91 protein-coding genes and 2 tRNA genes are annotated in these 102,008 nt (G+C 34.6%); 31 read left to right on the top strand and 62 right to left on the bottom strand.

The genetic code is table 11. The features are described from left to right. Positions 1-249 precede the first annotated feature (249 nt). Positions 250-1,014, top strand: a complete 765-nt coding sequence (locus AC000W_RS05360; RefSeq protein ID WP_474746658.1) for an alpha/beta fold hydrolase — start codon at positions 250-252, stop codon at positions 1,012-1,014. A gap of 15 nt (positions 1,015-1,029) precedes the next feature. Beyond that, positions 1,030-1,647 carry a ribosome biogenesis GTP-binding protein YihA/YsxC gene (gene yihA / locus AC000W_RS05365; protein ID WP_474746659.1) on the top strand — a complete coding sequence of 206 codons (618 nt, stop codon included), beginning with the start codon at positions 1,030-1,032 and terminating at the stop codon, positions 1,645-1,647. 1 nt (position 1,648) lies between these two features. Here the strand turns inward: yihA and AC000W_RS05370 are convergent, their stop codons facing one another. From AC000W_RS05370 to gldB, 3 genes are read right to left on the bottom strand one after another with little or no spacing between them, the layout of a single operon-like run. After that, positions 1,649-2,062: a GTPase gene (locus tag AC000W_RS05370; RefSeq protein ID WP_474746661.1), complete on the bottom strand. Its 414-nt coding sequence runs from the start codon at positions 2,060-2,062 to the stop codon at positions 1,649-1,651. 3 nt (positions 2,063-2,065) lie between these two features. Then, positions 2,066-2,401 carry a gliding motility protein GldC gene (gene gldC, locus AC000W_RS05375; protein ID WP_474746662.1) on the bottom strand — a complete coding sequence of 112 codons (336 nt, stop codon included), beginning with the start codon at positions 2,399-2,401 and terminating at the stop codon, positions 2,066-2,068. Beyond that, positions 2,402-3,367, bottom strand: coding sequence for a gliding motility lipoprotein GldB (gene gldB / locus AC000W_RS05380; RefSeq protein WP_474746663.1), 966 nt, complete (start codon positions 3,365-3,367; stop codon positions 2,402-2,404). 92 nt (positions 3,368-3,459) lie between these two features. Between gldB and nadE the strand changes: the two genes are divergently transcribed. Continuing rightward, the gene (gene nadE / locus AC000W_RS05385) at positions 3,460-4,248 is read left to right on the top strand and encodes an NAD(+) synthase (RefSeq protein WP_474746665.1); all 789 of its coding nucleotides are present in this window, start codon (positions 3,460-3,462) and stop codon (positions 4,246-4,248) included. A gap of 168 nt (positions 4,249-4,416) precedes the next feature. Beyond that, positions 4,417-5,046, top strand: a complete 630-nt coding sequence (locus tag AC000W_RS05390; RefSeq protein WP_474746666.1) for a response regulator — start codon at positions 4,417-4,419, stop codon at positions 5,044-5,046. Positions 5,047-5,113: 67 nt separating this feature from the next. Here the strand turns inward: AC000W_RS05390 and dnaG are convergent, their stop codons facing one another. From dnaG to rsgA, 12 genes are all read right to left on the bottom strand, one after another. Continuing rightward, positions 5,114-7,084 (bottom strand): DNA primase, encoded by a 1,971-nt coding sequence (gene dnaG, locus AC000W_RS05395; protein WP_474746667.1) that lies wholly within the window; start codon positions 7,082-7,084, stop codon positions 5,114-5,116. Positions 7,085-7,441: 357 nt separating this feature from the next. After that, positions 7,442-8,530, bottom strand: a complete 1,089-nt coding sequence (locus AC000W_RS05400; RefSeq protein WP_474746669.1) for a hypothetical protein — start codon at positions 8,528-8,530, stop codon at positions 7,442-7,444. Positions 8,531-8,637: 107 nt separating this feature from the next. Further along, on the bottom strand, positions 8,638-9,369 hold the full coding sequence (locus AC000W_RS05405) for a hypothetical protein (RefSeq protein ID WP_474746670.1): 732 nt from the start codon (positions 9,367-9,369) through the stop codon (positions 8,638-8,640). After that, positions 9,356-9,919 (bottom strand): RNA polymerase sigma factor, encoded by a 564-nt coding sequence (locus tag AC000W_RS05410; protein WP_474746672.1) that lies wholly within the window; start codon positions 9,917-9,919, stop codon positions 9,356-9,358. Before AC000W_RS05410 ends, AC000W_RS05405 begins: the two co-directional genes overlap by 14 nt. Before the next feature lie 118 nt (positions 9,920-10,037). Further along, entirely contained in the window at positions 10,038-11,015 is a 978-nt protein-coding gene (locus tag AC000W_RS05415; RefSeq protein ID WP_474746674.1) for a polyprenyl synthetase family protein, read from the bottom strand. 129 nt (positions 11,016-11,144) lie between these two features. After that, positions 11,145-12,188: a dual-specificity RNA methyltransferase RlmN gene (rlmN, locus tag AC000W_RS05420; RefSeq protein WP_474746675.1), complete on the bottom strand. Its 1,044-nt coding sequence runs from the start codon at positions 12,186-12,188 to the stop codon at positions 11,145-11,147. 99 nt (positions 12,189-12,287) lie between these two features. Continuing rightward, a complete protein-coding gene (queA, locus tag AC000W_RS05425; protein WP_474746676.1) occupies positions 12,288-13,337 on the bottom strand; it encodes a tRNA preQ1(34) S-adenosylmethionine ribosyltransferase-isomerase QueA in 1,050 nt (349 codons plus the stop codon). A 172-nt stretch (positions 13,338-13,509) separates the two neighbouring features. Next, complete coding sequence (locus tag AC000W_RS05430) at positions 13,510-14,736, bottom strand: 3-phosphoshikimate 1-carboxyvinyltransferase (protein WP_474746678.1); 1,227 nt, start codon at positions 14,734-14,736, stop codon at positions 13,510-13,512. Between the two features lie 46 nt (positions 14,737-14,782). Next, positions 14,783-15,109: a nucleotide pyrophosphohydrolase gene (locus tag AC000W_RS05435; RefSeq protein WP_474746679.1), complete on the bottom strand. Its 327-nt coding sequence runs from the start codon at positions 15,107-15,109 to the stop codon at positions 14,783-14,785. Positions 15,110-15,145: 36 nt separating this feature from the next. Further along, the gene (locus AC000W_RS05440) at positions 15,146-17,050 is read right to left on the bottom strand and encodes a DUF3857 domain-containing protein (protein ID WP_474746681.1); all 1,905 of its coding nucleotides are present in this window, start codon (positions 17,048-17,050) and stop codon (positions 15,146-15,148) included. A gap of 65 nt (positions 17,051-17,115) precedes the next feature. After that, positions 17,116-17,568: a D-aminoacyl-tRNA deacylase gene (gene dtd / locus AC000W_RS05445; RefSeq protein ID WP_474746682.1), complete on the bottom strand. Its 453-nt coding sequence runs from the start codon at positions 17,566-17,568 to the stop codon at positions 17,116-17,118. Further along, entirely contained in the window at positions 17,569-18,519 is a 951-nt protein-coding gene (rsgA, locus tag AC000W_RS05450; protein ID WP_474746684.1) for a ribosome small subunit-dependent GTPase A, read from the bottom strand. Positions 18,520-18,616: 97 nt separating this feature from the next. Between rsgA and AC000W_RS05455 the strand changes: the two genes are divergently transcribed. Next, a complete protein-coding gene (locus AC000W_RS05455; RefSeq protein WP_474746685.1) occupies positions 18,617-19,057 on the top strand; it encodes a hypothetical protein in 441 nt (146 codons plus the stop codon). A gap of 50 nt (positions 19,058-19,107) precedes the next feature. Here AC000W_RS05455 and AC000W_RS05460 read toward each other — a convergent pair whose 3' ends face one another. The 5 genes from AC000W_RS05460 to AC000W_RS05480 form a co-directional block, all read right to left on the bottom strand. After that, positions 19,108-19,782, bottom strand: coding sequence for a head GIN domain-containing protein (locus tag AC000W_RS05460; protein ID WP_474746686.1), 675 nt, complete (start codon positions 19,780-19,782; stop codon positions 19,108-19,110). A 106-nt stretch (positions 19,783-19,888) separates the two neighbouring features. Then, positions 19,889-20,971: a chorismate mutase gene (locus tag AC000W_RS05465; protein ID WP_474746688.1), complete on the bottom strand. Its 1,083-nt coding sequence runs from the start codon at positions 20,969-20,971 to the stop codon at positions 19,889-19,891. 9 nt (positions 20,972-20,980) lie between these two features. Continuing rightward, entirely contained in the window at positions 20,981-21,841 is an 861-nt protein-coding gene (locus tag AC000W_RS05470) for a prephenate dehydrogenase (RefSeq protein ID WP_474746689.1), read from the bottom strand. A gap of 4 nt (positions 21,842-21,845) precedes the next feature. Beyond that, positions 21,846-22,991 carry a pyridoxal phosphate-dependent aminotransferase gene (locus AC000W_RS05475; protein ID WP_474746690.1) on the bottom strand — a complete coding sequence of 382 codons (1,146 nt, stop codon included), beginning with the start codon at positions 22,989-22,991 and terminating at the stop codon, positions 21,846-21,848. Then, complete coding sequence (locus AC000W_RS05480) at positions 22,988-23,818, bottom strand: prephenate dehydratase (protein WP_474746692.1); 831 nt, start codon at positions 23,816-23,818, stop codon at positions 22,988-22,990. The genes AC000W_RS05475 and AC000W_RS05480 overlap by 4 nt, the downstream gene beginning before the upstream one ends. 295 nt (positions 23,819-24,113) lie before the next feature. Between AC000W_RS05480 and gldA the strand changes: the two genes are divergently transcribed. Beyond that, on the top strand, positions 24,114-25,007 hold the full coding sequence (gene gldA, locus AC000W_RS05485) for a gliding motility-associated ABC transporter ATP-binding subunit GldA (RefSeq protein ID WP_474746693.1): 894 nt from the start codon (positions 24,114-24,116) through the stop codon (positions 25,005-25,007). Positions 25,008-25,011: 4 nt separating this feature from the next. On the opposite strand, the gene AC000W_RS05490 is transcribed toward gldA, so the two are convergent. From AC000W_RS05490 to metK, 18 genes are all read right to left on the bottom strand, one after another. After that, on the bottom strand, positions 25,012-25,671 hold the full coding sequence (locus tag AC000W_RS05490) for a hypothetical protein (protein WP_474746695.1): 660 nt from the start codon (positions 25,669-25,671) through the stop codon (positions 25,012-25,014). A gap of 44 nt (positions 25,672-25,715) precedes the next feature. Next, the gene (locus AC000W_RS05495; RefSeq protein ID WP_474746696.1) at positions 25,716-26,795 is read right to left on the bottom strand and encodes a serine hydrolase domain-containing protein; all 1,080 of its coding nucleotides are present in this window, start codon (positions 26,793-26,795) and stop codon (positions 25,716-25,718) included. Then, positions 26,795-27,685, bottom strand: a complete 891-nt coding sequence (locus AC000W_RS05500; RefSeq protein ID WP_474746698.1) for a head GIN domain-containing protein — start codon at positions 27,683-27,685, stop codon at positions 26,795-26,797. The genes AC000W_RS05495 and AC000W_RS05500 overlap by 1 nt, the downstream gene beginning before the upstream one ends. Then, positions 27,636-28,736, bottom strand: coding sequence for an acyloxyacyl hydrolase (locus tag AC000W_RS05505; protein WP_474746699.1), 1,101 nt, complete (start codon positions 28,734-28,736; stop codon positions 27,636-27,638). The genes AC000W_RS05500 and AC000W_RS05505 overlap by 50 nt, the downstream gene beginning before the upstream one ends. A gap of 66 nt (positions 28,737-28,802) precedes the next feature. Then, positions 28,803-29,756 carry a methylenetetrahydrofolate reductase [NAD(P)H] gene (metF, locus tag AC000W_RS05510; protein WP_474746701.1) on the bottom strand — a complete coding sequence of 318 codons (954 nt, stop codon included), beginning with the start codon at positions 29,754-29,756 and terminating at the stop codon, positions 28,803-28,805. 89 nt (positions 29,757-29,845) lie between these two features. Further along, positions 29,846-32,545, bottom strand: coding sequence for a methionine synthase (gene metH / locus AC000W_RS05515; RefSeq protein ID WP_474746703.1), 2,700 nt, complete (start codon positions 32,543-32,545; stop codon positions 29,846-29,848). A gap of 14 nt (positions 32,546-32,559) precedes the next feature. Then, positions 32,560-33,561 (bottom strand): homocysteine S-methyltransferase family protein, encoded by a 1,002-nt coding sequence (locus AC000W_RS05520; protein WP_474746704.1) that lies wholly within the window; start codon positions 33,559-33,561, stop codon positions 32,560-32,562. A gap of 164 nt (positions 33,562-33,725) precedes the next feature. Continuing rightward, entirely contained in the window at positions 33,726-34,787 is a 1,062-nt protein-coding gene (locus AC000W_RS05525; RefSeq protein ID WP_474746706.1) for an NAD(P)/FAD-dependent oxidoreductase, read from the bottom strand. Positions 34,788-34,825: 38 nt separating this feature from the next. Continuing rightward, on the bottom strand, positions 34,826-35,608 hold the full coding sequence (cobA, locus tag AC000W_RS05530) for a uroporphyrinogen-III C-methyltransferase (protein ID WP_474746707.1): 783 nt from the start codon (positions 35,606-35,608) through the stop codon (positions 34,826-34,828). 1 nt (position 35,609) lies between these two features. Further along, the gene (locus AC000W_RS05535; RefSeq protein WP_474746709.1) at positions 35,610-37,703 is read right to left on the bottom strand and encodes a nitrite reductase; all 2,094 of its coding nucleotides are present in this window, start codon (positions 37,701-37,703) and stop codon (positions 35,610-35,612) included. A 2-nt stretch (positions 37,704-37,705) separates the two neighbouring features. Next, positions 37,706-38,413, bottom strand: coding sequence for a phosphoadenosine phosphosulfate reductase domain-containing protein (locus AC000W_RS05540; protein ID WP_474746710.1), 708 nt, complete (start codon positions 38,411-38,413; stop codon positions 37,706-37,708). Positions 38,414-38,574: 161 nt separating this feature from the next. Next, positions 38,575-38,985 carry an RrF2 family transcriptional regulator gene (locus AC000W_RS05545; protein WP_474746711.1) on the bottom strand — a complete coding sequence of 137 codons (411 nt, stop codon included), beginning with the start codon at positions 38,983-38,985 and terminating at the stop codon, positions 38,575-38,577. A 57-nt stretch (positions 38,986-39,042) separates the two neighbouring features. Then, positions 39,043-39,513, bottom strand: coding sequence for a GNAT family N-acetyltransferase (locus AC000W_RS05550; RefSeq protein ID WP_474746713.1), 471 nt, complete (start codon positions 39,511-39,513; stop codon positions 39,043-39,045). A gap of 2 nt (positions 39,514-39,515) precedes the next feature. Then, positions 39,516-40,001, bottom strand: coding sequence for a MarR family winged helix-turn-helix transcriptional regulator (locus AC000W_RS05555; protein ID WP_474746715.1), 486 nt, complete (start codon positions 39,999-40,001; stop codon positions 39,516-39,518). 68 nt (positions 40,002-40,069) lie between these two features. Beyond that, the gene (locus AC000W_RS05560; RefSeq protein WP_474746716.1) at positions 40,070-41,239 is read right to left on the bottom strand and encodes a trans-sulfuration enzyme family protein; all 1,170 of its coding nucleotides are present in this window, start codon (positions 41,237-41,239) and stop codon (positions 40,070-40,072) included. 1 nt (position 41,240) lies between these two features. Beyond that, complete coding sequence (gene thrA / locus AC000W_RS05565) at positions 41,241-44,627, bottom strand: bifunctional aspartate kinase/homoserine dehydrogenase I (protein ID WP_474746717.1); 3,387 nt, start codon at positions 44,625-44,627, stop codon at positions 41,241-41,243. 52 nt (positions 44,628-44,679) lie between these two features. After that, positions 44,680-45,954: an O-acetylhomoserine aminocarboxypropyltransferase/cysteine synthase family protein gene (locus AC000W_RS05570; protein WP_474746719.1), complete on the bottom strand. Its 1,275-nt coding sequence runs from the start codon at positions 45,952-45,954 to the stop codon at positions 44,680-44,682. A 272-nt stretch (positions 45,955-46,226) separates the two neighbouring features. After that, positions 46,227-47,483 (bottom strand): methionine adenosyltransferase, encoded by a 1,257-nt coding sequence (gene metK, locus AC000W_RS05575; RefSeq protein WP_474746720.1) that lies wholly within the window; start codon positions 47,481-47,483, stop codon positions 46,227-46,229. 288 nt (positions 47,484-47,771) lie between these two features. On the opposite strand from metK, the gene AC000W_RS05580 reads away from it, so the two are divergent. The 3 genes from AC000W_RS05580 to AC000W_RS05590 all read left to right on the top strand — a co-directional run bounded on the left by AC000W_RS05580 (position 47,772) and on the right by AC000W_RS05590 (position 50,046). After that, complete coding sequence (locus tag AC000W_RS05580) at positions 47,772-48,386, top strand: deoxynucleoside kinase (RefSeq protein ID WP_474746721.1); 615 nt, start codon at positions 47,772-47,774, stop codon at positions 48,384-48,386. 112 nt (positions 48,387-48,498) lie between these two features. After that, the gene (locus AC000W_RS05585; RefSeq protein ID WP_474746723.1) at positions 48,499-49,188 is read left to right on the top strand and encodes a carboxypeptidase-like regulatory domain-containing protein; all 690 of its coding nucleotides are present in this window, start codon (positions 48,499-48,501) and stop codon (positions 49,186-49,188) included. Between the two features lie 153 nt (positions 49,189-49,341). Next, positions 49,342-50,046 carry an energy transducer TonB gene (locus tag AC000W_RS05590; protein WP_474746724.1) on the top strand — a complete coding sequence of 235 codons (705 nt, stop codon included), beginning with the start codon at positions 49,342-49,344 and terminating at the stop codon, positions 50,044-50,046. Between the two features lie 74 nt (positions 50,047-50,120). Here AC000W_RS05590 and AC000W_RS05595 read toward each other — a convergent pair whose 3' ends face one another. The 4 genes from AC000W_RS05595 to AC000W_RS05610 form a co-directional block, all read right to left on the bottom strand. Then, positions 50,121-52,541 (bottom strand): sodium-translocating pyrophosphatase, encoded by a 2,421-nt coding sequence (locus AC000W_RS05595; RefSeq protein WP_474746725.1) that lies wholly within the window; start codon positions 52,539-52,541, stop codon positions 50,121-50,123. Between the two features lie 121 nt (positions 52,542-52,662). Beyond that, on the bottom strand, positions 52,663-53,190 hold the full coding sequence (locus AC000W_RS05600; RefSeq protein WP_474746726.1) for an inorganic diphosphatase: 528 nt from the start codon (positions 53,188-53,190) through the stop codon (positions 52,663-52,665). Between the two features lie 53 nt (positions 53,191-53,243). Next, positions 53,244-55,739: a DUF5686 family protein gene (locus AC000W_RS05605; protein WP_474746728.1), complete on the bottom strand. Its 2,496-nt coding sequence runs from the start codon at positions 55,737-55,739 to the stop codon at positions 53,244-53,246. Between the two features lie 161 nt (positions 55,740-55,900). Beyond that, complete coding sequence (locus tag AC000W_RS05610; RefSeq protein WP_474746730.1) at positions 55,901-56,878, bottom strand: pyruvate dehydrogenase complex E1 component subunit beta; 978 nt, start codon at positions 56,876-56,878, stop codon at positions 55,901-55,903. 173 nt (positions 56,879-57,051) lie between these two features. Here AC000W_RS05610 and AC000W_RS05615 point away from each other — a divergent pair, with 173 nt between their 5' ends. From AC000W_RS05615 to AC000W_RS05635, 5 genes are all read left to right on the top strand, one after another. Next, positions 57,052-57,798, top strand: a complete 747-nt coding sequence (locus AC000W_RS05615) for an electron transfer flavoprotein subunit beta/FixA family protein (RefSeq protein WP_474746731.1) — start codon at positions 57,052-57,054, stop codon at positions 57,796-57,798. Between the two features lie 9 nt (positions 57,799-57,807). Continuing rightward, on the top strand, positions 57,808-58,776 hold the full coding sequence (locus AC000W_RS05620; RefSeq protein ID WP_474746733.1) for an electron transfer flavoprotein subunit alpha/FixB family protein: 969 nt from the start codon (positions 57,808-57,810) through the stop codon (positions 58,774-58,776). A gap of 86 nt (positions 58,777-58,862) precedes the next feature. Beyond that, entirely contained in the window at positions 58,863-59,498 is a 636-nt protein-coding gene (locus AC000W_RS05625; RefSeq protein WP_474746734.1) for a bifunctional nuclease family protein, read from the top strand. Between the two features lie 11 nt (positions 59,499-59,509). Next, on the top strand, positions 59,510-61,009 hold the full coding sequence (locus tag AC000W_RS05630; RefSeq protein ID WP_474746736.1) for a NupC/NupG family nucleoside CNT transporter: 1,500 nt from the start codon (positions 59,510-59,512) through the stop codon (positions 61,007-61,009). Between the two features lie 94 nt (positions 61,010-61,103). Then, positions 61,104-61,928, top strand: coding sequence for a thymidylate synthase (locus AC000W_RS05635; protein ID WP_474746737.1), 825 nt, complete (start codon positions 61,104-61,106; stop codon positions 61,926-61,928). Between the two features lie 53 nt (positions 61,929-61,981). On the opposite strand, the gene AC000W_RS05640 is transcribed toward AC000W_RS05635, so the two are convergent. After that, positions 61,982-62,278, bottom strand: coding sequence for an isoamylase early set domain-containing protein (locus tag AC000W_RS05640; protein WP_474746739.1), 297 nt, complete (start codon positions 62,276-62,278; stop codon positions 61,982-61,984). Positions 62,279-62,517: 239 nt separating this feature from the next. On the opposite strand from AC000W_RS05640, the gene AC000W_RS05645 reads away from it, so the two are divergent. Both AC000W_RS05645 and AC000W_RS05650 read left to right on the top strand, forming a co-directional pair. After that, positions 62,518-62,907, top strand: coding sequence for a 2TM domain-containing protein (locus AC000W_RS05645; protein WP_474746741.1), 390 nt, complete (start codon positions 62,518-62,520; stop codon positions 62,905-62,907). After that, entirely contained in the window at positions 62,904-63,398 is a 495-nt protein-coding gene (locus AC000W_RS05650) for a dihydrofolate reductase (protein WP_474746742.1), read from the top strand. The genes AC000W_RS05645 and AC000W_RS05650 overlap by 4 nt, the downstream gene beginning before the upstream one ends. Before the next feature lie 3 nt (positions 63,399-63,401). Here AC000W_RS05650 and murI read toward each other — a convergent pair whose 3' ends face one another. The 8 genes from murI to AC000W_RS05690 all read right to left on the bottom strand — a co-directional run bounded on the left by murI (position 63,402) and on the right by AC000W_RS05690 (position 71,462). Beyond that, positions 63,402-64,190: a glutamate racemase gene (gene murI, locus AC000W_RS05655; RefSeq protein ID WP_474746743.1), complete on the bottom strand. Its 789-nt coding sequence runs from the start codon at positions 64,188-64,190 to the stop codon at positions 63,402-63,404. A gap of 90 nt (positions 64,191-64,280) precedes the next feature. Next, positions 64,281-64,790 (bottom strand): OmpH/Skp family outer membrane protein, encoded by a 510-nt coding sequence (locus AC000W_RS05660; RefSeq protein WP_474746745.1) that lies wholly within the window; start codon positions 64,788-64,790, stop codon positions 64,281-64,283. 60 nt (positions 64,791-64,850) lie between these two features. Further along, positions 64,851-65,672, bottom strand: a complete 822-nt coding sequence (locus AC000W_RS05665) for an OmpH/Skp family outer membrane protein (protein WP_474746746.1) — start codon at positions 65,670-65,672, stop codon at positions 64,851-64,853. A 91-nt stretch (positions 65,673-65,763) separates the two neighbouring features. Continuing rightward, on the bottom strand, positions 65,764-68,364 hold the full coding sequence (locus AC000W_RS05670; protein WP_474746748.1) for a BamA/OMP85 family outer membrane protein: 2,601 nt from the start codon (positions 68,362-68,364) through the stop codon (positions 65,764-65,766). Between the two features lie 4 nt (positions 68,365-68,368). Continuing rightward, positions 68,369-69,109, bottom strand: coding sequence for an isoprenyl transferase (locus AC000W_RS05675; protein ID WP_474746750.1), 741 nt, complete (start codon positions 69,107-69,109; stop codon positions 68,369-68,371). A gap of 8 nt (positions 69,110-69,117) precedes the next feature. After that, the gene (gene porG, locus AC000W_RS05680) at positions 69,118-69,804 is read right to left on the bottom strand and encodes a type IX secretion system protein PorG (protein ID WP_474746751.1); all 687 of its coding nucleotides are present in this window, start codon (positions 69,802-69,804) and stop codon (positions 69,118-69,120) included. A gap of 114 nt (positions 69,805-69,918) precedes the next feature. Further along, on the bottom strand, positions 69,919-70,800 hold the full coding sequence (locus AC000W_RS05685; RefSeq protein WP_474746753.1) for an NAD kinase: 882 nt from the start codon (positions 70,798-70,800) through the stop codon (positions 69,919-69,921). A gap of 5 nt (positions 70,801-70,805) precedes the next feature. Beyond that, positions 70,806-71,462: a CBS domain-containing protein gene (locus AC000W_RS05690; protein WP_474746754.1), complete on the bottom strand. Its 657-nt coding sequence runs from the start codon at positions 71,460-71,462 to the stop codon at positions 70,806-70,808. A gap of 90 nt (positions 71,463-71,552) precedes the next feature. On the opposite strand from AC000W_RS05690, the gene AC000W_RS05695 reads away from it, so the two are divergent. From AC000W_RS05695 to clpX, 7 genes are all read left to right on the top strand, one after another. Next, a complete protein-coding gene (locus AC000W_RS05695) occupies positions 71,553-72,266 on the top strand; it encodes a pyridoxine 5'-phosphate synthase (protein WP_474746755.1) in 714 nt (237 codons plus the stop codon). Next, positions 72,266-73,036: an alpha/beta fold hydrolase gene (locus tag AC000W_RS05700; RefSeq protein ID WP_474746757.1), complete on the top strand. Its 771-nt coding sequence runs from the start codon at positions 72,266-72,268 to the stop codon at positions 73,034-73,036. Before AC000W_RS05695 ends, AC000W_RS05700 begins: the two co-directional genes overlap by 1 nt. A gap of 130 nt (positions 73,037-73,166) precedes the next feature. Then, positions 73,167-74,669 (top strand): SGNH/GDSL hydrolase family protein, encoded by a 1,503-nt coding sequence (locus AC000W_RS05705; RefSeq protein ID WP_474746758.1) that lies wholly within the window; start codon positions 73,167-73,169, stop codon positions 74,667-74,669. Between the two features lie 76 nt (positions 74,670-74,745). Further along, the gene (locus AC000W_RS05710) at positions 74,746-75,096 is read left to right on the top strand and encodes a phage holin family protein (RefSeq protein ID WP_474746759.1); all 351 of its coding nucleotides are present in this window, start codon (positions 74,746-74,748) and stop codon (positions 75,094-75,096) included. 96 nt (positions 75,097-75,192) lie between these two features. After that, the gene (tig, locus tag AC000W_RS05715) at positions 75,193-76,515 is read left to right on the top strand and encodes a trigger factor (RefSeq protein WP_474746761.1); all 1,323 of its coding nucleotides are present in this window, start codon (positions 75,193-75,195) and stop codon (positions 76,513-76,515) included. A gap of 86 nt (positions 76,516-76,601) precedes the next feature. Further along, positions 76,602-77,282 carry an ATP-dependent Clp endopeptidase proteolytic subunit ClpP gene (gene clpP / locus AC000W_RS05720; RefSeq protein WP_474746762.1) on the top strand — a complete coding sequence of 227 codons (681 nt, stop codon included), beginning with the start codon at positions 76,602-76,604 and terminating at the stop codon, positions 77,280-77,282. 76 nt (positions 77,283-77,358) lie between these two features. After that, positions 77,359-78,594, top strand: coding sequence for an ATP-dependent Clp protease ATP-binding subunit ClpX (gene clpX / locus AC000W_RS05725; protein WP_474746764.1), 1,236 nt, complete (start codon positions 77,359-77,361; stop codon positions 78,592-78,594). Positions 78,595-78,632: 38 nt separating this feature from the next. On the opposite strand, the gene AC000W_RS05730 is transcribed toward clpX, so the two are convergent. The 4 genes from AC000W_RS05730 to AC000W_RS05745 all read right to left on the bottom strand — a co-directional run bounded on the left by AC000W_RS05730 (position 78,633) and on the right by AC000W_RS05745 (position 82,585). Beyond that, entirely contained in the window at positions 78,633-79,178 is a 546-nt protein-coding gene (locus AC000W_RS05730) for a hypothetical protein (RefSeq protein ID WP_474746765.1), read from the bottom strand. Between the two features lie 293 nt (positions 79,179-79,471). Continuing rightward, positions 79,472-79,813, bottom strand: a complete 342-nt coding sequence (locus AC000W_RS05735; protein WP_474746766.1) for a hypothetical protein — start codon at positions 79,811-79,813, stop codon at positions 79,472-79,474. Positions 79,814-79,918: 105 nt separating this feature from the next. Continuing rightward, positions 79,919-81,037: a helix-turn-helix domain-containing protein gene (locus AC000W_RS05740; RefSeq protein ID WP_474746768.1), complete on the bottom strand. Its 1,119-nt coding sequence runs from the start codon at positions 81,035-81,037 to the stop codon at positions 79,919-79,921. A gap of 27 nt (positions 81,038-81,064) precedes the next feature. Continuing rightward, positions 81,065-82,585 (bottom strand): GH3 auxin-responsive promoter family protein, encoded by a 1,521-nt coding sequence (locus AC000W_RS05745; protein ID WP_474746769.1) that lies wholly within the window; start codon positions 82,583-82,585, stop codon positions 81,065-81,067. Between the two features lie 109 nt (positions 82,586-82,694). Here AC000W_RS05745 and AC000W_RS05750 point away from each other — a divergent pair, with 109 nt between their 5' ends. Both AC000W_RS05750 and AC000W_RS05755 read left to right on the top strand, forming a co-directional pair. After that, entirely contained in the window at positions 82,695-83,489 is a 795-nt protein-coding gene (locus tag AC000W_RS05750; RefSeq protein WP_474746771.1) for a DUF2797 domain-containing protein, read from the top strand. A gap of 72 nt (positions 83,490-83,561) precedes the next feature. Next, on the top strand, positions 83,562-84,257 hold the full coding sequence (locus AC000W_RS05755; RefSeq protein ID WP_474746772.1) for a hypothetical protein: 696 nt from the start codon (positions 83,562-83,564) through the stop codon (positions 84,255-84,257). Positions 84,258-84,423: 166 nt separating this feature from the next. On the opposite strand, the gene AC000W_RS05760 is transcribed toward AC000W_RS05755, so the two are convergent. Genes AC000W_RS05760 through sppA form a run of 3 tightly spaced genes read right to left on the bottom strand, consistent with a single transcriptional unit; the run spans position 84,424 to position 89,625 of the window. Continuing rightward, positions 84,424-87,117 carry an AsmA family protein gene (locus AC000W_RS05760; RefSeq protein WP_474746773.1) on the bottom strand — a complete coding sequence of 898 codons (2,694 nt, stop codon included), beginning with the start codon at positions 87,115-87,117 and terminating at the stop codon, positions 84,424-84,426. 32 nt (positions 87,118-87,149) lie between these two features. Continuing rightward, positions 87,150-87,860 carry a queuosine precursor transporter gene (locus AC000W_RS05765; protein WP_474746775.1) on the bottom strand — a complete coding sequence of 237 codons (711 nt, stop codon included), beginning with the start codon at positions 87,858-87,860 and terminating at the stop codon, positions 87,150-87,152. Positions 87,861-87,864: 4 nt separating this feature from the next. Next, positions 87,865-89,625 carry a signal peptide peptidase SppA gene (gene sppA, locus AC000W_RS05770; protein WP_474746776.1) on the bottom strand — a complete coding sequence of 587 codons (1,761 nt, stop codon included), beginning with the start codon at positions 89,623-89,625 and terminating at the stop codon, positions 87,865-87,867. Between the two features lie 102 nt (positions 89,626-89,727). Here sppA and folK point away from each other — a divergent pair, with 102 nt between their 5' ends. Beyond that, the gene (gene folK, locus AC000W_RS05775; protein WP_474746778.1) at positions 89,728-90,867 is read left to right on the top strand and encodes a 2-amino-4-hydroxy-6-hydroxymethyldihydropteridine diphosphokinase; all 1,140 of its coding nucleotides are present in this window, start codon (positions 89,728-89,730) and stop codon (positions 90,865-90,867) included. 140 nt (positions 90,868-91,007) lie between these two features. Here folK and AC000W_RS05780 read toward each other — a convergent pair whose 3' ends face one another. Further along, positions 91,008-91,538, bottom strand: coding sequence for an RNA methyltransferase (locus AC000W_RS05780; RefSeq protein ID WP_474746780.1), 531 nt, complete (start codon positions 91,536-91,538; stop codon positions 91,008-91,010). Between the two features lie 179 nt (positions 91,539-91,717). Here AC000W_RS05780 and mutS point away from each other — a divergent pair, with 179 nt between their 5' ends. The 5 genes from mutS (at position 91,718) to AC000W_RS05805 (ending at position 96,623) form a co-directional block, all read left to right on the top strand. After that, on the top strand, positions 91,718-94,300 hold the full coding sequence (mutS, locus tag AC000W_RS05785) for a DNA mismatch repair protein MutS (protein WP_474746843.1): 2,583 nt from the start codon (positions 91,718-91,720) through the stop codon (positions 94,298-94,300). A 99-nt stretch (positions 94,301-94,399) separates the two neighbouring features. Next, positions 94,400-94,472, top strand: a tRNA-Gly gene (locus AC000W_RS05790). 36 nt (positions 94,473-94,508) lie between these two features. Then, a tRNA-Leu gene (locus tag AC000W_RS05795) sits at positions 94,509-94,592 on the top strand. A gap of 84 nt (positions 94,593-94,676) precedes the next feature. Beyond that, a complete protein-coding gene (locus AC000W_RS05800) occupies positions 94,677-95,312 on the top strand; it encodes a SanA/YdcF family protein (RefSeq protein ID WP_474746781.1) in 636 nt (211 codons plus the stop codon). 57 nt (positions 95,313-95,369) lie between these two features. Next, complete coding sequence (locus AC000W_RS05805) at positions 95,370-96,623, top strand: NRAMP family divalent metal transporter (protein WP_474746783.1); 1,254 nt, start codon at positions 95,370-95,372, stop codon at positions 96,621-96,623. Here the strand turns inward: AC000W_RS05805 and AC000W_RS05810 are convergent. The 3 genes from AC000W_RS05810 to AC000W_RS05820 form a co-directional block, all read right to left on the bottom strand. Beyond that, positions 96,616-98,544, bottom strand: coding sequence for an OmpA family protein (locus tag AC000W_RS05810; RefSeq protein WP_474746784.1), 1,929 nt, complete (start codon positions 98,542-98,544; stop codon positions 96,616-96,618). The two genes, AC000W_RS05805 and AC000W_RS05810, sit on opposite strands and share 8 nt — an antisense overlap. Before the next feature lie 11 nt (positions 98,545-98,555). Beyond that, complete coding sequence (locus tag AC000W_RS05815; protein ID WP_474746786.1) at positions 98,556-99,545, bottom strand: PorP/SprF family type IX secretion system membrane protein; 990 nt, start codon at positions 99,543-99,545, stop codon at positions 98,556-98,558. Between the two features lie 7 nt (positions 99,546-99,552). Continuing rightward, positions 99,553-102,008 (bottom strand): T9SS type B sorting domain-containing protein (locus tag AC000W_RS05820; protein ID WP_474746787.1); only part of this gene is annotated, 2,456 nt, incomplete at its 5' end.

Below are 102,008 nucleotides of genomic sequence, written 5' to 3' on the forward strand. Positions count from 1 at the left end.
AACTCAAATATATAGAAATTATTACCACATTTTTCCACTTTTTTCCAGAATTTACCACTTTGTTGATAAATTTTTCCACTTTTAAGTACTTAAAATCCACTTAGCATGGTAAAAGCACCGTGAAATTTCGACCGACTTTAGTAAAAAGGAACAGGTTTATAGTGTTATAAATAATTTGAAAAGGCAGTAGTTGTATGGTATTATATGGAAATGTATATATTTGTCAGAACTGACCAGAACTAGTCCTTAATGGAAGAAAAAATTATTACTGATGGAAAATACCGATATATAGAAATAGGAGAAGGAACACCTATTATTATATTACACGGTTTGATGGGAGGATTGAGTAATTTTCAAGGAGTCACTGAGTATTTTCCAGAAAAAGGATATAAAATCTTAATTCCAGAACTACCCATTTATGATATGCCTTTATTAAAAACCAATGTGAAGTTCTTCGCAAAGTTTTTAGAAAAATTTATTGAGCACAAGGACTTAAAAGATGTTGTTTTACTAGGAAATTCTTTGGGAGGACATATAGGGTTGTTACACACCAAATTATATCCAGAAATGGTTAAGGCTTTGGTAATTACTGGAAGCTCTGGTCTTTATGAAAGTGCCATGGGAGATGGTTACCCTAAGCGAGGAGATTATGAGTTTATCAAAAAGAAAGCCCAAGATGTTTTTTATAATCCCGAAGTAGCAACAAAAGAAATAGTAGATGAGGTTTTTGCAACTGTCAATGATAGAATGAAGCTTGTAAAAACACTATCCATTGCCAAAAGTGCCATACGCCATAATATGTCCAAAGATTTACCAGATATGCATACCCCTACGTGCATTATATGGGGCGAAAATGATTCTGTTACCCCACCAAATGTGGCAAAAGAATTTCATGAACTATTACCAGATTCTGACTTATTTTGGATAAAAAAATGTGGGCATGCACCTATGATGGAGCATCCAAAAGAGTTTAACCAATTGTTAGATGCTTGGCTTACAGAACGTAATTTCTAAAAAATACCTTCTCAGATGAAAATAAAGTCTTCTGACTTTGTAATGAGTAACTCCAGTGTAGAAAGGTGTCCCAATGAACCTATTCCAGAATATGCTTTTATTGGAAGGTCCAATGTGGGAAAGTCTTCTTTGATAAATATGTTAACTCAAAGAAAAAGCCTAGCAAAAACATCTGGAAGACCAGGAAAAACACAGCTTATCAATCATTTTAAAATAAATGGCAATTGGTTTTTGGTAGATTTACCAGGTTATGGGTATGCCAAAGTTTCTAAAAAAGACAAGAAAACGTTCCAAAAATATATTACGGACTATTTTCTTAAAAGAGAACAATTGGTTTGTGCCTTTATTTTAGTTGATATTAGACATGAGCCTCAGAAAATAGACATGGAGTTTATGGAATGGATGGGTGAAAACCAAATTCCCTTCTCCATTATATTTACAAAAGCTGATAAACTTAGGCCAAAGGCTATAGAAAAACATGTAACAGATTACATTACAATCTTGCTTAACGGTGTATGGGAAGAAGCACCAAACCATTTTATTACCTCATCATCCAATAGTATGGGGAGAGAAGACGTTTTAGACTATATAGATAATATTAATACCGATTTCTTTAAACTGGTTGAAGGCTGATTTAAGTCTTAAAAAACTTCTTCTTTTTCACCTCGATAAGTTCAATTAGTTCCTCTGGAGATTCTATAACATCCAATATTTCTGTATGTATAAAAACCTCCATAAAACCATTGATTACTGCAAATACTATTGGATACGTGTATGGGTCTTTATCTTGTAAATCAAACTTCTTTATGAACTCATTTTTATGTAAAAACTCCATCCCAATAGCTTTTGGGTGGTTATTCTTTAAAAGTTTCTTATTCTGTTTTCTATATTTTCTCCAAACTTTATCTTCTGTTAGGGTACCATAGGTTATATCGCATAGATTACAGGTATATGTATCTGGGCTCAACATTTTGTGGGCACTATCCAAAATGGCATTGTGAATACCAGAATTGGCATTATAAACAAAAATCAAATTGTTATTTGCCATAAATTATTTCTTCAACTCTAATTTCTCAGCAAAATAATCACAGAAATCTTTCATGGTCGCAGTCATTTTTTCATCTTGGGTGGCTTTCATAAAGGTATCTGATAAAGAAACTAAAGTTTGATGAAAGAAAATTTTCATTTCATCCACGGGCATATCTTTGGTCCATAAATCAATTTTTAAAGACTCTTGATTCTTACTGTCCCAAACGGAAAGCAACATGGCTTTAGCATCTTCATTATCAATTCCTCCATCTTGTGCAGACCAAGTTAATTCTTCGGGAACTCTATTTTCGTCTAATCCTACTCGTAATGTAATTTCTGATGTATGCAATTCTGCCATTTATTTTGCTGGTTTATAATTTGCCTTTTTAAATATTTCTTCTGCTGGCAAGTTCAATAATTGTTGAAGTGTTACCTCATTATTCTTCATAAAAGATTTAACTATTTGCCAACCTGTATATCGTCCAATTCTCCCTGGAGATTCATTATCCACCTGTTCCAATTGAAATTTGGAAAACGGGGCTGGGTCCAAAAATCGAGGTCCCAATTTACTATCTGTATTGTAAAGCAATTCCCTTTCTATAAAATACCTCCATACTTGTTCTTCATTAGCTATGGCCCAGTCCAACTGTTCTTGGGAGTATCCTATTTTTTGAGCATCGGTTTTAAAAGGAATTAATTTATCCTTTATATATAATTCCTTTCCATAATAAACCATTTGTGCTAAAAAAGAACGGTCTCTAGGCGGCATAACAACTTTGTTCGCAAAGGCATTGGCAACATCACTGGTTAGATACTCCTTATCCAATCCATGGGCAATATACCGTTGAATACCTGCATAGAATTTGTGCGTACTACCTAGATAATTGGCTAACCCTATGAACAAAATAGAATCTGCCAATATTATCCTACTTTGATATTCTACATCAGTAGTGACAGTAATCACTTTTGGAGTTTTATATTTAGGAAAGTAATGTTTTATATGTTTAAACAAAAGTTCTAAATCTGCCTTTTCTTCTTCAAAATCACCAAACGTAGTATTTACTTCACTTTGCAATTCCAATTGCAGGGTGTCTTTCATTTTCGTCTCCCAAACACTGTCCGGATATTGCTCTGGGAATAAATATGGGTATTTGTTCTTTAAATCTTGCAACTGGGTAGGTAATGTATTGGCAAACTCCCTGTCAAAACGATTTATTTGTAAATCCAAAGGAATGTTTCCTATTTCCTTGGCCACCTTGTCATTGCCACCACAGCTTATTAATATTAAAAAAAATGAGAAAACTATAAAAAAGGGCTTCTGCATAGGAAGTAATTAGCAATCAATTTTATTTTTAAACGTGTACGCTTTATTTTTACGAGCAAAGTTAATTGTTTTCAATCTAATAAAATACTACCATGCTAACAGAAAAAGTTACAACCTATATAGTAAACTGGTTAAAGGATTATGCTACCAATGCCAATATAAAAGGATTTGTAATTGGTGTTTCTGGTGGAATAGATTCCGCTGTGACCTCCACTTTATGTGCCAAAACAGGTTTAGACCTTTTGGTTTTGGAAATGCCCATTCACCAAGCAGAAAGTCAGGTAACAAGAGCCTCAAGACATATTGATTGGCTTATGGATAATTTTAAGAATGTAAACAGGCAAATGGTAAACCTAACACCAGTTTTTGATAGCTTGGTCGCATCACTCCCAAAAGTAGATAACGAGGAGGAACGATTTATGTCCCTTGCAAACACCAGAGCAAGATTAAGAATGACCAGCCTTTATTATTTTGCAGCCCTTAAAGGATATCTAGTAGCTGGGACCGGAAATAAGGTTGAGGATTTTGGCGTAGGGTTTTACACAAAATACGGAGATGGTGGTGTGGATTTAAGCCCAATTGCAGATTTAATGAAGTCTGAAGTATATGAAATAGCGAAATTTGTTGGAGTAAATTACGAAATTATAAAAGCCGCTCCCACAGATGGCCTTTGGGGTGATGATAGAACCGATGAAGATCAAATAGGTGCATCATATCCAGAACTGGAATGGGCCATGTTAATGAATGATGAAGGGAAAACAGCCGACGATTTTACGGGAAGAAAAAGGGAGGTTTTTCTTATATATAAAAAGTTTAATTCTGCAAACAAGCATAAAATGATTCCCATCCCTGTTTGTGAGATTCCAAAATCCTTAAAATAACGTTTTAGCTGATAATCATGCAATTAAATCGAAAAAAAAAATGAAAAACGTCAATTTTCGTAAAAAAAAGCAACATTTGTACAATGAAATTAGATTTTTACCCTTACATTGTGCGTCAGTATTTTTCGACGTATAATTAGGTTAAAAAGTCTTTAAAATAACCAAACCATGATAAAAGTATTGATTGCGGATAACCATCCTGTTGTTCGCATAGGTATAAAAGAAGTATTGAAATCAGCAAAAGATTTTGACGTAATAAACGATGTTTCTACTACTACTGAATTATTTGAAACATTAAAAAGTGTTGTCCCTGATGTTATTATCCTAGAAATGGATATCCCAGAAATTAATGGAATCGCAACCTTAAGAAAAATAAAGCAAGACTATCCTAATGTAAAGGTTTTAATCTACAGTGGACAATCTGAAGATGTGTATGCTTTAAGTACAATTAGAGCTGGTGCTTTTGGTTATCTTTCTAAAACTGCCGATTTAGATTATATTATAAGTGCTGTAAGAAAGGTTAGTAATGGCGATATGTTTATTACCAATGAATTGGCTCAGCGTTTGGCCTTTGATGAGGGTACACAAAAACCAAGAAGATTCTTTAGAAAACTTTCTACAAGAGAAGTAGAGGTTTTAAAAATGTTGGCAAGTGGCAAACGCAATAAAGAAGTTGCAGAAGGATTAAACCTTAATGAAAAAACGGTAAGTACATATAAAGCTCGTTTAATGCGTAAGCTTAACGTTGATAATCTTGTAGATTTACTACAACAAGCAAAAGCTTTAGAATTATATTAAAAAGAATAAATTTTTAACAATTAAAACCCTTTGATTAATTTCTAAGGGTTTTTTATTATCCTAAAGCTTAGGAAAGAACCCTATTAAGTTTTCGGTTAAGTAATTTATTTAATTCCAGATAGTTTCTAACTTCTTCTAAAACTTCAGAATTATCTTCCATTTTTCCTTCAACTTCAAGGCTAAGCTTTTCTACTCTTCTCTTTATTAAAAAGCACCTTAAGGTTAATATAGTTTCACTTACCAATTGAGAGATATTAGTATTCTTATCCTTTGGGTAAATATTCTTGCTTTCCCAATTGTCCAAAGAATATTTTTCGTCTTCCATTAAAATCGACGAAACTTCCGAACCTAATTCTTGATCCAAATTAGAAACAAAAGTGTTGATAGAAAAATCCTCTTTCACATTTAGTTCTTCTATCAATTTATAATACGTATTCTTAAACTGGGAATGTGTAAGTTCAATTTCATCTTCCTGCAAATCCAGATAGATTTTTTCATACACTTTTGACACAATGCTTTCTGGTTCCAAGACCAAAACACCTTCATCGGTTTCTTTTAAAATTAAATCTTCAAATTCCTGTTCTTGGTTACCATAAAGCAATAGCATTTCTATTATTTTTCGCTCCAGCTCAAATTGCACATCAACCTTTTCAATAGTTTGCTGGTTTTTAACTACCTCAAAAGCTTTTTGTTCTTGCCTTACTTTTTTTGAAGCATCAGAAACTTCTTTTTTGCCAATTTGAGCCAAGGTATTAAAGAGAACTTCCTCTGAAACATTCATTAACCTGGCACATTCCTGAATATAGATTTCCCTTTTTATCTGGTCAGGAATCTTGGAAATACTATTTACAATATCTCTTACTGTATCGGCCTTTTTTATTGGGTCATTATTGGATTCTTCAACCAATAATGAAGTTTTAAACTGAATAAAGTCCTTGGAATTTTCTTGTAAGTAGAGCACAACTTCTTCATACTCATTATTTTTAGAAAAACTATCTGGGTCTTCGCCTTCAGGAAAAGTACAGACTTTCACATTCATCCCCTGTTCCAAAATTAAGTCTATCCCTCTGAGTGAAGCTCTTAAACCTGCCGCATCACCATCAAAAAGTACTGTAATGTTTTTGGTTAATCTATTGACCAATCGTATTTGATCGGGTGTAAGTGCCGTACCACTTGATGCAACCACATTCTGGATACCTCTTTGATGAAATTGAATTACATCTGTATAACCTTCAACCAAATAGCAATTGTCTTCTTTTGCAATAGCTTGCTTGGCAAAATTAATTCCATATAAGACTTTACTCTTATGGTAAATATCACTTTCTGGGGAGTTTAAATATTTAGCGGCTTTCTTGTCATTTGTTAAGATTCTTCCGCCAAACCCCAGTACTCTTCCACTCATGGAATGTATTGGAAACATGACACGCCCCTTAAAACGGTCGAACTTTTTAGTAGAATTCTCTCCTTCTTTAACAATGGTAAGCCCCGTTTTTTCCAAGAAATCCAATTGATACCCTTGTTCTAGGGCAGTAGTTGTGAAAGCTTCCCATTGGTCCAAGCTATAGCCTAGTCCAAACTTTTTAATAGTTTCATCTGTAAAACCACGTTCTTTAAAATAACTTAGTCCAATTGCTTTTCCAAGTTCGGATTCCCACAATACTTCGGCAAAATATTTCTGAGCATATTCAGATACCAAATACATACTTTCACGTTCATTGGCCTGCTCTTTTTGCTCATTGCTTTGCTCGGTTTCTTCGACTTCTATATTATACTTTTTAGCCAAGTACTTTATAGCTTCTGGATATGTAAAATGCTCATGCTCCATTAGAAAAGCTACAACATTTCCACCTTTACCACTACTAAAGTCTTTCCAAATCTGCTTTACTGGGGATACCATAAAACTGGGAGTGCGCTCATCCGAAAACGGACTTAGTCCCTTAAAACTGGATCCTGACTTTTTTAACTGCACAAAATCACCGATTACCTCCTCTAATCGAGCGGTTTCATAAACTTGGTCTATAGTAGATTTTGAAATCAAGATTCACAATTTTGTAGTTGCTAAATGTAGCAAAAATTGATTAAATTGACGTCTAATACATACCTCATGTTTTTATTTTTTGGTACTCGTTCTGGCAAAACAGATACTATTTCTTTACAAAATATTCAATGTCCCCATTGTGAACAAAAGAACACTGTATACATAAGCACAACACCTTCTTATTTTTATTTATTTTGGATTAAACTTTTTAAAGTGTGCACAAACTCTTTTGCAAAATGCTCACATTGTAAAAGAGGTTTTTACAGAAATGAATATACACAGGAAATGGAAAGGGCATTAACAAACTAAAAAGGATGCATATAGCATCCTTTTTAACATTTAGCAAACTTCAAATAATCATAGATCGAACCTTAGGCCCAAGGAGATATTGTGTTGTTCTATATCAGCATCCTTAAATATTGGGTTTAAATCATACTTTGCATAAAGTAATACTCCTTCAAAACCAATATAACCACTTAATCCATATACAAAATTAGTAGTGTTATATCCTCTTTTTAATTTGTCCTTTACATTTTCTCCTGCTCTGTCGTACTTTAATTTTTGACGAGTTCCTAAATTGAATCCTCCATAACCTCCAATGCCCAATCTAAATTGATTATGCAAAGAATAACGAAAATTGTTATCGTTCACCCTTTTTTTAGAAGGGCCAAACTCCAAGTGCATAGGAAAAACTAAATTATCCATGCGTAGTTTAGACTTTCTTAAATCATACTCAAAATCTTCTAAAACTGTCTGCCCATCATTTATTGTAAAATACTGGTTGCCTTTAGGTTTTAACCCATTATATTGAAAAGAAAAACCATAGTTAAATCTCATAAAGTTAGTATTTTCAAATACCCTAGTTCTCCATTGCCATCCAATTTCAAAAAAACGACTTCCTCCCACTTTATAGGGTGAATCCTCCAAAGATTGCCCATCTATTATGGCATTATTTAATCCAACTGCCAGTACCAAGTCGGAATAAGTCCTACGGTCATATTTAATTTTTCTTCTCTTCCAATTATTGGAATTTTTTGAACTAAAAGAAAAAGCTGGTTTTCCATTAAAACTTACACCAAACCTAATATTGTCCCCATTAATAGTATCCGCTTCTATAAGAATTAAAGTCTTACCATTGTTTCTTTCTAAAAGAGCAATTTCGTTTTCTATAATTGCAATTCTATCTTCAATATTTAACGCTCGCTTTTGGGCGGCAGCTTCTTTTAGAGTTTTTGCCTCTTCTTGGGTAATATCGTTATTATTCAATCTTCTATTTATATCTTCAACCTCAATTTTTAAGGCCTCTTTTTCCTGAAATGTAATTTTATTCTTCCTCTCTTCCAGTATTTCCACTTTCTCCTTATACGGAAAATCTTGAGCACTTAATTTTTGAGCGAATAATGAAAATAACAATACAACTAAAACGAAAATATTTAACGTTCTCATACTAATTTTGATTTAGAGCTCCCTCCCATCCTCTCTTTTACTTAGGCTACGCTCAGCATAAAGAGAGGAAAGTTTGGAAACTATTTGGTTAATGATTGATGAATAAACTAATTGTTGCGGTCTGCAACGGCTGTTCTAACTTTTAGAAATCCACTTTTTAAAGAATCAAAAATCTGATCTCTAAAAGAATTATCTAGCTCATCCTCTACTTCATTAAGTAAAGCCATGGCATCAACTTTTTGGTTTTCCATAAATATTTTATTGGTAAGTATTTCTGTTTGCGCTTTTCTCAGCAAAGAATCTACTTCCATATCAGTTAACAAATTATTGTCTTTCTCCATTAAATTTACTTGAGCTACAACTTCAGCGATTTTAGAATCTATTATTTTCTCCGTATTAGATAATGGATTTTCCTTAATGTTTTGGGCTTGACTTTTATTATTAGTCGCAACCATTTCTTTCTTAATATTTATCTCTTTACGCTTTCCCGTTGTTTCTTTCTCTAACAGCTTGTTCTCCTCTACTGCTACATATACTTCTTCATTTAGAATCGGGACTACTATTTCAGATTTTTTTTCTTCTACTTTGTTTTCTATTGGTTCATCAACAATTTCTACACCATTACCAGATATTGCATCTCCTGAATTGAAAAACACTGTTGAAATTATAAGTATACCTATAAAACTGGCAGCCACCGCATACCAAGCAAAACTGTTCTTCTTTTTAGAGTTAGGAGTTTCTAGCCTATTGGAAATCTGCTCCCAAGCTTTTTCTGATGGGGAAATTTTTCGTTCCCCAAGCTTTTTCTTTATTTCGTCTTCAAATTTAATGGGTGCCATAACCTAAAAATTTTTGTTCTTTTAATTTTTCTTGCAACATTTTTCTTGCTTTATATAATTGGGATTTGGATGTGCCCTCAGATATTTTCAACATCTCTGCAATCTCAACATGCTTATACCCTTCCACTGCATACATAACAAAAACCATTTTATATCCTTCGGGTAGGTCATCTATCAATTTTTGAATATGCTCCACATCCATCCCAGAAGAAATGGACACATTTTCATGCGCTTCATTTTCATACAGTTCATTGTCAAAAACCACAAACTGTTTTTTTCGTAAAAAAGAAATAGATTCTCTAATCATGATGCGTCTAATCCATCCTTCAAAACTACCCTCGTATTTAAAATTTTCTAAGTACTTAAAGACCTTAACAAAGCCATTGACCATAACATCTTCTGCAAACTGAGCATCCTTTATATATTGCCTACATACACTCAGCATTTTAGGTGCAAATCTTTCATAAATCAACTGCTGTGCTTCTCTATTATTTGAGATTGCCCTGCTAATTAATTTTCTCTCGTTATTATAAAATGAAATTATTTTCAAAACCTTACATATTGTCTTCTATAAAGATAGACGTATTGAGTTTGAAAAGCGTTGCTTGAAGTATAGAATATATTTTTATATTGTTTTTAATGACTTAATTATCAATATGTTAATTAAATTATTTTTTTCTATCAACCACATAGTTCACCATGAGTTTTAGTGAACTTTTGTAGTCAGATTCTGGGTAAGTATCCAAAAGTGAAAGTGCTTCTTCTTTAAAATTGAGCATTTTTTCAACGGCATACTCCAAACCACCATGCTCTTTCACAAAATTTATAACTTCTTTGACTCTTTTTTTATCTTTATTATGATTTTTTACCGAATTAATAAGCCACTTTTTCTTTTCTTTGGAACAATGATTCAGCACATAAATAAGGGGTAAAGTCATTTTTTGCTCTTTAATATCAATCCCTGTAGGCTTGCCTATTCTATCCTCTCCATAATCAAACAAATCATCCTTTATTTGAAATGCCATTCCTATAAGTTCTCCAAATTTTCTAAAAGCCTCAACATCCTTAGACCCTGGTTTTACAGAACAAGCACCAATACTACAACATGCTGCAATGAGTGTAGCTGTTTTTTGCCTAATGATTTCATAATATACATCCTCAGTTATATCTAGCCTCCGAGCTTTTTCAATCTGTAAGAGCTCTCCCTCGCTAATCTCTCGCATAGCAACGGATATTATTTTTAGCAAATCAAAATCATCATTGTCTACAGACAATAACATTCCTCTTGCCAATAAAAAATCACCCACTAAAACAGCTATTTTATTTTTCCAAAGTGCATTTACCGAAAAGAACCCGCGGCGTTTATTACTTTCATCTACCACATCATCATGTACTAGAGAAGCTGTATGAATTAGTTCTATGACCGAAGCACCACGATAAGTACGTTCATTTACTTCGCCATTATTTAATAACTTGGCGGTTAGAAACACAAACATAGGTCGCATTTGCTTCCCTTTTCTATTTACGATGTAGTAGGTGATTCTGTTCAATAAAGCTACCTGAGAAGACATTGATTTATGGAACTTTTTTTCAAAAAGTTCCATTTCACTCCTAATTGGTTCCTTTATTTGCGATACTATTTTCACTGGCTATTTCTTTCCAAAAAGAAAAGTAAAGGTTTGGTTGAATAAAAGTAGTTAAATTAACAAGTTTTGAGACAACTTTTAGTTAAGGTTGCTATAAAATCCTACAAAAACAAAGTTTACAATTAATTACTATGATTTATTGGCCAATTGCCCACAGGCAGCATCTATATCTTTGCCTCTAGAACGGCGCACCGTAACGGTAATACCATTATCTTCCAAGGTATTTACATACATCTCTATAGCTTTGTTGGAGGCTTGTTGAAATGCCCCATCATCAATGGGGTTGTATTCAATTAAATTTACTTTGGAAGGTGCAAATCGGCAAAAATCCACTAACGCATCCACATCTTTCTTAGTATCGTTGATACCCTCCCAAACCACATATTCATAAGTAATCCTATTTTTGGTTGCCTGATACCAATATTGAAGGGATTCTCTTAATTCCTTTAAAGTGAAATTGGCATTAAAAGGCATTATAGAAGTTCTAATTTCATCAATAGCCGAATGAAGTGATACCGCCAATTTAAACTTCACCTTTTCATCTGCCATTTTCCTGATCATTTTGGGCACACCAGATGTTGAAACAGTAATCCTTTTGGAAGACATACCCAAACCTTCTGGTGAGGTAATCTTATCTATAGCTTTAAGGACGTTGTTATAATTCATTAAAGGTTCTCCCATACCCATAAAAACAATATTGCTCAGGGGTATGTTATGGTATAGTTTACTCTGGTTATCAATGGCAACTACTTGATCATAAATTTCATCTGGATTAAGGTTGCGCATTCGTTTTAAACGTGCTGTTGCACAAAATTTACAATCCAAACTACACCCAACCTGGCTAGAAACACAAGCTGTAGTTCTTTTACTTGTTGGTATTAAAACGGATTCTACAATTAAACCATCATGTAGACGTACTGCATTTTTTATAGTACCATCTTTGCTACGCTGCATTTGGTCCACCTTAATGTGGTTAATTACAAAATTAGTGTCGAGAAGTTCCCTAGTTTCTTTGGATATATTGGTCATACCATCAAACGAATGAACAGATTTTTGCCACAACCATTCATATACTTGGTTCCCCCTAAAAGCTTTGTCACCTTGTTCTAAAAAAAAAGCTCGCAATTGCTCTTTGGTCAATGACCTTATATCTTTTTTATTATTCGTCTTCACTTGGTTAAAGATAGGAAATCAAAAAAATCCCGCTTTAAAAACGGGATTTTAATATTTAATTTGAGATTCCCACTGCGGTAGGAACAACATCTAATAATATTATAATATCAACATGGCATCCCCGTAGGAATAAAACTTATATTGTTCCAAAATGGCTTCTTTATATGCTTTTTTCATTAAATCATGACCCATAAAAGCTGAGACCATCATCATTAGTGTTGATTTTGGCAAATGAAAATTTGTCACCATACAATTGGCAATACTAAAATCATGTGGAGGGAAAATAAATTTATTGGTCCATCCATCAAAAGTATTTAAAGTATGTTGTGAAGAAACAGCACTTTCCAAACCTCTCATAGCTGTTGTTCCTACTGCACAAACCCTTCTTTTATTTGTTTTGGCAGCATTCACAATTTCCGTGGCTTTTTCATCAATAATTAATTCTTCACTATCCATTTTATGCTTGGACAAATCCTCTACCTCAACAGGGTTAAAAGTACCTAAACCAACATGTAATGTAAGTTCTGCAAAATCCACACCCTTAATTTCCAAACGTTTTAATAAATGCTTGGAGAAATGTAAGCCAGCAGTTGGGGCAGCAACAGCACCTTCATGCTTAGCATAAATGGTTTGGTATCTTTTCTCATCTTCTGCCTCGACATCTCTTTTAATATACTTAGGAAGAGGTGTTTCTCCCAACTCCCTTAATTTTCTTCTAAAATCTGTATAGGAACCATCATATAAGAAGCGAAGTGTTCGCCCTCTAGATGTTGTATTGTCAATTACTTCAGCCACTAGAGTCTCATCATCTCCAAAATATAGTTTATTGCCAATACGAATTTTACGAGCTGGATCTACCAAAACATCCCAAAGACGTTGTTCTTCATTTAATTCTCTTAACAAAAAAACCTCTATTCTAGCTCCAGTTTTTTCCTTGTTACCATACAATCTTGCAGGAAATACCTTAGTATTATTGAGCACCATCACATCTCCTTCATCAAAATAATTAATCAAATCCTTGAACATTTTATGCTCAATTTTACCAGTCTCCCTATGAACAACCATTAACTTGGATTCATCTCTATGCTCAGCAGGATATTCGGCTAGTAAGTTGTCTGGAAGTTCAAAACTAAAATGTGATAATTTCATTTGTTTAAGTTTATATTTTTCAAAGTCAATTATAATTTGTCCTTAAATACATTGATATACACTCAAGAATTTACGCAGTACATTACAATTAAACTTTGTGTTATAAGTTTAGCGGTGGCAAATATACAATCCTGACATAGGGGATGTCAAGTAAAACCGTATTTAAATAAAATTAAAGTTCTTTTACACCAATTTGAAGTTGCTCCATATCGTTCCAAAAATCTGGATATGACTTGGAAACCACTTCAGCATCATTGATTATTATTGCCGTTTTCAATGCCAATGGAGCAAAAGCCATAGCCATTCTGTGGTCATTATATGTGTCAATTGCAACTTTGCTTTTTATTTCATTGGATGGTTCCAATAACAAAGTTTTATCTGTTACAGAAATAGTAGCTCCCAATTTGGAAAGTTCAGCATTTAAAGCTTCCAACCTGTCCGTTTCTTTTATTTTTAGGGTATGCAAGCCAGATAAGTGACACCCTAAACCTAATCCAAAACAAGTAACAGCAATGGTCTGAGCAATGTCTGGAGCATTAGATAAGTCATAATCTATGGTTGGTTCTGCATTTAATGTCTTGCTTAAAACTAGTTGATTTTCCAAAAAAGTAGTCTCCACACCAAAATCCCTGTATAATTCTGTTAAAACACTATCTCCTTGCAGCGAATCACTTTTATAGGATTTAAGAGATATCTTTGTTCCAACTTCACTAAGAGCTACAATACTATAAAAATAGCTAGCAGAACTCCAATCAGATTCCACCACCATTGTTTTGTCTAATACACTTATTTCTGGAGACACTTTAATTGTATTGCCTTCGAAAAAAGTTGTTACCCCAACTTGATTGAGTAAGCCCAAAGTCATTTTAATATAAGGTACAGATGTAATCTTACCAACCAAGTCCAACTCTAGCCCATTTTCCAAGCTCGGCGCTATCAATAACAAGGCAGATATATATTGACTACTGATGTTTGCTGGAAGACTTACTTTGCTTTTTGTTAGTTTCTTACCCTTTATTTTTAATGGAGGATACCCATCATTAATTTCATAAGCAATATTCGCACCCAATTCTTTAAGTGCATCTACCAAAACCTTGATAGGTCTTTCTTTCATTCTTTTTGATCCGGTAAGTACTACTTCTTTTCCTTCTTGTGATGCAAAAAAAGCTGTAAGAAAACGCATGGCTGTACCAGCATGGTGAATATCTACTTCACCCAATGATATTCCCAATCCATTTTTCATTACTCTGCCGTCATCAGAATTTGAAAGGTTTTCTATCTTGATATTAGGAAACAATGCCTGTAAAAGAAGTAATCTGTTAGATTCGCTCTTTGAACCTGTTACTTTAATATTCGCTTGTATTAGGTTGTTCGGTGGAGTAGAAAGAAGTAACTTCAATAGTACGTGTTTATTGCATTAAAATTGGAGCACAAATATACTATTGTTATTTGAGTTTTTTATTGTTTTGGTGTCTATCGTGGTCCCGCTTGGTCTTTACATCCAATTTTTTATCGAAAGCTTCTTGCAAATCTACTCCCGTTTGGTTTGCCAAACACAATACCACAAAAAGAACATCAGCTAGTTCTTCACCCAAATCTTTATTTTTATCTGACTCTTTTTCACTTTGTTCCCCATATCGGCGTGCAATAATACGCGCTACTTCTCCAACCTCTTCGGTTAGCTGTGCCATATTTGTCAACTCATTAAAATAGCGAACCCCGTGCTTCTTAATCCATTCATCAACTACTTTCTGTGCGTTTTGTATGTTCATCTATAATTTATATTTAAAAAAATGTTGACAATAAGCTTATATTTTATTTAATATTATTTTAGAATTATCATACTTTGACACTTCCCTCCAAAAATTTCGGTAGTCATTATATTCTGTATTAATATAATCTCCTTTTTTGATTAATAACTTTCTTTTAAAAATTATTTCATTCTCATTAGAAATATAAGATACTTCATATTCTCCAAATTTGTTCTTTATTGAAATATTTTGAGGCAAGGCAACAATTTTATATTCATCTGGTTTTTGAATAACATATTCGTCTTCATCTAAATATCCACGCTGTACTTCAAAAGGCAGTTTTCGATTTCTATATCTATTGGGAACATATTGATTGTTGTTAAACATATTTGCAGATAGTAATAGTTTTCCATCCATTTCCATAGCATATTCAGCCGCGCTTATTTCCACATATTCCTTAAATCTAACATTATTCTTATCATTTTCAAATTGATAATTTTCAATCGCCAGATTGTTTATGTTCTTCCAGTAATTTTTATAATATTTTTCCAATACAAGTTCTGCTTCGTCCTTTAAATAAAAATGATTGTCATATTGTGTGCCCTTTGTTAGAACTTCCACATCTCCTACAATACTTCCATTTTTATTTAATAATACTTTGGCCGAGGTTTTTTGATAATTATCCTCATTTAGATAAGTTTCGGTAGTGACAATTTCACCACCATCTGGCTTAATTACCAATACTTTTCTACCATCTGTAAAATCTCCCACAAACCCAAAAGGGTGTATTTGTGATGTACAGTCTATCCAGTAATATTTTTCATTGTATGGTATCGCCAGTATTACATGATTGCCTTGACCAATAGATGCAAAATCGCTTTCGAAATCAATTTTATCCCTACCAGCTTCAACATGTGTATAGTAGGAAGCAACCCCTACTGCATTTAATAAAGCTTTTGTGTAATTGGACAATCCTTTACAATCTCCATATTTTAGTCTATCAACTTCTATAGCGCTTATTGGTTGTAGCCCTCCAATACCAATTTGAACACTAATATATCTAGTATTTTGTTGCACATATTCATATATAATTTTTGCTTTTTCCAAATCGTCCGTAACATTACTCACCAATGATTTTGCTTTAGCTATTGTAGCTGGCATTAGTTCTCCTCTATCTTTTAAAAGATTAGTATACATCCACGTTCCTACATCGTCCCACTCTTTTATTGTGCCCATGTAACCACCGTAGTAAAAATTTTTAGCACCTACCATTAATCTAGGGGAAATCTTGCCAAAGGAAGGGCTTAGACTTTCTTCTTTAAGCCCAGATAAATCACTCGCCTTATATGTAATACTTTGCTTGTCCTCTAACTTTACTATATTATATCCTTTAAGATTCTTTTCTTTGATATTTGGTTTTAATTCTGGGGATGAAAAGCTTAATTTATAACTACTATTTTCAGTACTTACCATAAACCCGTCCAAAAAATTCCATGATGGAATATTGCCCGTATTGTCAGTGACTACCTCATATGAAAATGAAATAGTATAGGGGTATTGAATTGGTATATATCCCAAGTACAATACTCTAGAATCCGAATACAAAGTCCCTCCATCAACGGCACTTACATCAATAAAATCTTTTTGCTTTTTCTTATTGATTACACTTCCAAAAGAGTCATATATAATGGCTTGAGCATTCTTTACCTTAAGGCTTTTACTATATCCTATATATGCTTGCACATGCTCATTCCCAGATTCATTCAAAACGGTTATTATCCTTCTGTGCTTAACTTTCATTTGCCTAACAGAAAGCAATTCTACGTGCATCTCATTATACCTAACAACTGCATTAGCATTTTCCGTTAACTCTTTAGAAATTGACCCAAAAGAATAGTCTATGTTTTGTGAAACTGAAAAGTTAAAAAATAGAGTGAGGATAAAAAAGAAAAGTAATCGCATTTAGTCTGCTTTATTTAGGTTTTTAAAACGTAAAAAATATACACTTCTTATTAAAATGCTATAATTTACTCCTTATTTTTTGTGTCAATTACAATAGTGACTGGGCCATCATTCAACAATTCCACTTTCATATCAGCGCCAAAAATACCAGTTCCCACTCTCTTGCCTAAATCAATTTCAATTTGAGTGATAAATTTTTCATATAATGGAATAGCAATTTCTGGTTTTGATGCCCTAATATATGATGGCCTGTTTCCCTTTTTGGTCATAGCATGCAAAGTGAATTGACTTACCACTATGGCGTCACCATCTACATCTTTTAATGAATTGTTCATCACTTCTTTTTCATCATTGAAAATTCTTAGATTACAAATTTTATTGGAAAGCCAAACAATATCTTCATTAGCATCGGCATCCTCAATTCCCAATAATACCAATAATCCTTTCCCAATTTTTGAAACAACATTGCCATCCACAGTAACACTGGCTTTTGATACTCTTTGTATAACAGCTTTCATTTATTTTTCTGCGTAAATATCCACTCTATAATTATCATCTTCGTCTGTCACCATTGTCACATAGCTTTTGTATCTGCTCCAAGCTACCTCATCTATTTCCAATGCTTCCTTTACAGCACACTTGGGTTCATCTAAATGCATGCAATTATTAAACTTGCAATTTTTCTTAAGCTCAAAAAACTCTGGAAAATAGTCACCAATTTCACTTTTCTCCATATCCACAATTCCAAACCCTTTAATTCCAGGGGTATCTATAATTTGCGCACCCATATCTAAATCATACATTTCGGCAAATGTTGTAGTATGCTGCCCTTGTAAATGTTGCGAAGAAATTTCAGTTGTTTTTATATTCAAACCTTTTTCAATAGCATTCACTAAGGTAGATTTACCAGCTCCAGAATGACCAGAAAACATACTGGTTTTACCAAGCATCAATTCCTTCACCTTATCAACATTTTTTCCTGTTTTTGCAGAAATTCCAATACAAGTATATCCTATTTTCCTATATAGAGCTGCCAAGTATTTTATTTCTGTTAGTTCCTCTTCATTATAGGTGTCTACTTTATTAAAGAGCAAAATGGCTGGAATTTGGTAAGCCTCTGCCGTTACCAAAAAACGATCTATAAAACTGGTAAACGTAGTTGGGTTGTTAAGGGTGATTAATAAAAAGACCTGGTCTAGGTTCGTTGCAATGATATGGGTCTGTTTAGAAAGATTAACAGATTTCCTAATAATATAATTTTTTCTGTCTTCAATTTCGGTAATTACACCTACTGTATCGTCTCCAATTTTTTCCACATCAAAAAAAACTCGGTCTCCGACAGCAATGGGATTTGTACTCTTTATTCCCTTAATTCTAAACTTTCCCTTTATTCGACATTCATAAAAAATACCTTCGACCGTTTTAACGGTATACCAGCTTCCAGTAGATTTATAAACTATGCCTTTCATTAAATTTTAACATTTATACAAAGAAACAACAATCATTTTATTCTATCCTATATCTTTGTTAACTGTATAATTTAATAATATTAAAAATAACTTAATTATGAAAAAAATCATATTAGTTGCTTGCTTTGCTTTAGCCTCTACAATTGATGTTAGTGCCCAACAATTTAAAGTAGTCACCAGTGTGGAGTCTATTGTTCCAAATGGATTGGGTAGATCAAGAATTGTAAATGCATTAGAAGAAAAAGATTATAAAGAGTTTACCTCTGTACAGACAGAAGATGACAATACCAGAAACAAATCTGATAGAGGTGAAATTCGAGTAAAAAACTTTGAGGAAACCAAATTGTTAAATTTTTATAACATTGGTGGAATTCGTTTTCAAAACATTGCGGCTAACGATGCTCTAATAACTTCTATGATTAATACTATGGTAGCAGATGGTTGGGAATTAGCCTTTGTAAATAGTGCTGTTGAGAGCGAAGGTGGCAAAGGTGATGGAAAGGGTATATTTATTACAAGATATATTTTTAAGAAATAAACTTAACATTGAAGAACAAAAAACCCGACTTAAAGCCGGGTTTTTTGTTTCTAGTCTTTTATATAAATCCTGCCGCCGGCCAATGTGCTTTTATTTACAATTTTAGGATCGCCATATACATATACATCTCCACCTGCTCTTACATTGATATCTATTTGGTCCTCTGCATAAACTTCTGCTTCTCCTGCCGCTGTAATTTTTACATTAGAAAGTTCAGTAATGAGTTCACGGCCCTCATAAACACCACCTGTGTTTAATACCACTTGCTGTTCTGATGCTATACCTGATGCCTGAACAATGCCTCCAGTTACAGCTCTAATTTCGGCATAGTCCACATCCAAACCAGCAACAATTTTAGCGCCTTCTTGAGTGCGTAATTCTATTACATCTTGTTTTACGGTTTCGTTGAAAACAATTTTAGCTCCCTCATTGCCATCAATTACATTCAATTTTTTATAATAAACCTCAACAAAAGTATGTTCCCCTTGGAATTTTTTATTCAACTGCATTCTTACTTTAAGCACCCCATTTTTATTGACCACAACAATATCATCCACATTCCAACCTTTAATAAGGACTTTGTTTTCATCAGATTTGATAAGGTTGACCTCTATAAGATCAAATACCTTTATTTCGTTAAAATTCCCAACATCTTTATCCATTGTTCTTTGAGAAAAAGCAGTTAGAGAAAAAAGACATAAACAAGCGGTAATTAATTTTTTCATGATTTGTTCTTTTGATTTCTTTAAAAGACTATTTAAAACAACAACTGTTACAGTATACAGAAAATTATGCAAAAAAATCCCGGTGCTAGCACCGGGATTTAAATAACTATGAGTTAATTACTTTTTCTTGATGGTTTATGGACTCTTGGTGAATAGCCTTAAACATTTTAAGAACAAACTCTTCACTTAATCCTTCTTTTTCACCTTCCAAAATCATTTTGCCAAGAATTTCATTCCAACGATTGCTTTGTAAAACAGCTACGTTACGCTCTCTTTTTATGGTGCCGATTCCATCAGAGATTTTCATACGCTTTCCAAGGGTATTGATCAATTGGTTATCAATTACATCAATCTGTGCACGAAGGTTATTTAATTTATTGCTATATTCTGTTTCCTCACTTGTTTCCTTTCTTATTTTTAAATCCCTCATAATCTGCTTTAAAGAATCTGGGGTTACTTGCTGCGCAGCATCACTCCATGCATTGTCTGGATCATGATGTGTTTCAATCATCAAACCATCAAAATTAAGATCCAATGCTGTTTGTGATACATCAAAAATCATATCTCTTTTTCCTGTAATGTGTGAAGGATCACATATCAAAGGTAAATCTGGAAATTTGTTTTGGAACTCAATTGCCATTTGCCACTCTGGAATGTTTCTGTATTTAGTTTTTTCATAGGTAGAAAATCCTCTATGGATTGCTCCAAGGTTTTTAATTCCAGCCGTATACAATCTTTCTATACCTCCCAACCACAATGATAAGTCTGGATTTACAGGGTTTTTTACTAGTACCGTTTTATCTGTTCCTGCCAAAGCATCGGCAATTTCTTGCATAATAAACGGACTTACAGTAGAACGTGCTCCAATCCATAGCATATCCACATCATACTCCAATGCCAATTTTACATGTGCTGCATTTGCTACCTCGGTAGTAGTTTTTAAACCTGTTTCCTCTTTTACTTTTTGGAGCCATTTTAAACCCAAAGCCCCAACGCCTTCAAAATTTCCTGGACGAGTTCGTGGTTTCCATATTCCCGCACGGTAGTAATTTACATCTGAATCTTTGAGTTCATGGGCAATTCTTAAAACTTGCTCCTCAGTTTCCGCACTGCAAGGCCCAGCAATTACCAATGGATGATCTAATTTCATATCATCCAGCCAAGTCCTCATTTCCTTTTTATTTTCCATCTCTATATTCTATTTTTTGTTCTGTGGTATTCCGTTTAATATTTCTTTTATTCTATTGGTGTTGTTCATTTCATTATATATGCTGTCATAATCATCGTTCTTCAGCATTTCTTTAAAAGCCTCCAAGTTGTGTATATACTCCTCCAGTGTATCCACTACATTTTCTTTGTTTTGCTCAAAAATAGGTGTCCACATTGCAGGAGAACTTTTTGCCAAACGAACCGTACTTTCAAACCCACTCCCAGCCATGTCAAAAATATCTCGCTCATTTTTTTCTTTCTCAATCACCGTCTTTCCCAACATAAAAGAACTTATATGAGATAAGTGTGATACATAGGCAATATGCTTATCATGTGCCTTAGGATTCATATATCTAATTCGCATGCCCAACTGCTTAAAAAGAATCAATGCTCTTGCATGAATATCTTCTCTAGTTCTATCTACCTCACAAATTATATTGGCTTTGCCATCAAATAAATTATTAATAGCAGCCGAAGGACCCGAAAACTCAGTACCAGAAATAGGGTGGCACGCTAAAAAATTACTTCTTTTAGAGTGATTTTCAACCGCTTTGCAAATATTACCTTTTGTTGACCCAGCATCAAAAACAAGAGCATCGGAATTTACGATGTCCAAAATCTTTGGCAACTCTAAAACCATTGCATTTACCGGAATAGTCACAATGACCACGTCGGCCAATTTTAAGTCTTTGTAGGACGATTTTTTATCTATAATATTTAAGGTCAAAGCCTCACTTAAATGTATTTCATTAACATCTATACCATGGATAATTGTGTTAGGATTAACATCTTTTATATCCTTGGCCATAGAACCACCTATCAACCCAATACCGATTACAAATACATTCATTTTACTAACTAAACCTAGTTATAGCTTCTTTTATTTTTTCTTCTTTAACACACAATGAAAACCTAATATACCCTTCACCATTACTACCAAATATGGTGCCGGGAGCAATGAAAATATTCTTCTCATATAGTAAATCATCCACATATTTTTCTGCTGATTTTATTCCATCGGGCAATTTTGCCCATACAAACATTCCCACCGCATTTTTATCATAAGTGCAATTCAATTTATCTACTAATTGAAACATTAAATTCCTTCTAGTTGTATACAATTCATCCAATGCTTCAAACCAACTTTTTTCACTTTTAAGAGCAACAATAGCTCCTTTTTGAACTCCGTAGAACATTCCAGAATCCATATTGCTTTTCACTTTTAGAATTGCATTTATGTGTTGTGAACTTCCCAAAACCATGCCTACACGCCAGCCAGCCATATTAAAGGTCTTACTCAAAGAATTGAGTTCCAAAACCACTTCTTTGGCTCCTTCTATAGACATAATGCTAATCGGAGTTTTATTAAGCACAAAACTGTATGGATTATCATTTACCAATAAAATTTTGTGGTCTTTTGCAAAATCCACTAATTCTTTTAGTTGTTGTCTTGTAACAGTTGTCCCAGTTGGCATATGTGGGTAGCTTGTCCACATTAATTTTACTTTAGATAAATCTTTCTTTTGCAATTCTTCTAAATCTGGAAACCAACCATTTTTTGCTGCCAAATCATAATATTTTGGTCTAGCCTCTACCAATTTTGTTACAGATGTATATGTGGGATACCCAGGATTAGGAATCAATACTTCATCACCAGCATTTAAAAAAGCCATGCTAATGTGCATAATGCCTTCTTTAGAGCCCATTAATGGCAATACTTCATTTACAGGGTTAGCAACTACATTAAATTTTTCTTTATAAAAATCGGCAATTGCTTCTCTTAATTCTGGTAATCCTTGATAGCTTTGGTATTGATGTGCTTTTTCATCATTCATAGATTCTGTCAAAGCATTGAGCACTTCTTTTGATGGTGCCAAATCTGGACTACCAATTCCCATATTTATAATAGGTTTACCTTCCGCTATAAGTCCACGAACTTCTCGCAACTTTTTGGAAAAGTAATATTCCTGTACTGTATTTAATCTATTGGCAGTAATCATACTATTCGTGCATTTTTATATTCGCCCAATACCCTAAAATCTTCTGCCATAATTTCTAACAAGGCTTTTGCCTTTGAAAAAGCAGCATACTCATCAAAGGTAACATCAACGAAAAAGGCATACTTCCATGGTGTTTCAATTACAGGTAAGGATTGTATTTTAGTTAAATTCAGCTTACAATCACTCATTACATTTAAGACAGCAGCTAAACTTCCTCGTTTATGGTCTGTGATAAATCTAAGTGATGCTTTGTTTATTTCATTTTCAGGCAAGGCTTTATTTTGGGTCTTAATAATAATGAACCTGGTCACATTATTATTTATGGTCTGTACTTCATCTGCAATAATTTCCAAATTATATAATTCTGCTGCCACTTTTGGGGCAATGGCAGCAATACCTTTTAATTGTCCGTCTTGGATTCGCTTAGCTGTTTCTGCAGTATCCACATCTTCCATTAATTTTATATGTGGATATTTCTTTAGAAATTCTTTACACTGTAGCAATGCCATTGGATGAGATGATACTTCATTAATATCTTCTATTGTTTGACCTTTCAACCCCATCAAATTGTGGTGAATATTTAAATAATGTTCTCCAATGATGTGCAAGCTATTATTGGCCACAAGTGCATAATTAGGGATTATGGATCCTGCAATAGAATTTTCAATAGCCATTACACCTTTATCCGCAGTTTTGTTAATTAAATGGTTCACCATAGTATCAAAAGACATGCACTCCACCAACTCAACTTCATCACCAAAATATTCTCTAGCTACTTGATGATGGTTAGATCCTTTTATTCCTTGTATGGCTATTCTTAAACTCAAAGCAAACGTTAAATTTTATTCAATAAAAAAGTCCCAGTTTTCACGGGACTTTAATAATCTACTATATTTTTAAAATATGCTAGAACAGTCCCGTACCTCTTTTAAAAAAGAAGTAAAAGTAAAAACCGCTCCAGAAATATTGTTTTGTCATTTTCTTATAAAACTTTGGCTAAGATAACAATTAAATTTAAAAATCAAGTTTTAGCTTCTTTTTTTTGAGTGATGCAATTTTCACTAGCTTCTTTTATGATAATTTTGATATGTTATTCCCTATTTTTGAAACAAATTTGTATTAATGTCCATTACAGTAAAGAATATTTCTAAAAATTTCGGTAATCAAAAAGCATTGGACAATGTTTCTTTTTCGATTAAAAAAGGTGAAATAGTGGGATTTTTAGGCCCAAATGGGGCAGGGAAATCTACCTTAATGAAGATATTAACCACCTATAGTTTGGCTGATGAAGGAGAGGCAGAGGTCAATACTTACGACGTTACAAAAGACCAAAAAAATGTTCAGAAAAGCGTAGGGTATTTACCAGAACACAATCCCTTATATCTGGATATGTACATTAAAGAATATCTTGGTTTTAATGCCGATGTATATAAAACAGATAAAAACAGAATAGCCGAAGTTATAGAACAAACGGGGTTAGCCCCAGAAGCACATAAAAAAATAGGGCAGCTTTCCAAAGGGTATCGCCAACGCGTTGGGTTGGCAGCTGCCTTATTACACAATCCTGAAGTTTTAATCTTAGATGAACCTACAACAGGATTGGATCCTAACCAATTATTAGAAATAAGAAAGCTAATAAAAGACATAGGAAAAGAAAAAACAATTCTTCTTTCTACCCATATCATGAAAGAAGTAGAAGCAGTTTGCGACCGGGTTATAGTTATAAATAAAGGTGTTTTGGTGGCTGATAAAAAACTTGATGATTTTAGAACAGAAGATGAACAGATTATTGAGGTAGAGTTTGATTACCGTGTGGAAGAACAATTGTTACAGCAATTGCCCAATATAACCACCGTAAAAAATTCGGGAGGTTTAACTTATGAACTTACATTTAGTACTAGTAAAGATATGCGCCCTACTGTGTTTGACTTTGCCCATGACAATCAATTAAAAACGCTACAGTTAAGTAGAAAAAATAAAAATTTGGAGAGTTTGTTTACGGAGTTGACCTCATAAAACATCAACTCCTTTTCTTATCTACAAAAAAGGCAATTCCTGCAAGTATAAAATAACTTGCCAAAGCAGAAATAGTCAAAGAATTTATATCATGATTTGCTGGTAGAACAAAAAAGTTCAAATAATTGACCAACAATAAGAAAGTTACAAACACTATAGCAATGTACTTACCTATGTTAGATTCGGGCCTGGTTTTCTTTAGATAGTACCACAAACCAGCAATCAAAACAATGGCCTCCACAAAAAAGGTCAACAGCTTATTGTTCCAAAGACCCAGACCAACTTTTGGCTCTCCAGAAACTAAGGGCAAATCTGGTGTATGTACCAATAAATCTGCAAACCAATGGGAAAGTACTGCCAAGGCCATAACCAAGGCCACACTTTTTTTGTTCGTATTTTCTTTTGCAAAAACAAAATAATACAGCACATAAACAAGTATTCCCCATAATATGCTGGCCAACAATCCATGGGTATAGGGAAATTCCATTTTAAAATCGTTCACCGCAGTAAAGCCATCTACAAATGTCATTTTTTCTATCCCCAAAACAGCAAAAGGAAAAAACAAAATATCTACAAATTGGGTCGCTAAAAAGAGCATGCCCAATGAGGCATTTCTTTCCTTTCCTTTAAGTGCAAAAGCAGCGGCGTAATGACCTACAAACATATTTAAGAGAATTGGTTTCTCTTATAAAAATACGTTTTATTGTTTTAAACCAGTTCTTTATGGTTTGAAATTAAGATATCAATAGCTTCATCAATTTCAGGTTGTGCTTTTGGATCTGTACAATTAATCAATATAGAAAATACCATTTGTTCTTCAGGATACACAAAAAAATTGGAATACCCTCCCACTCCATTACCAACATGTCCATAAAAAGGTCTTCCTTTTTCATCAAAACTAACTTGCCACCCTAAACCATAATAGGTAGGTTCTTCTTTTATTTTTACAGAAGTTAAAAATTGGGAAAGAATAGCTTCGTCTACAACGGTTTTATCTAAATAAGCTTGTCCAAGTTTGGCAATATCTTCTGTAGTAGATAAAAACCCTCCTCCTGCCAATTTATAAAAATTATTCACCTGTATAGACTCTCTAAAACACAATGTACCTTTAGTATAGAAAGTAGTTAAATCAGCATATTCTTCTTTAATTTTTGCAAAAGTATTATCCATTCTCAAAGGTTTTAAAACTTTCTCCTTAACATATTCTTCAAATGGAATCCCACTAACTTCCTGCATGGCCAAGGAAACTAAAATCCAATCAAAACTATTGTACAAATAGTTAGTTCCTGGTTTAAAAATTAAATCATCGTCTTCAAAAATAGTAATGCTTTCTTTTATGGAATAAGGTTCGTTCAATGCATATTCCTTACCTCTATATCCCCTAATGCCTGCGGTATGACTTGCCAATTGCCGTATAGAAAAATCATATTTCTTTTTAGGAAAATATGGAACGTAATCATACAATGATGCATCTAAATCTATTAACCCTTCTTCTACCATTTTGGCTAAAGCAGTTGCAGCAATAGGCTTAGAAACACTCGCAATCCTAAAAAGACTATTTTGTGGATTAATTAGTTTTTTAGTCTCAATATTTTCATAGCCATATCCTTTTTGAAAAATGGTATTACCTTCTTTTTTTACAGTAATTGCTAACCCTGGGATTTTTGACTTGACAATAAGCTCTTTCAGAAGCATATCTGCCCTTACCAAACTACTTAACTGGTTATCTTCTTTTAAAACCTGTTTGGATGCAAAAAGACCTTTTAGGTATGTAAGTATGGGGTTCACTAATCTTTGAATATTAATTTTCCTCTATAGAGCTCCTCAATATCAACCTCAATTGGGCGGTTATAGCTTATAACATCCCCAGTGCCCCTAATAACTCCTACTAATGATTGTTGAGGGTTTATTAATATATCATTAGAAGCCCTGTGGTTTATGTTAATATTTTGAGTAATCAATTCTTTTGCATCTACTCTAGAATCCCCTGCCGCAAGATTAATTACAACGTTACTAGTCTGTCCTTTTAAATGAAAATAAGCTAATCCGTTTGATACAATCGTAATACTATTATTATTCACTTCCAGATTAAAATGACCATCAGTGGTATCTGTCTCAGGATTTGAAAAGCTCTCAGATAGCAATCTTATATTAGGGTATGTTAAAACCCCATCACTTTCAATTATGAGTCCCGTGCTACTTCTTATTTCAGAAATATTCGCTGAGGTAACATATACTTTAGTTAACCCATAGTCCCGAACATAATTACAATTATTTTCATTTCTTAGTACTAATCTATCCCCTTCAACTATTGCTGCAATATCATTTCTTAAAAACTCCCCAGTCTCAATTTCTACCTTTTGAGCAGTTCCCTGTTTTATAACTAAACTAACATTTTCAAATACAGTGATTGTGGAAAAATCTGCGACACTAACTTCTTCTCTTATTATTTCTCCAGAACTTTGAAAACAATCTGATGCATTTTCACTGCTGCATGAAAATAAGAATAGAAAAAATAGAAATAATACAGACCTTTCAACTCCGTCTATTTGCCAAACAGGCAGGCTCGAAGTAAAATTTTGAAATTTTATGTTTCTATTTTCTAACATCAATTCTTTTTTCCTAAAACTATAATCTAATTCCGATTCCAAATTCAACAGCTTCTGCCTTTGCTCCATGAGATTTTAAAGTGATGGCTCCAAAAACCTTGTCTCCAAAATAACGCTTAAGCCCAATCCTATTGTACATTTGACCTTCAAAATCAAACGGATAATACACGTAATATCCCAACTGGGCTATCATACTCATTTTATTGATAAAAAGTTCGTGTCCAACAAAAATTCCAACTCTTCTAAAATCATCATTTTCAGAAACATTCAGTTCAGGGAAAGCTATGGATTGGTATTTTATCAATTCCTTTAAAAACTTAGAAAAGAAAACATCAGTCCCTAGCTGAATAGCACTTTTTCTTCCTAAACGCTTATCTACATATCCTGAAGCAATGAAAAAACCATATTGACCAGAGTTGATTACGTCACTTTCATTAAGACCTGTTCTAAAAACAAGGTTAAACTTAATCGGCTGAGTTACTTTCTCTTTTTCTGGATTAACCTCATATGCTAAATCCTTTCCCCCATCCAAATCATACACTAATCCAACATTCAGTGCTAAAGTATTTGTTGACGTATTAGGTGCTCTAAAATTGGCATTGGAATAATGGATTACTGAAAAACCAGCCTTAAATCCAAGGCCATTAAAAACATTTTCTTTATGATAATTAAGTATTAGATAGGTTGAACTCAAAAAATCAGACCCATACGCATTATTTCTAAAGTTGGCTTCTTTATCATACGGATTGGTATTATACGAAATACCTTGACCCAGCCTAAACTGCACATTTCTTTTGAAGAAATAGAAATTATAATGGGCATACAAGCCTATATTATTCCCTAAAGTAGAATTATTCATATTCTGATAGATAAATGAATATCCTAAATCTGGGTAATTATATTCTTGCTCCCATTCCTGGGAACCAAATGTTTTTCTATTATAACTAACAATAACTCCACTAGGATGGTTAGTAATAAGGTGAGAAATATCTGGGTTATGTAATAAAATTGACCCATAAAATTGATTCACATCAATAGTGGCCTTGTTATTTTTTTCATTGTTTTGGGAAAAACAATGAGCACCCATAAAAAAAACACACAGAAAAACTTTTAAGTTCATGGAATGTAAAATTAGGGAAATTTAACAGCGGTTGGCAGAATTAATTAAAAAGCAGCAACCCGTAATTTAGAATAGCTCTCTTGCTATGGCTTGTACATTATCAGATTTCCCCATAGAATAGTAGTGCAACACGGGCACACCAGCTTCTTTTAATTCTTTGGATTGTTGAATTGCCCATTCAACCCCTACTTTGCGAACTTCTTTATTGTCTTTGCAAGCTTCAACAGCATCTACCAAGTCTTCTGGCAAATCTATCCAAAAAACCTGTGGTAAAATACTTAAATGCCTTTGTACAGCTAAAGGTTTAATTCCAGGAACAATAGGAATTGTAATTCCTATTGCACGAGCTTCTTCAACGAACTTAAAATACTTTTGATTGTCAAAAAACATTTGAGTAACTACATAATCTGCGCCAGCATCTACTTTCTCCTTTAACCTTTTTAAATCAGTTTTTAAGGATGGGGCTTCCATATGTTTTTCAGGGTATCCCGCAACACCAATACAGAAATCAGGCAAATGGTCCATTTTAATATTGTCATGCAAATAATTGCCTTCATTCAATTGCCTTATTTGGGTCACTAATTGTGAAGCATAGGAATGACCGCCTTCACATGGGTTGAAATACTTTTCGCCCTTCATAGCATCTCCACGAAGCGCCATAATATTTTCAATCCCCAGATATTGACAATCGACAAGCATGTATTCCGTTTCCTCCCTAGTAAACCCCCCACAAAGCACATGAGGTACGGTATCTACTCCATATTTATGTTGAAGTGAAGCGCAAATACCCACCGTTCCTGGACGAAGGCGCGTTACTTTTTTATCGTAAAGCCCATCTTTTTCAATGTATATGTATTCCTCTCTAGAAGTTGTAACATCAATAAAAGGAGGTTTAAACTCCATTAATGGGTCTATGTTATCATATAAACTTTGGATATTTTTCCCTTTTACTGGTGGTACAATTTCAAAGGAAAACAAGGTTTCCCCTTTTGCTTTTTTAATATGTTCTGTAACCTTCATATAAAATCTATTATCATTTCCCATAAAGACCGGGAATCTCATCAATTTAAACCTTTTGGGTTCCTATTTTCACAGGAATCACAAAATTTTTAGTTATCAGCTATGTTCGGATTTAACCACTTTGTTGCTTCCTCCAAAGATATTTCTTTTCGTTCTGAAAAATCAATTACTTGATCTTGCGTTATTTTTCCCAATCCAAAATATTTAGCATCTGGATTGGCAAAATAATAACCACTAACACTTGCCGCAGGCCACATGGCCAAACTATCGGTTAGTTGCACTCCAATATTTTCTTTAACCTTCAAGAGATTCCAAATAGTGATTTTTTCCAAATGATCTGGACAAGCAGGGTACCCCGGTGCTGGTCTAATTCCCTTATAAGTTTCTCTAATTAACTCTTCATTGGAAAGGTCTTCATTTGCAGCATAACCCCAATATTTGGTTCTCACTTCTTTATGTAAATATTCAGCAAAGGCTTCGGCCAACCTATCTGCCAATGCTTTTATCATAATTGAATTATAATCATCTAAATTCTTTTCGTACTCTGCGGCTAACTCAGCTGTTCCAAATCCTGCAGATACGCAAAACGCTCCCACATAATCTTGTATTCCCGATTCTACTGGAGCTACAAAATCTGAAATTGCAAAGTTGGGTACACCAGCTCGTTTTTTAAGTTGCTGTCTTAAAGTTCTAAAAATGGTTTTAGAATTTTCATCACTATCCATAACAACCTCAATATCATCATCATTGATCGAGTTTGCAAGGAATAGCCCAAAAACTGCTTTTGCCTTCAGTTGTTTTTTATCTAGTATCTGCCTCAACATTGCTTGGGCATCTGCAAACAATTCGGTTGCCTGTTCGCCAACTACTTCATCAGTAAGAATTGCAGGATATTTTCCATGTAATTCCCATGTTCTAAAAAAGGGCATCCAATCAATAAAATCGACTAGCTTATTTAAATCGAAATCTTCAATAACCTGAATACCAAGTTCATTTGGTTTTATAACTCCCGATGTACTCCAATCTATTTGAAACTTGTTCTTACGCGCTTCTTCAAGCGTTAAATATTCCTTTTGCTTACCTCTATTTAAGAATTTTTGTCTAAAATCTTCGTAATCTTCTTTAATAGATATCTTATATATTGTTGATGTTTCTTCTTGAAGCAAATCTCCTACAACTGTCACAGCTCTTGAGGCATCGTTTACATGCACCACAGTATTATGATACTGAGGGTCTATTTTTACTGCAGTGTGCGCCTTACTAGTTGTTGCTCCACCAATTAATAATGGAACCGAAAAATTCTGTCTTTCCATTTCCTTGGCCAGAAAAACCATTTCATCCAGTGAAGGTGTTATTAACCCGCTTAAACCAATGGCATCCACTTTTTCATCAATAGCTGTTTGTATGATTTTCTCTGGCGGCACCATTACACCCAAATCCACAATTTCATAGTTGTTGCAGGCCAAGACCACACCCACAATATTTTTACCTATATCATGTACATCGCCCTTAACTGTTGCCATTAATATTTTACCTGCATTTCCACCAGCAACAGCATCTGGGTTTTTTAATTTTTCCTCTTCAATATAAGGAAGTAAATATGCTACTGCTTTTTTCATTACTCGTGCTGATTTCACTACCTGAGGTAAAAACATCTTTCCACTTCCGAATAAATCCCCTACCACGTTCATTCCGGTCATTAAATGACCTTCTATAACTTTAATAGGCTTATCCACACTTTGCCTAGCTTCCTCAACATCTTCTACAACATATTGATCAATTCCCTTTACCAAAGCACGTGTAATTCTATCTTGCAAAGGTTCTTCTCTCCATGACAAATCAATCTTACTTTCTTTAGTAGTTCCCACTACAGTTTCAGCAAAATCTAGTAAACGTTCTGTTGCATCATCTCTGCGGTTCAGAATTACATCTTCAACACGCTCCAATAAATCTTTTGGAATATCATCATAAATTTCTAGCATACTTGGGTTTACAATACCCATATTCATACCTGCTTTTATTGCATGGTATAAAAACACGGAGTGCATGGCTTCTCTTACAGGGTTGTTACCTCTAAAGGAAAAAGAAACATTACTAACTCCGCCACTAACACTGCAGTGAGAAAGATTTTCTTTTACCCATTTTGTAGCTTCAATAAAATCAATCGCATTTAATTTATGCTCATCCATTCCTGTTGCAACAGGAAAAATATTTAAATCGAAAATGATATCCTCTGGAGGAAAGTCGACAGTATCGACCAGTATTTTGTATGAACGTTCTGCAATTTCGATACGGCGTTCATAATTATCTGCTTGACCAACCTCATCAAAAGCCATTACAATGACAGCGGCACCGTATCTTTTTATCAATTTAGCATGATGAATGAATTCTTCTTCCCCCTCTTTCAGACTAATAGAATTTACGACACATTTACCTTGAACAACTTGCAATCCAGCTTCAATAATATCCCACTTAGAGCTATCTATCATGATAGGAACTCTAGAGATATCTGGTTCCGAAACAATAAGATTTAGGAACTTAACCATGGCTTCTTTACCATCTATAAGTCCGTCATCCATATTAATGTCTATAATCTGAGCCCCATTATCAACTTGATCTCTTGCGACACCTAAGGCCTCATCAAACTTTTCTTCTTTTATAAGACGAAGAAACTTTTTAGACCCTGCCACATTTGTGCGTTCTCCAACATTTATGAAATTGCTTTCAGGAGTAATGATTAGAGGTTCAAGGCCACTCAATTTTAAGTATTTTACTTCTTTGTTACCCATAAATGGATTCCTGCCTATGCAAGAACAGCATGTTTTCTAGGTTTGTAATTTTTTACTAAATCTGCTATAGCTTTAATATGTTCAGGTGTTGTTCCACAGCAACCGCCAACTATATTTACTAAGCCTTTATCTACAAATTCTTTAATCTGCTCAGCCATTTGTTCCGGAGTTTCATCATATTCTCCGAAAGCGTTGGGTAATCCTGCATTTGGGTGCGCCGATACAGAAAAATCAGTTTTAGCAGAAACTACCTCTAAATGCGGTAATAATTGTTTTGCACCCAAGGCACAATTGAACCCCACCGATAAAATTGGAATATGAGAAATTGATATTAAAAAAGCTTCCGCTGTCTGCCCTGACAAGGTTCTCCCCGATGCATCAGTAATGGTACCACTTACCATGATTGGAATATCAATATTTCTTTCCTCCCTAACCTCATCAATAGCAAACAATGCTGCTTTAGCATTTAGGGTATCAAAAATAGTTTCTACCAATAAAATGTCAGAACCACCATCCAAAAGCGCTTCAACTTGCTGCTTGTATGAAACTCGTAATTCTTCAAACGAAACTGCTCTATATCCTGGGTCATTTACATCTGGAGACATGCTAGCTGTTTTATTTGTTGGACCAATACTACCAGCTACAAAACGAGGTTTCTCTGGGTTCTTCAGAGTATATTCATTAGCAACCATTTTGGCAATTCTAGCAGATTCAAAATTTAAGTCATAGACCAAGTCCTCCATATGGTAATCAGCCATGGCGATTGTTGTTCCCGAAAATGTATTGGTTTCAACAATATCTGCACCTGCATCAAAATAGGCTCTATGTACATCAGCAATAGCTTCTGGCTGGGTTAATGATAATAAATCATTATTCCCTTGAAGAGGGTGTTCCCAATCTTTAAATCGGTTACCACGAAAATCTTCTTCAGTAAATTTGTAACGCTGTAGCATAGTGCCCATTGCACCATCCAACACCAAAATTCGTTTTTTTAATTCTTCTTTTATATCTGCCATTGTTGTTTTTTCAAAACAAACCCATGTTTATATATTTGTAATACAATTTGCAAAGTAACAGCACTCCCTAACCATTTGCAAGAAATGTGTGTTCCGTAACTTATTTACACTAAAAAAGCCTTTCAACCAATGGTGAAAGGCTTTTAACTTTTTGAACATTTTATTTAAGCTATACTTTGCACCACTTCTTTTTTCGCTTCTTTTTTAGAACCATCAAATCCTTCCACGCCCCCTACAGTTGTATATTTCATAACGAACTTCTTATTAGGGTTGATGATTTGATACGCAAACTGGCACATGACAGCCGCCTCATGGAAACCTGAAAGAATCAGCTTTAACTTTCCTGGGTATGTGTTTACATCACCAATTGCAAACACTCCTGGAATATTTGTTTGATAATCTTTGGCATTGTTTACTTTAATAGCATTTTTTTCTATCTCTAATCCCCAATCACCAATTGGTCCTAATTTTGGAGAAAGACCAAATAAAGGGATAAAATTATCAACTTCTAAAAGCACATCATCAATTTCTGTTTCTGTACTTTTAATTAAAACAGAATTTAACTTATCTGTTCCGTGAAGTTCTTTTACTTCTGCTTTAGTATATAACTTAATTTTACCAATCTTGGCAAGTTCAGCAGCTTTCTCAACAGAATCTAAAGCACCTCTAAATTCGTTTCTACGATGAACCAAAGAAACTTCGGAAGCAACATCTGCTAAAAATATAGCCCAATCCAAAGCAGAATCTCCGCCACCAGCAATCACTACTTTTTTATCACGGTACACTTCTGGGTCCTTAATAATATAGGCAACTCCTTTATCCTCAAAATCAACAATATTTGAAATTTGCGGCTTCCTAGGCTCAAAAGAACCCAATCCACCTGCAATAACAACCACTGGAGCATGATGCTTTGTTCCTTTATTTGTAGTCACAATAAACGATCCATCTTCTTGCTTATCTAATGTTTCAGCTCGTTCACCTAATGTATAACCTGCTTCAAAAGGTTTAATTTGCTCCATTAATTTATCTACCAAACCACCTGCTAATATCTCTGGATATGCTGGAATATCATAAATTGGTTTCTTAGGATATATTTCTGAACATTGTCCACCTGTTTGGGGCAACGCATCAATTAAATGACACTTTAATTTTAACAAACCTGCTTCAAACACAGTAAACAACCCTGTTGGACCCGCACCTATAATAAGTATATCTGTTTTAATCATTTCTTCTTCTATTTGAATCTAAATTAGATTCTCACTTTCTATTTATTTTCTTTTACTAAAAACTCTTCTTGTATTTTTACTATTTGCTCCCTATGCTTTACAACTTCTCCAATTACAATAATTGCCGGATTAGACAAATTTCGGGATTCTACTACATTTAATATGGAACTAATGTTACCAATACCTATTTTTTCTTCATTGGTTGTACCGCTTTGAATAATTGCTATCGGAGTTTCTGCTTTTCCTTCTGCTACAAACAATTCAACAATTTGAGGCAACTTGGACATTCCCATTAAAATAATAACCGTGGCACTTGATTTTGCAGCCAATGCTACATCTTTTGATAATTTATGTTCTTTAGTCGTACCAGTAATTACCCAAAAACTTTCTGAAGCTCCTCTTTTTGTGACAGGAATATTTTGAGAAGCGGGCACTGCAACCGATGATGAAACTCCTGGCACCATTGCAACCTCAAGGCCATTATCAGCAGCATAAGCCATTTCTTCTGCGCCACGACCAAAAACAAAAGGGTCGCCTCCTTTTAATCTAACCACATTACCATGAGTTTTAGCCCTAGCAACAATCAATTCATTGATTTGTTCTTGTTGGTACGTATAACACCCTTTTCGCTTGCCCACAAATATCTTTTCAGCTTTTGAGGCAAAATCCAATAGCTCTGGATTTACCAAAGCATCATACAAAACCACATCGGCATCTTGCAATGCTTTGACACCTTTTAAAGTAATCAATTCCACATCACCAGGGCCAGCCCCAACAACTGTCAGTTTTCCTTTATTATATATCTCTTTACTATTTTCCAAATTATTTGTCGGCTACTAACTCCAATTGTCTATATGACTCCAATTTTGCGAGCACTTGTTTTGCATCTTCCAAGTAGGATTTTGCAAAAGCTTCGGTAGGCTCATTTTTATTTAATTGAAGCACTAATGATGTAAAAGTAGTACTAAAATCAATCTTTTCCGAAGCAACAAAGGTAGAATCAAAGTCTTTAATGATTCCTGCATGCGTGTTGGTTTTTATATTTTCAGCAGTTAATAAGGCTTTCGCAGAATTTACCATGGAAGTATACGAATAATATATACTGGCTGCCCATTTTTGTTCCTTTATTGCTTGTTCTGCATTTTCAATTTTTTCCTGACTTTCAAAAAATAATGTAGCAATTAAATCGATAACAACACCTGCACACTCTCCAATACCTATTTCCTTCTTGTATTTTTCACTTGTACCCCAATCAATAAAATCTTCGGAAGTCAAGTTATCCACATCTGTCAAGGTTTTGAGAAAATTATAAAAATAATGTTCTCCCTTTTCTGCATAATAGTCTACAAAAGATGCTCCGTTACCATTAGCTTCAAAATCATCCAATATTAATCGTAACGCCTGTGGTCCTCTTTTACTTGGAATTTTAACCACTTTATCTGCAAAGCGTCCATGTCCATTTCCTAGATTTCCTCCGCCCAACAATACTTGTAGTGCGGGCGCAACCAATTTATCCTTGGTACGAACAGACATTCCTTGAAAACCAATGTTGGCCATATTATGCTGTCCGCAGGCATTCATACACCCACTTATTTTTATAACCACATCTGGATTGTTAATGTACTGTGGATATTCTGCTTTTATCACTTTTTCCAATTCATCCGCTATACCTGTACTACTAGAAATCCCCAAATTACAAGTGTCTGTTCCAGGGCAGGCTGTAATATCCAATGCTTTGTTATATCCAGCTTCTACAAAACCTAATTTCTCCAATTCGGTATAGAAAAAAGGAACAAGCTCTTCTTTCACATATGGAATCAATATATTCTGCCTTAAAGAAAGACGAATTTCCCCTGCAGCATATTTCTGTACCAAGTCTGCTAATTCTCTAGCTTGAGGTGTATAGAAATCACCCAATAACACTTTAATACCTATAGCAACATATCCTTCTTGTTTTTGAGAAACAAGATTGGTAGTTTTCCATTGTTCAAAAGTTTCCTTGTTTTTTATTTCTACTGAAGGCACATCTACGTTAGCCACCTCAACTTGTGGGTAACTTTCTGCATCAATAGTGTATGTTTTTATTGGAACCGCTTTTTGTTCAGCCTCCAATAATTCTTTAAATCCATCTAAACCAACATCTTTCAACAAGAATTTCATTCTTGCTTTTGCTCTACTCTTGCGCTCCCCATATCTATCAAAAACACGAACAACACCATCCATTAATGGGATGATTTTATCAGTTGGTAAAAAGCTAAACAATTCATCGGCATGACGAGGTTGTGAGCCCAAGCCACCAGCCAACATCACTTTAAAGCCTCTTACACCATCTTGGATTTTAGCAATAAAACCTAAATCGTGCATGTAAGAAAGCCCAGTATCTGCATCACTAGAAGAGAAAGAAACCTTAAATTTCCTTCCCATTTCCTGGCTGATAGGATTTCGTAAAAAATACTCGAACAAAGCTTGAGCATAAGGAGAAACGTCAAAAGGTTCATCAACATCAATACCAGCAGTTTCACTTGCCGTTACATTACGTACTGTATTTCCACAAGCTTCGCGCAATGTAACATCATCTTTTTCCAATTCCGCCCAAAGCTCTGGAGTTCTATTTAAATCCACATAATGAATTTGAATATCCTGACGTGTTGTTATGTGCAACCTTCCTCTAGAATACTCATCAGAAACATCACAAATACGGTGCAGTTGATTTGATTTTACTTTCCCGTATGGCAGTTTAATACGTATCATCTGCACACCTTCCTGACGCTGACCGTACACTCCTCTTGCCAAACGCAAGCTTCTAAATTTTTCTTCATCCAATTTTCCATCATGAAACTGGCGGATTTTAGCCTCCAGGTCTATAATGTCCTTTTGGACAATAGGATTTTCTATTTCTGTTCTAAAACTTTGCATGATTATTGTAAATGGATTCCACATTCCCTATTCTCTAAAGCTTTTATAGGGTCAAAATAAGTACTGTTTTTAGGCAGATTGTTCTCTATCAACAGGTCGTCCAATTCTGTATCAGTCCAGTAATAAAAAGGGCTAACCTTTAAAATACCATCTTTACTATAACTCAAAATATCAAGTGAATTTCGGTATTCTGTTTTTCTAACTCTGATATTGGTGAACCAAATATCTGGGTTTTGTTCATTTAGCGCTCTTCTAAAAGGCTCAAGCTTTACAACTTCTGAAAACTCAGCATGATTCGGGTCACTTACGCTAGGCATACCTAATCTAAACTCCGTAAAAGCCCTTGACTCTTTTGGTACGTATATGTTCAGGTTTAAATCAAAACGATCAATAAGTACTTTGGCATGCGCATAGGTTTCTATCAAATTAAATCCTGAATCAGCCCAGACTACATTAATATCTTTATCTTTTTTATAAAAAGTACTTAGTAATACCGCAGAATATTTCCCAAAACTAGTGGTTACAATTCTACTTTCAGATAATTGAAGTGCCCAATCTATAATTTCATCTGGTGTTTTATTGCGTAATTGTTCGTTCCAGTATTTCAAATCAATATTTTTGACATTGCTTATTTCGTCATTTAGAATAAAATCATCTTGAATTTGATAGTTATAACCTTCTTTATTTTTGTTTGTATGTTTGTTCTGCATTAGAAAAAATATTATTTAACCTATGGATTTTATAGAGTAAACAAAAATACATTTTATATTTACATATAGACGTTAAAACTATCAGAATATTACCTTAATCCCATAGTTTTAGTAGATTAATTGTAAAACAAGCTGTTTTTTGAGAATATGGAAACGAAAAATTAAGAAATTAAATCTTCTAATGTGGTATTACGGTAGACTGTTAATGCGCTGTCTCTAACTGCTATCATAAGTTTATGCACCGAGCATTTATTTTCATCAGGGCAATCATCGCATTTCTCATAGAAATTTAAACTTACACATGGCACCATGGCAATTGGCCCTTCCAATACCCTTATAACTTCGGTCATTTGAATTTCAGAAGGCTTTTTAATAAGATAATAACCTCCACCCTTTCCTTTTTTAGAGCTTAAAAATCCTGTACGTCGCATGGAAAGCAAGATGCTTTCTAAGAATTTTTGGGAAATATTCTCATGCTTTGCAATTTCAGCAATTTGGATAGGTTGATTTTCTTCTTGGCTTGCTAAGAAAGTCAATGCCTTAATTCCATATTTAGTCTTTTTGGAGAGCATAGGGCTAATATAGGTATTTCTCTTAAATCCCAATATAGTGGATAAGGCATACTTTTCTTAGAAACGCAAAGCCAGTTCCATCTTAACATTGCTTCTCTTATATTCAGTATGCTCGTCCAAGGGTACTTGGACAAATCCATGTTTTGTATAAATATGTAGGGCATTTTCCAAAATTACATTGGAATATAATACTAATTTATCCCAAGGCTGCTGTTTAGAAAATTGAATACAGAATTTAAGCAATTCCTGCCCTATTTTACGTCCTCTATATTTTGGTGAAACACCCATTTTTCCCATTTCATAAACACCTTCTTTCACTTTTATCAAAGCAAAAGTACCCACAATTTCCTCTTTAATCTTCGCAAAAAAGATATACCCACCTTGGTTAATAATAGACTCTTTACAGTTTAATAAAAGTATTCTATCCTGAGGCTCTACTTCAAAATATTTTTCTATCCACTCCAAATTTAATTCCGCAAAATTAACGGCATATCTATCCTCAAAAGGCACAATCTGAACTTTCAGCATTTTTAATGGTTTTTTAAATTTGAAAGTATTCTTTTACTTAATGATTTTTCTTCCAGTTTTAATTCGATTATATAAAGCATATCAACCAGACTATTGGCACTTATCTGGGTAAGTGCTTTTGCCTCTTTATTTACAACTTTCCAAATAGGAATTAATTTCTGATGAACTTCTTCTCCTTTGTCAGTAATATATAATAGTTTTTTTCTGCCATCATTCTTATCAATCTTAGATGAAACATAGCCCAATTTTGATAGTTTCCCTATCGATTGAGTTATAGCTGGCTGAGTATATCTTAATGCCTCTTGAATGTCTGTTATTGTCGTTTCCTTATTATCAATTACAGCTTTAAAAATTGGAAAAAGATAGGGGTCAAAATCAACTTTCATTTCATCATATACTATTTGTGTTTCCCTTGCTATATAACCACTTAGTCTTTTTAATCTTGATCCTATTCCTAATTCTAATAAGCTTAAAAATTTATCTTCCATAAGTATTTATATAATTACTTATGTAAATATACATTATTATCTATATAATACAAAATACCATCCATTGCCTATTCCAGTGCTTGTTCTATATCAGCAATAATGTCATCTATGTGCTCTAACCCCACGGATACCCTAACCGAGCCATCGGTGATACCAACTTCTTTTCTTTCCTCTTTGGTCAATTTACTATGCGTAGTAGATGCAGGATGGGTAACTATACTTCTGGAATCACCCAAATTAGCAGAAAGTGATAAAAGCTTAATGGAATCAAAGAACTTTTTACCCCCTTCAATTCCTCCTTTAACTTCAAAAGCAATAACACTACCACCTGCTTTCATTTGTTTTTTAGCGACAGCATACATAGGATGAGATTTTAAGAAAGGGTACTTCACCCAATTAATCTTAGGGTGAGTTTCTAAATATTCGGCTAGCTTCAATGCATTTTCACAATGTCTATCCACTCTTAAACCTAACGTTTCCAAACTTTTAGATAAAACCCATGCACTAAAGGGGGAAAGTGCTGGTCCTGTAATCCTAGAAAATCGATAAACTTTATCCATTAATTCCTTGCTGCCAACTGTAATACCGGCCAATACCCTTCCCTGGCCATCCATTAACTTGGTGCCAGAATGTATCACCAAGTCAGCTCCAAACTTAATGGGCTGTTGTAAATAAGGAGTGGCAAAACAGTTATCAATAATAAAAATGAGATTGTATTTTTTTGCAATCTTTCCCAACTCCTTCAAATCCAATACATCTACTCCAGGGTTGGTAGGGGATTCTGCATATATGATTTTGGTTTTGGGAGTGATTAAGTTTTCAATTTTGTCCAGCTCATCAATCTTAAAATAAGTTGTTGATATATTCCATTTGGGAAAAAACTGGGTAAACAACGAATGGGTAGAGCCAAAAATGCTACGTGATGAAACTATATGATCGCCACTCTCCAACAGAGCAGCCAATGTAGAATAAACAGCTGCCATACCAGATGCAAAGGCAAAACCATCTTCTGCACCTTCCATTTTGCAAACCTTCTCTATAAATTCTGATGAATTTGGATTGGAATATCTAGAGTATATATTCCGTTCTTTCTCCTCTGCAAAAGAAGCTCGCATATCTTCGGCATCTTCAAATACAAAACTTGATGTTAAATATAATGGACTTGAGTGCTCCAAAAATTGGGTGCGCTCTATTTGCGTTTTCACCGCCTCCGTTTCAAATTGATACTTCTTTTTCATTTTAATTTTTTTCTGCAATTCTTAATATATCTCCAAAAACTCCTCTTGCTGTTACCGCTGAACCGGCTCCAGCACCTTGAATAACCAATGGATGGTCCCCATACGATTCGGTATAAATTTCAATAATGGAATCTGACCCTTTTACTTGTCCCAACGTACTAGATTTTGGAACCGAAATAAGTTTTACATCTAAATTCCCTTTTTCTTTTTGCAAATTTCCAGACAAATCTCCAACATATCGTAGTACATGATTTGGTTTTTGAGTCTTCTTTATTTTATCAAAAATACCATCCAAAGCACCACAATTCTTTAAAAAATCAGTCACAGAACCACCTGTAAGTTCATCTGGAATAAGGTTTTGAATATTGATGTCCGAAAACTCATTGTGCAAATCCAACTCTCTTGCCAATATCAATAATTTTCTCCCAACATCATTTCCAGATAAATCTTCTCTTGGGTCTGGCTCTGTATATCCTTGATCCATTGCTTCTTTTAAAATGGTTGAAAAAGAAGCTTCAGATTCAGAAAACGTATTAAAAATATAACTTAATGAGCCAGAAAAAATTCCTTTAATACGAGTAATATTCTCTCCTGATAAATGCAATAATTTAATAGTATCTATCAATGGTAATCCTGCACCCACATTGGTTTCATACAAATATTGCTTCTGACTTTTAAGTAAATCTTCACGTAATAATTTGTAATAATCGAAACCTAAAGTATTTGCAATTTTGTTTGAAGAAACCAAATCAAAACCATTATCAACAAAATCAAAATAATTGGATACAAACTCCTCGCTAGCAGTATTGTCAACCGCAATAAGATTTTCTAAATGATGCTCTTTTGCATAGACAAAAACATCAGTCAATGAATATGGAATTCCTTTTTCCCTGAGATTATTTTTCCAATTCTTGGTGATTCCTTTTTTGTTTAAAAAAATTTTTCTTGAGTTGGCCACTGCAAAAACATTCAATTGAATTCCTTTACGTTCTTCAATGGTTTTAGTCGACTTTAATATCTGATCTATTAAAGTTCCTCCCACATTTCCATGACCAAAAACCGCAATATTCACTTTTTTGGAAATTCCAAAAATCTGACCGTGCATTACATTCAGTGCTTTTTTTAAATCCGTCTTCTTCAAAACCAAACTCACGTTTTTCCCAGAAACTGTATTATTAAAAAGTAATGGAACTATTTGGTTCTGAATCAATGCATTATAAGGTTTATGGAATGTGCTTAAGTCCTGACCAACAATGGAAACCACAGAAACATCATCCATCACTGTAATCATATTTACATCTTTGGAATGAAAATCATTTTCAAATTCTTGTTCTAATGCTACTTTCGCTTCTTTTGCCTTATCCGCGGCGACCACAAGACCAATTCCCCTCTCAGATGATCCTTGGGATATAATACTTACATTAATTCCCTTATTGCCAAGTGCTCTAAAAATACGGGCATCCACACCTACTTTTCCAAGTAAACCTCTACCCTCTAAATTGATAAGTGCCGTATTTTCTATTACCGACAAGGATTTTATTTTCTCTTCTCCACTCTTTGCACTAATCAAAGTACCTTTCCCATCATTGTTAAAAGTATTTAGGATTCTAAGTGGAATGTTCTTTTCTATTAATGGAATAATTGTTTTGGCATGTAAAATTGTGGTTCCAAAATTGGCCAATTCGTTGGCTTCACTATAAGATAGCTCTTCCAATTTTTTGGCATCGGAAACAAAATCTGGGTTTGCCGTATAAATACCATCTACATGGGTATAGTTTTGCAACTCCTCTGCATCCAAGAAATTAGCAATTAAGGCAGCAGTATAATTACTGCCATTTCTACCTAAAGTAGTAGTTTCATTATTCATATTGGAAGCAATGAAACCAGTAATAATGGGCACTTCATTAGCTTTTAATTTAGAAAATTCCTCCACCACATTTTCTTTGGATAAAGCTTCTAAAACAGCTGCATCGCCAAAAGTGGTATCCGTTTTAATTAGCTCACGGGCATCAATCATTTTAGAAGATATTCCTTTGTCATTCAACAATTGCGTCACCACTTTTGCTGAAATAAGCTCTCCATAGGCCAATACCTCATCTTTAATTTTAGAGCTATAATCCCCCAGAAGTGCCACTCCTTCAAACAATCTTATAAGTTCCTTAAACTCTTGGTTAAGGTTTGTATTTTTAAAAGTGTACTTCTGATAGGCTTCAAACTTTTCAAAATCCTTGGAATAATCTTTTCCATCAGCTGCATTTTGCAACATTCCCTCTAACTGATTAGTTGCCTTTTCTCTAGCCGATAAAACAACTGCTATTTTTTCACCATCACTTATTTTATCACTGATAATGTTTAGCACTTGCTCTATACCATCTCCGTTTGCCAAAGACTTTCCACCAAACTTTAAAACCTTGGTTTTCTTGGTCTTTCCATTTTTATTGAAGACCCCTTTGAGCAATTGCTCCATTTGTTCAAACTCAATTAAAAAAGCGTCGTGTCCGTGGAGTGAATGTATCTCACCATACGTAACATTGCTATTGGCTTGAGCCAAGCGCTTAAAAGTTTCTTTGTTTTCCTTAGCAGTGAAAAACAAATCAGAATCCACTCCAATAATATGAATGTTGGTGCCACTATTTTGTAATTTTATGAAGTTTGCTTCACCTTCTCGAGTAATGTCAATGGTCTTCAGCAATTGATTCATCAATTTATAAGCTGATAACTGAAATCGCTCTTGCAATTTTTTACCATGGTGTGTTAACCAACTTTCCACATTAAAAACCTGAAGTTCGTCATTTGTTGTTCTCTTAAAACGCTCTTTAAAAGATTCTGGCGTACGATAACAGAGCATTGCATGCATACGAGCATCGTGAACAGGTTGCTTGGAATTTACCAAAAACTGTTCCTGAATTTGACAATTTGCAATGAGCCAATCGGTAGATTTCCAATCAGACGCTACAGGAATTAAATGCTCCGTTAAGTTTGGATTCAATGCAGCCATTTCCCAAGCAATTCCACCTCCCATAGAGCCACCAATAATTGCGTATAGTTTATTTATTTTTAAACCATCTAACCCTTGTATAAAAATCTTTGCTATATCCTGAGCTACAAAATCCTTATAATTTTCAATTACAAAACCATCATGTCCATTTCCTGGAACATTAAAACATAGTACCGTATACTTCTTAGTGTCAATACATTTATTATCGCCTACAAGAGCAGACCACCAACCTTCATCACCAGCTACATCAGAATTACCAGTTAGTGCATGGTTCACCAAAACAATAGGTGCTGTATGCAATGGCTTTCCAAAAAGTTGATAAGACAAAGAAATATCTATTTGCTTTCCACTATTAGTGCTATAATTCCCTATTTTAAAACGATGTAGCATTTTACTTTATATATAATTATGGGCATATTTAGTAAACCCAAGTACTTCTTCTTTATAACTGAATAAAAACTTGTTCCAAATCTGCCTTTAAATCTTCTATATTCTCTAATCCAACAGACAAACGAATTAAATCCATGGTAACTCCAGTTGCCTCTTGCGAAGCTTCATCTAATTGTTGATGTGTTGTACTTGCAGGATGAATAATCAATGATTTTGTATCACCTATATTGGCCAATAAAGAAAATAATTTGGTTTCATCAGCTATTTTCTTTGCAGCATCATAACCGCCTTTAACTCCAAAAGTTACCAATCCACTTTGTCCTTTTGGAAGGTATTCTTTAGCCAATTCTTTATACTTGCTAGATTTTAAACCTGGGTAATTTACCCAAGTTACCTCATCTCTATTTTCTAACCATTCTGCCAATGCCAGGGCATTTTCACAATGTTGTTTTATTCGAATTTCCAAAGTTTCCAACCCTTGAATAATTTGAAAAGCGTTGAATGGACTAAGACATGCCCCAAAATCTCTCAACCCTTCAATACGTGCTTTGGCAATAAAAGCAGCTGCCCCCAATGCATCATGATAAACCAATCCATGGTATCCTGCAGAGGGCTCTGTAAATTCTGGAAAATTACCATTGGCCCAATCAAAAGTGCCAGCATCTATAATAGCTCCACCTAATGCGGTTCCATTCCCATTAATATACTTTGTAAGTGAGTGAATTACAATATTTGCTCCATGCTCAATGGGATTCAACAATGCTGGGGTAGCTACTGTATTATCAACAATAAAAGGAACCTTGGCTGTTTTAGCTTCTTTAGAAATTGCTTTTAAAGCCAACACATCTAATTTTGGATTTCCTAATGATTCTACAAAAAAAGCGCGGGTATTATCCTGTACTGCCTTTCCAAAATTTGATGGGTCTTCTGGATCAACAAAAGTGGTGGTAATTCCCAATCTTGGTAATGTAACACTCAATAAATTATACGTGCCACCATACAAACTATTAGATGCTACAATATGATCTCCCGCTTTTAATAAAACCAATAAAGCTGTATTTATAGCACCAGTTCCAGATGAAGTCACTACAGAAGCTATTCCTCCTTCTAAAGCCGCAAGGCGTTGCTCCAAAATATCATTGGTAGGATTGTTTATTCTAGTATAAATATTCCCAAATTCTGCCAAAGAAAAAAGGTTGGCCGCATGGTCAGAATCATTGAACACATACGCTGTACTTTGATAAATTGGTACCGCTCTAGTTCCTCCATTTGCGGCAACATCGTGCCCTGCATGCAATGCGTTTGTTGAAAATTTTTGATCACTCATGATATTTTGGTTTACTTGTTAATTACTTTATTTCTTATTTTTCTAAAAAAATGGCATAAAAAAACCCCTGCTTTTGCAGAGGTTTTGTAAATTCTTTATATGGTAAAGTTTATACAATACTGTCCTCTGCGGATATCTTCCACATCATCATAGACATATTGTACATTACTTTTTTCATTTCTTTATTGTTGTACAAATTATTCGAAACATTTTTTTAAAATCCAAATTTATTTAAAAAAATATTACTTTGTCTATAACGGTGAAAGAGGTATTTATATTTTAAAAGCTTCTTTTACAGCATCAATCATATCTAATTTTTCCCAGGTAAATAATTCTACTTCCACTTCAATTCTACCGTTATATGGGGACTCAAAAACCTTGGTAATAGTTCTAGGTTCCTTACCCATATGGCCATATGCTGCAGATTCTAAATAGATAGGATTTCTCAATTTTAATCGCTCTTCCAAAGCAAAGGGACGCATATCAAAAAGAGCTGCTACTTTATCAGCAATCTCTCCATCCGTCAAATTTACCTTTGATGTGCCATATGTATCAACATAAATGGAAGTGGGTTCTACCACGCCAATGGCATAGCTCACTTGTACTAATATTTCATCAGCAATACCAGCGGCAACCAAATTTTTAGCTGCATGCCTAGCTGCATACGCTGCACTTCTGTCCACTTTACTAGGGTCTTTTCCACTAAAAGCGCCTCCACCATGAGCACCTTTACCACCATAGGTGTCCACAATAATTTTTCTTCCTGTAAGTCCAGTATCACCGTGAGGTCCTCCAATCACAAATTTTCCAGTAGGGTTGATATGATATTTTATCTGTCCATCAAATAATTTTTGAACTTTAGCAGGAAATTGCGATACCACTCTCGGAATAAGAATATTAATAATATCCTCCTTTATTTTTGCCAACATTTTATTGTCATTGGCATCAAATTCATCATGTTGGGTAGAAACCACAATGGTATCTATTCTTTCCGGAACATTTTCATCAGAATATTCAATAGTCACCTGTGCTTTGGCATCGGGTCTTAAATAAGGAATTTCACTACCTTCTCTTCTTAAATCAGCTAAAACCTGAAGAATTTTGTGTGAAATATCTAATGCCAGAGGCATGTAATTCTCAGTTTCTTTAGTAGCATATCCAAACATCATTCCTTGATCACCAGCTCCTTGTTCCTCTTTAGAACCTCTATCTACTCCTTGGTTGATTTCCTTAGATTGTTCATGTATTAAAGAAATTACACCACAGGCATCACCACTAAATTGATAATCACCATTGGTATACCCAATTTTATTGATAACATCCCTAGCAATTTGTTGTACATCTAAATAGGTGTGGCTTTTAACTTCTCCAGCCAAAACAACTTGCCCAGTTGTTACCAATGTTTCACAAGCAACTTTACTTTCTGGGTCAAAGGCCAAAAAATTATCTAACAAAGCATCACTAATCTGGTCTGCAATCTTATCTGGATGTCCTTCGCTAACAGACTCAGACGTAAATAAATACGACATTTATAAAAAAATTTATTTGAAAAAGGATTTGACGGATGGTGTACTCTCAAGAGGATGCCAAAATAAAAATTTAGCAATCTGTTTTAGCAATTTTTTACCGAGGTTGCAATCAGTCAAATCCTTCCTCGTTCGTTTATAGTTGCAAAAGTACGTATTTGTTGGAAATTGAAAAACATTTAGTGTTTCAATTTTAAATCTTTTGTATTTCAACCTTTATTTTTTCTCTAACCCAAGATACTTTGTATATTGTGAGGCACATTAAAAATCAACCATTAATTACCAAACCATATGCATATTGCGGTTGCCGGAAATATAGGAGCAGGAAAAACTACTTTGACTAGACTCCTTTCCAAACATTATAAATGGGAAGCTCATTTTGAAGATGTAGTGGACAATCCCTATCTAGACGATTTCTATACACAAATGGAGCGTTGGAGTTTTAACCTTCAAATTTACTTTTTGAACAGTAGGTATAGACAAATTCTGCAAATTAGAGAAAGTGGTAAGAACATTATCCAAGATCGTACCATTTATGAGGATGCTCATATTTTTGCACCCAACCTACATGCCATGGGTCTTATGACCAATAGGGATTTTAATAATTATTCTTCTCTTTTTGAGCTGATGGAAAGTTTGGTGCAACCACCAGATTTATTAATCTATTTGCGGAGTTCCATTCCCAATTTGGTGAATCAAATTCATAAGCGTGGTAGAGAATATGAAAATTCTATTTCCATTGACTACCTAAGCCGATTGAATGAGCGCTACGAAGCTTGGGCTCATAGTTATGAAAAAGGGAATCTTTTGGTAATAGATGTGGACAATCTTGATTTTGTTGACAATCCAGAGCATTTAGGGGAAGTTATCAATAAAATTGATGCCCAAATAAATGGGTTGTTTTAAGGATTAAACCATTATATTCTGTTCCCTAATTGAAATAACCCATTCACTCAATTGCCCTTTTATACTTTATAGGTAGTACATAGTTTTAAGGTAAATAAAAATTTATCTCATTATGAAATATACCATAACCATACCCAAACCATGTAGCGAAAAATGGAACGAAATGACCCCAACCGAAAAAGGAATGTTTTGTGACCAATGTAAAAAAGAGGTAATAGATTTTACCAACCATTCCAATTATGGGCTACGTAAACTTTTAGATTCCAATAAAAAATTGTGTGGTAGATTTAGACCCAATCAATTAAATACTGAATTTTCATCAACAAATAACAAGAATTTTATAACTGGTGGGCTTGCCGTTGGAATGGTTTCCTTGCTTTCTTTATGCGCTCCAGTACAGGCGCAAAGTTCAAAACCTTCCATTGAAATTTCAGAACAACTTATTGGTGTAACAGGCATGGTCGCAACAGAAAAAATTTCCGACTCTCTTACTGTTACTGGAAATATAAAAGATAGTAGCGGTCCTTTACCCGGCGCAAATGTCACCATAAAAGGTACTAATATTAATACCCAAGCAGATTTTGACGGGAACTTTAGTATAACAATACCTACTGATGAATTTAATTCAAAAATTACTCTAATTACATCCTATATTGGCTATATAACCAATGAAACTGCTGTTTCGGAAAAATACCAAAATATTACACTTACCATGTCTGAAGATGTAATGGGTGAACTTGTTATCACTCGCAAATGGAATATTTTTAGAAGAATTGGTAATATTTTCAGAAAAAAGCATTAGTTAAAACCCTTTTCCCTCACCCAAAAGGGGCGTTCCCTCATTCTTCATTTTTTTAAGCAAGTAAAACAGGTAGATTTAATCAGGTTTAACCCTCCTAAAACTAAATCATCTTTTGTTTAACCAACCTGCCAAGGCAGGTCTAAATTTTAAAAAATGAAACCAAAAAAAAATCCCAAAAAAGATTTGAACAAAAACAGAGGTCTTTATTTTATTGCAGGGCTTGCACTTGTAATGCTTATGGCATATGTAGCACTGGAATGGAGAACGTACGACAAAAATCCTGAATATGCCAATAGAATGGATGTCCCAGATGATAACATTATAGAGGAGCCTCCTATTTTTCAACTTAAAACACTACCACCTCCACCGCCTGCTGTTGCTCCACCAGTAATTGAAATTGTTGATGGCGAAGAAGATGTAATTGAAGATGAAATAGTATCTACAGAAACCAATCAAGAAGAAGAGGTAGTAAAAGTAGAAGATATAGTTGTTGAGGAAATTGAAGAAGACATACCTGTTCCAATTTCTGTAGTTGAAGAGGTTCCTATTTTTCCCGGATGTGAAAATAAAAAGGATAAACGGGCATGCTTTCAAGAAATGATGACCAAGCATGTAAATAAGAATATACGCTATCCTGAATTTGCCAAAGAAATGGGAATACAAGGAAGAGTAAGTGTTATGTTTGTAATACAAAAAGATGGTACTATTGGCCAATTGCAATTAAGAGGGCCTGACAAAAATTTAGAAGCAGAAGCTGCTCGTATTATTGGAAAATTACCAAAAATGACTCCAGGAAAACAACGAGGGACTGCCGTTAAAGTACCTTTTAGTATTCCTATTAATTTTAAACTTCAGTAGTACAACTATTATACCAATAAAAAACCCAAAACAATGTTTCGGGTTTTAATTTTATAGTAAAATATTCAGAGAATTTAATGTGATTCTTCCTCTATAACTTCCATGATTACTTTTTTACCTTCTACCTTTAGGTCAACATCCTTTAAGGATTCTACTTGTGCTTTTACTTCTTCTTCTGTTCCTGTAAAATCTTTAACTTCTTTCTTTTCAACTCCGTTTTCAACATAGGTAGTTGTCACTGTAGCTGTAGTAATGCCATTATCATTCTTCGCCATCTCCACACGAACTTCTTTTTTAGCATCATGGTTTGCCATTCCACTTTCTACATGTCCGCCCAAAATTGGCGCAATTACCAATCCAATTAAACAAGTAAGTTTAATTAAAATGTTCATAGAAGGTCCAGAAGTGTCTTTAAATGGGTCACCAACAGTATCTCCGGTTACAGCTGCTTTATGCGCTTCGGAACCTTTGTATGTCATTTCACCATTGATTTCTACCCCAGCTTCAAAAGATTTTTTAGCATTGTCCCATGCTCCACCAGCATTATTTTGGAAAATTGCCCAAAGTACACCACTTACCGTAACACCTGCCATATAACCTCCAAGCATTTCGGCAATTGTCAAATGACTCATTCCAAACATCATTGGAACAAATGCAATTACTAATGGAAATCCGATAGTTAACAAACCAGGAAGCATCATTTCCTTTAAAGAAGCCTTTGTGGAAATAGCAACACACTTATCATATTCTGGTTTCCCAGTACCTTCCATTATTCCTGGAATTTCTCTAAATTGACGTCTTACTTCTTCTACCATTTCCATAGCAGCTTTACCAACGGCATTCATTGCCAAAGCAGAGAATACTACAGGCACCATACCACCAACAAACAACATTGCTAGTACTGGGGCTTTAAAAATGTTAATCCCATCAATACCTGTAAAAGTTACATATGCAGCAAATAATGCCAACGATGTTAACGCAGCGGAGGCAATTGCGAATCCTTTTCCTGTTGCTGCAGTTGTATTACCAACTGAATCTAATATATCTGTACGCTCTCTTACAATAGGTTCTTGTTCACTCATTTCTGCAATACCACCTGCGTTATCAGATATTGGTCCAAAAGCATCAATTGCCAATTGCATTGCTGTTGTAGCCATCATTGCAGATGCTGCAAGTGCTACACCGTAAAATCCTGCAAGTGCATATGAAGTCCATATTGCGCCCGCAAATAATAATACTGAAGGAAATGTAGAAATCATTCCTGTTGCCAAACCTGCTATAATATTTGTTCCTGCTCCTGTACTAGATTGTTGCACAATTTTTAAAATTGGACTCTTCCCTAATCCTGTATAGTATTCCGTTACTGCAGAAATAGCACCACCAACAACTAAACCAACAAGCGTTGCATAAAAAACTCTTAATGAAGAAATTTCTAATGTACCTTCTCCAAAGAAATGCATTTGCATAGTTTCTGGAAGCATATAGGATACCAAAAAGTAACAAGAAACTGCGACTAAACCAATAGAAACCCAATTCCCAAGGTTTAAAGCACCCATTACTTTAGATTCTTTTGCATCATTATTCTTTATTTTAACAAGCATAGTTCCAATAATGGAAATTATAATCCCTACACCTGCGATTGCCATGGGCAATAAGATTGGTCCAATACCTCCAAAACCATCAGAAATTGCACCACCCATATCTTTAATAACATAGTTCCCTAGAACCATTGCCGCCAATACTGTTGCTACATACGAACCAAACAAATCGGCTCCCATACCTGCTACATCACCAACATTATCTCCCACATTATCAGCAATTGTAGCTGGGTTACGAGGGTCATCTTCTGGAATACCCGCTTCTACCTTACCTACTAAATCGGCGCCAACATCTGCAGCTTTGGTATAGATACCCCCACCAACTCTAGCAAACAATGCAATAGACTCCGCTCCAAGAGAGAATCCCGCAAGCGTTTCTAAAACTACAGTCATATCAGCTGTTGAAGTCCAAACGCCACCCATGAAATACTGAAAGAAAACTATAAAAAATGCTGTTAAACCCAATACTGCTAAACCAGCTACTCCAAGTCCCATTACAGTACCTCCACCAAAAGATATTTTTAATGCTTTTGGCAAACTCGTACGAGCAGCCTGTGTTGTTCTTACATTCGTTTTTGTGGCTATTTTCATTCCTATATTTCCTGCAAAGGCAGAAAAAACAGCGCCAAAAACAAAAGCGATTACAATAAGCCAATGAGTTGTTGGCACAACAAAAGAAACTATAGCAAGTAAAACACTTACTATTACCACAAATATGGCTAAAAGCCTGTACTCGGCATTTAAAAACGCTAATGCTCCTTCATAAATGTGATCCGAAATTTCTTTCATTTTCCCATCTCCGGCATCTTGTTTCAATACCCAAGATTTCTTAATTGCCATGTAGATTAGGCCTATTACTGCCATTATTATTGGCATATAAATCATTATTGATTCCATAAAGTAATTAGTTAATTATTTAAGCTGCGCAAAAGTAGTAAAATCAATGAGAATAAAAAAAGCAATATCTGATGTTGATATTGCTTCATAAATTGTTTAACTACTTAAAGCTAAGTCTCATTTATATTGTAAAAGTTCGCTTCTTTTTGTGTTCACTGTTTTCATATCGAGCCACACATTCATGATAAATTTTTACTGCTTCTTCTGCATTACCCCATCCACCAACATCAACTTTTTTCTTCTCTAAGTCTTTATACACTTGGAAAAAGTGTTCAATCTCTTTAAGTCTATGTGGGTTAATATCCTTCAAGTCGTTTTTTTCGCTCCATATTGGATCAGATAGTGGCACACATATAATTTTTTCGTCAGGCCCTTTTTCATCAGTCATATGAAAAACCCCAATTGGTTTTACCTCCATGACCACCATAGGATATGTTGGTTCTGCCCCCAAAACCAAAACATCCAAAGGATCTTTATCCAAAGCCAGGGTTTCTGGAATAAAACCGTAATCACCTGGGTACATCATAGATGAAAACAACATACGATCAAATCTAATTTTATGTAGTGTAAAATCGTATTCATATTTGTTTCTACTTCCTTTTGGGATTTCTATTAGAACATCAAAAGTCAATATTTTATTTTTACTCATTTTTATTTTTTTATAAGGCACTGTTTTAGAATAAGTATTTTATCTATTTGCTATTAAAAGCTAAAACCAAAGGAACCAGTTACACTAAAAGGTCTTGCGTTGGGGTTTTCTAAGTAATTGCCCCTAAAGTTTAAATCTAACCTAAATATCTTGAAAATATTGCCAACCCCAAAAGAGTATTCCCAATAAATTTTATCGGTAGGTGCCAATAATGGTATATTGGTGGGGCTGCTCAATAATTTATTCTCTTCTGACAAGTCTCCCCAAACCCCACGCAAACCAACAATCTCTCTTAAATTTAATTTACGGAGTACAGGTATTCTTGAAAAAAGACGTCCATTAAAATTATGTTCCAAATGCACCGAGGCATAGGTATCTGTCACAAACTCATAAAAATCTAAGTTGGGAAATGTGTTGTACAGGGTAAATAAAGTTTGATTTCCTGGAACAACATTCAATAACCCCAAGGGCACAGCGCCAAAAGTTTTGCCTACTTCAATTGTACTGTATAGTCTTCCCATTCCACCTATTTGCCAAGGTTGACTATATGAAAATTGAAGCTTTTCATATTCAAAATCGCTTTCCAAAAATCCTTCCAAGCCTTTGGTATAACTCAATAACAATGTACTATAATCATCATTGATATTATATCTTTCCACCCCATAACCAATGGTTTTTTTACCTGGAGTATATACCAGAGTAGTATTAATATCAAACTGTTTTATTTCTGATGATGTTCCAGTAGACGATGTCTCATCCAAATAATCCAGACTAAAAGCATCTGGCAAGGCAGAACTTAAAGTTCTATATGTGGAACCAACCCTAATTCTAAAATTGTTCACAGGTTCCATCTCCACATTAAAAGTGCTTAAATTTATATTGGTCAACCTATCATTATTACCAACCGTCACCACCGATGAAGAGGCTATACTCCGGCCTAAAACATCATTGGTGGATGTTAAACTAAGTCCAAGCTGTTCAATATCCCGCCGGTTTCCCCCAGTAATCATCAATCTGCTCTTCTTATCTAACAACCATTTTGCAGAAAAGCCATGTTTTACTTTGTTATCCCCAAAGCCGTAGGCCATGTACCCTTCCAAACGCCATGGGTCATTTTGTCCAAAATAGGTTCTGGCCCCACCTCTTATTCGCACTCCTTCAGCATCATTATACCCAAACACACTATATACATCGCCTATATCCAAATTCCATTTATCAATTTCTATATAGCCAGATGCCATTACGCTTACTATATTGTAATAGGTCTTAAACTTGGGTACAGTCTTTAATGTGTCTAACAATTTATATATACCAGACTCGTCCTTATTCAATTTTTCCAACCGATTGGTTTCCCAAAAAGTACTGTCCCTACTAAAAACTATGGGGTCAAAAGGGTCAGATTCATTCTTATAAAACGATTTTGGTTTTGGAATATCAAATTTATAATTATCATAAACTGTTGTCCTCTTACCATAAAGCCCTTTGGATTTTTCTTTTTTGCTAAAACTAAAATCGCTGAGCATATAATCTCGTTTTAAAAGAAAAACAGAATCACTAACCACTTCAAAATCTTGTTCAATATAAACCTCTTTTACCCAGTTGATATTGGCACTTTTGGTTACCTCCAGATTAATTTTTTTTATGGCATAAGTAGAATCGTTCACCCAAAAATCACCTTTAAACGTAAGCTCATTTTTTCGTCTGGGATAATATATGATGTTATAGCACCATTTATTATCTATAAATGTACTATCTGAAAGCACGTAATTATAGGTATCTACTCCAGTTTTTGAAAGTGGACTTGTAAAGCTTTTGTCAAAAAATTTGAGGTAATTATCATATATATTATAGTCCGAATACAAATCCTCGACAAAAGCGGTAATGGCTTGGTTGTTACTAAAACCAGAGTTTATGCTTCCTAGAATATCCTCTTTACTCTCTCCAATGATATTATCTCCATATGCCTTGGAAAAAACTTCATTAATAAAAATAGGTAAATACGTTTTCCCAGTAATTCGCGATGTGTCCAAATCTTGAAAAACGAATTCCATTCCCTTAAAAATTTTGCTTTTCATTAGGGCGCTATCAATCGTATTTAAGTCAAACTCTATTTTTTCGTATTTATCGTATTGATATTGTTTAAACTTATTAACACCATTCACACGTTTCTTGGCCCATATTTTCTTTAAAATATCAATCGCTGGATTGTTCTTTTTGGATTGTTTGCCAACATATATTACCACTTCGTCTAATTGCTCATTAGACTCTTGTAGAACAATATTCATATTATAATTTACCTTCTCTGACAAGGAAATTTCTTGTGAAGCGTACCCAATAAAAGAAACTAGTAAAGTATCATGGGTAGTCTCAGATTCCATATAAAACCTACCATTATCATTTGTTATGGTGCCTTCAGAAGAATCTTTAAAAAGTACATTGGCAAAAGCAACAGGGTCACCTAATTCATCCACAACTATCCCTCCCACTTTTGATTGTGAAATAACAAAACAGGTGAAAAATAAAAATAAAGGGAAAACTATTTTCTTCATCAACATATACTATTTACACACTAATCCCTAAAACAGTGATTATGTAATAACGCTATAAAAAAATTTGGTGTAGTTATGCCATCAATAATATGCTTTTAAAAAATGAAGCTTCATCAACTCTTGGTCGATGAAGCTAAGATAGTTTTACAAAATGACACTCTTTATTTATATAACACTTTCTTAACAGACTTAATTACATCCTTATAGTTTGGCAACCATTCTGCCAATAAAACTGGAGAATATGGAGCTGGTGTATCCGCAGTGTTAATTTTCTCAACTGGTGCATCCAAATAATCAAAAGCCTGAGATTGTACTTGATAGGTGATTTCTGTAGCAACGTTACCAAAGGGCCAAGCTTCTTCTACAACAACCAATCTATTTGTTTTCTTTACAGAGTTTAGAATAGCATTTATATCCATTGGTCTTACGGTCCGCAAATCAATAATCTCACAACTAATTCCTTCTTTTGCCAACTCATCAGCAGCTGTATAAACCTCCTTAATAATTTTTCCAAAGGAAACAATGGTTACATCACTACCTTCTCTAACAACATCGGCCACACCCAATGGAATGGTATATTCACCTTCTGGCACTTCACCCTTGTCTCCATACATTTGTTCGGACTCCATAAAAATAACAGGGTCATCATCTTTAATAGCCGCTTTTAAAAGTCCTTTGGCATCTCTTGGATTAGATGGCACAACTACCTTAAGTCCCGGACAATTTGCATACCAACTTTCAAAAGCTTGTGAGTGCGTAGCGGCCAATTGACCAGCAGAACCAGTTGGTCCTCTAAAAACAATAGGGCAATTAAACTGTCCGCCAGACATTTGTCTAATTTTTGCGGCATTATTAATAATTTGATCTATCCCTACCAAGGCAAAATTAAAAGTCATAAACTCAACAATAGGTCTATTCCCATTCATAGCGGATCCTACAGCAATTCCTGCAAATCCAAGTTCAGAAATAGGAGTATCTATAACGCGGTCTGCACCAAACTCATCTAACATTCCTTTTGAAGCCTTATATGCACCATTATACTCTGCAACTTCCTCTCCCATTAAGAAAATAGAATCGTCATTCCTCATTTCTTCTGACATTGCCTCTGCTATAGCTTGCCTAAACTGTATCGTTTTCATTTAATATGAAATATCTAGTTATTATTTTATCTGAAAATGCAAGCAAAAATAGGAAATAATCTACCAATTAAGAGATCTGTAAGAGTAAAAAAATAACAAAATTTACTATGCGTGCATAGTAAATTTGAAAATTAATACCTATCTTAGCCCTTGTCAAAATAAAAGGCAAAAAAATGAAAATATTAGTTTGTATTAGTAATGTCCCAGACACTACTTCTAAAATAAATTTTACCGATGGCGACACAAAATTTGATGCCAATGGTGTTCAATTTGTAATTAACCCAAATGACGAATTTGGCCTTACCAGAGCCATGTGGTTCAAAGAAAAGCAAGGGGCTATAGTACATGTAGCTACTGTAGGAAGTGCCTCCACAGAACCAACAATAAGAAAAGCTCTCGCTATTGGTGCCGATGAAGCAATAAGAGTAAATGCCGAACCTTTAGACGGTTTTTTTGTGGCACAACAATTAGCAGAAGTAGTAAAAAATGGAGCATACGACCTTGTTATTGCTGGCAGAGAATCCATTGATTATAATGGAGGAATGGTTCCTGGTATCATGGCAGCTTTATTGGATATGAACTTTGTAAATACATGTATAAGCTTAGAGGTTGATGGAACTAATGCAACAGCCATTAGAGAAATTGACGGTGGAAAAGAAACGCTAAACCTTTCCTTACCACTTATAATTGGTGGACAAAAAGGATTAGTACAGGAGAGTGACCTTAAAATTCCAAACATGAGAGGAATTATGATGGCTCGCCAGAAGAAATTAAATGTTGTTGAACCAACAGGTGCTACACAGGCAACATCTGATACAAAGTTTGAAAAACCAGCACCTAAAGGAGCTGTTAAATTAGTGGATGCAGAAAATATAGATGAATTAATAAGTCTTTTGCACAACGAAGCAAAAGTAATTTAAATAAGAAATATGTCAGTTTTAGTATATACAGAATCCGAAAACGGAAAGTTCAAAAAAAATGCTTTTGAAGCCTCATCATATGCCTATGAAGTTGCCAAACAAATGGGCGCAACGGTTACTGCAGTATCTTTTAATGCAGATAATAATGATGAATTAGGTGCTTACGGTGTTTCCAAAGTATTAAATGTATCTGATTCCGCCTTTAAAATATTCAATGCCAAAGCATTTGCAAAAACAATTGCCCAAGCTGCTGAAAAGGAAAGCGCTACAGTAATTATATTAAGTTCAAGTACCAGCTCAAAATATGTAGCTCCTCTTTTAAGTGGATTGCTCAAAGCAGGTTACGTACCCAACGTAGTTGCCGCACCAGAAAATAACAATCCATTTACTGTAAAAAGAACAGCTTTCAGTAATAAAGGATTCGCCTTCACTCAAATAACAACAGACATCAAAATTATAGGTGTATCCAACAACGCATTCGGGATTATTGATAATAAAGTTGATACAGCTATTGAAGACTTTAATCCTGCTATCGGTGATGCGGATTTTTCAGCCAAATCTACCAACATAGATAAGGTTTCAGGCAAAGTGACTATAGCAGATGCGGATATAGTTGTTTCTGGGGGAAGAGGATTAAAAGGTCCAGAAAACTGGGGAATGGTTGAAGAATTAGCAGATGTGCTAGGGGCAGCAACAGCATGTTCCAAGCCAGTTTCAGATTTAGGTTGGAGACCACATAGTGAACATGTAGGGCAAACTGGAAAGCCAGTAGCAAGCAACTTATATATTGCTATAGGTATTTCGGGAGCAATTCAACATTTAGCGGGAATTAGCGCTTCTAAAGTAAAAGTGGTTATAAACACTGATCCAGAAGCGCCGTTTTTTAAAGCAGCCGATTACGGAATTGTTGGGGATGCGTTTGAAGTTGTCCCCAAACTCACTGAAAAATTAAAGGAATTTAAAGCCCAAAACGCTTAATTTTTGTTAATTTGTGCCCTTAAAGGGCTGTTTAAATATTAGGACAACCTTTTATTTAAACAGCCTTTCTTGGTTTATAAAAATTTATGAGTTTAGTAAGATTAAAAATAAAGGGAATATCCTATAGCCAAACACAAAATGGTGCGTACGCTCTTATATTAAATGAGGTTGATGGTGACCGAAAGCTTCCCATTGTTATTGGAGCTTTTGAAGCCCAATCCATTGCAATAGCTTTAGAAAAAGAAATTAAACCTCCGAGACCACTAACTCATGACCTTTTTAAAAATTTTGCTGACAGATTTGACATCGTAGTAAAGCAAGTAATTATTCATAAATTGGTGGATGGCGTGTTCTACTCCAGTATAATATGTGAAAGAGATAAAATTGAAGAAATTATTGATGCCAGAACAAGTGACGCCATAGCTTTGGCGCTTCGTTTTAACGCTCCAATTTTCACCTACAAAACCATCTTGGACAAGGCAGGTATCTTCTTAAAATTTTCATCAAAAGAAAAAGAAAAAGATGATGAAGATAGTGATGACAGCATTATTGTAGATGAAATTTTGCAAGAAGGTGAAACCGTTGAAATAGATACCGGCGCAACAGATGCATATAAAGAACTTACTATAGAAGAGTTACACCAAGAATTAAACAAAGCGGTTGCTAATGAAGATTATGAAAAGGCTGCCCAATTAAGAGACGAAATATCCAAACGCAATTAATCTAGTTTTTTATGAAAATAGTCCTTTGGATTTCTTTTCTTTTTTTATCGTCATTGCCTTTAATTGCCCAAGAAACAGTACTTGTAGATTCTATTCAAAATACATTAGACACAACCACAATTAATGATATTGCTACAACAAATGTCCCAACAATAATTCCTAACGAGGGATTTTCCATTTCTAGCTTATTACGCGGTATATTAGGTATGGGTATTCTTATTCTAATCGCCTTTTTATTTAGTGCAAATCGCAAAGCTATCAATTGGAAAACAGCAGGAATTGGTTTGGGAATTCAACTTATACTTGCCATATGTATTTTAATTGGAGAAAAAATTGGATTTAATGCCTTTGGAAGAAGGTTTGATTTAAGTTTTGTCTCGGATGTTTTTGAATTCGGTGGTAAGATTTTTGTCAGTATTTTAGATTTCACTCGAGCAGGAAGTAAATTTTTATTTGAAGGATTAGTGGTCGACATGGACACTTTTGGATACATTTTTGCCTTCCAAGTACTCCCAACAATCATTTTCTTTTCCGCATTGACTTCTGTATTATATTATTTAGGAGTCATTCAAAAAGTAGTAAAAGGATTAGCTTGGCTACTTACCAAATCTTTGGGCATATCTGGAGCAGAAAGTTTAAGTATCGCTGGCAATATATTTTTGGGACAAACCGAAGCGCCGTTACTTATAAAAGCCTATTTGGAAAAAATGAACAAATCTGAAATGCTTTTGGTCATGATTGGAGGTATGGCTACTGTAGCAGGAGCTGTATTGGCAGCTTATATTGGGTTTTTAGGAGGTGATGACCCAGTTCTAAGATTATACTTTGCAAAACATCTATTAGCAGCATCTGTAATGGCTGCACCAGGTGCCATTGTCGTTTCTAAGATATTATACCCTCAAACTGAACCGATTAATACAGAAGTAAAAGTATCCACGGACAAAATTGGCGCCAATATTTTGGATGCCATAGCCAACGGAACTACAGAAGGTTTAAAACTGGCAGTAAACGTTGGGGCTATGCTTTTGGTCTTTGTAGCGTTTATTGCTATGCTCAATGGCATATTGGGGTGGGTTGGCGACACTACTTCTTTTAATTCTTGGATAGCTTCCAATTCTGGTTTTGAAAAATTTAGTTTAGAAGCCATTTTAGGCACTATTTTCGCTCCATTAATGTGGTTGATTGGTGTAGCAAAAGAGGATATGATGCTTATGGGGCAATTACTTGGGATAAAATTGGCAGCCAGCGAATTTATTGGATATATTCAATTGGCAGATTTAAAAAATATGGCCAGTGCTTCACATCTTACCTACAATAAATCTATCATAATGGCAACCTACATGCTTTGTGGTTTTGCAAACTTTGCATCTATCGGAATACAAATTGGGGGTATAGGCTCTTTAGCTCCAGGGCAAAGAAAAACACTTTCTCAATTTGGTATGAAAGCCGTTTTAGGAGGTTCCTTAGCTTCACTAATTTCAGCTACCATTGCTGGGATGATTTTAGGCTAGTCTCGTTAATAACGTTTTGATAAATACCTGAAAAAAGACAATTCTTATACTGTCGTTTTTCATATTTTAGTTTTCTAGAAATCCACAAAGGAAAATGAAGCAATATCACGATTTATTAAAGCATGTCCTAGCTAATGGCAATCAAAAAGGAGATCGTACGGGAACGGGAACCATTAGTGTCTTTGGACATCAAATGCGATTTGACCTGAGTGAAGGTTTCCCCATGGTTACAACAAAAAAACTTCATTTAAAATCTATTGTCTATGAACTTTTGTGGTTTTTAAAAGGCGATACCAACATTGAATACCTAAAGGAAAACGGAGTGAGAATCTGGAATGAATGGGCTGATGAAAATGGTAATTTAGGTCCTGTTTATGGGTATCAATGGCGAAATTGGAATGGTGATGAGATTGACCAAATAAAAGAGGTTATCCACAGTTTAAAAAACAACCCCAATAGCAGAAGAATGTTGGTTTCTGCCTGGAATCCATCTGTATTACCAGACACTTCTGTTTCATTTTCTGAAAATGTAGCCAATGGAAAAGCGGCATTACCACCATGTCATGCCTTTTTTCAATTTTATGTGGCAGATGGAAAACTTTCTTGTCAACTTTATCAGCGGAGCGCAGACATTTTTTTAGGAGTACCCTTTAATATTGCTTCTTATGCATTGTTTACCTTGATGATGGCACAAGTTTGTGGTTATGAAGCTGGGGAATTTATCCACACTTTTGGAGATGCCCACATTTACAACAACCATTTGGAGCAAGTGGAACTTCAATTAAGCCGAGAACCGCGACCACTCCCTAAAATGACTCTAAACCCAGAAGTAAAGAACATTTTTGATTTTAAATTTGAAGATTTTACTTTGGTAGATTATAATCCACATCCACATATAAAAGGAATGGTTGCTGTATAACAAAAAAGCCCAACCGTTAGGTTGAGCTTCAAATTTTCTTTTTTATAGATCTCTTAAATCTCTAAAACAGCATTCTCTCCACCAGCATAATCATTCCATTGGTAACGATCAGCTTCTGCCTCATTAACATAACTCCCATCTACCAAATACTTAAATTCATAAACATTTTCTTTTGGCAAGTCAAACGTCCCTTTAAACGTTCCATTTTTCAATTTTTTCAAAAGGCTTCCTTTTGGGCTCCAATTGTTAAAATCTCCCACTACTGCTACTTTTTTTGCATCTTCCGCTGGCACGGTAAAAGTAACTTTACAAACTGGTTTGGTTTTAAGGTACTGCTTTGCAATGGACATGATATTTATATTTTAAATTATAATGCAAATCAAACCATAAAACCTCTTATACACAATAAGTTAACCAAGATTTATGATTTTAATAAAATACCATTTACATTAAATTGATTTTCACAAAAAAAGGAATTCAATTTTCAGAAGTAGGAAAAGAGAGACTTCAATTGTTGAGATTTAAGCATAACACATAAGTCAATTCAGAATCTTAAATTCCGTTATATTTGCCCATAAACTAATTGACCATGTTCTCTAAAGAGAAAAACGATTCTAATATAGATTTGGAACAGCACAATATGCTGGAACATGCCCAATCCAGAATCAAACAAAAAAAGAGGCTCTATGTACATTTTGTAGTTTTCTTAATTGGCAGTATTTTTTTGATTCTAATCAATAAAGTTTTAAAATACGGAGAAGAATATAATTGGTTTATTTGGGTCATCACTTTTTGGGGGTTTCTATTTGCCATTCACATCTTTAATATATTTGTTTCCCAAAAATTTATGGGAAAAGAATGGGAACGGGAACAACGTGAAAAATTGGTGGTATTGCAGAAAAAAAGAATAACAGAACTTCAAAAAGAAATAGAAACCAATTTCCCCTTATCCAACATCAATAAAAAAAAAAGCCCATGAACGTGGTAACCATGATAGCCGCAGCTGGGGAAAACAATGCGTTGGGAAAAGACAACGATTTGTTATGGCACCTTCCAGATGATTTTAAACGTTTTAAAAAAATTACCACTGGACATTATATCATTATGGGGCGTAAAACATTTGAGAGTTTTCCCAAGCCACTACCCAATAGAACCCATATAATCATTACCAGGGACAAAAACTATGTTACACAGTATAAAGAATGTGTCGTTGTCCATTCTCTTAAAGACGCATTAAAATTAGCTGAAAGTGATAATACACCCTTTATAATTGGTGGAGGTGAAATATATAAATTAGGAATGGAAGTTTCTAATAAAATAGAACTTACAAGAGTACACCATACTTTTGAAGCGGATACATTTTTTCCGGAAATTGATAGCCAAATATGGAAGCTAATTTCTGAAGAGTATCATCCAAAAGATGAAAAGCACAAATATGATTTTACATATCAGACTTTTGAAAAACACTAAGCCTTAAAAGTCCAAATAGTCAATTTTTTTTGTCTTAACAATATTGCCAATTAATGATTCCAATACATTGGTACTCGTATTGCTATAAAATTGATGTTCTACATTTTCATTAGAGGTATTCAGTAAATGCATTTTTTTTAAAACAGTTTTGGTTTGTCTAGCCACAGCTTGTCCAGAATCTATAATTTGCACATGCTTAGGTAGTGTTTTTTTTAGAATAGGTATTAAATAAGGATAGTGCGTACAGCCCAAAACTAAGTAGTCTATACCTTCTTCTAGCATAGGCTGTAAAAACTGTTCCAATAATTTTTTAGTTTCTTCTGAGTTTAATTTTCCAGCCTCAATCAAAGATACCAACCCAGCACCTTCTCTTTCAATAATAGTAATTCCAGAAGCATGGTCTTTTGCAGTTTTATGAAATAACTCACTAGAAAGTGTTCCTTTAGTTGCCAAAATTCCAACTTTTTTGGAATTGGATTTTAAGGCAGCAGGTTTAATTGCTGGTTCAATACCAATAAATGGTACAGGATAGGTTTCCCTTAAATAATCAATGGCATTTGTTGTTGCTGTATTACAGGCAACAATAATTAGTTTACTGCCCATTCTTAATAAGAGCTCGGTATTTTTTATACTCAGCTTCATGATTTCCCCAACAGGCTTTGCTCCATATGGTGCATTTTTACTATCAGCCAAATAGATTGTACTCTCGTTTGGAAGCATTGTCTTGACTTCCTTCCAAATAGATGTACCACCTACTCCTGAATCAAAAATACCAATGGGACTGTTTTTCATTCTAACTTTTAGCAAACATTATAAAAGTAAAAAACCGTCCTGAGAGAGACGGTTTTTTATCAATATATTTTAAAAACTGTATTCTATTTCTTAGAATCCTAATTCTTTCTTTACTTCTGGCAACAGGTCTTTTCCTTTAAAAACGATTAGTCCAGTACCTTGAGTTGCATCCATAACATAATCAAAACCTTGTGCTGCTGCAACTTTCTCAATAGCTTCTTGTGCTTTCTTGGAAATTGGAGCAAAAAGCTCAGCTTGCTTCTTTTGCAATTCTTGTTGTGCAGCTTGTTGTGCTTCAGCTATGCTTTTGTCATACCCTTGAAGCTCAGTAGCTCTTTTTTGATTTTCTTCTTCTGACATGGTAGCCGCTTCATTAGAGTATTGTGTATACTTGTTTTTAAGCTCTGTCATTGAACCCTCTATATCTGCTCTATATGTCTCTCCTAGTTTTTTTATTTCTGCTTGGGCGGCAATCATTTCTGGCATTTCAGATAATAACTGAGATACATCTATATGCGCCACTTTACTCTGTGCATTCACAAAACTGGTAGCTGCAATAAATAAAACTAAGGCTACTGCAATTTTCTTTACGTTTTTCATGATTTTAAATAAGTATTAATTTTGAGTGTTAATTTTTGTTTATTATTTGAGTTTACTATTCTAATTATTTGAGTCTTTTACTGTTTCTGTTTCTTCCTTTCTTTCTTCTAATTTGGCTTTTCTTTTAGCCTCTCTTTCTTCTAACAGCTTATTTCTTCTTTCCTCGTAGGCCTTTTTACGCTCTTCTCTTAATTTTAATTGCTCCGCTCTTTTTTCATCTGCTGTTTTAGCTCTAGCTGCTTCAGCATCTTTTGCTTTATTCTGCCTTTCTAGCAAAGCATCACTCACAACATCATCTTCCTCCGCTTCTAATTTCTCCAACCTGCTTTTTACATCTTTCTTTTTTGGAGCACTAATCTTTCTAGTTCTTGCTATACCCCTTAAAATCAGCTCACTTATATCATGCCTTTTTTCGGAATACAACATTACGACATCTGCTGATTTATCAAAAATAAAATCATACTTTTTATTTGCCCCTATTTTTTGTACTTCATTAAAGACTTGATCTTGTATTGGCTGTATTAACAGTTGTTTTTGCAAAACCAAATCTCCTTGAGGGCCAAATCTGTCCTGTTGGTACTCTATCATTTCCTTTTCTAATACCTGTATCTCTTCTTCACGTTCTGCAATCAATTCATCAGTCAACAGCACTTTTTCCGCCATTAAATCCTTTTTCATTTGCTCAACAACACTTTGCTTTTGCTCAATCTCCACCTTCCATTTCTGAACCTTATTTGCCAACTGCTCTGTTGCATCTCTATACTCCTCTACATTCTCAAGTATATATTCCATATCCACATAACCAATCCTAACACCTCGCTGCGCAAAGCTATATGTTGAAAACAATACGATGGTTATTACTAAAAGAACTTTTTGCTTCATTTTTGTTTCCGTTTTATACATAGAAAATATCGTGCCAAAAATACTAATTATATTAAAATGAGCACATTAACCTTGTTCGGAAAGAGACTTATTAAAATTGTTGACCAATAATAAAGTGTGTTTGCCACCCACTAGGGCCTGATGATTGCCCCGAATAGTCCTGATCAAACCCGTATCCAAAATCTATTCCCAATAATCCAAAGGCGGGCATAAATATACGTAGCCCCACACCAGCGGATCTTTTTACTTGAAACGGATTAAATTCACTAAAATTGTTGAAAGAGTTCCCAGCTTCTAAAAAAGTAAGTGCATAAATAGAAGCAGATGGCTTTAAAGTAAGTGGATATCTTAATTCCAAAGAGAATTTATTATAGATTACACCACCTTCTTGCCTACCTGTTATTGGGTCCACAGGAGTTAAAGATTGATTTTCATATCCTCTTAGCTGTACCACATCTCTACCATCTAAGGTAAAGTTGCCCAAGCCGTCTCCACCTACAAAGAAACGTTCAAAAGGAACATCTCCAATATCTTGGTTATAATGTCCTAAAAATCCAAACTCTGTATTAGTCCTTAGTACCAATTTATCCACCAAGCGAGTATACCAATCTCCCTTAAATTTAATTTTATAAAATTCCAACCATTTGAATCGTTCTTCTTCCAATGTCTCCAAACGACGGTTAATTGCTGGAGCGGAAGGGTCATCTGGACCAACAATTCTAAGTTCACCTAAAAGCTCTTCACTTTCATCCTTAATAGATTTATAATCCTTACTTCCAAAGAGCGAAAATGGCGGTGTAAACTTAGCTGTGAATTCAAAATTGGAACCGGTCATAGGAAATATTCTACTTGGTCCAGAAGAGTTTCTAGAAAGTCCCACCGTATATGTTAAGGCATTTGCACTACCATTACCAAAGTTAAAAAGACCAATATTATAATTCCTAAAATCATATAATTGATACCCTAAAGAGTGAGAAACCGTAAAGAAATCATCTGGCCACTGTACCCTTTTTGCCAAACCTGCTGAAACCCCTGTGATAGAAAATTGCCTATCCTTGTTTACTTCCCTATTCAAGAAATCATATTGAAACTGTTGTGTTCTGGAAAATGAAAGGTTAAACCTCACAGGTTTTTTTCCTCCCAACCAAGGCTCAGAAAAGTTTAAACTATATACCCTAAAAGACCTACTTGCCTGTAATCGCAGGGCAAACGTTTGTCCATCTCCCATTGGCACTGGTTTATATGCTTCTCCATTAAAAAGATTTTGCATAGAAAAGTTACTAAAAGAAAGCCCTAGTGTACCAATAAAACCACCACCACCATAACCACCTTGCAACTCAATTTGACTAGAACCTGCTTCAACAAGACTATAATCTATATCTACAGTACCTGTATTAGGGTTGGGATTTTGAATATCTGGTTTAATGTTTTCAGCATCAAAAAAGCCAAGTTGCCCTAACTCTCTGATACTTCTAATAATATCTGACTTATTATACTTTTGACCAGGACGAGTCCTTAATTCCCTAAAGATAACATGGTCATTGGTTTTATCATTTCCATTTACAGTAACATGATCCAAGAAAGTTTCCTTTCCTTCAATAATTCTAATTTCAAAATTAATGGTGTCATTTTCGGCAGAAACCTCAACTGGATTTATAGAAGAGAATAAGTACCCATTGTTTTGATATAAATTGGTAATATCCTCAGCATCTGGCTTCGTATCATCTGCAATTCGTTTCTTTAATTGCACTCCGTTATACGTATTTCCTTTTTTTATTCCTAGAACTTGAGTCAATTGCCTATCTGTATAAACAGTATTACCCACAAAATCTATATCGCCAAAGTAGTATTTGTTACCCTCCTCTACTTTAATTTTTACATTGATATTATTCTCATCAACATTAATAACCGTATCGGATAAAACTCTGGCATCCCTATATCCATTTTCAGCGTATTTATCAACAAGAGAGGTTAAATCTTCATTGAAATCATCTTCAATGTACTTAGATTTTTTCCAAAACCTGTATAATTTTTTCTTCTTGGTCTTTTTAAGTGCTTTCTGTAATTTCTTAGCAGTTAGTTGCTCATTTCCTTCAAAAATTATATCACTGACTTTTACCTTATCCCCTTTGTGAACATTAATAACCATGTTTTGGGCATTGGTCTCAGATGTATCCACTGCCGTCGCAATAGTGACTTTAGTGTTTAGATATCCTTGTTTTTTATATTTATTCTGAAGGTAGTTCTTGGTATTGGCAATAAGACTTTCGGTAATTTTCTTTCCCTTTTTAAGATCGGTATCCTTAACTATTTCATTTACCTTTTTTTCTTTAACGCCATATACAGTAACATTAGATAGAGTGGGACGTTCTATAATGTTCAGCTCTAAGAATATTTTTTCGTCCTCAATATTAGTAATGTAAAAGGATATATCTGTGAAGAGTTCCAATCCCCATAGTTTATTGATTACAGCACTAATTTGTTCTCCTGGTATAGTTATAGGCTGCCCTACTCTTAAGCCTGTATACGTTTTTACCGTTTGCTCATTATAACTTTTTATTCCAGTCACCTCTAGACCACCAAGAATATAGCTTTTGCCATCTTCATAAGAAGTTTCCTGTGCCTTGGTACCTGTAGTAAATAAAAGGAAGGTTAATGTAAGTAAAAGTCCAATCGACATGGACTTTTTCATGTCGCTAATTGAGTTGTTCGCTAGTTTTTCCAAATCGTCTTTCTCTGTTCTGGTAATCTAAAATTGCCCCCACCAAATGGTGCTCACTAAAATCGGGCCAAAATACGTCAATAAAATGTAATTCTGCATATGCAATCTGCCAAAGTAAAAAATTGCTTATCCTATGTTCCCCACTGGTACGGACAAGCAAATCCACATCTGGTAAATTGTGCGTGTAAAGATGGTTATTAATAATGGTTTCGTCAATGTTTTCAGGAGAAATTATATTATTTTTAACTTTGATGCTTATCTCTCTAACAGCCATTTTAAGCTCTTCTCTAGAACCATAGCTTAGTGCCAAAGTTAGCGTCATTGCTGAGTTCTCAGCAGTTTTACGCATTACCTCACCTAATTCTATTTTGGCCTTACTTGGAAGGGAATCCAAATTACCAATGGCATTTAAACGTATGTTGTTTTTGTTAAGAGTTTTAACTTCTTTCTTTAAGGAAGAGACCAAAATATTCATAAGTGTATCCACTTCAAACTTAGGCCTATTCCAATTTTCTGTTGAAAAAGTATACAAGGTAAGATACTTAATTCCAATTCTAGCGCAGTTCTCAACTGTCTCTTTTACACGTTTTACACCATTTTCATGTCCAAAGACTCTTAATTTTCCTTTATTTTTTGCCCATCTTCCATTGCCATCCATAATAATAGCAAGATGTAAAGGCAATTTATTTTCATTTAAGTCTTCGATAGTATTCATATTATGTGCTACTCAAAACAATCTTGGCAAGGTTTTCTTCCAAAGGTATAAGTTAGTGTTAAACCAGAAAAAACATACCAATCATCACTAAAAATATTTCCAAATCTAAATTGTTCAAAGTTTGACCCTTCGGGATTGCTGCCATCCAGATTATCTGTAAAGGTATACCTAGCACCTATTTCTCCTCCAAAAATCAAAAATTGATTTATTCTTTTCTTAAAACCCACCGTCATGGGGATGGCAAACGAGCCATCTTTTTGACCAACATCTTGCAATTGGGCAGCATCAAAATAATGATATCCGTATCTAAAATAGGTTATTCCTGTATATAAATACGGCGTAAATGCCAGTCCTAGTTGATGCAAATTATAATCCACAAAATTAAACTCCAGTCCTGCGGATGCTTCCAAAATAGAATTATCAATTACATAACCTCTTTGCTGTCTAGATGACATGCTAGATTTTGAGTCATCAGCAGTAAAATTGCCATATATTACTGTTCCACGCCATGCATAACGCTTGCTAATGTTCCACTTTGCAACACCACCAAAAGCCACTCCAGAAGGTAAAATAAAATTGGTCTTACCTACATCACCAATATTATTGGCTCCACCTGCAAACAAACCTATTTCATAGGTTTGGGCTCCCATTTCTCCAAATACAAATAAAAGAATTGAAACAAATAAAAATCTCATTCTGTCTAAAAGTTTGCAAATATAACAATTCCAGTTATTTACCCTACTGAATTTGAAACATTCATATTCTCTCTTGATAAACAGCAATTAAGTTCATTTATTGCTCTAAGAGTTCTAATTACGCTTATCCTCGCCCCACAACAATTTGTTGCGGAGTGTCTTAAGAAAACTCTCCGAAGTATACTCAATCATCTTTACTGTAAAGTTGGCTTTTTTGATGATTATTTCTGTTCCATTTTCTAATGTAGCAATCCTAGAGTCTAAAGAAACCAAATGATTTTCCTCTCTACCAGAAACTTTTAATCTAATAATGGTACTGTCAGAAATAACCAAAGGTCTTGCGCTAAGATTGTGAGGTGCTATAGGTGTTAAAATAAAAGACTTTACAGTTGGCTCTATTACTGGGCCACCACAACTAAGTGAATATCCTGTTGACCCTGTTGGCGTTGCCACAATAAGACCATCTGCCCAATAGGAAGTTAAATATTCGTCATTTAAATGAGTTTCCACAGTAATCATGGATGTAGTATCCTTTCTACTTACAGTAACTTCATTCAATGCAAAATTCATTTTCTCAAAAGCATCGGTTTCTGGATTGGTATTTACCTCCACCAAACTCCTTTCTACAATATTATATGACCCTGATATAAATTCGGTCACTACCTTTCTTACATCTTCTTTTTTATAGGTTGATAAAAACCCTAATCTTCCTGTATTTACACCTACAATAGGAATTCCTAAATCCCTGACATATGTAATAGCCCTAAGTACCGTACCATCACCGCCAAAACTCACAAACATATCAAAAGAAGCATCTAATCCAGATAAACTTGTAAAAGTTTTAAAAGAACCAATATTTTTAATAACCAATAAATATTCTAAGAATTGATGCTCAAAATAGACCTCAGCATTCTCTTTTTTTAACTCATCCAATAACTCTACAACATACTCCAATGCTGTTTCATGGTAAGTTTGACCATAGATGGCAACTTTCATACTTGTTAAACGTTTAAATATTTATCAAGATAATCCGATCGCTGTTTTAAATCTTCTAAAAATTGATCGTCACTGTTCCCAAAAAGTATGCTGTAATTGTAACGTCTAAAAGTTTGGGTTACTTCATTAAGGTCCGTACTGCTTATTTTTAGGGTAATCTGCACAACATCATTATGTATATCCGTAATAAAACCACCTATTAATCTGGCATTATTGGTTTCAACAATTTGTGCAATCTCGCTAAATGAATAATCCTTTAATCCTTTGGCAACAACAAGAATGCCACCTGGCTCCTTAAAAAAAGGCGTATCAATAAACTCACTTATAATATCGCTAAGGTCATAGTAGCCTATCACCTTTTCGTTTTCACTTAAAACAGGAACAAGGTTTGTATTATTTCTTGCAAAAGTTTCCAAAACATCTAGCCACAAGGTTTCTTTTCTCACAAAAAAAGATTCCAAACTATATCTATAGTCACCAATCTTTTTACCCTCCTTTAAGTTATCCAAATCATCTTCACTTAACACACCTAAGAACCTATCCCCTTCTACAATAGCAACGTGACTATAAGTAGTATCCTTAAAAAACTGAATGACATCCTTTAAAGAATCATCCGCCTTAAAGACCCTAATTGTATTGAGTATGTATGATTGAATCTGCATAAACTTAAATTATAACGCAAAATACTAATTTAAAATATCAAAAGGCATGCCTTATTTGTATTTTTGCCTTCTCTTTTAGTAGATTTTTATATGACAAAACTTAGCGTTAACATTAACAAAATAGCAACATTGCGAAATTCTAGGGGTGGTAATGTTCCGAACCTTTTAAAAGTGGCATCCGATATAGAGCGTTTTGGTGCTCAAGGAATAACGGTACACCCCAGACCAGATGAGAGACATATTAAATACCAAGACACGAGGAATTTAAAGCAAATAATCACTACAGAATTCAATATAGAAGGCAATCCTGTTCCCAAGTTTATTGATTTGGTAATGGAAACAAAACCCGCACAAGTTACGCTAGTGCCTGATGCTGTAGATGCAATTACATCCAATGCAGGTTGGGATACCATAGAACATATAGATTTTCTAAAAGAGGTGATTTCAGATTTTAAACAGAACGGCATACGCACTTCCATATTTATAGACCCTGTGCAAAAAATGATTGAAGGCGCCGCAAAAACAGGTGCTGACCGAATTGAATTATACACAGAAAGTTATGCTGAAGGTTATTCTCAAAATAAAGAAATGGCCATTAAACCTTATACAAATGCTGCCATTTTCGCTAATGAATTAGGATTGGGAATCAATGCAGGGCATGACCTAAGTTTGGACAATATTGAATATTTTAAGAACAATATTCCCAATTTGTTGGAAGTATCAATTGGTCATGCATTAATATGTGAATCTCTTTATTTAGGGCTAGACAATGTTATAAACATGTACTTACACAAGTTAAAATAATGCAGCCATTACATTCAAAAATATTAGGAGAAGGAAAACCAATGCTAATTCTGCATGGTTTTTTAGGGATGTCCGATAATTGGAAAACTCTAGGTTCGCAATATGCGGAAAATGGGTTGGAAGTACATTTAATAGACCAAAGAAACCATGGAAAGAGTTTTCATTCAAAGGATTTTAATTATTCTATTCTTGCTGAAGACATAAAAAATTACATAGATGAGCATAGATTATCTGAAGTTATAGTTTTAGGACATTCTATGGGTGGCAAAACTGCTATGCAATTGGCCTGTATGCATTCAGAACTAGTTAAAAAATTAATAGTTGCCGATATTGGCCCAAAGCAATATCCGCCGCATCACCAACATATTATCAATGCACTAAATGAACTTCCTTTGAACAATATAGCTTCCAGAGGTGAAGCTGATTCTATATTAAGGGAGAAAATTACAGATTATGGCACTCGCCAATTTTTATTAAAAAACCTCTATTGGGTAGAAAAAGGAAAACTCGGCTTTAGAATGAACCTTGCCATCCTAAGCACAAAAATGAGTGAAATTGGCGAAGCACTATCAGATAATACTTTTTATAACAAACCAACTCTTTTTATAAAAGGAGGCAAGTCTGATTATATTTTAGCAGAAGATATCCCTAATATTAAAAAGCACTTCCCTTTGGCATCTATTGAAACCATTGCAAATACTGGACACTGGCTGCATGCTGAGAACCCATCACAGTTTTTGGAAACAACCTTGGATTTTATAAATCACTAAAAAAACATCTTTTTTTATTATGCATGCATAATTTTTACTCACTTTTATTGTGGATGTAATAAATTTGGTTAATTTTGAAAACCTTGATATAACAGTACATTATACTGTAAGTTAACTCAAACTTATATAAATGAAAAAACTAATTTCATTCTTTATTTTTTCTGGTCTTTTGTTCATTTCATGTAGTGATGATGATGAAATAATCACTGAACCAATTATAGATCCTGTACCTGTGGTTTACACAAATGGTTCTGCAGATTTTACCAACTATGTTTCCTTAGGGAATTCATTGACAGCAGGTTTCTCTGACAGTGCCCTGTTTATAGATGGGCAAACAGCTTCATATCCAAATATGTTAGCATCTAACTTTGAACTTGTTGGTGGTGGAGCGTTCACTATTCCATTCATGGCGGATAATTTAGGAGGTGCTACTTTAGGAGGGCAACCAATTCTAGGGAATAGACTTTTTTTGGACTTTACTTCAGGCTCGCCAACACCTACACCAGTTAGCGGAACAGGAACTACAGAAATATCCAATACACTATCCGGGCCATTTAACAACATGGGAGTTCCTGGAGCAAAAAGCTATCATTTGGCAGCACCAGGATATGGTAATATAGCTGGTGTAGCTGCAGGATTAGCAAATCCATATTTTGCAAGATTTGCTTCTGCCGCAGATGCCACTGTAATTGGTGATGCTATAGCACAAAATCCAACATTCTTTTCGCTTTGGATTGGCAATAATGATATTTTAGGTTTTGCAGTTTCAGGTGGTGATGGTGTTGACCAGGCTGGAAATTTAGACCCAAGCACTTATGGTGGAAATGACATAACTGACCCTAATGTTTTTGCAAGTGTATACAATGGGCTTTTACAAGCCCTTACAGCAAATGGTGCAGGAGGTGTTGTTGCCAATATTCCTGATGTTACTACAATTCCATATTTTACTACAGTTCCACACAATCCAGTTCCATTGGATGAAGCAACTACAGGGTTATTGAACGGTGCATATGCAGCTTATAATGGCGGGTTGGCACAATTACAAGGACTGGGGTTGATTACTGCTGATGAATTGGCTCAACGCACTATTTCATTTTCCCCTGGCGAAGGAAATGCAGTGGTTATAATAGATGAAGATTTAACAGATTTAACTGGTTTTAACCCTGCTTTGATTAATATGAGACAAGCCACAGCAGAGGATTTGTTGGTTTTTACCTCACAGACAATTATTGGAACTTTAGCTAACCCAGCAGACCCAACATCTATAAATGGAGTCGCTGTTCCATTGGCAGACAAATGGGTTCTTACACCACAAGAACAGGTAGCAGTAAAAACTGCACAAATAGCATATAACCAAACCATTGAGGCTTTGGCGCAACAATATGGTTTGGCTTTTGTTGATGCAGAGGGGGTTATGAACGAGCTTGCAGAAAATGGTTTCCAAATGCCCGATGGTAGCTCAGTTACTGCCATCTACGGAACAGGCGGTGGGTTTTCTTTAGATGGCGTGCATCCTTCCCCTAGAGGTTATGCAATACTAACACTCTTTTTTATTGATGCTATTAACACTAAATATGGCTCGGATTTACCAGGAGTTAATCCACTTGATTATACAGGGTTATACGTTAATTAATAAAATATATTCTTAATTTTAAGGCATCGAATATAATATTCGATGCCTTTTTATTTTAACCATAAATAGTATTCCCATGAAAATGATCTTAAGGATTTTATTAAGTGCATTGGCCGTAGTAATTTTATCAAAAGTATTGTCTGGGGTTGGGGTAGACTCTTATACCACAGCTATTATAGTTGCCATTGCTTTGGGATTACTTAACTTTTTAGTGAAACCTATCTTGGTATTTTTAACACTACCAGTAACCATTATAACCTTTGGGCTCTTCATTTTAATCATAAACGCCATTATTATTCTTTTGGCAGATTATTTTATAGATGGGTTTCAAGTGGCAAACATCTGGTGGGCGTTACTTTTTAGTCTGCTACTGTCTTTTCTTCAATCTATACTGTTTTCATTCTTAAAAGAAGACAAAAAAAAGTAAGTTACTATTTGGTATACAGTAGTTTAAAAACTTGTTGAACTTCATAAAATGTACTACTTTTGCAGCCCATTTTATTAAAAGCAAAACAAGAGATAGATGAATATTACCAAAGAGCAGATAGACGATTTAAATGCTGTTGTAAAAGTCGCCGTTACTAAAGACGATTACCAAGATAAGGTAGAAACCATTCTTAAAGATTATAGAAAACAAGCCAATATTCCAGGGTTTAGAAAGGGTCAAGTACCTATGGGTCTTATTAAAAAACAATATGGTAAAGCAGTATTGGTAGATGAGGTAAATAAATTATTGCAAGATAATCTTAACAAATACCTTACAGAAGAAAAATTGGATGTTCTTGGTAACCCTTTACCAAAACAACAAGACAATTTTGATTGGGATACCGAAGAGTTTGCTTTTGAGTTTGAACTTGGATTAGCTCCTAATTTTGAAGTTCCTTTAAAAACAAAAAAATCACTTATACACTACAATATAGTTGCAGACAAAAAAATGATTGATGAGCAAGTTGAACGTATTCAAAAGCAATATGGAAAACTTGCAAACAAATCTGAAGTTGGAAAAAAAGACGAAGTAATTGGTGTTTTTAAAAATGAAGCTGAAGAAATAGACAATAAAACCACAATTGAACTAGATAAGGTAAAGGCTAAAAAAGCAATGGAAAGCCTTTTAGGCAAAAAGGTAGGCAATGTTGTTTCTTTAAAAACAAAAGGGCTTTTTAAGGAGGATTATTTACTTTCTAGCGCTCTTGGAATTGATAGGGATAAGGCAGAAAAATTAAATATTGATATAGATTTCACCATTGAAGAAATTAATGAGAGAGAGCCTGCTGAGCTAAATCAGGACTTGTTTGATAAATTATTTGGCAAGGACAATGTTAAGTCTGAAGCTGAGATGAAGGCCAAAATAAAGGAAGATTCTGAAAAACAATTTGAACAACAATCTGACCAAAAGCTATTAAATGATATAACAGAGCATTTTATTTCTACTGTGAAGTTTGATTTGCCATCTGGATTCCTTAAAAAATGGATTCAAATGACAGGTGAAAACCCATTAACTGAAGAAGAAGCTAATGAGGAATATGAAAAATCTGAAAAAGGATTGCGTTATCAATTGATAGAAGGGAAAATTATCAAGGATAATAATATTGAAATTCAGTTTGATGAATTAAAAGAATTTGCCAAGGGGTTCATTAAATCTCAAATGGCTCAATATGGCCAATTAAATCCTGCCGAGGAAGAGTTAGACAATATTGCTGCAAGGGTTATGAGCAATCAAGATGAGGTAAAAAGATTGTCCGAACAATTAATGAGTCAAAAACTACTTAACCTATACAAAGAAAAGGTAAACTTAAAATCCAAGGAAATCACATATGAAAACTTTGTGAAAGAAGTATACGGGTAGTTTTCATAAATAAAATAAGTATCTTTACGGTGCCGAAGATGTTATTTTCGGCACCTTTTTTTTGTTAAAAAATCGATTTTAAACACATGGATTACGGTAAAGAATTCAAAAATTACGCAATAAAAGACCAAGGCATAAGCAGCATGTACTACGACAAAATAATGAGTAGTATGTATCCTGTAAATATGACCCCAAATATTATTGAAGAAAGACAATTAAATGCAATTGCAATGGATGTCTTTTCTAGATTAATGATGGATCGTATTATTTTTCTTGGAACAGGAATCAATGATCAGGTAGCAAACATTGTTCAGGCGCAATTACTTTTTTTGGAAAGTGCAGATGCAACAAAAGACATACAGATATATATTAACTCTCCTGGGGGCAGTGTATATGCGGGATTGGGAATTTACGACACCATGCAGTTCATTAAACCAGACGTAGCTACTATTTGTACAGGAATGGCAGCATCCATGGGGGCAGTACTTCTTTGTGCTGGTCAAAAGGGAAAACGTAGTGGGTTAACACATTCAAGGGTTATGATTCACCAACCTATGGGTGGAGCTCAAGGTCAGGCCAGTGATATAGAAATTACTGCTAGAGAGATATTAAAGCTCAAAGAAGAGTTATACGAAATCATAGCCAATCATTCTGGGCAATCAATTGACAAAGTGCACGATGATAGTGACAGGGATTATTGGATGAAGGCCGATGAAGCCAAAAAATATGGGATGATAGATGAGATTTTGGTAAGGGACAAAGGATAATTTCGACCAAATACCTTCGTAAAGCAAACCAAAAACAAATATTTTCCGTTATTGTAGTTAGAAATTATTCTTTTTTATGGCAAAAGAAAATTTAGAATGTTCTTTTTGTGGAAGAAAAAAACCAGAAACCAATCTTTTGATTGCTGGTTTGGATGCACACATTTGTGACCGATGCATAGAACAGGCTCATGGTATTGTTGCGGAGGAATCCAAGCAATCCAAAAATGATGATTTATCATCAGAATTAACACTAAAGAAGCCCAAGGAAATTAAGGCCTTTTTAGATACTTTTATTATTGGGCAAGAACGCACTAAAAAAGTTATGTCCGTAGCTGTATACAATCACTACAAAAGATTGTTGCAACCGTCCTCCAAAGAAGATGATATAGAAATTCAAAAAAGTAACATTGTAATGGTGGGACAAACGGGTACAGGCAAGACCTTAATGGCGAAAACCATTGCTCGCATGCTTAATGTTCCTTTGGCAATTGTGGATGCTACTGTTCTAACCGAAGCCGGTTATGTAGGTGAAGATGTAGAAAGTATACTTACTAGGTTGCTACAGGCAGCTGATTACAACTTGGAAAAAGCTGAACGAGGTATTGTTTTTATTGATGAAATTGATAAAATAGCACGCAAAAGTGATAACCCTTCCATTACCAGAGATGTATCTGGAGAAGGGGTACAACAAGGTTTATTAAAACTTTTAGAGGGCACAGTTGTTAATGTACCGCCTAAAGGAGGTAGAAAACATCCCGACCAAAAGTTTATTGAAGTTAATACAGAAAATATATTGTTCATTGCAGGTGGTGCCTTTGATGGAATTGAGCGTATTATCACCAAACGTCTTAATATGCAAGCTGTTGGCTATAGCGCCTCTAAGGTAGAGGACAATGTAGACAACACCAATATCCTCCAATATATTATTCCAAAGGATTTAAAAGAATTTGGGTTAATTCCAGAGATTATTGGAAGGTTACCCGTACTAACACATATGAATCCATTGGATGCAAAGACATTAAGGGCCATTCTCACAGAACCAAAGAATGCCATCATCAAACAATATGAGAAATTGTTTACTATGGATGGAATCTCCTTTAAAATTACAGAACAAGCCTTGGATTACATTGTACAAAAAGCTATTGAGTACAAATTAGGAGCAAGAGGATTGCGTTCTTTATGCGAAGCTATTTTCACCGATGCCATGTTTGAGCTACCAAGTAGTGAGGAAACTGAATTTAAGGTTACCAAACCTTATGCCGAGGAAAAGCTTTCCTACGAAACCATTAAAAAATTAAAAGCCGTTTCTTAGAAACGGCTTTTTAACTTTTATACTAATAAATTAATTTCTTACTCTTGAAATTGTTTGGTCATTACTTTTTCCAAGAGGTCTTTACTTACCTTTTGAATTATTTTTTCATCGCTATACAACTCGTGTCCAAAATTTGGAACAAATTCTATCCAAGAATTCGTCTTCTTGCACCAGTCATGTGAAGGCTTAAATGCATCATTTGCACCGTAAAGCAATTTAATTTCGCAATCTGGTTTCTCAGTTTCAAAGCGTATTCTTGTTGGAGATACTGCATTCAATGATTTCATTGGTAAGCCTTTAAGTCCAGCTTTCCACGCAATGGTGCCACCAGTACTAAAAGCCAAATAATGAGCTGCCTCAGTTTCTTTGCTTAATAAATGGGAAACAGCCGTATCTATTCCGCCATTCACAAATTCTTGATGAATGTTTTCTTTAGAATTTACTGTTAGATCAATATTGGCCAATTGTTGACAATCATAAAATGTAATATCATAATATTGTTGTAAGTAGCCAAGGTAAGAAGTAATCCAGAGGCCTTTTTTTACGCCCCACATGTCCGATAAAACGATTAATCGTTCAGCCATAATAGTAGTAGTTTAAAAATAATTATAGTTAATTTATATTCTAAAGGTGATTATTAAACGAGTGAAAATCATATTTATTTGTTTATCCGAAAAGATTCTTCGGTGTTAAGACCAAATACGCCCTTATAACGATAAATGGTTTAAGGCAAACAATCTTTCAGTTATTCCAAAGCTAGATACATTATTATTCATTCTAATGCAAAATCTTGTAATTAGCATGGTTTTAAATGAATTAGGGATGAATAATTGTGTGTTTGGTAAAACATTTCAATTAAAATAATTCTAATTTTCATTTACCAATCAACATCAATAGATGTATCACCTACAATTAGAGCGGCAATCAATATACCTCCCCCTATTGAAACAGGAATTGCAGCAGTTTTAACAGTTGAGAGCTTTCGCTTTTTTGCCCATAAAATCCTTTCTGTTGGAAGCATGACCATTCCTCCTGAGCTAGTCTTGCCAACCAAAATACTATCATTACGTATTGCCCTTATTTTATATTTGGTAGAATCCTTCATTAGCACCTTATATTTTTTCCCCATTACCATTTCATCATATCCATTCATATTTTTATAACTAAAACAACTAGTGAAAAGTACACATATGCCCAACATTAATAATTTGAATTTCATATCCCATATATTTATTGATTATTAGGAGTAAAATTAATTACCTCTCTTTATGAAATGTCCAAGATTCTTTAATATGGATAAATTAGGACAACTGAAGAACACAAATTATTTTCTGTACTCCGTGGGAGTTTGCCCAGTGAATTTTTTAAAAGCTGCATAAAAGGTAGATTTGGAATTAAAGCCACATTCCAATCCGATTGAAAGAATAGTATAGTTTGAAAATTCTGGAGTCTTGAGAATTTTTTTTGAATCGTTAACCCGTAACTCATTTATATAATCAGAGAAATTGTGTCCCGAATATCCATTTATTAATTTTGAAAGACTAGATACTCCCATTTGTAATTCTTCAGCCAGTTTTTCTAAGCTTAAATATGGATCCAAATGCCTTTTGTTAGACAAAACATATTGATTTACATTTTCAAAAGATTCTTGTTCCCTTTCCAAACGCTTAGAATTATCAACTATAATAGGTTTCTGATTTAAATGAGCTCCTAAATCCTTTCTAAGTGCTATTCTATCTTTCATTAAGACATAATGAAAGAATGCTTGGTAACCCACCCAATAAATTAATGCCGAGGAACTTAAACGTAAAGGATAATAACTATACGGTGGATTGGAAACTTCTGAAAAAGAATTAACCAATACCGCAAACCCCCAGAATAAAAAGACAACACCTCCCAATTTTAGAAAAAGTTTAATCCATTTAAGATTATCAAATTTTAAAACTTCTGGATACAATTGCTGATAATTGAAAAGCAGCCTAATAGATTTTATAAATAAAAAAATAGAATAAGAAAGAGCTAAAGCGTCCTCTAAAAGATTATAGTTTCTTATGGTCTCTATACTTATAACTTCATTTTTTGCCATAAGAATAAAGCTTATTCTAAGCACCAATGCCAAAACAAAAAAGAGCAAAGAAAATTTAATAAAAGATAAACGCTTTTCCCCTATTGATAGATAGGATATTAAAAAGGCATAGAACATAGGCACTATGAGTATATACCAAGGAATTGTAAAATTTTCCAGAAAGAAATTACCGTTCAAAAACCCTTTGTCCACTAACCAAGATTGAAGGTTGTTCAAGGATATAAAGAGAACAAACAAGTTTAAAAAAAGGACAGTTTTTTCAATTTTCTTACGAGAAAGAAACGTACCAATATTGAACAAAAAACCCTGAACTGCACTTGCAATCAAAAGAAAATTAAAAATTGCTGTTATGTTCATTCCTTAAATTTTAAGGCGCCTAAATATCTAGTCTAATTGGTTCATTATCAATAGCTCTTCAATATAATCTCTTTTATTGAACAATCTGGGTATTTTATGTTGTCCGCCCAATTTATCTTTGGCTTTTAACCAATCATAAAAAAGATTTTCCCGAGCAATATGTATCTTGGGCATCTTTAACGTCATATTATTATAACGTTTGGCTTCATAGTCAGAATTCAATGATTTTAAGGCATTGTCCAAGAACTCTGTAAAATACTCTATTTCTTCTGGGGGTTTTCTAAATTCTATAATCCATTCGTGGCTACCCTTTTCTTTTCCGTCCATAAAAATAGGTGCCGCTGTATAATCTTTAATTTCTGCACCTGTTTTTGCACAAATACTTTTTAGGGCTTCTTCTGCATTCTCAATAATTAGTTCTTCGCCAAAGGCATTTATAAAGTGTTTTGTTCTACCTGTTACCTTTACTCTATATGGGTTTGTAGAAGTAAACTTAACCGTATCGCCCACCTTGTAACGCCAGAGGCCTGCATTGGTGGTAATTACAATTGCATAATTCTTACCCACTTCAACCATCCACAATGGAATGGCAATTTGCTCATCTGTTTTATAGACATCCATGGGTATAAATTCATAAAAAATACCATAATCCAACATCAATAAAAGGTCATCCGCATTGTTCCTGTCCTGTATGGCAAAAAAGCCTTCAGAAGCATTATAAATTTCGTAGTAATTAAAATTCTTCCTCGGTAATAAATTCTTGTACTGGTCTTTGTATGGGCTAAAACTAACACCGCCATGAAAATAAACCTCCAGATTTTCCCATATTTCAAATAGGTGATTTTTTCCTGTTTTTTCTATGACATTATTCATGAGTACCAACATCCATGATGGAACTCCCGCCAAACTCGTTACATTCTCTTGGATACTTTCCTCTATAATTGCCTCCATTTTAGTTTCCCATTCGCTCATTAAAGAAACCTTATTACTTGGGGTACTGCTCATTTCTGCCCAAAAAGGCATATTATCAATCAAAATAGCAGATAAATCCCCAAAAAAAGTGCCATTATCTTCGTACAGTTCCTTGCTACCTCCCAGTCGCAGACTTTTGCCATTGAACAATTCTGAGTTCTCATTATTGTTAAGGTACAGGCAAAGCAAATCTTTACTGGACTTGTAATGGCAATCTTCCAAAGCCTCCGTGCTTACAGGTATAAACTTGCTTTTGGCATTTGTAGTACCACTACTCTTGGCAAACCATTTTATAGAGGTAGGCCAAAAAACATTCTGCTCTCCCCTTCTGGTACGCTCAATTATTGGGTCTATCTCTATATAGGAAACTATTGGTACTCTACTAGCAAAAGTTTCATAATTAGCGATGGATGAAAATTCATACATTTTACCAATTTCTGTATCCTTGGCAAAACTCACCAATTTGTTAAGCACCTCAATCTGTACTTCCTCTGGGTATTTTAAAAAAAGTTCTATTTGGTGATAGCGCTTTTTCAACAACCAAGATGCTATAGAATTAAATAAAGGTATTGGCATTTTTAGGTATCTTTAACCTGATAAATCTCAGGGAGCACAAGTTAGTTCTTAATGTTAAAAATAGCTTTTAAAGTTCCAATTATCAAATCATCTTTTTAATTAGTCATAAATGCAGTACGAAGGCGTATTACAAAAAATGCAAACCGAAATGGGGTCGCCCATTCAATATTACTTGGTTTTTGAAAACGATTTCTTGAACATGAACCAAGTTCTTGGCAAAAAAGTGGAACTTACTTTCCTAAAGCACCAATGTTTAAACTGTGGACTTAACAAACCTATATACCGACAAGGGTTTTGCAAAAGCTGTTTTTTTGAGACCCCTGCCGCGGGTGATTGGATCATGAGACCTGAATTGAGCACTGCCCATTTGGGGAAAGAAGATAGGGATTTGGAGTATGAGAAAAAAGTACAGTTACAGCCCCATATTGTGTATTTGGCCAACTCTAGCAACATAAAAGTGGGTGTTACCCGTAAAACCCAGGTTCCTACCCGTTGGATAGACCAAGGCGCTCACGAGGCCATTGAAATTGTGGAAGTTCCCAACAGGTATTTGGCAGGTATTACAGAGGTCGCCTTAAAAGACCATGTTAGTGATAAGACAAATTGGCGAAAGATGTTGACCAATAACGTTGAAGATGTAAGCCTGGAAGATTGGAAAGAAAAATTAAAACCCTTTGTGCCCAAGGAAGCCACAGCATATTTTTTGGAGAATAACCAAGAAACCCATATAGAGTTCCCGGTGCAACGTTATCCCATAAAGATAAAAAGCCTTAACCTAGAAAAGGCCATAAGTTATGAGGGCGTTTTAAAGGGTATAAAAGGGCAGTACCTTATTTTTGAAGATGATACCGTTTTTAATATTAGAGGGAATGAGGGATTATATGTTGGGTTGGAAATAAAATAAAACATAGCACCCCAAAATGGGTGGAATAAACATAACCAACCAAGAGTGAGTTATGTGCAATTGCTCAACAGAATGAAAAAATACAAACCAAGTGACTTCCATCCTTTCGATGCATATAAAAACGGAGAAATTAGAAACTTTTTTTCTGTGAGTTTAATCCAATTCGCTTATAGAAATTTCTTTAAAGCCAAACAGATAGAAAAATTAGACCTGACTAGGGGGTTTTTCAGTTCTAAAGATTATTCCGTCAATGAAAAGAAAATCGCTTTTATTAAACAAAATAGTGACATTGTATTTAATGCTCTTTTAGATTATATAATAATTTCCTTGACTTTTGAGAACTATATGAAAGCAAAACTGCTTTTAAATGAATTTGTAATTCACGAAATTGACAAAACAAAAAACGAACAGTTATTCAAAACTCAAAAGAAAAGACCAATTGAAATAACTGAACTAAAATTAGATGAAGAAAAAAACTTTACTGAACTTAAAGAGACTACTCTGAATTATAGCACATTAGTAAATAATAAAAATTATATTAAGTATTTTAATATAGATAATATTTCCATTAAATATCTTAGGTCATTAAATAAAAAAAGAAATGAATTACATTTTTATATGAGTGAAAAGTTCGAATTTGGAAACTCGGTTTTTGACAATCTTGACAGGTTGAAAAAAATTGTTGAAATTGATTTTGCAGTTCTTCACAACTCAATTATGGATTTGTCTGAATTTAATAAAGGAAACAAAATACCTGTGAAAAAATAAAGCTGCACACAACAATACATAACCTAATTACGCCGTCCCGAAGTGTTGGGAGACTACCCTTTGGCAAGCTCAGAACGGGCTGAATCCACTATGGATTTGCCAAAGTCAGTTCCAAACCCAAAAATAGCAACTTTAAATCCGATACTGACGGCTTTATACAAAACCGTTAATTCACGGTATCCTTCTTTTTCTTTTTGCCCAATAAGCCACCTAAAATATTGGTAGCGGCATCTTTTACCACGTCATTTTTTGGTGGCACAGAGTCATTTTTAACAACGGTTGTATCTTTCTTGTTTCCGCCTAAAATGTTACCAAGAACTTCTTTTACATCTTCCTTGGTGTCATTCTCCGTTATAGTAGTATCTGTCTCAGATGAATTTCCAGAAAGAATGCCACCAATTAAATCTTTGGCTTTATCTTTTCCTTGGTTTAACAATTTTTGCTTTTCAATTTCTATAAGTTGTGCCGTAAGGTTCTTTACACCAGAAGTCAAATCCGTACTTACATTGGGTTGGGCATAATCGCCACCAATAGTGGCAATTACAGGAATGGTGAGATTTTCCACTTCCTTTTCATTAATTTTGGCAATTAATTGGTTGACTTCCGTTCCCAAATATTTGGCCGGCACATCCAAGGTGGCCGTATAGCTCAACTTTTTGTCAAACGTATGGCTGCCCGCCACATTTATAGCAATATCCTTATAATTAATTGTAAAGGGTTTTACGTTCACTTTCCCGTCCTTAAAATCTAGTACTGTTTTTAGTCCTTTTAAGTCCAAGCCTTTTAAATCTAAAAAACTTAATTTCTCTCCTAAATTAGAAAGTAAGGGAGCATCCTTGGGGCTAATATCCGTTGCCAAGACCTCAGCCAAGACCTTTCCAGAAAGAGTTGCAAAATTGGGCGTAAAATCATCTGTTAATTTTCCTGATAGCTCAATATCCGAACTCATTTTACCCTTTAAGATATTGGCAATAGGTGCCAAAGCATCAAACAATTCCAAAACCTTGAATGTTTCCCCAATTTTAAACTGGTCCATATTCAATTTCATAGAAAAAGTAGGGACATCCTCTTTGGTGGACACTTCTCCGCTAAAGCCTAATTTACCATCAAACATAGAAGAGCTCATATTGGTCAAAATGGCTTTTTCATCTTGTATTCGTAAATTCCCTGATACTTGTTTCAAGGTTAGATTATCATACAAAACAGTATTCGCCGTTGCATCTATTGTGCAATCCAAAAATGATGGAATCTTAATTTTTTCATCCCTGGTTTCTGCAGAACCATCTTCCACAACTTCTTCTACCATAAAATCGTTCAAAGCAAACAGATTGGATTTTAAATTGAATTTCCCTTCCACCTTTTCATCATTGAACATAAAGCCCAACAGGTTGTTTATGGTTCCCGTAGCATTAAAATCTGTTGCCCCCGTTTTACCATTAAACTCTTTTAAAGTGACCGTCTTGGGATTAAAATCCATAGCAACAGAATTAATGGTCACTGGATTTGCCAACTCCTCGGATTTGTATTCAAAATCCTTTAAGGTCATTATGCCACTGGTCTTGGTATTTTCATACAGTTCCTTCTCAATCGAGGCCATATCAAAAGCCGTAGAAATATCAGCATTCAACAAACCTTTTAAATCTGTCCCTTCTGGCACTGGGTACGCCTTGGAAATATTGGCCAGGTTCATTTTGCCATCCACATGCGCATTTACCTTGGTATTGCCCATTAAGTCCCTAATTTTGGAGGTCATATTAAATCTGTCCTCATCAATCATAAAAGTCAATTTCTTTATGTCCACATAGGTGTCCTCGGTAATCCCCGTAGTATTAACAATCTTGGTATCTATATGCACATTACGAACCGATTTTGGCAAATCTGGATACTTAAAAGATGCGTTTTCAGAATTTATCTGAATATTGAACTTTGGAATGTGTGTGTCATCCACAATTCCTGTAAACTCGCCTGACACTTCAAAATTTCCTGTAGTTTTTACGGTGCTTATATTTTTAGAATACGCTTCTGGAATAACGGCCAAAAAGTTTTTAAAATCTGATGATGGGGTTTTAAAATTCACATTCACCTCTTGGTTGTCTTCATTTATCTTTACAAATCCGTCAAAAACCAAAGGCAATTGGTTCACCAAAGCTTCATTCTTTAAAAAGGAATATCTATTTTCTGCTAAATCGATACCAATTAAAGCATCTAATTTTAATTTATTTTTATTCAAATACTTAGTGCTGTCCATTTCAAAACTCACTAGCGCATCTGTTTTGGTGTCCAATTCTGATTGCTCCAAAGACAAATCTCCATTTCCAAAATGGTTCATTTCAGAAATATCCAACAACAGTTTCCCTCCTACATCATTATAGCTAATATGGGTGTTAGTAATTTCATACGATTCCATGCTTAGATTAAAAGTTGTAGGTTCACTGTTATCCACAGCACCTTCTGACTCCATGGCAATATCGTAATTGGCATTTTCATCCCCATCAATCTTAATATTTAAGTCAGCTCCATCAATCTTTAAGCTGCTAATCTTAATGGGCTCGTCCACTCCTTTAAAAAGTTCTTTGATGGACATATTAAGTTCCACCATATTGGCAGCAAAAAGTGTGTCGCCCTCAAATGGGGATTTATTAGCCAATGAAACCTCTTTTAAAGTAAGGTTGGCTTTGGGAAAGTTAGAAAACAGGCTTAAATCTGCATCAGTAAAATCCAAAGTGGCATTTACATTCTCATTGACTTTGGCCTTAATGATATTCCCTATTTTTCCTTCCAATATAAAAGGCAAGGCAACCAACAACCCAATAATGAGCAATAGGAAAATGCCAACTATTTTAAGCAGTTTCTTTTTCATATAATTTTAAGTATGTCAGTAGAAAAAATTGTCTATATGTCTAACTGAATTTCCTCTCCAACCTTTAGATTAAATCGTTTTCTTAAGATAAATACGAACAAATAAAGTAGTGGGGTGTCTAGAAATGCTATTAAAACTTTAAAAAGAAAGCCACTGACCACCAAACCATAGAATAAACTCCATGGTAAAACCTTAAATACGCATAACAAACATACAACGGTGAAAGTGTCAATAAATTGGGATGTGAAGGTGGAAAAATTGTTGCGTAACCATAAATGTTTTCCTTTGGTAAAATTCTTCCAGAAATGATAGATGGCGATGTCTACATACTGCGCCAATAAATAAGCAATCATAGAGGCCAACACAGCAATAGGTGATAGTGCAAAAACCTTACTAAACTCGGCATTGTTTACCGGTGAAGCCGTTAAAGCTGGAACCTCATCTGCCAACAGAATAATGCCCATGGAAAAGAACGATGCAAAAATACCGGCTGTTACTATTTGATTGGCTTTTTTCTTGCCAAAAATCTCCGAAATTAAGTCGGTAATTAAGAACGTAATGGGATAGGGCAAAATACCTACTGAAACTTCAAACAAAGAGGCTCCAAAAATCTTGATATCTCCAAAAGGATGCCAATAAAAAAATTTTTGAAAAATAAGATTGGATACCACCAAGGACGTAATAAAAAGTGCGCCCAAATACAGGTATATTTTAAAGGCTAGCTTTTTATCTTTTTGGGTCATGCTCTTATTCAATATTTAAAACAAAAGGCATTCTGGCCTGTACACCTTCCTGCTCCATGGCGGCTTTTACTTCTTTTAAAATGGAGTAAGCTTCTGTTCCTATTTCATCCTCAATAAAGTTTTGTTTTATTTTCATCTTGGAACTTGCATAGTCTTCCAAAAATCTTTCAAAACCCGTTTTGTATTTGGGGTAATTTCTAATACTATAAGTATCCACACCCGCCAAAGAAGCAGCCTCTTCTATAGCATCATCTAAACCTCCTAGTTCATCAATAAGTCCCAATCTTTTGGCATCTACCCCACTCCAAACACGACCTTGCGCCATAGCATCTGCTTCTTCCATGGTTATTTCTCTTCCTTTAGCAACCCTGCTTAAAAAAGTTTGGTAGGTTTCTTCTACTCCTTCTTGTACCACATTTCTAAAAGTATCTGTCATGGGCTCAAAAAGAGAGTAATCAACAGAGTTCTTATTGGTTCCAACCTGCTCTGCATTAATGCCAATATTACCAGCCAATTCACTCATATTGGGCACTGTCCCAAAAACACCTATACTACCCGTAATAGTAGTGGGTTCCGCAAAAATTTTATCAGCCCCTACGGCAATATAATATCCGCCAGATGCAGCTACATTTCCCATGGAAACCACTACTGGTTTTACTTCTTTTGTCAATTCTACCTCTCTCCAGATAAGATCAGATGTTAATGCGTTTCCACCTGGGGAATCCACTCTAAGTACAATGGCTTTTACCCTACTGTCTTCCCTAGCCTTAATCAATGCCTTATTAATAATTCCCTGTGCTATGATATCTGGGCCTCCTTGTCCGTATAAAATCTCTCCTTGCGCATAAATCACCGCAATTTTGTCTTTACCAGTGTGTAATTTCTTTTTATTGGCCACTATGATGTAATCATCTAGACTAACATAATCCATTCGGTCTTCATAGTCTATCCCTGCTGCTTCTTTTAATTTTCCTTCATATTGGTCATAAAAAACAGCATCATCTATTAAACCAGATGCTTTTGCCATTTCTGGACTTCTACCTCCCAATGTATCCGCAATAATATTTAGTTCCACTGGACTTAGGTTTCTCCCGTCTGCAATATCATCTATCATGGAATTCCAAATAGAGCCTATGAGTTCTTTTATTTGTGTTCTATTGGCGTCACTCATTTCATTGGAAAGAAAAGGTTCTACGGCACTTTTATATTTACCATGGCGAATTACCTCCATTTTAACTCCTGTTTTTTCTTGCAAATCTTTATAAAACAATACCTCGGAAGCCAATCCTTTATAATCCATGGCACCGACCTTATTCAAAAAAATACTATCCGCTACCGTTGCCAAATAATAATCTTTTTGAGTGTAAAAATCTGCATAGGCATATACAAACTTGCCACTATTCTTAAAGTCTTCTAAAACATCACGCAAAGCTTTAGTCTGCGCTATACCTGCCAAGAGAAAGTTGTTGTTTAAACTTATTCCCTTTATTTTATCATCGTTTTTGGCCACTTCTATAGCATGCAAAATCTCATTGAGCCCAATTGATTGTTCAAAAAAACCTGCAAAAGGATCAGCTTCACTTCCTCCCACATAATCCTTAATAGGTTGCTGTAATTGCAATTCTAAAACAGAATTGTTTTTAACAATGACCTTATCCTCACTACTACCAACCAAAGAAATAAAAATGACAAACATTAAAAAAAGAATGCCAAAAGCAATTAAACACCCAATAATTGCCGCTAATAAGTTTCTTAAAAACTTCATGTACTAACCTGTTAATATTATGTGCCAAATATAACCATATCCCATGTATTTTTAGATTATCGGGTGGATGTCCTTTTCTTTTCCTTATTTTGCTTTTACAAAATGGGCAGTAAAAAAACTACATATCTTTCCTTGGGAAGTAATCTGGGAAACAGATTGAACAACTTGCAAAAAGCCGTGTTTCTGCTTCAAGAAAAAGTTGGTAAAATCTTATCTATTTCCCATATATATGAAACTCCTTCTTGGGGTTTTGAATCCGATGATTTTTTGAATGCCTGTATTGCTTTGGAAACAGAATTGTTGCCATATGAAGTGCTAAATGCTATTTTAAAGATTGAAACTAAACTAGGAAGAATTCGTACTGATGAAGAAGGATACAAGCCAAGAACCATTGATGTTGATATTCTTTACTTTGATATAGAAGTTATTGAATCTGAAACCTTAATGCTCCCTCACCCTAATTTACATAAGCGAAGATTTGTACTTAAACCCTTGGCCGATATTGCACCACAGTTTTATCATCCCATTTTTAATAAGGACACTAGAAATCTGTTGCAACAATGTGATGACAAAAGCAAGTTGACAAAAACAAATTATATTCTATATAAAACTAGGGAGGATTTATTTTCCAAACTTCATTTTATTTCCATTGAAGGAAACATTGGGGCAGGAAAAACAACTTTGGTCACAAAAATCGCAGAAGACTTTAATGCCAAACTAATATTGGAGCGTTTTGCGGACAATCCATTTTTGCCAAAATTTTATGAAGATCAAAGCAGGTATGCATTTCCATTAGAAATGTCCTTTTTGGCCGATCGCTACCAACAATTTACTGATGATACATCTCAGTTGGATTTGTTCAAGAACTTTATGGTGAGTGATTATGATATTTTTAAATCGCTCATTTTTGCCAAAATAACACTCCAAGAAGAAGAATTTAACCTGTACCGAAAGGTATTCAACTTTATGTACAAGGAGGTCGTGAAGCCAAATCTATATGTTTATCTCTATCAAAATACGGAGCGTTTATTAAAAAACATAAAAAAACGTGGTAGGGACTATGAACAGAACATTGAACCCGATTATTTGGAAAAAATTAATCGTGGATATTTGGACTTTATTAAAAGTTACCCCAATCAAAATAGTCTTATAATTGATGTTAGTTCCTTGGATTTTGTAAGCAATAAAAAGGACTATGATAGCATCATCGACCAAATTCAGGAATTTATCGTTGGGAGGTAATTTTAAGATAATTTTCACAAATTATTTGGATATACGCAAACGTTTTCTTTTATTGCATGCCCTAACAAAGGAAACTAACTAACTCAAACTCTATATTTCTAGCCCAACTTCGGTTGGGCTTTTTGTTGTTTTACAGCTAGTTAGCGTTTTAATTTAGTCCATAAATCCCACACTACCACCCCAACACTTACAGAGATATTTAATGAGTGTTTAGTACCGTATTGAGGAATTTCAAGAACAGTACCGCATAAGGGAATTACCTCATCAGAAACCCCTTTTACTTCATTTCCAAATATCAAAACTTGTTTTTTAGAAATATTTGGAATAAAATCATCTAGCATCACTGCTTCATCCGCCTGTTCAATGGCGATAATTTGACTGTTCCCATCTTGCAGTTCTTTAATAAGCTCTATGGTACTTTCTCTGTATTCCCAGTCAACGCTCTCGGTAGCTCCTAAAGCAGTTTTATGAATATCCTTATGTGGTGGTCTAGCAGTAATACCACAGAGATAAATTTTTTCAATTAAAAAAGCATCAGAAGTTCTAAAAACCGAACCAATATTATTCAAACTCCGAATATTGTCAAGCACTATAATAATTGGTGTTTTTTGTGCCTGTTTATAGGCATCAACACTTAATCTGTTTAATTCTTCATTTTTAAGTTTTCTCATCCAACCTTTTACTTTTTTTCAAAACACTTTTAAACCATTTTTTGGTTTTATGAACTTATCCCAAAATATCAACAATGGTTTAATTTCCATAAAGAAAATAATACATTCGTTGAGAACAAAAGTAAACCAATAAAATCGCTTTGTCCAAAACAGAAAAAACAAAGAAGGTAACTCCTCTAATGAAGCAGTACAATACCATCAAGATTAAATATCCTGATGCTTTGTTGCTTTTTCGTGTGGGTGATTTTTATGAAACTTTTGGTGAGGATGCCGTTAAGGCCTCAAAAATATTGGGTATTATTTGCACCCATAGAAATAATGGAGGTGAAAAAACTGAACTTGCAGGTTTTCCTCATCATTCATTAAACACATACTTACCAAAGTTGGTGAAAGCGGGGCAAAGGGTTGCCATTTGTGACCAACTAGAAGACCCCAAGCAAACCAAGACTATTGTAAAAAGAGGAGTAACGGAGCTTGTTACACCCGGAGTTGCTCTTAATGATGATATTCTTAGTGCCAAGACCAACAACTTTTTGTGCGCCGTTCATTTTGGTCGAAAACGAATTGGAGTTTCTTTTTTGGATATTTCCACGGGTGAATTTCTTACCTCAGAAGGAACCGAAGAGCAAATTGATAAATTGTTACAAAACTTTGCTCCCAATGAGGTTTTGGTTTCCAAAGTTCATAAAAAAGAGTTCTTGGAGGTTTTTGGAAGTCAGTTCCATACTTTTTATATGGAAGACTGGGTTTTTCAAGAAGATTATGCCACAGAAACCCTTACCAATCATTTTAAAACGGCAACGCTAAAAGGTTTTGGAATAGACCATCTATTACACGGCGTGGTGGCATCTGGTGTGGTATTGCACTATCTCTCAGAAACCCAACACAGGCAATTGCAGCATATTAACAAACTGCAGCGGATAGCTGAAGAGGAATATATTTGGATGGACCGGTTTACTATTAAAAACCTAGAGCTCTATCATTCCTCCAATTTGAACGCAGTTACCCTATTAGATGTTATTGATAAAACCATTTCTCCTATGGGTGGAAGGTTAATAAAAAGATGGTTGGCACTTCCTCTAAAAAATGTTGAAAAAATTAGAAGAAGACATCAAGTAGTTTCATATTTAAACCAGAATGAAACATCATTGCAAAAACTACAACAATGGTTAAAGCAAATAGGTGATCTAGAACGTTTAATTTCTAAGGTTGCCACAGGTAAAATAAATCCAAAAGAAGTCATTCAACTAAAAAATTCTCTAGAAGCCATTGTTCCTATTAAACAACATGTTTCACAAAGTGATAATGAGGCTTTAAAACTTATTGGCGATCAATTGCATTCTTGTGAAATGCTTCGGAGCAAAGTCAAAGAAATGATTAGTGAAGAAGCTCCTGTTCTTATTTCCAAAGGAAAAACTATTGCAGATGGATATTCAGAAGAATTGGATGAACTTAGAGGATTGGCATTTTCTGGTAAGGACTATCTAAACAAAATGCTCGAAAGGGAAACCGAAAGAACGGGTATCACTTCCCTAAAAATAGCATCAAATAATGTATTCGGTTATTATATAGAAGTTCGCAATACACATAAGGATAAGGTTCCTGAAGAATGGATCAGAAAACAGACTTTGGTCAACGCTGAACGCTATATCACTGAAGAACTTAAAGAATACGAAGGCAAAATTTTAGGGGCCGAAGAGCGTATTTTAAGTCTAGAACAACAACTGTTTTCCCAACTCATTGTTTGGATGCAGGAATATATTAGTCATGTACAAAACAATGCTCAACAGATTGCCCAGTTAGACTGTCTATGTGGGTTTGCCCAATTAGCAAAAGACAACAATTATATAGAGCCTTCCTTAAATGATTCTACAGCAATTGAAATAACAAATGGAAGACATCCTGTCATTGAAAAACAGCTCCCTTTAGGCGAAGCTTATATTGCCAATGACGTTGTTCTAAACAGAGATTCCCAACAAATTATTATGATTACTGGGCCCAATATGAGTGGTAAATCAGCCATTTTAAGACAGACGGCCCTTATTGTCCTTTTGGCACAAATGGGAAGTTTTGTTCCTGCCGAAGCAGCAAATATTGGGTATGTGGACAAAATTTTTACTCGGGTTGGAGCAAGTGACAACATTTCCATGGGAGAGTCCACATTTATGGTAGAAATGAACGAAACTGCTTCTATATTAAATAATCTTTCTGAACGTAGCTTGGTGCTTTTAGATGAAATTGGCAGAGGCACTAGTACCTATGATGGTATTTCCATTGCTTGGGCAATTTCCGAATATTTACATGAGCACCCAGCACGTGCAAAAACATTGTTTGCTACCCATTATCATGAAATAAATGAAATGGCAACAACCTTTGAACGCATTAAGAATTATAATGTCTCTGTAAAAGAACTTAAGGACAATGTTCTCTTCTTACGAAAATTAACTCCAGGTGGCAGCGAACACAGTTTTGGAATCCACGTAGCAAAAATGGCCGGAATGCCTCAACAGGTTATCCATAAAGCCAATAAAATTTTAAAGAAGTTAGAAAAATCCCATTCCAGTGAGGAACTCACGGACAAATTACAATCTGCACAAGATGAGATGCAACTTAGCTTTTTTAATTTGGATGACCCTCTTTTGGAACAAATTAAAGAGGAAATTATTCATTTAGACATTAATACCTTGACTCCTGTTGAAGCGCTGATGAAATTAAATGAAATTAAGCGCATGCTCTCCAAAAAAGGAAAGGCTACTTCTTAATTATATTTCTTTTTTTGATTAAAATTTACTTTGCCTTTTATAGAATTGTATTAAATTTGCATCCGCATCTGTAAAAAGATGCTCATGTTCTTTTTATATGCGAAAATAGCTCAGTTGGTAGAGCATCACCTTGCCAAGGTGGAGGTCGCGGGTTCAAGTCCCGTTTTTCGCTCATAAGAAAACGCTACCACCAGCGTTTTTATTTGAGGCTCGAGTGGTGGAATTGGTAGACACGTTGGACTTAAAATCCAATGGACATTAGTCCGTATGGGTTCAAGTCCCATCTCGAGTACAGAAACCCTTTCCTTTTGGAAAGGGTTTTTTTGTTTTTAAGTAGTAATTAAATTGTATCCTTTCATTACCTTTATAATGCTATATGAAAAGAAAATATTTATATTTTATATTATATGCAGTTGCTACTTTTTTAATCTCTATTAGTCTCTGTAACTATGCCATTGTAGAAGGAACGGAAGGGAAAACATTTTCAAACATAAATAAAATTCCAAAAAACAGGGTAGGGCTGGTTTTGGGCACTTCTAAAAAGCTTACCACTGGTCAACCCAATCCATACTACACATATCGTATTGATGCAACAGTAGCTCTTTTTAAAGCTAGAAAAATAGATTTTGTATTGGTTAGTGGAGATAATGGCACACAATACTATAACGAACCATCCACAATTAAAAAAAATCTTGTCGAGAGAGGAATTCCAGAAGAAAAAATATTTTTAGACTATGCAGGTTTTAGAACATTGGATTCCATGGTGCGTGCTAAAGAAGTGTTCAATTTGGATAGTGTTACAGTAATTTCTCAAGAATTTCACAACCAGCGTGCTATCTATTTAGCAGAAAAAAAAGGACTTGCGGCTGTTGGTTACAATGCAAAGGCCGTTGGCGGAGGTAAAGGTTTAAAAATGAAGGTAAGGGAATCTTTAGCTCGAGTAAAAGTATTTATTGATTTACTGCTTAATACTCAACCTAAATTTTATGGTGAAAAAATAGAGATAAAGTAGTTTTCGGGTTCATTCAAGAAAAAACTCTATTTTAGTTACACAAATAACCACCACAAAATGTCCAGTTTTAAAACGCTTGTTAAAAATTTAGGGCCAGGTTTACTGTTTGCTAGTATGGCAATAGGAACTTCGCATTTGGTGTTGTCCACCAAAGCTGGCGCACAATATGGCTGGCTCATGGCCATTCCCATTCTACTTGCCAATGTGTTAAAATATCCTTTTTTTGAGTTTGGCATTCGATACACCAATGTAACAAACAAAAGTCTTATAGAGGGGTATTTAAACAGAGGGAAAGGCTATTTATGGCTTTATGCTTTTATAACGCTCATATCCACTTTTACTATTTTGGCTGCTCTTTACGTAGTAACTTCTGGCCTCTTCATCAATTTGTTTGAAATCACCAATGTATCAGTAGGTATAGTGGCACTAGCATTATTTGTATTTATTAGCACCTTATTGATTATTGGCAAATATAAGTTTTTAGAGACCTCCTTAAAATATGTAATATTAATTTTGTTTGTAGCATTGGTTGTTACTACAGTATTGGTCTTATTTAAAGGGAAAGTTATTCCAACAAGTAATTTTGAACCCTTACCAATTTTTAATGAGGTTGGTATTTTATTTTTGATAGGTCTAATGGGTTGGATGCCTACTACCGTTGAAGCATCTAGCTGGATAAGTTTATGGAGTTTGGAAAAATATAAGTTAAGAAAGAAACCCACTTTGTTCGAGTCACTTCAAGAATTTAATACAGGATATGTCATTACTAGTCTATTGGCATTCTTTTTTCTAATTATAGGATGGTTTACTTTATATGGTACAGGCACACAAATAAGTGGTAATGCTGTACTTTTTGCCGACCAATTAGTAAGTCTTTTCACCACTCATATTGGAAAATGGGCATATGTATTTATAGCAGTATCTGCTTTTGCCACCATGTTCAGTACATGCATGACAGCACATGATGCCATTGCAAGGGTTTGCATAGATATTATTGGCTTGTTAAAAACAGAAAACCAGAATACTTCTAAGAAAAAATATTATTCTATTGGAATACTTGTTTTAGCAGCAATTAACTTAGGTGTAATAATTTTGTTTGCTGCCAATATGGGAAAATTAGTTGCCTTGGCCACCTTTGTTTCTTTTGTATTGGCACCTGTAATTGGCTATATGAATCTAAAAAATGTGATGAGCGATGACCTTCCAATGCATACCCACCCAAAAAAATCATTGCAAATATTAACTTATATAGGTATTGTATTTCTCTCCCTTTTTGCTCTGTATTATTGCTGGATAATTCTTATTAATTAAGAATATTATAGTTTAAGACAACTATTAAAGACCTTTCATTTTGTTTGTGAAGCATATCCAAACAATAGACACCATTGGTACAATTATTTATAATTTTATCTTCTCCGTAACCAATGGAATACAAAATATTACTTGTAGATACACCATTTTGAAAAAGGTAGTTCTTTATGGCATCTGATCTAGATTGGGAGAGTCTAAAATTAGTGCTTCCACCACCCCTACTATCTGTATGTGATTCTATTCTTAATTGAAACTCAGGAAATCTCTTTACAGCTTCTACAACCTTATCCAGTTCCAAAGCAATATCTGGAGTAATTACACTTCTTCCTCTATCAAAAAAGAATTTTTTTAACTTAATAACTTTTTGTTCTTCTTTTTCCTCAACGATATCATCCATAAAAATCATATCAATATAGAAACTTTCCTTTTGAATATTTGTTAAGGTAGATTCATTAAATTCTTTACTAAATGTAGAGTGATGTTCTTTTTCAGCCTCTATTTTAATAAAATCTCTCCATGGAATTTCAAATTGATATTCTCCCTCTTCGTTACTAAAAACTTCTTTTATTAGTTCATTATCAGAACCCAATATTTTAATTGATGCCTTAGCAATACCGTTATCAGTATTAGGTTTTATAACTTTTCCTTGAACAGCAATGGTTTTTAATCCAGGTTTCTCTGCAACATTAAACCCATATATATCATCATTCCCTTTTCCTCCTTTTCTATTGGAAGAAAAATAACCCAATAGACCGTTGGTACCATTGTTTCTTATTATAAAACCAAAATCATCATCTTCAGAATTAATTCCCTCTCCCAAATTAATAGGTATACTAAAAGTCTCATTAGACTGAAAATTGGACTTATAAATATCCATTCTTCCCAATCCGTAAAAAACATCTGAAGCAAAATATAGGCTATTCTCAAAAATAAAAGGTGATATCTCGTTTCCTGGGGAATTAATCCGTGGCCCCAGATTTACAGGAGCTGACATTATTTGACCTTCATTGGTATAAACAAAATAAATATCAGTGCCTCCATACCCATCCTCAAAATTAGCAGCAAAATAAAGCTTCCCTGTGGATGCCTCATAAAATGGATAATAAAAAGAGGTGTTTAAATCTCTTAAAAGATATTCAAATTCTCCATCTATCTCTTTTTTTCCTATTGCCAAAGTGTTCTTTCCTTCCTCACTATATAATAAGCTATTTTCCTCTGCATTTGACAAAACATAAAATACACTTTCTTGCTCAAAAGAGTAATACGGAGTTGCTTTATGAAAACTAGAACTGGGAATATTTGTGAATGATGTAGTACTATTAATACTTCCATTCTGTTCTATTCTAGATACAAAAATGTCTAAATAAGATTCCCCAGATGGTTCGTACACTTCTCTTTTTTGTCCTCTACCAGTAGAAAAAAGAAGCTTGTCTCCATAAAAAGCAGGAGAAAAATCTGCCTTAGAGCTATTAGCATTAATATTGAAAATTTCATAGTCCAACTCTGTTTCAAGGTTAGATTCCAAAAGCTCAAAATTAAAATCAGAATTTTCCAATAATTCCTGTGACAACCTTGAACCCTTTGTAGCCAAAAAAGCTTTTATTCTATCTTGTCCAGAAGTCCTATAAAAACTCTGTAACATTTTATTGAAATGATGATTGGACATTGTACTGTCCTTTTTGAATACTTCCATATATGCTTTTGAAGCATTTTCGTAATCTTCCATTTTTAAATAAGAATCAGCCAAATTGAGATATTGTTGATTACTTAATGGTTTTTCACGAAGTTCTTTTTGATATGCTATAATTGCATTTTTATATGCATAACCAAAGAATAACGCATCCGCTTTGGACATTTTATCTTGACCAAAAGATGAACTTGCTATCGTTAAAAATAAAAATACACCAATCTTAAACTTCATAATAATTCTTTTTAGAAAAACCTTGGCGTGTCAATCTGTTTTGGTTTTCCTTTAACGTTTTTTGTCTTAGCCTGTTTTGTTTTATTCCCACCTCCATTACCAATATAGAATTTCAGGATAGCTTCATGGGAACCGCTATTATAATCTCCCAATCCATTGGTGTTGTAATCATATGAATACCCAATAAACATTCCACTAGATATTTGAAATCCAACTAAACCACTAACAGAATTATCTATCCTATATGAGGCCCCAACAGTCAGCACATCTTTTATTAAAAAATTGGTAGACAAATCTACTTTTACTGGTAAACCTTCCAAGTAATGTGCCAAAAAAGCAGGTTTAAACTTCAAGTTGTTTGACAATTCAAATACAAAGCCACCTATCATATTTACTTGCACTCTATCATTAATCAAAAGAGCCACCTCTTCATCAGTTATAACATTATATAAAAAATTGGGAACAGATGCTCCCAAATACCAATCATCAGAATATAGAAATAATCCCGCGCCCATTGTTGGGTAAAATTTATTAAAAACATTATTCAATAGCAAAGGCTCATTTGGGTCTTGAAAATCTCCCTTGGTAAAATCTACATCCAACAAAGAACCACCAGCATCAATTCCAAAAGACAACTTTGTATCATCTGAAACATCTATTTGAAAGGAATAAGACAAATCAAAAAAGGTTTGGGTTGTAGGCCCCAAGGCATCACTAACTACATTTATACCAAGTCCATTTTTTTCATTTCCCCAAGGAATATTCGCCCCAAATCTTAATGTCTTTGGCGCGCCAGGAATGTCTATCCATTGTGCTCTGTACAAAGCACTGATTTCAGTTTTATCAACTGTACCAACATAGGCCGGATTAAAACTTCCAATGTTATACATATACTGAGTATATTGGGGCTCTTTTTGTCCATGTGCCACCAATATTACCCCAAAGAACAACATTAAAAAAAGAATGTTAGTAAACTTATTTTTGTGCATAAAGTATTTCATATATATTTTATCTTAAGATTTGGATCCACCCTTTTTTAACTTCGGTGCCATCTCCTAAATCTAGTGTATAAAAATATGTACCCTTAGGTAAATTCCCATTCTTTCCTGTACCATCCCACGTATTGTTATATTGTTGAGCACTAAAGACATTTGCTCCATATCTATCATATATTTCCAATAAAATATTGGCATACAATTCTATACAATTAATCACAAGAAAATCATTTACCCCATCACCATTTGGCGAGAATTGATTAAAAACAAAACCACAACCTTCAGGAGGAGCAATAATTGCATTTACAATTATCATGGCCTCATCATTAGTATTATCAAAATCATTTGGAAATGAATTTGTAATTGTTGCAATATTTTGAAGTGTGCCATCTTGCAATACTACTGCTGTAATTTCCAAGGTAACAACTTCATCACCCAAAAGCTCTTCTACTTCCCATATCCCAGTAGTCTGGTCATAATTTCCTCTTGATGCTGTATGTCCCTCATAAAAAAAGCTTGACTCTAATATTTCGTTAACGCCAATATCAATGACCCTGTCTGTCGTAAGATTTGTTAATGTAATTGTGAAAATTATTTCATCTCCAACTAGTGGAGTACTATTACTAACTTCCTTAAGAATTTCAAGGTCAATATCCGCTGGGTTACAATCAGGAGACAAATTAGGGTCACAAGCATCCAGTGGATCTGTACCATTTTCTACCTCTTCCCCATCTTCAATTGTATCATTATCTGAATCTGGATTATTAGGGTCTGTGCCCAAGGTAGCTTCTTCTCCATCTGTGAGTCCATCATTATCTGTATCTACTATACAATCATTCACAGAAATCGTCACATCTACCGATTCATTTACACATGGTGCACTTGCCCCAGTAGTGGTATAGGTGAAAATATAATCTCCATCCGCAAGACCCTCAAAGTCCACCACATTATCTGTATTTAAAACTGGAGTCTCTGGCCCCGAAGTAAAAGTCCACACACCAATATCTGCCCCTGTCAATGTACTATCCAAATCCACAGTGGTAGTACCGCCATTTCCGTTCACATTACATGCAGCTATATTGGTTGTTGTCCCTGCAAATGGCTGAATATTTACAGTGGCAATGACAGGAGTTCTTCCTGATGTACAGCCATTGGCTGTTGCATCCACATAAAATGTAGTTGTAGTAGAGATGCCCGGTGTAATAAAAGTTGACCCCGTGCCAATCAAGGTGCCTCCAACAGGGCTATCATACCAATTTAATGTACCCCCAGTACTTACAGTTGCCTCCAAAGCAACTGTTCCTGTACCACATCTAACATTTTCTGTTACACTGTCAACAGTTGGTGTATTATTTAATACTAAATCTATTTGCAACAATGGACTTGCACAGGATTTATCTTCTTCCCAAAAGAAACCAAAATATGTTCCAGGGCCATTTACCACTGTGTTGGACAAACGCGCAGGTATATTGGTTGGATCAGAAACAGTACTCCACACCAACACAGAACCAGACGGTGTAGATGAACTTACATATTCGTTTAAATCTTGATTAATAACATCACAAAATGACATTGGCACAGAGATATCAAGAACAGGAGCAGTATTTCCAGCATCACAAACATCATTTTCAATTATTGTCCCTGTTCCTTGTGGAACAATGACATCTGTAAAAACACTGGAAGTACTAATGTTAACGAAAAAAAATTCTGTGCTCTCAACTGAATTATCATCTATGATGGGAACCATAATATCTATCGTCTGGTCAGTTCCAGCACCAAAATTTACTGTTCCTGATATTGCAGTATAATCTTCCCCAGAAATCGCAGTGTTATCTTGGGTAATATAATCTACATCTGCACCAAATAAAGTAGTTCCGTTTAATGTTATGATAAAAGTAGCTGTACCATCTCCCTCATTTATAGTAACATTATTTATAACCAAACCTGCAGAATCGTCCTCTGTTATGGTGTAAGTTGTTATATCCTGTGAACCAATTGTGGCATCACCTAAAGCTCCCGATAAAGTCAATTCAATAGTTTCATTTCCTTCTACCTGGGTATCGGCAGTAATTGAAAGCCCTAACGCAATTGGATCATTACTATATGTGCCAGCTGGAATGTTAATTGTAGTGCTTGCCAACGTATAATCTGTTCCATTGGCAGTTCCTCCAGTAGATAGCGTAATACTGGTAGTATTAGTAACTGTTCCTGTAACCAATAAAGTGGGGAGATTACCCCCGTTATCTTCCAAATCATCACTTGCAGCTGTTGAGAATTCCACTGTAACAAAATCATCGTTATTTATGGTTCCTATTCCCTGGCCATCATCTATGGTCGCCAAACCGGTAATATTACTAAGGTTTACAAAAAAGGTCTCATCATTTTCTACAATAGCATCATTCAAAATTGGAACAACAATAGAGTGATTTTCTGTATTAAATCCAGTAAAAGTCAATGAGTTAGATTGGG

This window comes from Saonia sp., from assembly GCF_056326165.1.

Coding starts and splice junctions, on each gene's coding strand:
- AC000W_RS05360 (WP_474746658.1), top strand. CDS start 250: ATGGAAGAAAAAATTATTACTGATGGAAAATACCGATATATAGAAATA.
- yihA (WP_474746659.1), top strand. CDS start 1,030: ATGAAAATAAAGTCTTCTGACTTTGTAATGAGTAACTCCAGTGTAGAA.
- AC000W_RS05370 (WP_474746661.1), bottom strand. CDS start 2,062: ATGGCAAATAACAATTTGATTTTTGTTTATAATGCCAATTCTGGTATT.
- gldC (WP_474746662.1), bottom strand. CDS start 2,401: ATGGCAGAATTGCATACATCAGAAATTACATTACGAGTAGGATTAGAC.
- gldB (WP_474746663.1), bottom strand. CDS start 3,367: ATGCAGAAGCCCTTTTTTATAGTTTTCTCATTTTTTTTAATATTAATA.
- nadE (WP_474746665.1), top strand. CDS start 3,460: ATGCTAACAGAAAAAGTTACAACCTATATAGTAAACTGGTTAAAGGAT.
- AC000W_RS05390 (WP_474746666.1), top strand. CDS start 4,417: ATGATAAAAGTATTGATTGCGGATAACCATCCTGTTGTTCGCATAGGT.
- AC000W_RS05400 (WP_474746669.1), bottom strand. CDS start 8,530: ATGAGAACGTTAAATATTTTCGTTTTAGTTGTATTGTTATTTTCATTA.
- AC000W_RS05405 (WP_474746670.1), bottom strand. CDS start 9,369: ATGGCACCCATTAAATTTGAAGACGAAATAAAGAAAAAGCTTGGGGAA.
- queA (WP_474746676.1), bottom strand. CDS start 13,337: ATGAAATTATCACATTTTAGTTTTGAACTTCCAGACAACTTACTAGCC.
- AC000W_RS05435 (WP_474746679.1), bottom strand. CDS start 15,109: ATGAACATACAAAACGCACAGAAAGTAGTTGATGAATGGATTAAGAAG.
- AC000W_RS05440 (WP_474746681.1), bottom strand. CDS start 17,050: ATGCGATTACTTTTCTTTTTTATCCTCACTCTATTTTTTAACTTTTCA.
- dtd (WP_474746682.1), bottom strand. CDS start 17,568: ATGAAAGCTGTTATACAAAGAGTATCAAAAGCCAGTGTTACTGTGGAT.
- rsgA (WP_474746684.1), bottom strand. CDS start 18,519: ATGAAAGGCATAGTTTATAAATCTACTGGAAGCTGGTATACCGTTAAA.
- AC000W_RS05455 (WP_474746685.1), top strand. CDS start 18,617: ATGAAAAAAATCATATTAGTTGCTTGCTTTGCTTTAGCCTCTACAATT.
- AC000W_RS05460 (WP_474746686.1), bottom strand. CDS start 19,782: ATGAAAAAATTAATTACCGCTTGTTTATGTCTTTTTTCTCTAACTGCT.
- AC000W_RS05465 (WP_474746688.1), bottom strand. CDS start 20,971: ATGGAAAATAAAAAGGAAATGAGGACTTGGCTGGATGATATGAAATTA.
- AC000W_RS05470 (WP_474746689.1), bottom strand. CDS start 21,841: ATGAATGTATTTGTAATCGGTATTGGGTTGATAGGTGGTTCTATGGCC.
- AC000W_RS05475 (WP_474746690.1), bottom strand. CDS start 22,991: ATGATTACTGCCAATAGATTAAATACAGTACAGGAATATTACTTTTCC.
- gldA (WP_474746693.1), top strand. CDS start 24,114: ATGTCCATTACAGTAAAGAATATTTCTAAAAATTTCGGTAATCAAAAA.
- AC000W_RS05490 (WP_474746695.1), bottom strand. CDS start 25,671: ATGTTTGTAGGTCATTACGCCGCTGCTTTTGCACTTAAAGGAAAGGAA.
- AC000W_RS05500 (WP_474746698.1), bottom strand. CDS start 27,685: ATGGAGCAAAGGCAGAAGCTGTTGAATTTGGAATCGGAATTAGATTAT.
- AC000W_RS05505 (WP_474746699.1), bottom strand. CDS start 28,736: ATGAACTTAAAAGTTTTTCTGTGTGTTTTTTTTATGGGTGCTCATTGT.
- metF (WP_474746701.1), bottom strand. CDS start 29,756: ATGAAGGTTACAGAACATATTAAAAAAGCAAAAGGGGAAACCTTGTTT.
- metH (WP_474746703.1), bottom strand. CDS start 32,545: ATGGGTAACAAAGAAGTAAAATACTTAAAATTGAGTGGCCTTGAACCT.
- AC000W_RS05520 (WP_474746704.1), bottom strand. CDS start 33,561: ATGGCAGATATAAAAGAAGAATTAAAAAAACGAATTTTGGTGTTGGAT.
- AC000W_RS05525 (WP_474746706.1), bottom strand. CDS start 34,787: ATGATTAAAACAGATATACTTATTATAGGTGCGGGTCCAACAGGGTTG.
- AC000W_RS05535 (WP_474746709.1), bottom strand. CDS start 37,703: ATGCAAAGTTTTAGAACAGAAATAGAAAATCCTATTGTCCAAAAGGAC.
- AC000W_RS05540 (WP_474746710.1), bottom strand. CDS start 38,413: ATGCAGAACAAACATACAAACAAAAATAAAGAAGGTTATAACTATCAA.
- AC000W_RS05545 (WP_474746711.1), bottom strand. CDS start 38,985: ATGCTCTCCAAAAAGACTAAATATGGAATTAAGGCATTGACTTTCTTA.
- AC000W_RS05550 (WP_474746713.1), bottom strand. CDS start 39,513: ATGCTGAAAGTTCAGATTGTGCCTTTTGAGGATAGATATGCCGTTAAT.
- AC000W_RS05555 (WP_474746715.1), bottom strand. CDS start 40,001: ATGGAAGATAAATTTTTAAGCTTATTAGAATTAGGAATAGGATCAAGA.
- AC000W_RS05560 (WP_474746716.1), bottom strand. CDS start 41,239: ATGAAAAAGAAGTATCAATTTGAAACGGAGGCGGTGAAAACGCAAATA.
- thrA (WP_474746717.1), bottom strand. CDS start 44,627: ATGCTACATCGTTTTAAAATAGGGAATTATAGCACTAATAGTGGAAAG.
- AC000W_RS05570 (WP_474746719.1), bottom strand. CDS start 45,954: ATGAGTGATCAAAAATTTTCAACAAACGCATTGCATGCAGGGCACGAT.
- metK (WP_474746720.1), bottom strand. CDS start 47,483: ATGTCGTATTTATTTACGTCTGAGTCTGTTAGCGAAGGACATCCAGAT.
- AC000W_RS05580 (WP_474746721.1), top strand. CDS start 47,772: ATGCATATTGCGGTTGCCGGAAATATAGGAGCAGGAAAAACTACTTTG.
- AC000W_RS05585 (WP_474746723.1), top strand. CDS start 48,499: ATGAAATATACCATAACCATACCCAAACCATGTAGCGAAAAATGGAAC.
- AC000W_RS05590 (WP_474746724.1), top strand. CDS start 49,342: ATGAAACCAAAAAAAAATCCCAAAAAAGATTTGAACAAAAACAGAGGT.
- AC000W_RS05595 (WP_474746725.1), bottom strand. CDS start 52,541: ATGGAATCAATAATGATTTATATGCCAATAATAATGGCAGTAATAGGC.
- AC000W_RS05600 (WP_474746726.1), bottom strand. CDS start 53,190: ATGAGTAAAAATAAAATATTGACTTTTGATGTTCTAATAGAAATCCCA.
- AC000W_RS05605 (WP_474746728.1), bottom strand. CDS start 55,739: ATGAAGAAAATAGTTTTCCCTTTATTTTTATTTTTCACCTGTTTTGTT.
- AC000W_RS05610 (WP_474746730.1), bottom strand. CDS start 56,878: ATGAAAACGATACAGTTTAGGCAAGCTATAGCAGAGGCAATGTCAGAA.
- AC000W_RS05615 (WP_474746731.1), top strand. CDS start 57,052: ATGAAAATATTAGTTTGTATTAGTAATGTCCCAGACACTACTTCTAAA.
- AC000W_RS05620 (WP_474746733.1), top strand. CDS start 57,808: ATGTCAGTTTTAGTATATACAGAATCCGAAAACGGAAAGTTCAAAAAA.
- AC000W_RS05625 (WP_474746734.1), top strand. CDS start 58,863: ATGAGTTTAGTAAGATTAAAAATAAAGGGAATATCCTATAGCCAAACA.
- AC000W_RS05630 (WP_474746736.1), top strand. CDS start 59,510: ATGAAAATAGTCCTTTGGATTTCTTTTCTTTTTTTATCGTCATTGCCT.
- AC000W_RS05635 (WP_474746737.1), top strand. CDS start 61,104: ATGAAGCAATATCACGATTTATTAAAGCATGTCCTAGCTAATGGCAAT.
- AC000W_RS05640 (WP_474746739.1), bottom strand. CDS start 62,278: ATGTCCATTGCAAAGCAGTACCTTAAAACCAAACCAGTTTGTAAAGTT.
- AC000W_RS05645 (WP_474746741.1), top strand. CDS start 62,518: ATGTTCTCTAAAGAGAAAAACGATTCTAATATAGATTTGGAACAGCAC.
- AC000W_RS05650 (WP_474746742.1), top strand. CDS start 62,904: ATGAACGTGGTAACCATGATAGCCGCAGCTGGGGAAAACAATGCGTTG.
- murI (WP_474746743.1), bottom strand. CDS start 64,190: ATGAAAAACAGTCCCATTGGTATTTTTGATTCAGGAGTAGGTGGTACA.
- AC000W_RS05660 (WP_474746745.1), bottom strand. CDS start 64,790: ATGAAAAACGTAAAGAAAATTGCAGTAGCCTTAGTTTTATTTATTGCA.
- AC000W_RS05665 (WP_474746746.1), bottom strand. CDS start 65,672: ATGAAGCAAAAAGTTCTTTTAGTAATAACCATCGTATTGTTTTCAACA.
- AC000W_RS05670 (WP_474746748.1), bottom strand. CDS start 68,364: ATGAAAAAGTCCATGTCGATTGGACTTTTACTTACATTAACCTTCCTT.
- AC000W_RS05675 (WP_474746750.1), bottom strand. CDS start 69,109: ATGAATACTATCGAAGACTTAAATGAAAATAAATTGCCTTTACATCTT.
- porG (WP_474746751.1), bottom strand. CDS start 69,804: ATGAGATTTTTATTTGTTTCAATTCTTTTATTTGTATTTGGAGAAATG.
- AC000W_RS05685 (WP_474746753.1), bottom strand. CDS start 70,800: ATGAAAGTTGCCATCTATGGTCAAACTTACCATGAAACAGCATTGGAG.
- AC000W_RS05690 (WP_474746754.1), bottom strand. CDS start 71,462: ATGCAGATTCAATCATACATACTCAATACAATTAGGGTCTTTAAGGCG.
- AC000W_RS05695 (WP_474746755.1), top strand. CDS start 71,553: ATGACAAAACTTAGCGTTAACATTAACAAAATAGCAACATTGCGAAAT.
- AC000W_RS05700 (WP_474746757.1), top strand. CDS start 72,266: ATGCAGCCATTACATTCAAAAATATTAGGAGAAGGAAAACCAATGCTA.
- AC000W_RS05705 (WP_474746758.1), top strand. CDS start 73,167: ATGAAAAAACTAATTTCATTCTTTATTTTTTCTGGTCTTTTGTTCATT.
- AC000W_RS05710 (WP_474746759.1), top strand. CDS start 74,746: ATGAAAATGATCTTAAGGATTTTATTAAGTGCATTGGCCGTAGTAATT.
- tig (WP_474746761.1), top strand. CDS start 75,193: ATGAATATTACCAAAGAGCAGATAGACGATTTAAATGCTGTTGTAAAA.
- clpP (WP_474746762.1), top strand. CDS start 76,602: ATGGATTACGGTAAAGAATTCAAAAATTACGCAATAAAAGACCAAGGC.
- clpX (WP_474746764.1), top strand. CDS start 77,359: ATGGCAAAAGAAAATTTAGAATGTTCTTTTTGTGGAAGAAAAAAACCA.
- AC000W_RS05730 (WP_474746765.1), bottom strand. CDS start 79,178: ATGGCTGAACGATTAATCGTTTTATCGGACATGTGGGGCGTAAAAAAA.
- AC000W_RS05735 (WP_474746766.1), bottom strand. CDS start 79,813: ATGAAATTCAAATTATTAATGTTGGGCATATGTGTACTTTTCACTAGT.
- AC000W_RS05740 (WP_474746768.1), bottom strand. CDS start 81,037: ATGAACATAACAGCAATTTTTAATTTTCTTTTGATTGCAAGTGCAGTT.
- AC000W_RS05745 (WP_474746769.1), bottom strand. CDS start 82,585: ATGCCAATACCTTTATTTAATTCTATAGCATCTTGGTTGTTGAAAAAG.
- AC000W_RS05750 (WP_474746771.1), top strand. CDS start 82,695: ATGCAGTACGAAGGCGTATTACAAAAAATGCAAACCGAAATGGGGTCG.
- AC000W_RS05755 (WP_474746772.1), top strand. CDS start 83,562: ATGAAAAAATACAAACCAAGTGACTTCCATCCTTTCGATGCATATAAA.
- AC000W_RS05760 (WP_474746773.1), bottom strand. CDS start 87,117: ATGAAAAAGAAACTGCTTAAAATAGTTGGCATTTTCCTATTGCTCATT.
- AC000W_RS05765 (WP_474746775.1), bottom strand. CDS start 87,860: ATGACCCAAAAAGATAAAAAGCTAGCCTTTAAAATATACCTGTATTTG.
- sppA (WP_474746776.1), bottom strand. CDS start 89,625: ATGAAGTTTTTAAGAAACTTATTAGCGGCAATTATTGGGTGTTTAATT.
- folK (WP_474746778.1), top strand. CDS start 89,728: ATGGGCAGTAAAAAAACTACATATCTTTCCTTGGGAAGTAATCTGGGA.
- AC000W_RS05780 (WP_474746780.1), bottom strand. CDS start 91,538: ATGAGAAAACTTAAAAATGAAGAATTAAACAGATTAAGTGTTGATGCC.
- mutS (WP_474746843.1), top strand. CDS start 91,718: ATGAAGCAGTACAATACCATCAAGATTAAATATCCTGATGCTTTGTTG.
- AC000W_RS05800 (WP_474746781.1), top strand. CDS start 94,677: ATGAAAAGAAAATATTTATATTTTATATTATATGCAGTTGCTACTTTT.
- AC000W_RS05805 (WP_474746783.1), top strand. CDS start 95,370: ATGTCCAGTTTTAAAACGCTTGTTAAAAATTTAGGGCCAGGTTTACTG.
- AC000W_RS05810 (WP_474746784.1), bottom strand. CDS start 98,544: ATGAAGTTTAAGATTGGTGTATTTTTATTTTTAACGATAGCAAGTTCA.
- AC000W_RS05815 (WP_474746786.1), bottom strand. CDS start 99,545: ATGAAATACTTTATGCACAAAAATAAGTTTACTAACATTCTTTTTTTA.